This window comes from Streptomyces sp. SGAir0957 (assembly GCF_043523415.1).
This window is the reverse complement of the sequence record NZ_CP027293.1, coordinates 2,522,146-2,637,488: the sequence shown is the minus strand read 5'-3', so window position 1 is coordinate 2,637,488 and position 115,343 is coordinate 2,522,146. Positions and strand designations below refer to the sequence as shown.

At 70.4% G+C, this 115,343-nt stretch carries 83 protein-coding genes, 1 tRNA gene, 3 rRNA genes and 1 pseudogene (2 of these 88 only partly in view); 62 read left to right on the top strand and 26 right to left on the bottom strand.

Going from position 1 to position 115,343, the window contains the following annotated elements:
- The 6 genes from C1N81_RS16630 to C1N81_RS16605 all read right to left on the bottom strand — a co-directional run.
- Positions 1–635 carry the 5' portion of a hypothetical protein gene (locus tag C1N81_RS16630; RefSeq protein WP_394429866.1) on the bottom strand. 136 nt of this gene lie to the left of the window's left edge, so the window shows 635 of its 771 coding nt (coding positions 1–635); it begins with the start codon at positions 633–635; its stop codon lies beyond the left edge, outside the window.
- Positions 632–1,594: a sigma factor-like helix-turn-helix DNA-binding protein gene (locus C1N81_RS16625; RefSeq protein WP_394429864.1), complete on the bottom strand. Its 963-nt coding sequence runs from the start codon at positions 1,592–1,594 to the stop codon at positions 632–634. Before C1N81_RS16625 ends, C1N81_RS16630 begins: the two co-directional genes overlap by 4 nt.
- Complete coding sequence (locus tag C1N81_RS16620; RefSeq protein WP_394429862.1) at positions 1,591–1,812, bottom strand: hypothetical protein; 222 nt, start codon at positions 1,810–1,812, stop codon at positions 1,591–1,593. The genes C1N81_RS16625 and C1N81_RS16620 overlap by 4 nt, the downstream gene beginning before the upstream one ends.
- Before the next feature lie 433 nt (positions 1,813–2,245).
- Positions 2,246–3,418: a serine hydrolase domain-containing protein gene (locus tag C1N81_RS16615; protein WP_394429860.1), complete on the bottom strand. Its 1,173-nt coding sequence runs from the start codon at positions 3,416–3,418 to the stop codon at positions 2,246–2,248.
- 147 nt (positions 3,419–3,565) lie between these two features.
- A complete protein-coding gene (locus C1N81_RS16610) occupies positions 3,566–4,267 on the bottom strand; it encodes a glycerophosphodiester phosphodiesterase (RefSeq protein WP_394429858.1) in 702 nt (233 codons plus the stop codon).
- A gap of 28 nt (positions 4,268–4,295) precedes the next feature.
- Positions 4,296–5,360 carry an adenosine deaminase gene (locus tag C1N81_RS16605; RefSeq protein WP_394437991.1) on the bottom strand — a complete coding sequence of 355 codons (1,065 nt, stop codon included), beginning with the start codon at positions 5,358–5,360 and terminating at the stop codon, positions 4,296–4,298.
- A 125-nt stretch (positions 5,361–5,485) separates the two neighbouring features.
- Between C1N81_RS16605 and C1N81_RS16600 the strand changes: the two genes are divergently transcribed.
- Positions 5,486–6,265, top strand: coding sequence for a DUF4190 domain-containing protein (locus C1N81_RS16600; protein WP_394429856.1), 780 nt, complete (start codon positions 5,486–5,488; stop codon positions 6,263–6,265).
- Between the two features lie 15 nt (positions 6,266–6,280).
- On the opposite strand, the gene C1N81_RS16595 is transcribed toward C1N81_RS16600, so the two are convergent.
- Positions 6,281–6,829: an NADAR family protein gene (locus C1N81_RS16595; RefSeq protein ID WP_394429854.1), complete on the bottom strand. Its 549-nt coding sequence runs from the start codon at positions 6,827–6,829 to the stop codon at positions 6,281–6,283.
- A gap of 218 nt (positions 6,830–7,047) precedes the next feature.
- Between C1N81_RS16595 and C1N81_RS16590 the strand changes: the two genes are divergently transcribed.
- The 8 genes from C1N81_RS16590 to C1N81_RS16555 all read left to right on the top strand — a co-directional run bounded on the left by C1N81_RS16590 (position 7,048) and on the right by C1N81_RS16555 (position 16,944).
- Positions 7,048–8,598 (top strand): gamma-aminobutyraldehyde dehydrogenase, encoded by a 1,551-nt coding sequence (locus C1N81_RS16590; RefSeq protein ID WP_394429852.1) that lies wholly within the window; start codon positions 7,048–7,050, stop codon positions 8,596–8,598.
- Between the two features lie 83 nt (positions 8,599–8,681).
- Positions 8,682–9,941 (top strand): polyamine ABC transporter substrate-binding protein, encoded by a 1,260-nt coding sequence (locus C1N81_RS16585; RefSeq protein ID WP_394429850.1) that lies wholly within the window; start codon positions 8,682–8,684, stop codon positions 9,939–9,941.
- 64 nt (positions 9,942–10,005) lie between these two features.
- Entirely contained in the window at positions 10,006–11,154 is a 1,149-nt protein-coding gene (locus C1N81_RS16580) for an ABC transporter ATP-binding protein (protein ID WP_394429848.1), read from the top strand.
- A complete protein-coding gene (locus tag C1N81_RS16575; protein ID WP_394429846.1) occupies positions 11,151–12,074 on the top strand; it encodes an ABC transporter permease in 924 nt (307 codons plus the stop codon). Before C1N81_RS16580 ends, C1N81_RS16575 begins: the two co-directional genes overlap by 4 nt.
- The gene (locus C1N81_RS16570) at positions 12,074–12,865 is read left to right on the top strand and encodes an ABC transporter permease (RefSeq protein ID WP_394429844.1); all 792 of its coding nucleotides are present in this window, start codon (positions 12,074–12,076) and stop codon (positions 12,863–12,865) included. Before C1N81_RS16575 ends, C1N81_RS16570 begins: the two co-directional genes overlap by 1 nt.
- Positions 12,866–12,888: 23 nt before the next feature.
- Positions 12,889–14,325 carry an NAD(P)/FAD-dependent oxidoreductase gene (locus C1N81_RS16565; RefSeq protein WP_394429842.1) on the top strand — a complete coding sequence of 479 codons (1,437 nt, stop codon included), beginning with the start codon at positions 12,889–12,891 and terminating at the stop codon, positions 14,323–14,325.
- A 220-nt stretch (positions 14,326–14,545) separates the two neighbouring features.
- Complete coding sequence (locus C1N81_RS16560; RefSeq protein WP_394429840.1) at positions 14,546–15,007, top strand: hypothetical protein; 462 nt, start codon at positions 14,546–14,548, stop codon at positions 15,005–15,007.
- 104 nt (positions 15,008–15,111) lie between these two features.
- Positions 15,112–16,944: a chitinase gene (locus tag C1N81_RS16555; RefSeq protein WP_394429838.1), complete on the top strand. Its 1,833-nt coding sequence runs from the start codon at positions 15,112–15,114 to the stop codon at positions 16,942–16,944.
- Here C1N81_RS16555 and C1N81_RS16550 read toward each other — a convergent pair.
- Positions 16,883–17,578, bottom strand: a complete 696-nt coding sequence (locus C1N81_RS16550) for a phosphatase PAP2 family protein (protein WP_394429836.1) — start codon at positions 17,576–17,578, stop codon at positions 16,883–16,885. The genes C1N81_RS16555 and C1N81_RS16550 overlap by 62 nt on opposite strands.
- 305 nt (positions 17,579–17,883) lie before the next feature.
- Positions 17,884–19,218, bottom strand: a complete 1,335-nt coding sequence (gabT, locus tag C1N81_RS16545; RefSeq protein ID WP_394429834.1) for a 4-aminobutyrate--2-oxoglutarate transaminase — start codon at positions 19,216–19,218, stop codon at positions 17,884–17,886.
- Positions 19,219–19,461: 243 nt separating this feature from the next.
- Here gabT and C1N81_RS16540 point away from each other — a divergent pair, with 243 nt between their 5' ends.
- The 10 genes from C1N81_RS16540 (at position 19,462) to C1N81_RS16495 (ending at position 35,243) form a co-directional block, all read left to right on the top strand.
- Positions 19,462–21,576, top strand: a complete 2,115-nt coding sequence (locus C1N81_RS16540) for an ATP-binding protein (protein ID WP_394429832.1) — start codon at positions 19,462–19,464, stop codon at positions 21,574–21,576.
- Positions 21,577–21,717: 141 nt separating this feature from the next.
- Complete coding sequence (locus C1N81_RS16535) at positions 21,718–23,358, top strand: PucR family transcriptional regulator (RefSeq protein WP_394429830.1); 1,641 nt, start codon at positions 21,718–21,720, stop codon at positions 23,356–23,358.
- A 350-nt stretch (positions 23,359–23,708) separates the two neighbouring features.
- Complete coding sequence (locus C1N81_RS16530) at positions 23,709–25,157, top strand: aldehyde dehydrogenase family protein (RefSeq protein WP_394429828.1); 1,449 nt, start codon at positions 23,709–23,711, stop codon at positions 25,155–25,157.
- 190 nt (positions 25,158–25,347) lie between these two features.
- Entirely contained in the window at positions 25,348–27,288 is a 1,941-nt protein-coding gene (locus C1N81_RS16525) for an acyl-CoA dehydrogenase family protein (RefSeq protein WP_394429826.1), read from the top strand.
- 278 nt (positions 27,289–27,566) lie between these two features.
- Positions 27,567–28,844 carry a 1-deoxy-D-xylulose-5-phosphate reductoisomerase gene (dxr, locus tag C1N81_RS16520; RefSeq protein WP_394429824.1) on the top strand — a complete coding sequence of 426 codons (1,278 nt, stop codon included), beginning with the start codon at positions 27,567–27,569 and terminating at the stop codon, positions 28,842–28,844.
- Positions 28,841–30,142, top strand: a complete 1,302-nt coding sequence (locus tag C1N81_RS16515; RefSeq protein WP_394429822.1) for a M50 family metallopeptidase — start codon at positions 28,841–28,843, stop codon at positions 30,140–30,142. The genes dxr and C1N81_RS16515 overlap by 4 nt, the downstream gene beginning before the upstream one ends.
- Positions 30,143–30,298: 156 nt before the next feature.
- Positions 30,299–31,456 carry a flavodoxin-dependent (E)-4-hydroxy-3-methylbut-2-enyl-diphosphate synthase gene (gene ispG / locus C1N81_RS16510; RefSeq protein WP_394429820.1) on the top strand — a complete coding sequence of 386 codons (1,158 nt, stop codon included), beginning with the start codon at positions 30,299–30,301 and terminating at the stop codon, positions 31,454–31,456.
- Positions 31,457–31,991: 535 nt separating this feature from the next.
- On the top strand, positions 31,992–32,840 hold the full coding sequence (locus tag C1N81_RS16505) for a GNAT family N-acetyltransferase (RefSeq protein WP_394429818.1): 849 nt from the start codon (positions 31,992–31,994) through the stop codon (positions 32,838–32,840).
- Between the two features lie 53 nt (positions 32,841–32,893).
- Positions 32,894–33,451, top strand: coding sequence for a GNAT family N-acetyltransferase (locus C1N81_RS16500; protein WP_394429816.1), 558 nt, complete (start codon positions 32,894–32,896; stop codon positions 33,449–33,451).
- Between the two features lie 91 nt (positions 33,452–33,542).
- On the top strand, positions 33,543–35,243 hold the full coding sequence (locus C1N81_RS16495; protein WP_394429814.1) for a proline--tRNA ligase: 1,701 nt from the start codon (positions 33,543–33,545) through the stop codon (positions 35,241–35,243).
- A gap of 70 nt (positions 35,244–35,313) precedes the next feature.
- Here C1N81_RS16495 and C1N81_RS16490 read toward each other — a convergent pair whose 3' ends face one another.
- From C1N81_RS16490 to C1N81_RS16480, 3 genes are all read right to left on the bottom strand, one after another.
- Complete coding sequence (locus tag C1N81_RS16490) at positions 35,314–36,216, bottom strand: aminoglycoside phosphotransferase family protein (protein WP_394429812.1); 903 nt, start codon at positions 36,214–36,216, stop codon at positions 35,314–35,316.
- A 124-nt stretch (positions 36,217–36,340) separates the two neighbouring features.
- Positions 36,341–36,817 (bottom strand): ferritin-like domain-containing protein, encoded by a 477-nt coding sequence (locus tag C1N81_RS16485; RefSeq protein WP_394429810.1) that lies wholly within the window; start codon positions 36,815–36,817, stop codon positions 36,341–36,343.
- Between the two features lie 5 nt (positions 36,818–36,822).
- On the bottom strand, positions 36,823–37,317 hold the full coding sequence (locus C1N81_RS16480) for a hypothetical protein (protein WP_394429808.1): 495 nt from the start codon (positions 37,315–37,317) through the stop codon (positions 36,823–36,825).
- Positions 37,318–37,502: 185 nt separating this feature from the next.
- On the opposite strand from C1N81_RS16480, the gene rimP reads away from it, so the two are divergent.
- From rimP to C1N81_RS16430, 10 genes and pseudogenes are all read left to right on the top strand, one after another.
- On the top strand, positions 37,503–38,012 hold the full coding sequence (rimP, locus tag C1N81_RS16475; RefSeq protein ID WP_394429806.1) for a ribosome maturation factor RimP: 510 nt from the start codon (positions 37,503–37,505) through the stop codon (positions 38,010–38,012).
- Positions 38,013–38,014: 2 nt separating this feature from the next.
- On the top strand, positions 38,015–39,001 hold the full coding sequence (gene nusA / locus C1N81_RS16470; protein WP_394429804.1) for a transcription termination factor NusA: 987 nt from the start codon (positions 38,015–38,017) through the stop codon (positions 38,999–39,001).
- A 128-nt stretch (positions 39,002–39,129) separates the two neighbouring features.
- Positions 39,130–39,408, top strand: a complete 279-nt coding sequence (locus tag C1N81_RS16465; RefSeq protein WP_394429802.1) for a YlxR family protein — start codon at positions 39,130–39,132, stop codon at positions 39,406–39,408.
- 146 nt (positions 39,409–39,554) lie between these two features.
- Positions 39,555–42,635 carry a translation initiation factor IF-2 gene (infB, locus tag C1N81_RS16460; protein WP_394429800.1) on the top strand — a complete coding sequence of 1,027 codons (3,081 nt, stop codon included), beginning with the start codon at positions 39,555–39,557 and terminating at the stop codon, positions 42,633–42,635.
- A 158-nt stretch (positions 42,636–42,793) separates the two neighbouring features.
- Positions 42,794–43,087, top strand: coding sequence for a DUF503 domain-containing protein (locus C1N81_RS16455; protein WP_037626190.1), 294 nt, complete (start codon positions 42,794–42,796; stop codon positions 43,085–43,087).
- Between the two features lie 36 nt (positions 43,088–43,123).
- Positions 43,124–43,588, top strand: coding sequence for a 30S ribosome-binding factor RbfA (gene rbfA, locus C1N81_RS16450; RefSeq protein WP_394429798.1), 465 nt, complete (start codon positions 43,124–43,126; stop codon positions 43,586–43,588).
- A gap of 2 nt (positions 43,589–43,590) precedes the next feature.
- Positions 43,591–44,495: pseudogene (gene truB / locus C1N81_RS16445) on the top strand (tRNA pseudouridine(55) synthase TruB).
- Positions 44,496–44,762: 267 nt separating this feature from the next.
- Positions 44,763–47,423, top strand: coding sequence for a trypsin-like peptidase domain-containing protein (locus C1N81_RS16440; protein WP_394429796.1), 2,661 nt, complete (start codon positions 44,763–44,765; stop codon positions 47,421–47,423).
- A gap of 166 nt (positions 47,424–47,589) precedes the next feature.
- A complete protein-coding gene (locus C1N81_RS16435) occupies positions 47,590–48,540 on the top strand; it encodes a bifunctional riboflavin kinase/FAD synthetase (protein WP_394429794.1) in 951 nt (316 codons plus the stop codon).
- Positions 48,541–48,640: 100 nt separating this feature from the next.
- Positions 48,641–49,129 carry a carboxymuconolactone decarboxylase family protein gene (locus C1N81_RS16430; protein ID WP_394429792.1) on the top strand — a complete coding sequence of 163 codons (489 nt, stop codon included), beginning with the start codon at positions 48,641–48,643 and terminating at the stop codon, positions 49,127–49,129.
- A gap of 480 nt (positions 49,130–49,609) precedes the next feature.
- Here the strand turns inward: C1N81_RS16430 and C1N81_RS16425 are convergent, their stop codons facing one another.
- From C1N81_RS16425 to eccE, 8 genes are all read right to left on the bottom strand, one after another.
- A complete protein-coding gene (locus C1N81_RS16425) occupies positions 49,610–50,623 on the bottom strand; it encodes an oligopeptide/dipeptide ABC transporter ATP-binding protein (protein WP_394429790.1) in 1,014 nt (337 codons plus the stop codon).
- Positions 50,620–51,612: an ABC transporter ATP-binding protein gene (locus C1N81_RS16420; RefSeq protein ID WP_394429788.1), complete on the bottom strand. Its 993-nt coding sequence runs from the start codon at positions 51,610–51,612 to the stop codon at positions 50,620–50,622. The genes C1N81_RS16425 and C1N81_RS16420 overlap by 4 nt, the downstream gene beginning before the upstream one ends.
- On the bottom strand, positions 51,609–52,532 hold the full coding sequence (locus tag C1N81_RS16415) for an ABC transporter permease (RefSeq protein ID WP_394429786.1): 924 nt from the start codon (positions 52,530–52,532) through the stop codon (positions 51,609–51,611). The genes C1N81_RS16420 and C1N81_RS16415 overlap by 4 nt, the downstream gene beginning before the upstream one ends.
- Complete coding sequence (locus C1N81_RS16410) at positions 52,529–53,617, bottom strand: ABC transporter permease (RefSeq protein ID WP_394429784.1); 1,089 nt, start codon at positions 53,615–53,617, stop codon at positions 52,529–52,531. Before C1N81_RS16410 ends, C1N81_RS16415 begins: the two co-directional genes overlap by 4 nt.
- A gap of 64 nt (positions 53,618–53,681) precedes the next feature.
- The gene (locus tag C1N81_RS16405; RefSeq protein WP_394429782.1) at positions 53,682–55,568 is read right to left on the bottom strand and encodes an ABC transporter substrate-binding protein; all 1,887 of its coding nucleotides are present in this window, start codon (positions 55,566–55,568) and stop codon (positions 53,682–53,684) included.
- A 311-nt stretch (positions 55,569–55,879) separates the two neighbouring features.
- Positions 55,880–58,675, bottom strand: coding sequence for an SCO5717 family growth-regulating ATPase (locus tag C1N81_RS16400; protein WP_394429780.1), 2,796 nt, complete (start codon positions 58,673–58,675; stop codon positions 55,880–55,882).
- A gap of 364 nt (positions 58,676–59,039) precedes the next feature.
- Positions 59,040–59,777 carry a hypothetical protein gene (locus tag C1N81_RS16395; protein WP_394429778.1) on the bottom strand — a complete coding sequence of 246 codons (738 nt, stop codon included), beginning with the start codon at positions 59,775–59,777 and terminating at the stop codon, positions 59,040–59,042.
- Complete coding sequence (gene eccE / locus C1N81_RS16390; protein WP_394429776.1) at positions 59,777–61,123, bottom strand: type VII secretion protein EccE; 1,347 nt, start codon at positions 61,121–61,123, stop codon at positions 59,777–59,779. The genes C1N81_RS16395 and eccE overlap by 1 nt, the downstream gene beginning before the upstream one ends.
- A 251-nt stretch (positions 61,124–61,374) precedes the next feature.
- Here eccE and eccB point away from each other — a divergent pair, with 251 nt between their 5' ends.
- The 5 genes from eccB (at position 61,375) to C1N81_RS16365 (ending at position 66,980) form a co-directional block, all read left to right on the top strand.
- On the top strand, positions 61,375–62,913 hold the full coding sequence (gene eccB, locus C1N81_RS16385) for a type VII secretion protein EccB (protein ID WP_394429774.1): 1,539 nt from the start codon (positions 61,375–61,377) through the stop codon (positions 62,911–62,913).
- 128 nt (positions 62,914–63,041) lie between these two features.
- Positions 63,042–64,301 carry a type VII secretion-associated serine protease mycosin gene (gene mycP, locus C1N81_RS16380; protein WP_394429773.1) on the top strand — a complete coding sequence of 420 codons (1,260 nt, stop codon included), beginning with the start codon at positions 63,042–63,044 and terminating at the stop codon, positions 64,299–64,301.
- 396 nt (positions 64,302–64,697) lie between these two features.
- Positions 64,698–65,003, top strand: a complete 306-nt coding sequence (locus C1N81_RS16375; RefSeq protein WP_394429772.1) for a hypothetical protein — start codon at positions 64,698–64,700, stop codon at positions 65,001–65,003.
- Between the two features lie 97 nt (positions 65,004–65,100).
- Positions 65,101–66,399: a putative T7SS-secreted protein gene (locus C1N81_RS16370; protein ID WP_394429771.1), complete on the top strand. Its 1,299-nt coding sequence runs from the start codon at positions 65,101–65,103 to the stop codon at positions 66,397–66,399.
- 56 nt (positions 66,400–66,455) lie between these two features.
- On the top strand, positions 66,456–66,980 hold the full coding sequence (locus C1N81_RS16365; protein ID WP_394429770.1) for a hypothetical protein: 525 nt from the start codon (positions 66,456–66,458) through the stop codon (positions 66,978–66,980).
- Between the two features lie 85 nt (positions 66,981–67,065).
- Here C1N81_RS16365 and C1N81_RS16360 read toward each other — a convergent pair whose 3' ends face one another.
- Entirely contained in the window at positions 67,066–67,776 is a 711-nt protein-coding gene (locus C1N81_RS16360; protein ID WP_394429769.1) for a hypothetical protein, read from the bottom strand.
- A 246-nt stretch (positions 67,777–68,022) separates the two neighbouring features.
- Between C1N81_RS16360 and C1N81_RS16355 the strand changes: the two genes are divergently transcribed.
- The 9 genes from C1N81_RS16355 (at position 68,023) to C1N81_RS16315 (ending at position 76,540) form a co-directional block, all read left to right on the top strand.
- Positions 68,023–68,376, top strand: coding sequence for a DUF4333 domain-containing protein (locus C1N81_RS16355; protein ID WP_394429767.1), 354 nt, complete (start codon positions 68,023–68,025; stop codon positions 68,374–68,376).
- 234 nt (positions 68,377–68,610) lie between these two features.
- Positions 68,611–69,060: a hypothetical protein gene (locus tag C1N81_RS16350; RefSeq protein ID WP_394429765.1), complete on the top strand. Its 450-nt coding sequence runs from the start codon at positions 68,611–68,613 to the stop codon at positions 69,058–69,060.
- Complete coding sequence (locus C1N81_RS16345) at positions 69,060–70,886, top strand: hypothetical protein (RefSeq protein ID WP_394429763.1); 1,827 nt, start codon at positions 69,060–69,062, stop codon at positions 70,884–70,886. The genes C1N81_RS16350 and C1N81_RS16345 overlap by 1 nt, the downstream gene beginning before the upstream one ends.
- A gap of 136 nt (positions 70,887–71,022) precedes the next feature.
- Positions 71,023–72,201, top strand: coding sequence for a S8 family serine peptidase (locus C1N81_RS16340; protein WP_394429761.1), 1,179 nt, complete (start codon positions 71,023–71,025; stop codon positions 72,199–72,201).
- 123 nt (positions 72,202–72,324) lie between these two features.
- The gene (locus C1N81_RS16335) at positions 72,325–72,660 is read left to right on the top strand and encodes a WXG100 family type VII secretion target (RefSeq protein ID WP_394429759.1); all 336 of its coding nucleotides are present in this window, start codon (positions 72,325–72,327) and stop codon (positions 72,658–72,660) included.
- A gap of 65 nt (positions 72,661–72,725) precedes the next feature.
- Positions 72,726–73,025, top strand: coding sequence for a WXG100 family type VII secretion target (locus tag C1N81_RS16330; RefSeq protein WP_394429757.1), 300 nt, complete (start codon positions 72,726–72,728; stop codon positions 73,023–73,025).
- 124 nt (positions 73,026–73,149) lie between these two features.
- A complete protein-coding gene (locus C1N81_RS16325; protein WP_394429755.1) occupies positions 73,150–74,640 on the top strand; it encodes an outer membrane protein assembly factor BamB family protein in 1,491 nt (496 codons plus the stop codon).
- Between the two features lie 3 nt (positions 74,641–74,643).
- On the top strand, positions 74,644–75,576 hold the full coding sequence (locus C1N81_RS16320) for a protein kinase family protein (protein WP_394429753.1): 933 nt from the start codon (positions 74,644–74,646) through the stop codon (positions 75,574–75,576).
- Between the two features lie 55 nt (positions 75,577–75,631).
- The gene (locus tag C1N81_RS16315) at positions 75,632–76,540 is read left to right on the top strand and encodes a serine/threonine-protein kinase (protein ID WP_394429752.1); all 909 of its coding nucleotides are present in this window, start codon (positions 75,632–75,634) and stop codon (positions 76,538–76,540) included.
- Positions 76,541–77,125: 585 nt separating this feature from the next.
- Here the strand turns inward: C1N81_RS16315 and C1N81_RS16310 are convergent.
- Both C1N81_RS16310 and eccCa read right to left on the bottom strand, forming a co-directional pair.
- Positions 77,126–77,464: a DUF397 domain-containing protein gene (locus C1N81_RS16310; protein ID WP_394429750.1), complete on the bottom strand. Its 339-nt coding sequence runs from the start codon at positions 77,462–77,464 to the stop codon at positions 77,126–77,128.
- Between the two features lie 175 nt (positions 77,465–77,639).
- Positions 77,640–81,608, bottom strand: coding sequence for a type VII secretion protein EccCa (gene eccCa, locus C1N81_RS16305; protein WP_394429748.1), 3,969 nt, complete (start codon positions 81,606–81,608; stop codon positions 77,640–77,642).
- A gap of 294 nt (positions 81,609–81,902) precedes the next feature.
- On the opposite strand from eccCa, the gene eccD reads away from it, so the two are divergent.
- From eccD to C1N81_RS16275, 6 genes are all read left to right on the top strand, one after another.
- Positions 81,903–83,420 (top strand): type VII secretion integral membrane protein EccD, encoded by a 1,518-nt coding sequence (eccD, locus tag C1N81_RS16300; protein WP_394429746.1) that lies wholly within the window; start codon positions 81,903–81,905, stop codon positions 83,418–83,420.
- A gap of 193 nt (positions 83,421–83,613) precedes the next feature.
- Positions 83,614–83,901 (top strand): 30S ribosomal protein S15, encoded by a 288-nt coding sequence (rpsO, locus tag C1N81_RS16295; RefSeq protein ID WP_394429744.1) that lies wholly within the window; start codon positions 83,614–83,616, stop codon positions 83,899–83,901.
- A 283-nt stretch (positions 83,902–84,184) separates the two neighbouring features.
- A complete protein-coding gene (locus C1N81_RS16290) occupies positions 84,185–86,401 on the top strand; it encodes a polyribonucleotide nucleotidyltransferase (protein WP_394429742.1) in 2,217 nt (738 codons plus the stop codon).
- Entirely contained in the window at positions 86,398–87,777 is a 1,380-nt protein-coding gene (locus tag C1N81_RS16285; protein WP_394429740.1) for a M16 family metallopeptidase, read from the top strand. Before C1N81_RS16290 ends, C1N81_RS16285 begins: the two co-directional genes overlap by 4 nt.
- A 30-nt stretch (positions 87,778–87,807) precedes the next feature.
- On the top strand, positions 87,808–88,563 hold the full coding sequence (dapB, locus tag C1N81_RS16280) for a 4-hydroxy-tetrahydrodipicolinate reductase (protein WP_394429738.1): 756 nt from the start codon (positions 87,808–87,810) through the stop codon (positions 88,561–88,563).
- Positions 88,564–88,572: 9 nt separating this feature from the next.
- Entirely contained in the window at positions 88,573–89,025 is a 453-nt protein-coding gene (locus C1N81_RS16275) for a hypothetical protein (RefSeq protein ID WP_394429736.1), read from the top strand.
- Positions 89,026–89,094: 69 nt separating this feature from the next.
- Here C1N81_RS16275 and C1N81_RS16270 read toward each other — a convergent pair whose 3' ends face one another.
- Both C1N81_RS16270 and C1N81_RS16265 read right to left on the bottom strand, forming a co-directional pair.
- Positions 89,095–89,649: a hypothetical protein gene (locus C1N81_RS16270; RefSeq protein ID WP_394429734.1), complete on the bottom strand. Its 555-nt coding sequence runs from the start codon at positions 89,647–89,649 to the stop codon at positions 89,095–89,097.
- 103 nt (positions 89,650–89,752) lie between these two features.
- Positions 89,753–89,992 (bottom strand): hypothetical protein, encoded by a 240-nt coding sequence (locus C1N81_RS16265; RefSeq protein ID WP_394429732.1) that lies wholly within the window; start codon positions 89,990–89,992, stop codon positions 89,753–89,755.
- A gap of 201 nt (positions 89,993–90,193) precedes the next feature.
- Here C1N81_RS16265 and thyX point away from each other — a divergent pair, with 201 nt between their 5' ends.
- From thyX to C1N81_RS16225, 8 genes are all read left to right on the top strand, one after another.
- The gene (gene thyX, locus C1N81_RS16260; RefSeq protein ID WP_394429730.1) at positions 90,194–90,934 is read left to right on the top strand and encodes an FAD-dependent thymidylate synthase; all 741 of its coding nucleotides are present in this window, start codon (positions 90,194–90,196) and stop codon (positions 90,932–90,934) included.
- A 242-nt stretch (positions 90,935–91,176) separates the two neighbouring features.
- Positions 91,177–92,076 (top strand): 4-hydroxy-tetrahydrodipicolinate synthase, encoded by a 900-nt coding sequence (gene dapA, locus C1N81_RS16255; RefSeq protein WP_394429728.1) that lies wholly within the window; start codon positions 91,177–91,179, stop codon positions 92,074–92,076.
- Positions 92,077–92,215: 139 nt separating this feature from the next.
- Entirely contained in the window at positions 92,216–93,901 is a 1,686-nt protein-coding gene (locus tag C1N81_RS16250; RefSeq protein WP_394429726.1) for a ribonuclease J, read from the top strand.
- A gap of 526 nt (positions 93,902–94,427) precedes the next feature.
- A 16S ribosomal RNA gene (locus tag C1N81_RS16245) occupies positions 94,428–95,953 on the top strand.
- Between the two features lie 314 nt (positions 95,954–96,267).
- A 23S ribosomal RNA gene (locus C1N81_RS16240) occupies positions 96,268–99,391 on the top strand.
- 87 nt (positions 99,392–99,478) lie between these two features.
- Positions 99,479–99,595 (top strand): 5S ribosomal RNA (rrf, locus tag C1N81_RS16235).
- The 16S, 23S and 5S rRNA genes sit together here, the layout of an rRNA operon.
- Positions 99,596–99,715: 120 nt before the next feature.
- Complete coding sequence (locus C1N81_RS16230; RefSeq protein WP_394437989.1) at positions 99,716–100,378, top strand: DegT/DnrJ/EryC1/StrS family aminotransferase; 663 nt, start codon at positions 99,716–99,718, stop codon at positions 100,376–100,378.
- An 83-nt stretch (positions 100,379–100,461) separates the two neighbouring features.
- A tRNA-Thr gene (locus tag C1N81_RS16225) sits at positions 100,462–100,534 on the top strand.
- Between the two features lie 65 nt (positions 100,535–100,599).
- On the opposite strand, the gene C1N81_RS16220 is transcribed toward C1N81_RS16225, so the two are convergent.
- Positions 100,600–103,221: a SpoIIE family protein phosphatase gene (locus C1N81_RS16220; protein WP_394429724.1), complete on the bottom strand. Its 2,622-nt coding sequence runs from the start codon at positions 103,219–103,221 to the stop codon at positions 100,600–100,602.
- A gap of 367 nt (positions 103,222–103,588) precedes the next feature.
- Between C1N81_RS16220 and C1N81_RS16215 the strand changes: the two genes are divergently transcribed.
- The 5 genes from C1N81_RS16215 to rimO all read left to right on the top strand — a co-directional run.
- Positions 103,589–109,075 (top strand): HAMP domain-containing protein, encoded by a 5,487-nt coding sequence (locus C1N81_RS16215; RefSeq protein WP_394429722.1) that lies wholly within the window; start codon positions 103,589–103,591, stop codon positions 109,073–109,075.
- 274 nt (positions 109,076–109,349) lie between these two features.
- Complete coding sequence (locus C1N81_RS16210; RefSeq protein ID WP_394429720.1) at positions 109,350–110,030, top strand: response regulator; 681 nt, start codon at positions 109,350–109,352, stop codon at positions 110,028–110,030.
- A 115-nt stretch (positions 110,031–110,145) separates the two neighbouring features.
- On the top strand, positions 110,146–112,905 hold the full coding sequence (locus C1N81_RS16205) for a DNA translocase FtsK (RefSeq protein WP_394429718.1): 2,760 nt from the start codon (positions 110,146–110,148) through the stop codon (positions 112,903–112,905).
- Positions 112,906–113,124: 219 nt separating this feature from the next.
- The gene (locus tag C1N81_RS16200; protein ID WP_394429716.1) at positions 113,125–113,970 is read left to right on the top strand and encodes a helix-turn-helix domain-containing protein; all 846 of its coding nucleotides are present in this window, start codon (positions 113,125–113,127) and stop codon (positions 113,968–113,970) included.
- 82 nt (positions 113,971–114,052) lie between these two features.
- On the top strand, positions 114,053–115,343 hold the 5' portion of the coding sequence (gene rimO / locus C1N81_RS16195; RefSeq protein ID WP_394429714.1) for a 30S ribosomal protein S12 methylthiotransferase RimO. Its footprint extends 170 nt past the window's final position; 1,291 of the gene's 1,461 nt are visible here — the first part of the coding sequence; it begins with the start codon at positions 114,053–114,055; the stop codon falls past the right edge of the window.

Below are 115,343 nucleotides of genomic sequence, written 5' to 3'. Positions count from 1 at the left end.
AGGTCCATGTCCGGCTCGCGGAGGTAGCCGATGGTGACGGCGGTGGGCATGTACGCCATGAGATGGGTGACCGCCATGGTGCGCGGCCGGACCGTGTGCCTGGACAGGTGACGCAGGATCCGCAGGATCGTGGTGGTGGAGGTGGAGTGCCGCCGGTCGGGGTCCGGCGTCCCGGCCTCCGCGGCGGCCGGGCTGTCGGGGACGGGCTCGACGTCGTCGGTCTGCCGGTGCCACCAGTCGGCGGCGGCGTCCTCGCCCTGTGCCAGGTGGTGGAGGTAGAGGCAGTAGGCGGCCGCGGGCTGCCCGGCGCCCGCGGCGTACTGCCACCAGAAGCGGGCGCCGTCGTCCGTGTCCGTCAGCTGCAGCACGCAGGCCAGGGCCAGTGCGCTGCGTGGCTGGGGCACTTGCTCGGTGACGAAGTCGGCGACGTCGGTGGCCGGGGTGTGGGAGACCAGGGTCTCGCACAGGGCCCGCAGATCCTCGGCGGCGTCGCTGTCCTGCGCGGTGGAGGCACGGACGGCGGGGGCGGTCCGCGGCCGGTGCGCGGCGGGGCACGTGGTCGGGACGATGTCGCGGGGCACGGTGCGGTCCCGGGCCAGCAGGGCCCTGGAGAGGATGTCTTCGATGCGAGTCACGGTTGGTTCCCTTCGAGGTCGTTCGGGGCGGTGAGGGCGGTCTCGAGGAAGCGGGTCGCGTGCCGTTCATCGGAGCGGACGGTGGCCAGCGGGGCGCCCAGCAGGTCGGAGACGGTCTCGGTGGGCATGGCGCGCAGCCGGCGCAGGACGATGACGTCGAGCTGGTGGTCGGGCAGTCGGCTCATCGCCTTGTAGAGACCGAGCGTTTCGTGCAACTGCCTCAGGGCCGCGTCCTGGTCGGTGGCCGCCTGCATGGCGACGGTGTCGAAGGCCGCGTGGGAGAACTCCGGGCGGCCGTCGATGTGCGGGGTCAGGGCCATGACCGTGGTGCGCAGGACGTCCCAGGCGTAGCGGCGGGCGTCGGGGCTGGAGAGAACGTGGGTCCAGCGGAGCCACAGCTGGTCGTACGTGTCGTCGAGAGCGGGACCGCAGCAGTCGTCGGCCAGGAAGACGCTGGCGTAGTCGCGGTAACCGTCCTCGGTGAGCTTGCGGAACGCCTTGTGGTCCAGGGGCGGTGCGGCGGGCCTGGTCGTCACCGCCACCCCGGCGACGGAGTCGTCGACCCATGTGCGGGACTTGTTGTGGGTCTTCACCGCGGCCTGTGCCCAGAGGCGGAACAACGGCGAGTACGGGATGCGCAGTTCGACCGCCAGGGGATAGAGGACCTCCCAGCGTGGGTACATACGGCCGCTCAGCAGCTCGGAGATCTTGGACTTCGCCATGTGCAGCTGGGTGCCGAGCTGGCTCATGGTCTGCCCGGACCTGCGGTAGGCGTCGCGTACGGGCTCCAGCCAGGCGCGGTGGGCGCTGCTGCAGTCGGCCGCGACGGGGCCCAGCGGCCGGCCGGGGCGGCCGAGGCGCTGGGGCCGGCCGGTGGGCGCGGCCCCGGCCGGGGTCTCCCGCTTGTCGAACGGGTCGCTCTCGTCCGGGGACGCGGACGGATCGGAGGGTGCGGTCACGGCGCGCCGTCCTCCTTCTCGTGCGGGGAGGCGGTCACACGGTGGCCGGAGGCGGGGCCGTGGTGGTGGCGGGCCGTACGGGTGATCTGCTGCACGGTCAGGCCGAGCGCGGGCGCGAGCGCGGCGATCGCCGCGCCCTGCCCCAGGGCGGCCATCGCGACGCTCCAGGCGAAAACCGTGAGGGTGGCCGCAACGAGCCATATCTGCGTTCGTTCCATCGGACCTCCAGAAGTCTGGCCTTCTCGAAGCCCGCCGGCCCATCCGGAAGCCGGCGGGTCCCAGGACAGGGCGGGTGCCGAGCCCGTCCGCCGGGGAGGTCAACCACAATGGACGCAGGGGGAGTTGTCACGCCACGTGATCATGGATTCACGGAACAATGCCGGTCATCGAGCGGTCCTCCGCGACCGTGCGTGACCGTTCGGTGACTAGAAAACGAGCAGGTCGTGCCCCGGAGGCGTGGAAGTTCCCGGTTTTCCTTGCATTACGGGGATCGAGGCACCTCAATGGGGGAGCGGCACCTTCGGTGTCGGCCTTCCCATCCGGAAGGGCCCGCTCCCGTGCCGAGAAGTTGGGGGGCGTGCAGCTCTGTTCTCGCCTGGCCGGGCGTATCGGCCAGGCGAGAGCACCCCCGTCCGGTCCCGGTCCTCCGGCTCAGTCCAGGTTCTTCAGCGCCGCGCCCACGATGCGCTGCGTCACCGCGTTCATCTCTGTGCCCTTCGCGTCGGTGGAGTTGACCGAGTAGACGAGGGTGCGGGAGAGGTCGCGGGTGGCGCCGACCACCGCGTTGTAGCCGTAACGGCTGCCGGTCTTCACCCAGACGACCTTGCCCTCCTCCGTCACGTAGCGCTGGAGGCCGGCGGTCATCGTCGCGCCCTCGATGCCGGACGGCACCGTGAACATCTCCTCCAGCTGCGGTTCCGGGACGATCCTGCCCCGGAACAGGGCCGTGATCAGGCGCTCCAGGTCGGCCGTCGTGGAGATCATGTCGCCGCCCGCGAGACGGTCGTACTGGTTCCACTCCGTCACGTCGATCAGCTTGCCGCCGGAGAGCTGGTAGCCGCGGTTGTGCGGACCCCTGATGCGGGTCTCCGTGCCGGGGAAGTAGGTGTGCCGCATCCCGGCCGGGCGCAGGACGAGCCGTTCGGCCTCGGCCGCGTACGAGTGGCCCGTGACCCGCTCCACCAGGAGGCCGAGCAGGGTGTAGTTGATGCCGAGGTACTCCTGCGCCTCGCCCGGCGCGTACGCCCGGCCCGCCGCGATCGAACCGGCGACGACCTGGCGCGGGGTCAGCGTCTCGAAGCGGTGCGGGTACTCCTCCTCGAAGTTCCTGCCCCAGCTCGTGCCCGGCTTCAAGCCGCTGGTGTGGTTGAGGAGTTGGCGTACGGAGATGGGGTCCGGGAAGGCGCCGGCGTTCGGGGCGAACAGGTCGGGGAGGTAGCGCTGGACGGGGGCGTTCAGGTCCACCTTGCCGTCGGCGGCGAGGCGCAGGACCGTCGCCGCCGTCACCACCTTCGTGGTCGAACCGGCCCGGAACCGCGCGTTCTCCAGCGCCTTCGCGCCCGTCCGCAGATCACGGACGCCCGCGACGCCGTGCCAGGAGCCGCCCGTGCCGCCGATGCGGACGAGGGCGGCGGTGGCGTCGGCGTCCGGCAGGCCGCTGATGGCCTTCCGCAGGGCCGCGGCGTCGGGCGTGGAGTGCGTGGAGTGGGTGGAGACGTGGGCAGGAGGGTGCGGCGCGGCGGTCGCGAGCGGGGCCGCGACGGCGCCGAGAGCGAGGACGGTGGAGACGGCGAGGGCGCGGGCGATATGACGAGGAAGCTTCAACGAGGGCTCCTGGCACGGTAGTTGACCCGGGTGGGCCGGTGCGCACCATCCTGGTCGGCTGCCGTGGTGAGGAGATCGTCGTGGGGGAGGAGCGCCGACCCTGGTAGTCGCGGGGGCGGTGCCCTAGGGGCAGCCGCCGGAGGGGCCCTAGGGGTGGCCCGTGCTCAACCGCTCCTGGCGAAGCGCGGTCAGGAGGTCGACGCGGTTCGTCGTGAGGGAGTCGGCGCCCGCGTCCAGCAGGCGCCGCATCGACCTGCGGGTGTCCGGCGTCCACGCGGAGACCAGGCAGCCGTCGCGGTGGACGCGCGCCGCGAGGTCCCGGGTGACCAGCGGGAAGCGGTAGTTGAGCCAGCGCGGGCGGACCGCGTCGAGCAGGGCGCGGCGCGGCGGGGCGAGCGTGGTCCAGGTCAGGGCGATCTCGGCGGCCGGGTCCGCGGCCCGCACCATGAGCATCGTCCGGGCCCCGGCGCAGTAGTAGGCGCGTTCCTCGGCGCCGCAGTCCCGGATGACGCCGACGACCGTGCGGACGGCCCGCGGGTCCGCGCCGGGCAGGTCGACCATGACCCTGGTGTCGGCCGTCTCCTTGAGCGCCTCCACGAGGGTGGGCACGCCGCCCGCCGTCAGGCCCCGCACCTCGTCGGCGGAGAGCGCGGACAGCGGGCGGTCGTGGTGCCACAGGCGTGTGAGCGTCGCGTCGTGGAGGAGGACGGGGACGCCGTCGCGGGTCAGGCGGACGTCGACCTCCACCGCGTCCGCGCCGAGCGCGAGCGCCGAGCGCAGGGACGGAAGGGTGTTCTCGCGGACGCGGTAGGGGTCGCCCCGGTGGGCCACGGCGGTGACGGTGCGCATGGCCCCCATTGTGGGACGGAGACCGCGGTTACGCCTCGGCCAGCCAGGTGTCCGTGTACGTGTCGATCTCCGCGGTGATCCGGGCCTTGCCGGGCTCGTCGAGGAAGGAGGCGCGGACCGCGTTCTTCGCGAGGCCGGCGAGGCCGCGCTCGTCGAGGTCGAGGAGGCGGGCGGCGACCGCGTACTCGTTGTTGAGGTCCGTGGAGAACATCGGCGGGTCGTCGGAGTTGATGGTGACGGTGACGCCCGCGTCCACGAACTGCCGCAGCGGGTGCTCGTCGAGGGTGGCGACCGCGCGGGTCGCGATGTTCGAGGTTGGGCACACCTCGAGCGGGATGCCGCGCTCGGCCAGGTGCGCGAGCAGCTTCGGGTCCTGGGCGCTGGACGTGCCGTGCCCGATGCGCTCGGCGCCGAGGTAGGTCAGGGCGTCCCAGACGGTCCCGGGGCCCGTCGTCTCCCCGGCGTGCGGTACGGAGTGCAGGCCCGCGGCGATCGCGCGGTCGAAGTACGGCTTGAACTGCGGCCGGGGCACCCCGATCTCGGGGCCGCCGAGCCCGAAGGAGACCAGGCCCTCCGGGCGCAGTGCGTCGTCCGTCGCGAGGCGCGCCGTCTCCTCGGCCGACTCCAGGCCCGCTTCGCCGGGGATGTCGAAGCACCAGCGCAGGACCGTGCCGAACTCGGACTCGGCGGCCTTGCGGGCGTCCTCGATGGCGTCCATGAAGCCGCGGGCGTCGATGCCGCGCCGGGTCGAGGAGAAGGGGGTGAGGGTCAGCTCGGCGTAGCGCACGTTCTGCCGGGCCATGTCGCGGGCCACCTCGAAGGTGAGGAGCCGTACGTCCTCCGGCGTCCGGATGAGGTCGACCACGGACAGGTACACGGTGATGAAGTGCGCGAAGTCCCGGAACGTGAAGAAGTCCGCGAGCGCCTCGGGGTCGGTGGGCACGGCCGAGTCGGGGTGCCGGGCGGCGAGCGTCGAGACGATCCTGGGGGAGGCGGAACCCACATGGTGCACATGGAGTTCGGCCTTCGGCAGTCCGGCGATGAAGGTCTGCAGACTCTGGCTCACGGATTCCTCCCCAGGAACGTGGGTGATCGGCTGATCAGGGTTACCGGCATCGTATGCGGGTGGGCGGGCGCAGCGGGGCACGGGCGCCAGGGAGCCACGGAAGGGCGACCCGTAGCATGTCGGGACCGACGAGACCGAAGGGGGCGCTTCACATGGGAGGCGGCACCACACCGCAGGGCAACGATCCCTGGGCCGCGCCGCAGGACGCGGCGGCAGCGCAGCCGAACGGGTCCGAGGGCCCGAAGAGCCCCGAGGGGCCGGCGGGGGCCGGCGGTCCCGACCCGCGTGGCATCCATGAGAGCCAGACGGTGACGGCGATGCCGGCGCACCAGTTGTCCAAGCCGCCGCAGGCCCCCCAGCCTCCGCACGCTCCGCAGGCCCCCCAGCCGCCGCAAGCGCCGCAGTCGCCGTACTCCGCGCAGGCGCCCCAGCCGCCGCACGTACCGCAGCAGCAGCCCCACGCGGCGCACAACCCGTACGCCCCGCAGCCGCCCGTCGCCCCGTACCCGGCCCCTCCGCAGAGCGGCGGCGGTCCCGTGCCGCCTCCGCCCGTCTCGCCCGCCGGACCCGGTATGCCGGCCTACGGGGGCTATCAGGCCGGGCCGCAGTACGGGTACCCGGCGCAGCAGCCCGCCCCGTACGGGGTGCCGCAGTACGGCTGGCAGGGCGGGATGCCGCCCCAGCCGAGCAACGGCATCGGCGTCACCGCGATGGTGACCGGCATCGTCTCCGCCGTGATGTGCATGGCCTGGTTCATCTCGCCGATCCTCGGCATCCTCGGCATCGTCTTCGGCATCATCGGCCGGGGCAAGGCCAAGCGCGGCGAGGCCACCAACCCGGGGCAGGCGCTGACGGGTATCATCTGCGGCTCGTTCGGCCTCGTCGTGGGGCTCGGGTTCATCGCCCTGCTGATCGGGCTCAGCAACAGGTGACGCGTCGGGCCCGCCTCAGCGCAGGCGGGCCCGCGCCTCCATCAGCGCGAACCCCAGCAGGTTCGGCCCTCTCCACGCCCCGGGGTTCGCCGCGTCCGCGTCGTCCGCGGCCAGGCCGATGCCCCAGATCCGGTCCAGCGGGCTCGCCTCGACCAGCACCCGCTCGCCCGTGCGCAGCAAGTACTCCCGCAGCGCCGGGTCCGACGCGAACTTGTGGACGCTGCCCTCGACCACGATCCCGTAGCGCTCCCGCCGCCACACCGCGTCGTCGAACCCCCGGACCAGGCGGCCCTCCTTCTTGGCCTGGGACGGATGACCCGCCGCGAGGACGCGCCGCTCGGCCTCCGCGTCGTCGAACAGCCGGGCCTTCGCCGCCATCATCCAGTGCTCAGCCGTCGCGTACTCCACCCCGGCCACGGTGAACGGCGACGGCCACCACTGGCTCAGACAGCTCGGTCCGAGGGTCCCGTCCTCCCGCGCCGTATGACCCCAGAAGTGCAGGTACTTCACCCGAGCCCCCGCGCTCAGGGCCGCCACCAGCGATTCCCTGCTGTCGATCTCCATGCACGCGAGTCTGGCACGCACCACTGACACTCCGTCCTGCCTTTTCCAGGGCGACTCGACACCTGGTCGACAGATTCCGTCGCGTAACCAAAAGGCAACAACGGAATCACTTGTTGCACTACAAGCCCTCTGTCAGGATCGGCACTCAAATCGAGCTGGAGCCACGCCGGTGTCCCGCATGGCGGGTCACCGGCGGCGAAGAGCGAGAGCGAGCACTCATGCACCACCCCACCCCGGCCGACCCCGTCACCGCCGCGTCGGTCGCCGCCACCGCCCGGGACCGCTTCGCGGACGGGGCGAACTTCGTCGCCGGACGCCTGGTCAAGGGGGCTTCCGGCCGTAGTCACGCGGTCGTCGACCCTGCCACGGGCGAAGACGTGTACACGTACGACCTCGCGGGCGCGAAGGACGTGGACGCGGCCGTCGGCGCCGCCCGCGCCGCCTTCCCGGAGTGGTCGGGCGCGACGCCGGGCGAGCGGTCCGACGCCCTGCACGCGTTCGCCGGGGTCCTCGCCGAGCGCGCCGAGGAGTTCGCGGTCCTGGAGTCGCTGCAGTGCGGCAAGCCGCTCAAGCTGAGCCGCGAGTTCGACGTCCCCGGCACGGTCGACAACACCGCGTTCTTCGCGGGCGCCGCCCGGCATCTGCAAGGGCAGTCGGCGGGCGAGTACAGCGGCGACCACACCTCGTACGTGCGCCGTGAGCCGATCGGTGTCGTCGGGTCCATCGCCCCCTGGAACTACCCGCTGCAGATGGCCGCCTGGAAGGTGCTGCCCGCCATCGCCGCCGGGAACACGATCGTCCTGAAGCCCGCCGAGCTGACCCCGTTCACCTCGCTGCTGTTCGCGCAGGCGGCGACCGAGGCGGGCATCCCGGACGGCGTCGTCAACGTCGTCACGGGCGCGGGCCGCGACGCCGGTGAGCACCTGGTCGGCCACCCGGACGTCGCCATGACCTCCTTCACCGGCTCCACCGGGGTCGGCAAGCGCGTCGCCGAGATCGCCACCACCACCGTCAAACGCCTCCACCTGGAGCTGGGCGGCAAGGCGCCGTTCGTCGTGTTCGACGACGCCGACCTGGAGGCCGCCGTGCACGGCGCCGTCGCGGGCGCCCTCATCAACACCGGGCAGGACTGCACCGCCGCCACGCGCGCGTACGTGCAACGCCCGCTCCACGACGCCTTCGTGAGCGGCGTCGCGGACCTGATGGCGACGGTCAGGCTCGGCGACCCGTTCGCCGACGGCACCGACCTCGGGCCGCTCATCTCGCACGCGCAGCGCGACCGCGTCGCCGGTTTCGTCGAGCGTGCGCGCGGCTACGCGCGCGTGGTCACCGGCGGCAAGGCCCCGGGCGGCGCCCTCGCGCGCGGCGCCTACTACGAGCCCACCCTCATCGCCGACGCCGCGCAGGACAGCGAGGCCGTGCAGTCCGAGATCTTCGGACCCGTCCTGGTCGTGCTGCCCTTCGACAGCGACGAGGAGGGCATCCGGCTCGCCAACGACACCCCGTACGGGCTCGCCGCCTCGGCCTGGACCCGGGACGTGTTCCGCGCCAACCGTGCCACCCGTGACATCAAGGCCGGCTGCGTATGGATCAACGACCACATCCCGATCCTCAGCGAGATGCCGCACGGCGGCTACAAGGCGTCCGGCTTCGGCAAGGACATGTCCGCGTACTCCTTCGAGGAGTACACGCAGATCAAGCACGTCATGTTCGACAACACCGCGACCGCCAGGAAGGACTGGCACCGCACGATCTTCGGGGACCGCTAGGCCGCGACAGGGCCGTCCGACCGACCGCCGCCACCCCTCCTACGACGACCTCCCGTAAGGGCCTCCCGAAAGGCACCACGCGCATGGAGCAGTACGAGCCCGACCGCCTGTCGCCGGCCCAAGTGGCCGCTGTCCGCCGCAGTGTCGCCCACAGCCGTGCGAGGGCGGCGCTCTCCCGTCGCTCCTTGTTGCGCGCGTCGGCGGGCGGCGCGCTGGCCGTCGGCGGGCTCGGGGCGCTGACCGGCTGCGGCATCCCGGCCGCGGGAAAGTCGCAGGGCGGCATCTCGTCCGAGGACCACTCGGCCAAGGAGAAGGAGGTCAACTTCTCCAACTGGACCGAGTACATCGACATGAGCGACGACGAGAAGCACCGGCCCAGCCTGGAGGCGTTCACCAAGCGCACCGGGATCAAGGTCAAGTACACCGAGGACATCAACGACAACGTCGAGTTCTTCGGCAAGATCAAGCCGCAGCTCGCGGCGGGCCAGGACACCGGCCGCGACATCCTCGTCCTCACCGACTGGCTCGCCGCCCGCCTCATCCGCTACGGCTGGGTGCAAAAGCTCGGCCCGGCCCACCTGCCGCACGCCTACACCAACCTGGCAGGCCAGTTCCGCAACCCCGACTGGGACCCGGGGCGCGCCTACTCCTACCCCTGGCAGGGCATCGCGACGGTCATCGCCTACAACACGAAGGCCACGGGCGGAAAGAAGATCACGTCCGTCTCGCAGCTCCTCGACGACCCGAAGCTGAAGGGCCGGGTCGGGCTGCTCTCCGAGATGCGCGACACCATCGGCATGACCCTGCTCGACCTCGGCAAGGACCCCGGTGACTTCACGGCGGACGACTTCGACGCGGCGACGGCCCGCATCCAGAAGGCGCTCGACAAGAAACAGGTCCGCCGCTTCACCGGCAACGACTACATAGCCGATCTCAGCAAGGGCGACCTTGCCGCGTGCCTCGCCTGGGCGGGCGACGTCGTACAACTCCAGGCGGACAACCCGCACGTCCAGTTCGCGATCCCGGACGCGGGCTACATCTCGTCGACCGACAACATGCTGGTCCCGAACAGGGCGCGGCACAAAACCAACGCCGAGAAGCTCATGGACTACTACTACGAGCCCGCCGTCGGCGCCGAACTCGCCGCCTGGATCAACTACGTCACGCCGCTCGACAGCGCCGTCGTCAAGCCGGAACTCCTCAAGATCGACAAGGACGTCGCGAACGATCCGCTGATCGTCCCCGACAAGGCGATGTCGGCCAAGGCGCACAGCTTCCGCTCGCTGACCGCGAAGGAGGAGACGGCGTTCGAGGAGAAGTTCGCCCGGCTCACCGGCGGTTGAGCCGAAACGGTCCGCCCCGCCCGCAGAAGCCCCCAGAAAGCCCCCAGACCTCCTTGGACTCACCATGACGACCGACCACGGCGGCGACGTCCGTCTCACCGGGATCAGCAAGACGTACGACAACGGGTTCACCGCCGTCCGGCCGCTGGACCTCACCGTGCCGCAGGGCTCGTTCTTCGCGCTGCTCGGCGCCTCCGGCTGCGGCAAGACGACCACCCTGCGCATGATCGCGGGCCTGGAGGAACCGACCACAGGAACGGTTCACCTCGGCGATCAGGACGTCACCGGGCTTCCGCCCCACAAGCGCCCGGTGAACACCGTCTTCCAGTCCTACGCGCTCTTCCCGCACCTCGACATCTTCGAGAACGTCGCCTTCGGCCTGCGCCGGCGCGGCATCAAGTCGGTGAAGAAGCAGGTCGAGGAGATGCTCGACCTGGTGCAGCTCGGCGAGCACATCCGCAAGAAGCCGCAGCAGCTCTCCGGTGGCCAGCAGCAGCGCGTCGCCGTGGCCCGCGCCCTCATCAACCACCCCAAGGTGCTCCTGCTCGACGAGCCGCTCGGCGCCCTCGATCTCAAGCTGCGCCGCCAGATGCAGCTGGAACTGAAGCGCATCCAGACCGAGGTCGGCATCACCTTCGTCCACGTCACGCACGACCAGGAGGAGGCCATGACGATGGCCGACACGGTCGCCGTGATGAACCAGGGCCGCGTCGAACAGCTGGGCGCCCCCACCGACCTGTACGAGAACCCGGCCTCGACGTTCGTCGCCAACTTCCTCGGCACCTCGAACTTCATCGAGGCCGAGATCGCCGGACGCGCCGGTGACGACCTGACCCTGAAGGCGGGCGACGGCAAGCTCGTCCTGCCCGTCGCGCGCTGTGCCGCCGCCACGACCACGGGCGGCAAGGTCCTGCTCGGCGTACGGCCCGAGAAGATCTCGCTCACCCACGCCGACGACGCGGGCACCGTCCCGGCCGGCCGCAACCGCATCACCGGCCGCATCGCGGACTCCAGTTTCATCGGCGTCTCCACGCAGTACGTCGTCGACAGCCCGCTCTGCGACGCCTTCGAGGTCTACGCCCAGAACGTCGAGCGCGACGCGCGGCTCGTGCCCGGCGCCGAGGTCGTCCTGCACTGGAACCCGGCGCACACCTTCGGGCTCGACGCCGGCCAGGATGCCGAGGCGGGCGTCGCGGAGGAGGCGGCCGCATGAGCACCCTCACCGAGACGCCGCCCACGACCGGGGCGCCGGCGCCGCGCAGGCCCCGCCGGCGCGGCCGACTCGTCCCGTACTGGCTGCTGCTGCCCGGCATCCTCTGGCTGGTCGTCTTCTTCGCGCTGCCGATGGTCTACCAGGCGTCGACCTCCGTGCAGGAGGGCTCCCTGGAGGACGGCTTCCAGGTCACCTGGCACTTCGCCACGTACTGGGACGCGCTGTCCGACTACTACCCGCAGTTCCTGCGCTCGGTCCTGTACGCGGGCTGCGCCACGGCCTTGTGCCTGCTGCTCGGCTATCCGCTCGCCTACCTGATCGCGTTCCGCGCGGGCCGCTGGCGCAACGTCGTCCTCGTCCTGGTCATCGCGCCGTTCTTCACCAGCTTCCTGATCCGTACGCTCGCCTGGAAGACGATCCTCGCGGACGGCGGGCCGGTCGTCGGCGCCCTCAACAGCCTGCATCTGCTCGACGTCACGAGCTGGCTCGGCATGACCGAGGGGGACCGGGTGCTCGCCACACCGCTCGCGGTGGTGTGCGGCCTCACCTACAACTTCCTCCCCTTCATGATCCTGCCGCTCTACACCTCGCTCGAACGCATCGACGGGCGTCTGCACGAGGCGGCCGGTGACCTGTACGCCTCGCCCGCGACCACGTTCCGCAAGGTGACCTTCCCGCTGTCGATGCCCGGCGTCGTCTCCGGCACCCTGCTCACCTTCATCCCGGCGGCCGGCGACTACGTCAACGCGGACCTGCTCGGCTCCACCGACACCCGCATGGTCGGCAACGTCATCCAGACGCAGTTCCTGCGCATTCTCGACTACCCGACCGCCGCCGCCCTCTCCTTCATCCTCATGGCGGCCATCCTCCTCATGGTCACCTTCTACATTCGCCGGGCCGGAACGGAGGACCTCGTCTGATGCGCTGGCTCCGGAAGAATCTCGTGGTGATAGCGGGACTCGTCACGCTCGCTTATCTGCTCCTGCCGAACGTCGTCGTCACGGTCTTCTCCTTCAACAAACCCAAGGGCCGCTTCAATTACGAATGGCAGCGGTTCTCGCTCGACGCCTGGAAGAATCCGTGCGGCGTCGCGGACATGTGCGGCTCGCTCTCGCTCAGCCTCCAGATCGCCGTGTGGGCGACGCTCGGCGCGACCGTCCTCGGCACGATGATCGCCTTCGCGCTCGTGCGCTACCGGTTCCGGGCGCGCGGCGCCGTCAACTCGCTGATCTTCCTGCCGATGGCGATGCCCGAGGTCGTGATGGCGGCCTCGCTGCTCACCCTGTTCCTCAACATGGGTGCTCAGCTGGGCTTCTGGACCATCCTCATCGCCCACATCATGTTCTGCCTCAGCTTCGTGGTGACGGCCGTCAAGGCGCGCGTCATGTCGATGGACCCGCGCCTGGAGCAGGCCGCGCAGGACCTCTACGCGGGCCCCGTGCAGACCTTCGTCCGCGTCACCCTGCCGATCGCCGCACCCGGAATCGCGGCGGGCGCGCTGCTCGCGTTCGCGCTCTCCTTCGACGATTTCATCATCACGAACTTCAACGCGGGCTCGACCGTGACCTTCCCCATGTTCGTATGGGGTTCGGCGCAGCGCGGAACGCCCGTACAGATCAATGTCATCGGTACGGCGATGTTCCTCGTCGCCGTGCTGTGTGTGCTCGCCGGAATGATGGTCGGCAAGCGCAAGAGCAAAACAGCCAATTAACGTGTTCTGAGGGAGTTGGAATCATGGCCGCTGGAGCCATGAATCGCGAACATCGCACGTCTCGCTTCACCGCGTCGCTCGCCGACGCGAAGCCCGTCCCGTACTGGCTGGACGACCCCGGCAGGCCGGCGGCGCGCCCCGCCCTCACCGGCGACGAACGCTGCGACCTGCTGGTCGTCGGCGGCGGATACAGCGGCCTGTGGACGGCGCTGTTGGCCAAGGAGCGCGACCCCGGCCGTGACGTGGTCCTCGTCGAGGCCAAGGAGATCGGCTGGGCCGCCTCCGGGCGCAACGGCGGGTTCTGCGCCGCCTCCCTCACCCATGGCACGGCCAACGGGCTCGCCCGCTGGCCGAAGGAGATCAAGAAGCTGGAGGAGCTGGGCGCCGCCAACCTCGACGCCATCGAGGACGCGGTCTCCCGCTACGCCATCGACTGCGAGTTCGAGCGCACGGGCGAGCTGGACGTGGCGACCCAGCCGCACCAGATGGCGGAACTGCGCGAGTTCCACGAGGAGTTGAGCGCGGCGGGCCTCGCCGACGGCCTCGAACTGCTCGACGCCGACCAGGTACGGGAGCAGGTCGCGTCGCCGACCTTCCTCGGCGCCCTGTACGACCGTGACGGCGTCGCCATGCTGAACCCGGCGAAGCTCGCCTGGGGCCTGAAGCGGGCCTGCCTCGACCTCGGCGTACGGATCTACGAGCACACCCCGGCCACGCGGCTGGCCTCCCACGGGACCGGCGTGGCCGTCCGCACCCCGTACGGCCGCGTCTTCGCCCGGCACGCCGCCCTGGGGACGAACGTCTTCCCGTCGCTGGTCAAACGGGTCCGCGCGTACACGGTCCCGGTGTACGACTACGCGCTGACGACCGAGCCGCTCACCGAGGCCCAACTGGAGTCGGTCGGCTGGAAGAACCGGCAGGGCCTCGGCGACTCGGCGAACCAGTTCCACTACTTCCGCCTCACCGCCGACCATCGCATCCTGTGGGGCGGCTACGACGCGATCTACCCCTACGGGGGCCGGGTCCGCGCCGAGCACGACCACCGGCCCGAGACATACGCGCGGCTCGCCGAGCACTTCTTCACCTGCTTCCCGCAGCTGGACGGGGTGCGCTTCACTCACGCGTGGGGCGGCGCCATCGACACGTGCTCCCGGTTCTCGGCGTTCTTCGGCACCGCGCACGGCGGGCGCGTCGCCTACGCCGCCGGGTACACGGGGCTCGGCGTCGGCGCGACCCGGTTCGGCGCGGACGTGATGCTCGACCTGCTGTCGGGGGAGCGCACGGAACGCACCGAGCTGGAGATGGTCCGCACGAAGCCGCTCCCCTTCCCGCCGGAGCCTTTCGCCTACACAGGTATCGCCCTGACGAAGTGGTCGCTGGCACGGGCCGATGCCAAGGGTGGGCGCCGCAATCTGTGGCTCCGCGCGATGGATCGGCTGGGCCTGGGTTTCGACAGCTGACAGCTGACGGCTGACGGCTGACGGCTGACGGCTGACAGTGACAGCCGACGGTTGCGTCGTGGCTGGTCGCGCAGTTCCCCGCGCCCCTTGATGCCTACGGCCTCAGGGGCGCGGTCTCGGAAAAGTGCCCGAACCCGCGTAATGCCCACCCCCTCCGCCCCCTCTCCCTCATGCGCCTCCGCGCAGGAGCGGAGGTCGGAACGGAGAAGGAGGGCTTCGCATGGCTGGGTCGTCGAGGGCTGTCGCGGCGGTCGAGTGGCTCGTGGGGGTGGCGCCGGATCCGGCGGCGTGCCGGGAGGAATGGGAGCGGAATCCGCTCGGGGTGGCGCTGCTGCCCGCCGGGAAACAGTGGGACGTCCTGATCCTGCCGGGCGGCCTGGGCATGGCCACGCTCGACGTGCTGAGCCGGGTCATCGACCGGCCGGGCCCGGTGCTCGCGGACTTCGGCGACGCCCGGACGGGCTTCTTCGTGCCCGCCGGGACCGTGGCCCGCTGGCTCGGCACCGGTGTGCGCGGCGCCGGGCTCGGCACGTGGATCGTCGTGCCGTACCCGGGCCGCACCATCGGCGGGGTGCGCTGGGTGGTGCCGCCGGACGGCTCGGGCACGCTCACCGATCCGGGGCTGCTCGAACTCGCGATGCACGAGGCCGCGGCCCAACTCGCGCAGGAGGCGGAGGAGTAGAGCCGCGCGAACCCTTGACAAGCGAATTGGTCTGGACCAAATTAAGCGCACTCCGAGCGCTCCCTCGCGCCCGTCCCCCGCTCTGCCCCGCCCCGGAGGCCCCCATGGATCGGCCCAGACCCCGCACCCGTATACGCAGACGCGTCCTCACCGCCCTCACGGCCACCGCGCTCGCCGCCACCGGTCTCACCGCGCTGTCCGCCGCCCCGGCCGGCGCGGCCGACACCGAACTGGCCAGGAACGGCGGCTTCGAGTCGTCGCTCGACGGCTGGTCCTGCTCGGCGAACACCGGTGCCACCGTCACCTCGCCGGTGCGGACGGGCACGTCGTCGCTGCGCGCCACCCCGACCGCCGCCGACAACGCCCAGTGCGCGCAGACCGTCACCGTCAAGCCGGACTCGGCCTACACCCTGTCCGGCTACGTCCGCGGCAGCTACGTCTACCTCGGCGCGAGCGGCACCGGCACCACCGATGTGTCGACGTGGACCGCGTCGGCCCCGGACTGGCAGAAGCTGACGACGACGTTCCGTACGGGCCCGTCGACGACGAAGGTCACGATCTACACCCACGGCTGGTACGGCACGCCCGCCTACAACGCCGACGACCTCAGCCTCGTCGGCCCCGGCGCGCAGGCCCCGGCCCCGCCGACCGCCCCCACCGGGCTCAAGGTCGCCTCGGTGACCTCGACGAGCGTCGCCCTGTCCTGGACCGCCGTCCAGGGCGCGACGAGCTACGCGCTCTACGCCAACGGCACCAAGTCCCGCACGGTGAACGGCACCTCGACCACTGTCACCGGGCTCACGCCCTCCACCGCGTACAGCTATCAGGTGACGGCGGTCAACGACGCGGGCGAGTCCCCGAAGTCCGCGACGGTCACGGCGACCACCTCCAAGGGTTCGGAGGGCGGCGGCGGCACCTCCGACCTGCCCACCCACGCCCTGGTCGGCTACCTCCACGCGAGCTTCGCCAACGGCGCCGGCTACACCCGCCTCGCCGACGTCCCCGACAGCTGGGACGTCATCGACCTCGCCTTCGGCGAGCCCACCTCCGTCACCTCCGGCGACATCCGCTTCAACCGCTGCCCGGTCGCGGAGTGCCCCTCGGTCGAGTCGGACGCCGACTTCAAGGCGGCGATCAAGGCCAAGCAGGCCGCGGGCAAGAAGGTCCTCATCTCGATCGGCGGCCAGAACGGCCAGGTCCAGCTCACGACCACGGCCGCCCGCGACACCTTCGTCTCCTCCGTCTCGAAGATCATCGACGAGTACGGGCTCGACGGCCTCGACGTCGACTTCGAGGGTCACTCCCTCTCCCTGAACACCGGCGACACGGACTTCAAGAACCCGACCACCCCGGTCGTCGTCAACCTGATCTCCGCGCTGAAGACCCTCAAGGCCAGGTACGGCAGCAAGTTCGTGCTGTCGATGGCCCCCGAGACGTTCTTCGTCCAGAACGGCTACCAGTTCTACGGCAGCGGCAAGTGGGGCGGCCAGGACCCGCGCTGCGGCGCCTACCTCCCCGTCATCCACGCCCTGCGCGACGACCTGACGCTCCTGCACGTCCAGGACTACAACTCGGGTCCGATCATGGGCCTCGACAACCAGTACCACTCCATGGGCGGCGCCGACTTCCACATCGCCATGACCGACATGCTCCTCACGGGCTTCCCGGTCGCCGGTGACGCGAACAACGTCTTCCCGCCGCTGCGCCCCGACCAGATCGCCATCGGCATGCCCGCCACGACCAACGCGGGCAACGGCTACGTCTCCCCGGCCGAGACGAACAAGGCCCTGAACTGCCTCACCAAGAAGACCGACTGCGGCTCCTACGCCACCCACGGCACCTGGCCCGCGCTGCGCGGCCTGATGACGTGGTCGATCAACTGGGACCGCTTCGGCAACTGGGAGTTCCAGAAGAACTTCGACGCCTACTTCGGCTGAGGGCGCCGATGACCCACGCGGCGGCGCACAAGAGCACCGCCGCCAGACACCAGCTCCCCACCACGTCGACCGGCCAGTGATAGCCCTGCCGGACGAGCCCGAGGCCCACGGCCGCGTTCACCAGGACGCAGCCGTGGGCCGCCGCGCGTACCCGGTGCACCTGACGGAGCAGCAGGACGCAGAGCCCGTACGCGACCGTCGCCGTCGCCGCGTGACCCGAGGGGAAGAACCCCGTCTCCGGCGCCATCGGCGGCGGCCCGGGGCGGGCGAGCCAGGACTGGAGCGGGGCGACCAGGGCCGGGACGAGCGCCATCGTGACGAGCGCCGCGAGCACGGGGACGACGCGCCGGACGCGCCGGCCGACGTAGGCGAGCACCACGGCCAGGACCGGCAGCGCCACGGACGGATTGCCCAGGTCGGCGAAGAATTCGGCCGGTCCCGCGGGGATGCCGCTCGTGCGGATCGCGTCGCCGAGGCGTTCGTCGGGGGAGAGGAGCGGGCCGTCCACCGCGACCTGCCAGGTGAGCCCGGCGAGGGCGAGGAGCGCGAAGAGCGCCGGAAAGAGGAAAATGGTCGGCCGGCCCGGAACAGGGGGGGTGGTTCCGAGCCGGCCGAACTGACCGGTGTGCCGCACGCCCCGGGGGGTTTGGGGCGGGCGACCGTCCGATCGGTGAGGAGTTCCGGAGCCGGAAGCTCCGGGTGTGTGCGCGAGGGCACGACCAGGGCGGGGCTGGGGAGGCTCCGACCCGGTATCGCCCACAGTCCCCTGTGGGCGGGGTGTTTCTCTCATCTGCAGAAACCGTACGGCAGGGGACGGGGGGCACAACAGCGGCTTGGCCAACCTGCCATCGGCCCCCCACACCTTCTTCACACGGCCCGACCTCGGCACCGCCGCACCGAATGGACACCTGTGCGACCGTGCGCACCGGCGTCCCGGGATCACAGCGAGGCGAGAGCGCCCTCGATGATGTCGAGCCCCTCGTTCAGCAGGTCCTGCCCGATGACCAGCGGGGGCAGGAAGCGAAGGACGTTGCCGTAGGTGCCACAGGTGAGGACGAGAAGGCCCTCGGCGTGGCAGGCCTTGGCGAGCGCGGCGGTCGCCTCCGGGTGCGGCTCCTTCGTCGCCGGGTCCTTCACCAGTTCGATGGCAATCATCCCGCCGCGCCCACGCACGTCGCCGATGACGGAGAACTTCTCCGCCATGGACGACAGGCGCGCCTTCATCGTCTGCTCGATCTCCTTCGCGCGAGCGTTGAGATCCAGCTCCTTCATCGTCTCGATGGCACCGAGCGCACCCGCGCACGCCACCGGGTTTCCGCCGTAGGTGCCGCCGAGACCGCCCGCGTGCGCGGCGTCCATGATCTCGGCGCGGCCCGTCACGGCGGCGAGCGGCAGACCGCCCGCGATGCCCTTGGCGGTGGTGATCAGGTCGGGGACGATGCCCTCGTCCTCACAGGCGAACCACTGGCCCGTACGGCAGAAGCCGGACTGGATCTCGTCGGCGACGAAGACGATGCCGTGGTCGGCGGCGTACTGCCGGATCGCGGGCAGGAAGCCCTTGGCCGGCTCGATGAAGCCGCCCTCGCCGAGCACCGGCTCGATGATGATCGCGGCCACGTTCTCGGCACCGACCTGCTTGGAGATCTGGTCGATGGCCTGGGCGGCGGCCTCGGGCCCGGCGTTCTCGGCGCCGGTGGGCCAGCGGTAGCCGTACGCCACGGGGACGCGGTAGACCTCGGGCGCGAACGGGCCGAAGCCGTGCTTGTACGGCATGTTCTTCGCGGTCAGGGCCATCGTCAGGTTGGTGCGGCCGTGGTAGCCGTGGTCGAAGACGACGACGGCCTGGCGCTTGGTGTACGCGCGGGCGATCTTGACGGCGTTCTCGACGGCCTCGGCGCCCGAGTTGAACAGCGCCGACTTCTTCGCGAAGGTGCCCGGCGTCAGCTCGGCGAGCGCTTCGGCGACGGCCACGTAGCCCTCGTACGGCGTGACCATGAAACAGGTGTGGGTGAAGTCCTGGAGCTGGGCCGAGGCCCGGCGCACGACGGCCTCGGCGCTCGCGCCGACCGAGGTGACCGCGATGCCGGAGCCGAAGTCGATCAGACGGTTGCCGTCGACGTCCTCGATGATGCCGCGGTCCACCTTCGCGGTGAACACGGGCAGCGTGGAGCCCACGCCGGCGGCGACGGCCGCCACGCGGCGGGCCTGCAGCTCCTGCGACTTCGGGCCGGGGATGGCGGTGACGACGCGGCGCTCCTGCGGGATGTCGCTCATGCGGGGCTCCTGGTTCTGGCAGGTACGGGGGTTTCTCCGCAGGTTAGGTGCGGGATGAGGAGGGGGTCTTGCTCCATCGGGGTGAGATCGCGCGGGGCTGTTGTCCGCCTTGGACACATACCCGTGACGGCGCGCGGAACCCGGTGAGTCGCCCAAACAGTGAACTCCCCAGGCACGGGCACTACATTGAGCCCGGATTCACGCGCGGAGCACAGACGGACCGGCAGGTCAGGGGGCAAGGCCATGAACAGCGAGGGCATGCAGGGCACGGACGGCGCCGCCGGGGAACGCGGGCTTCCCCCCGGCAGCGCGGTACCGCCGCCGCGCCCCGCCCACGCACCGGGAGAGCAGCCCTCTTCCGCGGGCGCCACCTTTCTGACCTGGCTGCGCACCCCGCGGCCCGCCGCCCCGCCCGGCGTGTGGCGGTTCGGGCACCGGCCGCGCGCCGCCGAGGAGCCCGAGCGGACCCCGACCCGGCAGCTGCTCAGCGGCGCGCTCATCGCGTTCCTGGTGGGCTGGCTCGTCTGGTCGCTGCTGTGGAACGGCTACCTGGGCGGCTGGTGGCTGCTGCCCCTGTACGCGATGATCCCGGACTCCTGGGTCGACCCGCACTCGTTCACCTCGGTGATCGTCGTCTACCTCTACTACGGGATCTTCGCGGTCGGCATCGCGGTCGCGGTCGGCCGGCTCGGCCGCTGGGGCGAGGTCTGGCGGCGCTTCGGCTACCCCGCCTGGCGCTCGGCCGTGCCCGCGCAGCCGGAGCGCGCGCCCGCCCCCGAGGAGGACCCGGCCCAGTGGCCGCAGCTGCGCGAGGCCGGCGCCGTCGAGGCCGCCGAGCGGCTCGGGTCCGACGCCCGCGCCGGGCTCATGCGCGACGTCGACCACGCCCGGATCGCCCGCGCCTGGCAGGGCGTGAAGCGCGGCCGGCACAGCCTCGCCTCGTTCGCCGCCGCCGTCGCCAAGGACGGCGCCGCCGCCTGCCCGCACCCCTCCGGAACCCGCGACCTGCCCGCCCGCGCAGCCCGCCACGACCTCGCCACCGCCCAGGTCAGGATCGGCACCGCCGCCGACGACGTCCGCAACCCCTACGCCTACCGGGGCGTCGGCCTCGCCCTCGGCCCCGACCTGCTCGGCACCTCCCTGCTCGCCGTCGGCCCGCCCGGCGCGGGCAAGACCGGCAGCCTCGTCTGGCCGCTCACCGAGTCCCTGTGCCTGGGCGCCCTCGCCGGACGGACCGCCGTGGTCGTCGTCGGGGCGGCGGGCGCGGGCCTCGGCTCGCAGGACACCTACGACGTCGTCGTCCGCGTCGGACAGGCCGACTCCGTCTACGACCTCGACCTGTACGGCGGCACCAGCGACCCCGACGAGGCCGCCGCCGTGCTCGCCGAGGCGCTCGTCGGCGACCTCGCCGACCCGCACCCCAGCGGGGACAGCCGCCGCTCCACGACCGTCCTCGCCCAGCTCCTCGGCCCCTACCACGCGGTCCACGGCCGCTTCCCCTCCGTGCCCGAGCTGCGGCAGCTGCTCGACGGCTCGCCCGTCGCGCTCGGCGCGCTGCGCACCGCGCTCACCGAGGCGGGGCACCAGGCGATGCTCCGCGAGCTGGACGCCCGCGAGCGGCAACTGGCACACCCCGGCGACGTCGGCGCCGTGCTCGCGGACCGGATCGCGCTGCTCGACCGCCCGGCCTTCGCCCCCTTCTTCGACACCTCCGGCGCCACCCGGCCCTTCTCGCTGCGCGCCCTCGACCACCCCGTCCGCGTCCGCATCGACCTGCCCGAACGCGGGCACGCAGACGCCTCCCGCATCCTCGCGCGGCTCCTCCTCGCCCAGTTCATGACCAGCGTCGCCGTCCGCGAGGACCGCTCCCTCTTCGCCTGCCTGGTCTTCGACGACGCCACCGGGGTGATCACCCCGCAGGCCGTCCGCGGCCTTCAGCGGCTGCGCTCCGCCAACGCGGGCGCCGTCCTCACCCTGCGCACCCTCGACGACGTGCCCCGCCCGCTGCGCTCCCCGCTGCTCGGCTCCGTCGGCTGCCGCATGGCCCTGTCCGGGCTCACCCCCTGGGACGGTCAGGACTTCGCCGAGGTCTGGGGCAAGGAATGGACCGAGGCCCGCGACGTCACCGACCGGCAGATCATCGCCGAAACCCCGGCGGGCAAGGCGCTGCACGCCATAAGGAGGGTGATCACCGGGCGGGCGCCGACCGCCCGCGCCGTCACCGTCCGCCAGGTCGAACGCGAACGCTGGTCCGCCTCCGACCTCGCCCACGCCGTCCCGCCCGGCCACGCCGTCCTCTCCCTCACCACCGTGCGCGGCGAACACGCACCGCCCCTCCTCGTGGAGCTACGGACCTGAAAGCGGCCTGAGAACCATGGGGGCGGCCAACCGTGGTACGTACGGTGAGGCAGAATCGGCACTGGTCGTTCATACGGACCGGCCAAAAGCTTCACAAGCCCGGTGCTCCCCCCATGTACCTCCCGCCCACCTGAAGGCCCCATGCCGCCCACGCTCGCCTCGCTCGTCCACCACTCGTCGCTCAAACTCACCGTGCGCGCGGGCGAGAACCACCTGGACACCGCCGTCCGCTGGGCCCACGTGAGCGAACTCGCCGACCCCGTCCCCTACATGGAAGGCGGCGAACTCCTCCTCATCACCGCCCTCAAACTGGACGCCGACGACCCCGAGGCGATGCGGCGGTACGTGAAACGGCTGACCGGCGCGGGCGTCGTCGGCCTCGGCTTCGCCGTTGGCGTCAACTACGACGCCGTACCCGACCCACTCGTCCGGGCGGCCGAGGAAGAGGGCCTGCCCCTGCTCGAAGTACCGCCCCGCACCCCCTTCATCGCCATCAGCAAAGCCGTCTCCGCCGCCATCGCCGCCGACCAGTACCGGGCCGTCACCACCGGATTCGCCGCGCAGCGCGAACTGACGAAGCAGGCGCTCAGCGAAGGCCCCGAAGGACTCCTCTCCGTACTCGCCGGGCAGGTCAACGGATGGGCCGCGCTCTACGACGCGTCCGGCGCCGTCGTCGCCACCGCCCCCGAATGGGCGGGGCGCCGCGCCGCCCGGCTCACCGCCGACGTCGAACGGCTGCGGGAGAGGCCCGCGCCCGCCAGCGCCGTCGTCGCGGGCGGCGCCGACGACCGCGTCGAACTCCACTCCATCGGCACCGGCCGCCGGGCCCGCGCCGCCCTCGCCGTCGGCACCGCCGCCGCCCTCGGCACCGCCGAACGCTACGCGCTGCACTCCGCCATCGCCCTGCTCACCCTCGTCACCGAACGCTCCCGGGCGCTGTACGCGGCCGAACAGCGGATCGGGGCGGCGGTGCTGCGCATGCTCCTCGCGGGGGAGCCGGATCATGCGCGGGCCGTCGCGGGGGACCTGTACGGGGCCCTGCTCGACGCCCCCTTCCGGATGGTGGCGGCGGAGGCCACCGCGCCGCCGCCCAACGGGGTGGCCGCGCCCACCGTGGCCCCCGCCGGGCAGGGGCGGGCGTCGCTGCTCGGCGAGGCGATGACCGGAGCCTCCGGGGACCCGCTCTCCGTCCTCGCCGACGTCGTGGAGTCGGCGGCGGCGCGTGCGGGCGAGGCGGTGCTCGTCGTCCCCGACGGGGGGCGGACCGTGCTCCTCGTCGTCGACGGGGGAGCGGCGGCCGACGCGTGCGTCCAGTACGCCGAGGTGCTGGAGGCGACCCGGTCGGACGGGTCCGCCTCGGACGAACTGGTCATCGGCTTCTCGGCGCCGGCCGGGCCGATCGCCGCGGTCAGCGCGTTCAAGCAGGCCGAACAGGCGTTGTCCGTCGCGCGGCGGCGGGGGCGGGTGCTCGTGGAGCACGAGGACGTCGTCGCCGGGTCCGTGCTGCCCCTGCTGGCGGACGACGCGGTGCGGGCGTTCGCGGACGGGTTGCTGCGGGCGCTCCGCGATCACGATGCGACGGGGCGGGGGGATCTCGTCGCCTCGCTGCGGGCCTGGCTTTCGCGGCACGGGCAGTGGGATGCGGCCGCGGCGGATCTCGGGGTCCACCGGCACACCTTGCGGTACCGCATGAGGCGGGTCGAAGAGATCCTGGGCCGCTCCCTCGACGACCCCGACGTCCGCATGGAACTCTGGCTCGCCCTCAAAACAACCGGCGTATGACACCCACCGAGGTCCCCGGCCGCGGGTCGCGTCGTGGCTGGTCGCGCAGTTCCCCGCGCCCCTGAAGGCATGCGGCTCCGCCGCGCCTTCCCCCGCCGGGGTCTGAGATGACGCACGAAGTGCGCATCTCAGGGGCGCGGGGAACTGCGCGAGCAACCACGACGGTGGCGCGCACGGAGCGGCGACGTAGGGCCCCCGCGGCGGGAAGCCGGGGTCGCTGCTCGGGCTCATAGGCCGATCCGGCGAAGTGTCCGCCCCGACCACTCCGCCCCGGCCAACTCATCCCCCACCCGGCCACCCCTACCGTGAGGTCACAGGAAACCCCGCACTCGGAAAGGCCGGTACACGACATGACCGCCGCCCACACCCCCTTCTGGCTCGCCGGCCGCCAGGCCACCGGGGACGCCGCCTTCGACGTCACGAACTCCTACGACGGCCGGCTCGTCGGCACCGTGAGCGTCCCGACGGAGGCCCAGGTCGAGGAGGCGGTGAGCGCCGCGCACGCGATCCGCGAGGAGTTCGCCGCGACCCCGGCCCACGTCCGCGCCAAGGCGCTGAACCACGTCGCGGACCGCCTCACGGAGCGGACGGAGGAGATCGCGCGGCTGATCTCCGCCGAGAACGGCAAGCCGATCAAGTGGGCGAGGGGCGAGGTGGGCCGCGCGGTGAGCGTGTTCCGGTTCGCCGCCGAGGAGGCCCGGCGCTGGAACAGCGGTGACGCCCAGCGTCTCGACACCGACCAGGGCGGCACGGGCCGCCTCGCCCTGACCCGCCGTATCCCGAAGGGCGTCGTCCTCGGCATCGCCCCGTTCAACTTCCCGCTGAACCTGAGCGCCCACAAGGTCGCCCCGGCGATCGCGGTCGGCGCCCCGATCATCCTGAAGCCGGCCCCGGCGACCCCGCTCTCCTCGCTGCTGCTCGGCGAACTGCTGGCCGAGACGGACCTCCCCGCGGGCTCGTGGTCGGTGCTGCCCGTCCCGAACGACCGGATGCCCGCCCTGGTCCAGGACGAGCGCCTGCCCGTCATCTCGTTCACCGGTTCGGGCCCCGTCGGCTACGCGATCATGGACAGCGTTCCGCGCAAGCACTGCACGCTCGAACTGGGCGGCAACGGCGCGGCGGTCGTCCTCGCCGACTACGCCTCCGAGGCCGACCTCGACTGGGCGGCGGGCCGCATCGCCACCTTCTCCAACTACCAGGGCGGCCAGTCCTGCATCTCTGTGCAGCGCGTCATCGCGGACGCGGCCGTGTACGACCGGCTGCTCCCGAAGATCGTCGCCGCCGTCGAGGCGCAGGTCACCGGCGACCCGGCCGACGACGCCACGGACGTGGGCCCGCTCGTGAGCGAGGACGCCGCCAAGCGCGTGGAGGCGTGGGTGAGCGAGGCCGTGGACGCCGGCGCGAACCTCCTCGCGGGCGGCAAGCGCGACGGTGCCAGCTACGCGCCGACCGTCCTGACCGACGTACCGGAGAACGTGACGATCGCCTGCGAGGAGGTCTTCGGGCCGGTCCTCACCGTCACGAAGGTCGAGGGGGAGGACGCCGCCTTCGCCGCGGTCAACGACTCCAAGTACGGCCTGCAGGCGGGCGTGTTCACGCACGACCTCCAGGCGGCGTTCCGCGCCCACCGCGCCCTGGAGGTCGGCGGCGTCGTCATCGGTGACGCCCCGTCCTACCGTGCCGACCAGATGCCGTACGGCGGCGCCAAGCAGTCCGGCGTCGGCCGCGAGGGCGTCCGTTACGCGATGGACGACTACACGTACGAGCGGGTCCTCGTCCTGACCGGGCTCGCCCTGTAACCACCGCGAAGTAACCACCGCGAACGGCCGACGGCCCGAGCCCGCTGTGCGGGGGCTCGGGCCGTTCGGCAGGGCGGGCCGGGTGACGCGGGGGCTGGCCGACTTGGGCCGGATCGGGTACATACGATCCAGTAGCACCAGCCGGTAACGGACCGGTCCGGTGCCCCCGACGCGCGGCGAGGTGAACCTCATGTCCGCAACACCACAGCCCCGGGCCAAGGTCTCCGAACGGGAGGCGCGGCAGGTCGCCGAGGCCGCCCGCGAGCAGGACTGGCGCAAGCCCAGCTTCGCGAAGGAGCTGTTCCTCGGCCGGTTCCGGCTCGACCTGGTCCATCCGCACCCGCTGCCGGCCGACGCGGACGCGCGGCGCGGCGAGGCGTTCCTCGCCCAGCTCAGGGACTTCTGCGAGACGAAGATCGACGCGGCCCGCATCGAGCGCGAGGCCAGGATTCCCGACGAGACGGTCAACGGGCTCAAGGAGCTCGGCGCGTTCGGCATGAAGATCGACACGAAGTACGGCGGTCTCGACCTGACGCAGGTGTACTACAACAAGGCGCTCGCCCTGGTCGGCTCGGCCAGCCCCGCCATCGGAGCACTGCTCTCGGCGCATCAGTCGATCGGCGTACCGCAGCCGCTGAAGATGTTCGGCACCCAGGAGCAGAAGGACGCGTTCCTGCCGCGGTGCGCACGCACCGACATCAGCGCCTTCCTGCTGACCGAGCCCGACGTGGGCTCCGACCCCGCGCGCCTCGCCACCACCGCCGTGCCCGATGGCGACGACTACGTCCTCGACGGGGTCAAGCTGTGGACGACGAACGGGGTGGTCGCGGACCTCCTCGTCGTCATGGCGCGCGTCCCGAAGTCCGAGCACCACCGGGGCGGCATCACGGCCTTCGTCGTCGAGGCCACCGCCGAGGGCGTCACCGTCGAGAACCGCAACGCCTTCATGGGCCTGCGGGGCCTGGAGAACGGTGTCACCCGCTTCCACCAGGTCCGGGTTCCGGCCGCCAACCGGATCGGGCCCGAGGGCGCGGGCCTGAAGATCGCCCTCACCACGCTCAACACCGGGCGGCTCTCACTGCCCGCGATGTGCGTCGGCGCCGGGAAGTGGTGTCTGAAGATCGCCCGCGAATGGTCGGCGGCGCGTGAGCAGTGGGGCAAACCGGTCGCGTTCCACGAGGCGGTCGGCGCGAAGATCTCCTTCATCGCCGCCACCACGTTCGCCCTGGAGGCGGTCCTCGACCTGTCCTCCCAGATGGCCGACGAGGACCGCAACGACATCCGCATCGAGGCCGCCCTCGCCAAGCTGTACGGCTCCGAGATGGCCTGGCTGATGGCCGACGAACTCGTCCAGATCCGCGGCGGACGCGGCTTCGAGACCGCCGAGTCCCTCGCGGCGCGCGGCGAACGCGCCGTCCCCGCCGAACAGATCCTCCGCGACCTGCGCATCAACCGCATCTTCGAGGGCTCGACGGAGATCATGCATCTGCTGATCGCCCGCGAGGCCGTCGACGCGCACCTCTCCGTGGCCGGTGACCTGATCGACCCGGAGAAGTCCCTGACGGACAAGGCGAGGGCGGGCGCCAAGGCGGGCGGCTTCTACGCCAAGTGGCTGCCGAAGCTCGTCACCGGTCCCGGCCAACTCCCGCGCTCGTACGCCGAGTTCCACCCGGAGGGCCACCCGGACCTCGCCACGCACCTGCGCTACGTCGAACGCTCCGCCCGCAAGCTTGCCCGCTCCACCTTCTACGCCATGTCCCGCTGGCAGGGCCGCATGGAGACCAAACAGGGCTTCCTCGGCCGCATCGTCGACATCGGCGCCGAACTGTTCGCCATGAGCGCGGCCTGCGTCCGCGCCGAACTCCTGCGCACCACCGAGGACCACGGCCGCCAGGCCTACCAACTCGCCGACGTCTTCTGCCGGCAGGCCCGCATCCGCGCCGACGCACTCTTCGAACGGCTGTGGACCAACACCGACGACCTGGACCACAAGGTCGTCAAGGGTGTCCTCGGCGGCGCCTACACCTGGCTGGAGAGCGGCGTCGTCGACCCGAGCGGCGAAGGCCCCTGGATCGCCGACGCCACCCCTGGCGAGACGAAGCGGGAGAACGTCCACCGCCCGATCCGCTGACGCTCGGGTCCTCCGTGTCGGGCTCCGTGTCGGTCTCCGCGTCGGCCTCCGTGTCGGCCTCCGTGTCGCGTGGGACGGGTCGCCGGTGGAGCCCGGCGATCCGTCCTTACGACACCGGGGGCCGTAGGCACGAAGGCCCGTTCCCGCTGTGGGCCGGCGGCGAATCTCGGCCATTACGTCCGCTCCCTGACCCGATGACGCCGGGTCCCCGGACCCCGTACGGGCGCATCCGGGGGCACCCTGTCAACCTCACAGGAAGCCGGGGCGACAATAGGGGGATGACCGACAGCCCATCGCCGCTCGCCGATCCGCACCTCGTCTTCGACCCCGCGCCCGGCGACGCCCCCAGGGACATCGTTGTGCTCGGCTCGACGGGATCGATCGGCACGCAGGCCATCGACCTCGTGCTGCGCAATCCGGACCGCTTCCGCGTCACGGCCCTCAGCGCCGCGGGCGGCCGGGTCGGCCTCCTCGCCGAGCAGGCGCACCAGCTGCGCGTCCGCACCGTCGCCGTCGCCTGCGAGGACGTCGTCGGCGCGCTGCGCGAGGCGCTGGCCGAGCGGTACGGGGCCGGGGAGCCGCTCCCCGAGATCCTCGCGGGGCCGGACGCCGCCACCGAGGTCGCCGGCCGCGGCGACTGCCACACGGTCCTCAACGGCATCACCGGATCGATCGGCCTCGCGCCGACGCTCGCCGCCCTCGAAGCGGGCCGCACCCTCGCCCTCGCCAACAAGGAGTCGCTGATCGTCGGCGGCCCGCTGGTGAAGGCGCTCGCCAAGCCGGGCCAGATCATCCCGGTCGACTCCGAGCACGCCGCCCTCTTCCAGGCGCTCGCCGCGGGCACCCGCGCCGATGTGCGCAAGCTCGTCGTCACGGCGTCCGGCGGCCCGTTCCGCGGCCGGACCAAGGCCGACCTGGCGCACGTCACCGTCGAGGACGCGCTCGCGCACCCCACCTGGGCGATGGGCCCGGTCATCACGATCAACTCGGCGACCCTGGTCAACAAGGGCCTGGAGGTCATCGAGGCGCACCTGCTCTACGACATCCCCTTCGACCGCATCGAGGTCGTCGTCCACCCGCAGTCCTACGTGCACTCCATGGTCGAGTACACCGACGGCTCCTCGATCCTCCAGGCGACGCCGCCGGACATGCGCGGCCCCATCGCCATCGGCCTCGGCTGGCCCGAGCGGATCCCCGACGCGGCGCCCGCCTTCGACTGGACGAAGGCGTCGAGCTGGGAGTTCTACCCCCTCGACAACGACGCGTTCCCGTCGGTGAACCTGGCCCGCCATGTCGGGCAGCTCGCGGGCACGGCCCCGGCGGTGTTCAATGCCGCCAACGAGGAGTGCGTGGACGCCTTCCTGAAGGGCGCCCTGCCGTTCAACGGGATCATGGAGACCGTCACCCGGGTCGTCGAGGAACACGGCGCCCCTTCCGTGACGGGGCCGGGAACTTCCCTGACCGTCGCGGACGTCCTCGAAGCGGAGACCTGGGCACGCGCCCGGGCACGTGAACTGACCGACCGGGACGAGGCAGCCGCGGAGGCTCGTGCATGACGACCTTGATGATCATCCTCGGCGTAGTCGTCTTCGTGGTGGGCCTGCTCATCTCCATCGCCTGGCACGAACTCGGCCACCTGTCGACGGCGAAGATGTTCGGCATCCGCGTCCCGCAGTACATGGTGGGCTTCGGACCCACCCTGTTCTCGCGGACGAAGGGTGAGACCGAGTACGGCGTCAAGGCGATCCCGCTCGGCGGCTACATCCGCATGATCGGCATGTTCCCGCCCGGCGAGGACGGCCGGATCGAGGCCCGCTCGACCTCCCCGTTCCGCTCGATGGTGGAGGACGCGCGCGCCGCCGCCTTCGAAGAGGTGAAGCCCGGCGACGAGACCCGCCTCTTCTACACCCGCAAGCCGTGGAAGCGCGTCATCGTGATGTTCGCGGGCCCGTTCATGAACCTGATCCTCGCGATCGGCCTGTTCTTCACGGTCCTGATGGGCTTCGGCATCACCCAGCAGACGACCGCCGTCGAGTCCGTCTCGAAGTGCGTCATCCAGGCCAGCGACCGGCGGGACACCTGCAAGGCGTCCGACCCGCAGTCCCCGGCCGCCGCCGCGGGCCTGAAGGCCAAGGACAAGATCGTCTCGTTCGACGGGGTCACCACGGACAAGTGGAACGTCCTGTCCGACAAGATCCGCGAGAGCGCCGGCAAGACCGTACCGATCGTCGTCGAGCGCGACGGACAGCGGAAGACGCTGACCGCGAAGATCGCCACCAACACGGTCGCCAAGAAGGACGCCGGCGGCCAGATCACCGACGGCTACGTCAAGGCCGGCTTCCTCGGCTTCACCGCCGCCACCGGCGTCGTCCACCAGGACTTCGGCTCCTCCGTGACCTGGATGGGCGACCGCGTCGGCGACGCCGTCGACTCCATCATCGCCCTCCCGGCGAAGATCCCGGCCCTGTGGGACGCCGCGTTCGGCGACGGACCGCGCGACCAGGACTCCCCGATGGGCGTGGTCGGCGCGGCCCGCGTCGGCGGCGACATCGCCGCGCTCGACATCCCGGCGACGCAGAAGGTCGCGATGTCGTTGATGCTGGTGGCAGGCTTCAACCTGTCGCTCTTCCTGTTCAACATGCTGCCGCTGCTGCCGCTCGACGGCGGCCACATCGCGGGCGCCCTGTGGGAGGCGCTGCGGCGCAACCTCGCCCGCGTCTTCCGCCGCCCCGACCCCGGCCCCTTCGATGTGGCGAAGCTCATGCCGCTCGCGTACGTGGTGGCCGGGATCTTCGTCTGCTTCACCATCCTCGTCCTCATCGCCGACGTGGTGAATCCGGTGAAAATCTCCTGATCCCGTGGCACATGAGGCGGCCGGGCACCCTATGTGCCCGGCCGCCCCTCTTTGGGTGGATGTACGGGGCGCAGTGTGCTCGGGCGCGCGCCGGTGACGTAATCTCGGAAGCCTCTGGACTCGATCCTCGATCCACACCTTGGGGTTGCACAGCAGATGACTGCGATTTCACTCGGCATGCCGGATGTACCGCTCAAGCTCGCCGAGCGGCGCAAGAGCCGGCAGATCCAGGTCGGCACGGTCGCCGTCGGCGGTGACGCCCCGGTCTCCGTGCAGTCGATGACGACGACACGTACGTCCGACATCGGAGCCACCCTCCAGCAGATCGCCGAGCTGACCGCCTCCGGCTGCCAGATCGTGCGCGTCGCCTGCCCGACGCAGGACGACGCCGACGCGCTGCCGATCATCGCCAAGAAGTCGCAGATCCCGGTCATCGCCGACATCCACTTCCAGCCGAAGTACGTCTTCGCCGCCATCGAGGCGGGCTGCGCGGCCGTCCGGGTCAACCCCGGCAACATCAAGCAGTTCGACGACAAGGTCAAGGAGATCGCCAAGGCGGCCCGCGACCACGGCACCCCCATCCGCATCGGGGTCAACGCGGGCTCCCTCGACCGGCGCCTGCTCCAGAAGTACGGCAAGGCGACGCCCGAGGCGCTCGCCGAGTCCGCGCTGTGGGAGGCGTCGCTCTTCGAGGAGCACGACTTCCGCGACATCAAGATCTCGGTCAAGCACAACGACCCCGTCGTCATGGTCAACGCGTACCGGCTGCTCGCCGAGAAGTGCGACTACCCGCTCCACCTCGGGGTGACCGAGGCCGGGCCCGCCTTCCAGGGGACCATCAAGTCCGCCGTGGCCTTCGGGGCGCTGCTCTCCGAGGGGATCGGCGACACGATCCGGGTCTCGCTCTCGGCTCCGCCGGTCGAGGAGATCAAGGTCGGCAACCAGATCCTCGAATCCCTGGGGCTGCGCCCGCGCCGCCTGGAGATCGTCTCCTGCCCCTCCTGCGGGCGTGCGCAGGTGGACGTCTACAAGCTGGCGGAGGAAGTCACCGCCGGTCTCGACGGTATGGAGGTGCCGCTCCGCGTCGCCGTCATGGGCTGCGTCGTGAACGGGCCCGGTGAGGCCCGTGAGGCCGATCTCGGTGTCGCCTCCGGCAACGGCAAGGGGCAGATCTTCGTCAAGGGCGAGGTCATCAAGACCGTTCCCGAGTCGAAGATCGTGGAGACGCTGATCGAGGAGGCGATGAAGATCGCCGAGCAGATGGAGAAGGACGGGGTGGCCTCCGGCGAGCCGTCGGTGGCCGTCGCGGGCTGATATCGGCTCGGGCCCGCCGTTTCGCTTTTGCGCGCGCTCGTCTGGCGGGTTCGTCCCGTCGGGCGAGCGCGTTCCGCTCCGCGGGGCCGGCCGTTTCCCCTCGCGTCTGCCCCCTCCGCGCCGTCTTCGGCCGCGGGTTTCGTCGTGGCTGGCCGCGCAGTTCCCCGCGCCCCTGAGACGCGCACTTCGTGCGCCGCCTCAGGGCCCCATGCGCACCCGGGGGGGGCGCCCCACCGGAGAGGCCGCGGCGCAGCCGCAGCCCTCCAGGGGCGCGGGGAACTGCGCGGCCAGCCACGACGGCGCCGCGGGCGCGAGGGGGCCGGGGCGGGGCAGGGCGGCCGCGCCGGGAGGCGTCCCCCGCGCGTGGAATCGCCGACGCGGGGCACACGGGTGCGGGCCGCACCCCGGGCGGCGCCCGAGGCACAGGCGGCTCAAACCACCGGCAGGTACAGTGCGGAGATCAGCAGCCCTGCCCGAGCCCCGCTGAACCCCCGGCCCCGCCCCAGCCCACCCGCCCAGCCAAAAGGCACTGCCCGTGTTGACTCAGACCACCACCCGGGTCCTCGAACCGAGTGACCTGGACGCCGCGCTCGCCGTGCTGGACCGCGAGCCCGTCGCCAACGCCTTCGTGACGGCCCGCGTCCGCATCGCGGGCCTGGACCCGTGGCGGCTGGGCGGCGAGATGTGGGGCTGGTACGAGGACGGCATGCTGGAGTCGCTCTGCTACGCGGGCGCGAACCTGGTCCCGATCTGCGCGACGGACCGCGCGGTCCGCGGCTTCGCCGACCGGGCGCGCCGCGCGGGCCGCCGCTGTTCGTCGATCGTGGGCCCGGCGGAGCCGACCGCCCTGCTGTGGCGGCTCCTGGAGCACAGCTGGGGCCCGGCCCGCGACGTGCGCCCGCACCAGCCGCTGATGGTGACGGACCGGATGCCCGCCGACATCGCCCCGGACCCGTACGTCCGCAGGATCCGCAAGGACGAGATGGACGCGATCATGCCGGCGTGCGTGGCGATGTTCACCGAGGAGGTCGGGGTGTCGCCGACGGCCGGTGACGGCGGCCTGCTCTACCAGGCGCGGGTCGCGGAACTGGTCGGCTCGGGCCGCTCCTTCGCCCGCCTCGACGAGCACGGCAAGGTCATATTCAAGGCCGAGATCGGCGCCGCGACCGAGCAGGCGTGCCAGATCCAGGGCGTGTGGGTGGCGCCCGAGTACCGGGGCCGCGGTCTCGCCGCCCCGGGCATGGCGGCCGTTCTGCGGTACGCCCTCGCGGACGTCGCCCCCGTCGTCAGCCTGTATGTCAACGACTTCAACACTCCGGCCCGCGCCGCGTACCGCCGGGTGGGGTTCGAAGAGGTCGGCGAGTTCATGAGCGTCCTGTTCTGAGGCCGCACAGGGGCTGTCGCCCCGCCCCGGGCTCCCCGGGGTACCCTCCGGGCATGCCGCACCGGAACCGTACGGACGACACCGCCGTGACCATCGGCCCCCTCGACCTGCAGGCCCGCGTCGACGAGGCGCTCGCCGTCCAGGCGCACGCGTTCGGCCTGAGCGACGAGGAGATCGCCGTACGCCGCCAGATCGTGCTGCGCCACATCACGTACGCGGGGGCCCGCGCGCTCGGCGCGACCACGGAGAGCGGCCGGCTGGTCGGCTTCGTCTACGGGATGCCGAACGACCGCACCCACTGGTGGTCGACGGTCGTCGAGCCGTATCTGCGTGCCCGCACCCTCGACCACTGGCTGGACGACTCGTTCGTCATCACCGAGCTGCACGTGCACCCCGGCTACCAGAACCGCGGCGTCGGCCGCCGCCTGATCACCACGATCACCGACGGCGCCACCCAGCCCCGTTCGATCCTCTCCGCGATCGACTTCGACAGCCCGGCCCGCGGCCTCTACCACTCCCTCGGCTACGAGGACCTGGCCCGCCAGGTCCTCTTCCCGAGCGCCCCGAGGCCGTACGCGGTGATGGGCGCCCCGCTCCCGCTGCGCCGCTGACGGGAGCACCGGACCGGAACCGATTTCCGGCGGCGCCCACCGCCCGGCTAACCTCCTGAGCACAACCCTTTCGTCGCAGGAGTCAAGAATCATGGCCAAGGTCCAGGTCCAGCGCATGTCCCGGTTGATGGTGAAGACCCTGCGCGACGACCCTGCGGACGCCGAGGTGCTGAGCCACAAACTCCTGGTCCGCGCCGGTTTCGTGCGCCGTACCGCCGCGGGTGTCTGGTCCTGGCTGCCGCTCGGCCGCCGGGTCTACGCCAACGTCGAGCGCGTCGTCCGCGAGGAGATGGACGCCATCGGCGCCCAGGAGGTCCTCCTCCCCGCCCTCCTGCCCAAGGAGCCCTACGAGGCGACGGGCCGCTGGGAGGAGTACGGCGCCGAGCTGTTCCGCCTCAACGACCGCAAGGGCGGCGACTACCTCCTCGGCCCGACCCACGAGGAGATCTTCACCCAGCTGGTCAAGGACCAGTGCACGTCCTACAAGGACCTGCCGGTGATCCTCTACCAGATCCAGACGAAGTACCGCGACGAGGCGCGCCCCCGCGCGGGCATCCTGCGCGGCCGTGAGTTCCAGATGAAGGACTCGTACTCCTTCGACCTGACCGACGAGGGTCTCGCCGAGTCCTACGCCCTGCACCGCGCCGCCTACCAGCGCATCTTCGAGCGTCTCGGCCTCGACTACCGCATCTGCGCCGCGACCGCGGGCGCCATGGGCGGCTCGAAGTCGGAGGAGTTCCTCGCCCCGGCCGGCGCCGGCGAGGACACCTTCGCCGACTGCCCGAACTGCGACTACGCGGCCAACACCGAGGCCGTCACATACCCTCTGAAGCCGGTCGAGGCGACCGACGCGCCCGCGCTCGAAGAGATCCCCACGCCCGACACCCCGACCATCGAGACGCTCGCCGCGTACCTGGGGGTCCCGGCGTCGGCCACGCTGAAGAACCTCCTGGTCAAGGTGGACGGCGAGATCGTCGCCGTCGGCGTCCCCGGTGACCGCGAGGTCGACATGGACAAGGTCGAGGCGCACTTCTCCCCGGCCGCCGTCGAGCTGGTCACGGCCGAGGACTTCGAGGGCCGCGACGACCTGGTGCGCGGCTACGTCGGCCCGCAGGGCCTGGAGAAGGTCACCTACCTCGCCGACCCGCGCGTCGCCCCCGGCACCGCCTGGATCACCGGCGCCAACAAGGACGGCGTCCACGCGAAGAACGTCGTCGCGGGCCGGGACTTCGAGGTCTCCGCGTACGTCGACGTCGTCGTGGTCGAGGAAGGCGACCCGTGCCCCAAGTGCGGTACGGGCCTGAAGCTGGACCGCGCCATCGAGATCGGCCACATCTTCCAGCTCGGCCGCAAGTACGCCGACGCCTTCCAGCTCGACGTGCTCGGCCAGAACGGCAAGCCGGTCCGCGTCACCATGGGCTCCTACGGCATCGGCGTCTCGCGCGCCGTCGCCGCCCTCGCCGAGCAGCACGCCGACGACAAGGGCCTCATCTGGCCCGAGGAGATCGCCCCGGCCGACGTCCACGTCGTCGCGGCGGGCAAGGCGCTCCAGACCGAGCTGGCCCTGGAGGTCTCCGAGAAGCTGGCCGAGGCCGGTGTCCGCGTCCTCGTCGACGACCGCCCCGGCATCTCGCCCGGCGTGAAGTTCACCGACTCCGAGCTGATCGGCGTGCCGAAGATCCTGGTCGCGGGCCGCCGCAGCGCCGACGGCGTCGTGGAGCTGAAGGACCGCCGCACCGGCGAGCGCGAGGAGCTGACGGTCGAGGAGGCCGTGGCCCGCCTCACCGCCTGAACGAACGAGTGACACAGAGCGGCGCCCCGGGTTCTCGAACCCGGGGCGCCGTCCGCGTATCGCCGACCTCCTACAGCCAGCCCGCGAACTCCAGCAGGTTCTCGCCGTCCCGCTCACGCCCCACGCGCAGCGCCCGCACCCCGGACTCGACCGCCCGGAACAGCGTCCAGCCGCGCAGCCGCTCCTGGTCCACGTCGAGGGACTCGGCGAGGCGCTTCACCCGGCGGCGCGTGATCGCGGGTCCGGACGGGGAGCCGATCAGGTCCTCGACACGGTCGCGCACCAGGCGGGCCAGGTCGAAGGCGCGCTCGCCGACGACCGGGTCGGGGCCGATCGCCAGCCACGGCATCCGCTCGCCGGACAACACCTTGGACTGCCGGAACGTGCCGTGAAGCAGCCGCACCTCGGGCTCCTCGGCCACCAGGGTCGCGCGGGCCTCAAGCGCCGCCTCGACCAGCGGCGCGACCTCGGGGAACGCGGCCACGCCCGCCCGCATCGCCGTCGCCTGGCGGCCCGTGCGCTCGGGCACCGTCTCGCAGTTGCGCCCGGCCGGCGGCTCCGTCCACAGGCGGCGCAGCGTACCCGCCGCCTCCAGGAGCGCCTTCGCCTCCGGCAGCGTCCGCACGGAGACCTCGGGGTGCAGCCGCTCCAGGAGCAGCGCCCCGTCGTTCATCCCGGGATCGAGCAGACGCACCGCGCCGAAGCCGTCCCACCGCGTGAGCGCCGCGCGCTCCGCCTCGGGACGGAACCGCTCCGGGGCCAGCTTCAGTACCGCGGGCGAGCCGTCCGCCGTACGGACGTGGGCGACCAGGCTGCTGCGCCCGCCCGGCAGGTGCACCCGCTCGACGGTCACCTCACGCCGGGCCGCCGCCTCGGCGAGCAGGGCCTCGACCCGGCCGAGCCAGGACGTCGCCCCGTCGTCGCGCACCTCGCCGAGCGCGTTCACCAGCCGCTGCGGAGGTTCGAAAGCCATGCGCGAGAGATCCCTTCCACACCAACTGCCCGGCCGCTGAGGAAACAGCGACCGCACCACTTGCCCGGCCGCCGAGGAAACAGCGACCGCGTCACTTGCCCGGCCGCCGAGATACAGCGACCGCTTACGTACGCGGCGCCGCCGAGGAGGACGCGGAGGGCACCGCGGCCCGTTCGGCGAGCCCAGGGAAGGCTACGCTCCCGCCGCGCCAGCGCACCGCACGGACCGCCGCCTCGCGCAGCGCGTCCGCCGCGGCACGGCGCCGCTCGCCGTCCGCCGCGCGGACGAGGTCCGAGTAGACGCCGGCCACCTTGTCCTCGATGTCGGCGGCGAGCCGGGCCGCCGCCGCCGAGTCCGGCACCGGGAACGGCAGCGCGTACGCCCCCGCGGACTCCTCCGGCGCGCCGCCCAGGCCCCGTACCGTGCGCCGCAGTTCGTCCCGGCGCGCGCGGTGCGCGTCGTACGCCGCCTTCGCCTCGGTGCGCCGCCCCTCGCGGACCCGGCCGCCGACGACCCCGTAGCCGTAGACCGCCGCGTGCTCGGCGCGCAGGGCCGCCTGCACCGCCGCCAGCAGCTCCTTGTCGCTGTCCTTGCCGCTCATCCCCGTCAGCCTTCCGTCAGCAGGTACGCGTGCCCGGCACCGGCCGCCGCCACCGAGGCCAGCAGGCGCGCCTCCTCGGGAGGCGTGCCGGAGTCGGTGAGCGCCGTCATCCGGCGGTCCGACAGGGCCCGCTCGGCCGCCGCGAGCGCCTTCAGCACGTCCTTCTCGGCGACCGGGGGAGTGGTCGCGGAGGGGGTGAGCGCCTTCGGCCTCGCGGCGCCGCCGAACGCCTCGACGTGCCGCCCGACCTCCTCGCGCAGCGGGCCGAGCCGCGTCGCGAGCGAGGGGTGCGCGGCGAGCGCCTGGTCGTACTGGCCGAGGAGGTCGGCGCTCTCGCGGGCCGCCCGCGCCCGGACCCGCTTCCCCTGCGAGACGGAGGGCGCGCCCTGGGCGCCGTCGTCGTCGCCGCTCGAACAGCCGGTCAGGAGCGCGGCCCCGGCGAGGGAGGTGAGCAGGGTCCTGCGGCGTGGCCCCCGTGGGGCCTGGGTGGTGAGCGGCACGGGCGGTCGTCCTCGGCAGACTGGGGGCGGTGGCGGCACGACCGGGACGGCGCGGCCGGTGATCACCGTACCGCCGCCCCACGGCCGGTGGACCGCAACACCCCCCTGGACCGGATACCCTTTGACCTGACGCGCATGGAATGCCGACACACCACAACAGCACACGCGGCCGAGGAGTCACCCGGATGAGCACGACCCAGAACGAGAGGCTGCGGGAACTACTGGAACCGCTCGTCAGCTCCCAGGGGCTCGACCTCGAAGAGATCGAGATCGCCTCGGTAGGACGCAAGCGGGTGCTGCGCGTCGTCGTCGACTCCTACGAAGGGGCCGACCTCGACAAGGTCGCCGATGTGAGCCGCGCGCTCTCGGCGAAGCTCGACGAGACGGACGCCATGGGCGACGGGGAGTACGAGCTGGAGGTCGGGACGCCGGGCGCCGAGCGCGCCCTCACCGAGCACCGCCACTACGTCCGCGCGACGGACCGCCTCGTCAAGTTCCAGCTGAGCGACGACTCCGAGCTGGTCGCGCGCATCCTCGAGGTCGACGACGACGGCCTCGACCTCGAAGTACCGGGCGTGAAGGGCCGCAAGGCCACCGCCCGACGGCTCGCCTTCAGTGACATCGCCAAGGCGCGGGTCCAGGTCGAGTTCAACCGTAAGAACAAGAACGACGCATCAGAAGCAGAGGAGGCGTAGCCGTGGACATCGACATGAGTGCCCTGCGGGGTCTGGTCCGGGAGAAGGAGATCTCCTTCGATCTGCTGGTCGAGGCGATCGAGTCGGCCCTCCTCATCGCCTACCACCGCACCGACGGCAGTTTCCGCCGCGCGCGCGTCAAGCTGGACCGTGAGAGCGGCCATGTGACGGTGTGGGCGACGGAGGACCCGGCGGACCTCGAAGAGGGCCAGGAGGCCAAGGAGTTCGACGACACCCCGTCCGACTTCGGCCGCATCGCCGCCACCACCGCCAAGCAGGTCATCCTGCAGCGCCTGCGCGACGCGCAGGACGACGCGACGCTCGGCGAGTACGCGGGCCGCGAGGGCGACATCGTGATGGGCGTCGTCCAGCAGGGCCGCGACCCGAAGAACGTGCTGGTCGACATCGGCAAGCTGGAGGCGATCCTGCCGGTGCAGGAGCAGGTGCCGGGCGAGGAGTACCCGCACGGCATGCGTCTGCGCTCGTACGTCGTCCGCGTCGCCAAGGGGGTGCGCGGCCCGTCCGTGACCCTGTCGCGCACGCACCCCAGCCTGGTGAAGAAGCTCTTCGCCCTGGAGGTGCCGGAGATCGCCGACGGCAGCGTCGAGATCTCCGCCATCGCCCGTGAGGCCGGCCACCGTACGAAGATCGCCGTGCGGTCGACGCGCAGCGGGCTCAACGCCAAGGGCGCGTGCATCGGCCCGATGGGCGGCCGCGTGCGCAACGTGATGGGTGAGCTGAACGGCGAGAAGATCGACATCGTCGACTGGTCGGACGACCCGGCGGAGATGGTGGCCAACGCGCTCTCCCCGGCCCGCGTCTCCAAGGTCGAGGTCGTCGACCTGGGCGCCCGCTCCGCGCGCGTGACGGTCCCCGACTACCAGCTCTCCCTCGCCATCGGCAAGGAGGGGCAGAACGCCCGGCTCGCGGCCCGGCTCACCGGCTGGCGCATCGACATCCGCCCGGACACCGAGCAGGGCGCGGAATAAATCCGGGCGCTCCGCGCTTGGACCACGACAGTATGTGACGGCGGACGCGAGACCGCCTGTGACAAGAAACAGCCGTTCGATTCTTGCCCCGAAAGGGGTGAGGTCGGTACGGGGAGGTAGACTTAAGCGTGTCTGGCCGGACGCATGCCCGCGCATGCCCTGAGCGAACCTGTGTGGGATGCCGGGAGCGAGCGGCCAAGAGCGATCTGCTGCGGATCGTGGTGATCGAGGGCCGGTGTGTCCCCGATGATCGCGGTACGCTGCCCGGCCGGGGTGCCTATGTGCACCCCGCCCTGGTCTGTCTCGACCTGGCGGTCCGCCGCCGGGCGTTCCAGCGGGCTTATAAGGCCCCTGGACCGTTCGACACGGAGGCGCTCCGCCACCGAGTCGAGCAGGCGACACCGTAAGAAGCGCCGCACGGAGCCCCCGTGCGGCCCTGGTACCCCGCGAGTTGGAAGTAGGTCGAGATTGCGATGAGCACTCGATGAGCACGCGATGAGTACGCCCATGAAGTAGCGACGGTCCGGCGGAACCCGGACCTAAAAGGAGCGAAGTGGCTAAGGTCCGGGTATACGAGCTCGCCAAGGAGTTCGGCGTTGAGAGCAAGGTCGTCATGGCCAAGCTCCAAGAACTCGGTGAATTCGTACGTTCTGCGTCCTCGACGATCGAGGCGCCGGTAGTACGCAAATTGACTGACGCCCTCCAGCAGGGCAACGGCGGCAAGCCCGCCGCGAAGAAGGGCGCGCCCGCGAAGCCCGCGGCGCCGCGTCCCACCCCCTCTCCCGCGCAGGCCGCCAAGCCTGCCGCGCCGCGTCCGCCGGCCCCCAAGCCGGCCGCCGCCGAGCAGGCTCCGGCCGCGCCGGCGGCCCCCGCGGCGACGCCGGGTCCGCGTCCCGGCCCGAAGCCGGCTCCCAAGCCCGCTTCGCCGGCCCCGGCCGCGCCCGAGTTCACGGCACCGCCCGCCGCCCCGGCCGCCTCGTCGGCCCCGGCGCCCAGCGGTCCGCGTCCCGGCGCCCGTCCCGGTGCCCCGAAGCCCGGCGCCCGTCCGGCGCCCGGCCAGGGCCAGGGCGGCCAGGGCCGTGACAACCGCGGTGAGCGCGGCGGCGACCGCCAGGGCGCTCCGCGCCAGGGCGGCCAGGGCGGCGCGCCCCGTCCCGGTGGTGCCCGTCCCGCGGGTCCCCGTCCGGGCAACAACCCCTTCACCTCCGGTGGCTCCACCGGCATGGCGCGCCCGCAGGCGCCCCGTCCGGGCGGCGCCCCGCGCCCCGGTGGCCAGGGTGCTCCCGGTGGTCCGCGTCCGCAGGGCGGCGGCCAGGGCGGTCCCCGTCCGCAGGGTCAGGGCGGCGCCCGTCCGACCCCGGGCGGCATGCCTCGTCCGCAGGGCGGCGCGGCCGGTCCGCGTCCCGGCGGCGGCCCCGCCGGTAACCGTCCGAACCCGGGCATGATGCCGCAGCGTCCGGCCGCGGGCCCGCGTCCCGGTCCCGGTGGCCGTGGTCCGGGTGGCGGCGGTCGTCCGGGTGGCGGCGGCGGTCGTCCCGGTGGCGGCGGCGGTTTCGCCGGTCGTCCCGGTGGCGGTGGCGGCGGCGGCTTCGCCGGTCGTCCCGGCGGTCCCGGTGGCGGTGGCGGCGGTTTCGCCGGTCGTCCCGGTGGCGGCGGTGGCCGTCCCGGCTTCGGTGGCCGTCCCGGTGGTCCGGGTGGCCGCGGTGGCACGCAGGGTGCGTTCGGCCGTCCCGGCGGGCCCGCCCGTCGTGGCCGCAAGTCGAAGCGGCAGAGGCGCCAGGAGTACGAGGCCATGCAGGCCCCGTCGGTCGGCGGCGTCATGCTGCCTCGCGGCAACGGACAGTCCGTCCGCCTGTCGCGCGGTGCGTCGCTCACCGACTTCGCGGAGAAGATCAACGCCAACCCGGCGTCGCTCGTCGCCGTGATGATGAACCTCGGCGAGATGGTCACTGCCACGCAGTCCGTCTCCGACGAGACGCTGAAGCTCCTCGCGGACGAGATGAACTACGTCCTCGAGATCGTCAGCCCCGAGGAGGAGGACCGCGAGCTGCTCGAGTCCTTCGACATCGAGTTCGGCGAGGACGAGGGCGGCGAGGACATGCTCGTCTCCCGTCCGCCGGTCGTGACCGTCATGGGCCACGTCGACCACGGTAAGACCCGCCTGCTCGACACCATCCGCAAGACGAACGTCATCGCGGGCGAGGCCGGCGGCATCACGCAGCACATCGGTGCGTACCAGGTCACGACGGAGGTGAACGAGGAGGAGCGCAGGATCACCTTCATCGACACCCCCGGTCACGAGGCCTTCACCGCCATGCGTGCCCGTGGTGCGAAGTCGACCGACATCGCGATCCTCGTGGTCGCGGCCAACGACGGCGTCATGCCCCAGACGGTCGAGGCGCTCAACCACGCCAAGGCCGCCGAGGTCCCGATCGTCGTCGCGGTCAACAAGATCGACGTCGAGGGTGCCGACCCGACCAAGGTGCGCGGTCAGCTCACCGAATACGGTCTGGTGGCCGAGGAGTACGGCGGCGACACCATGTTCGTCGACATCTCCGCCAAGCAGGGTCTGAACATCGACTCCCTGCTCGAGGCCGTGGTCCTGACCGCGGACGCCTCGCTCGACCTGCGGGCCAACCCGGAGCAGGACGCGCAGGGTATTGCGATCGAGTCGCACCTCGACAAGGGCCGCGGTGCCGTCTCGACGGTCCTGGTCCAGCGCGGCACGCTGCGCATCGGCGACACGATGGTGGTCGGCGACGCCTACGGCCGAGTCCGCGCCATGCTCGACGACAACGGGAACAACGTCGAGGAAGCGGGTCCCTCGACCCCCGTCCTCGTGCTTGGTCTCACCAACGTCCCGGGTGCCGGCGACAACTTCCTGGTGGTCGACGAGGACCGTACGGCCCGTCAGATCGCCGAGAAGCGTGCCGCTCGTGAGCGCAACGCCAACTTCGCGCGCCGCGGCGTCCGGTTCTCCCTGGAGAACCTGGACGAGGCCCTCAAGGCCGGTCTGGTGCAGGAACTCAACCTCATCATCAAGGGCGACGCGTCCGGTTCGGTGGAGGCTCTCGAGTCCTCGCTGCTCCAGCTCGACGTCGGCGAAGAGGTCGACATCCGCGTCCTGCACCGCGGTGTGGGTGCGGTCACCGAGTCCGACATCAACCTGGCGACCGGCTCCGACGCCATCGTCATCGGCTTCAACGTCCGGGCAGCCGGCCGTGCGCAGCAGATGGCGGAGCGCGAGGGCGTCGACGTCCGGTACTACTCGGTGATCTACCAGGCCATCGAGGAGATCGAGGCGGCCCTCAAGGGCATGCTCAAGCCGGAGTACGAGGAGGTCGAGCTCGGCACGGCGGAGATCCGCGAGGTCTTCAAGTCGTCCAAGCTGGGCAACATCGCCGGTGTGCTCGTCCGGTCCGGCGAGGTCAAGCGCAACACCAAGGCGCGCCTCCTTCGCGATGGCAAGGTCATCGCGGAGAACCTCAACATCTCCGGTCTGCGTCGCTTCAAGGACGACGTCACCGAGATCCGCGAAGGGTTCGAGGGCGGTATCAACCTCGGCAACTTCAACGACATCAAGGTCGACGACGTCATCGCGACGTACGAGATGCGCGAGAAGCCGCGCGCCTGATCCCTCGCGGATCGGATCCACGCGGCAGCAGGTCCGGGGCCGGTCGGCGGAGCTTATTTCCGTCGATCGGCCCCGGCCGTTGCGTGTACCGTTCCTGTATCGGGTGCCACGTCAGTCGCACCCATACGAACCCGAACCGGCGGGACATCCGGACACACATGTATGTGGGGACTCTGTCCTTCGACCTGCTCCTCGGCGACGTGCACTCGCTGAAGGAGAAACGCTCTCTGGTCCGTCCGATCGTGGCCGAACTCCAGCGCAAGTACGCGGTGAGTGCGGCGGAGACGGGGAACCAGGACCTCCACCGGCGGGCCGAGATCGGGCTCGCGGTGGTCTCCGGGGACACGGGACACCTCTCCGACGTACTGGACCGCTGTGAGCGGCTGGTCGCCGGACGGCCCGAGGTGGAACTGCTCTCGGTTCGACGCAGGCTCCACAGCGACGAAGACTGAAGCAACAAGCGAGACAGTTACTAAGGAGACGGACCAGTGGCCGACAACGCGCGTGCCAAGAGGCTGGCGGACCTCATCCGAGAGGTGGTGGCGCAGAAGCTGCAGCGCGGGATCAAGGACCCGCGGCTCGGTTCCCACGTCACCATCACGGACACCCGTGTCACGGGTGACCTGCGGGAGGCGACCGTCTTCTACACGGTGTACGGGGACGACGAGGAGCGGGCCGAGGCGGCCGCCGGCCTGGAGAGCGCCAAGGGCGTCCTGCGGTCCGCGGTCGGCGCGGCGGCCGGGGTGAAGTTCACGCCGACCCTGACCTTCGTCGCCGACGCCCTGCCGGACAACGCCAAGACGATCGAGGACCTCCTCGACCGGGCGCGGCAGTCCGACGAGAAGGTGCGCGAGACGTCCGCGGGCGCCACGTTCGCCGGCGGCGCCGACCCGTACCGCAAGCCGGAGGCCGACGAGGCCCCCGACGACGCCCGGACGGACGGCGACGCCTGAGCATGTCCGACCGCACCCCACCGCCCGACGGCCTTGTCATCGTCGACAAGCCGTCGGGCTTCACTTCGCACGACGTCGTGGCCAAGATGCGCGGGATCGCCAAGACCCGCCGCGTCGGCCACGCGGGCACCCTCGACCCGATGGCGACGGGCGTCCTCGTGCTCGGCGTCGAGCGCGCCACCAAGCTCCTCGGCCACCTCGCGCTGACCGAGAAGGAGTACCTGGGCACCATCCGCCTGGGCCAGAACACCCTCACCGACGACGCCGAGGGCGAGCTGACCTCGTCCACCGACGCCTCCGGCGTCCGGCGCGAGGCGATCGACGCGGGCGTCGCCAAGCTGACCGGCGCCATCATGCAGGTGCCGTCCAAGGTCAGCGCCATCAAGATCAACGGTGTCCGCAGCTACAAGCGGGCCCGTGAGGGCGAGGAGTTCGAGATCCCGGCGCGCCCGGTCACGGTCTCCTCGTTCACGGTGTACGACATCCGGGACGCGGTCGCCGAGGACGGGACCCCTGTCCTCGACCTGGTCGTCTCCGTGGTCTGCTCCTCCGGCACCTACATCCGGGCGCTCGCCCGCGACCTCGGCGCCGACCTGGGCGTCGGCGGGCATCTGACCGCGCTGCGCCGCACCCGCGTGGGCCCGTACAAGCTGGACACGGCGCACACCCTCGACCAGCACCAGCAGGAGCTGTCCGTGCTGCCGGTGGCCGACGCCGCCGCTGCCGCGTTCCCCGCTGGGACGTGGACGAGCGCCGCGGGAAGCTGCTGCTCAACGGCGTGCGGCTGGACATGCCCGAGGAGTACGCGGGCCGGGGGCCGGTCGGGGTGTACGACGCGGCCGGACGGTTCCTCGCCCTCGTCGAAGAGGCGAAGGGCAAGGCGAAGAGCCTCGCGGTGTTCGCCTGAGCGTCCTACGCACAGGAGTGGCGCGTGGAGCGGCGGTCGTCCGGTTTCCCGGTCGGCCGCCGCTCCACGTTCCCCCTTGTCTCCCCCTTCTTCCCCCTCATAGGGTCCATCCGCCGCGCCCATCTCTTCACCCCTTCGAGCAGGCGCTCGGAGTGATTCGGGGGAGTGCGAGGGGGCGCGTTCGCTCCGCATCCTGTCCAGCTGATCACCGCGCGCCTACCGTCAGGACATACGGGGCGTAACGGTAGGCGGCAGGAGGGGCGCGGCATGGTGGATCCGCCTCTGGTCCGGATCTGTGACCCGGCCGGGCGGCCCCGCGGGGCGGGGTTCGTCGCGGACGACAGCGGGACCGTCGTCACCAGCCACGAGGCGGTGGCCGGGCCCGGAGGTGTGGTGGTCCACGGGCCGGACGGGGCCACCTGGGCGGCGGACCCGGCATCGGTCGTCGAACTGCCCGCCGTGGATCTCGCGCTGGTGCCCACCGAAGGGCTCGGGGTGGCGCCGCTGCCGGTCGGGACGGACCCGCGCCCGCACCCCGGAACCTATCTGCGGATCGCCGCGAGCGGCTGGCGCGAGGCGCGCATCCTCGGCCACGTCGACGCCGCGTACACCGTCGCGGGCCGCTGCCACCTGCTGCGCGGCGCCATGGAGCTGGCCGTCGGGACCGCCGGGGCCGACGCGCTGCGCCCCGGCGGCGGCGCCGCGGGCGGCCCCGTCCTCGACGCCGGGACCGGCGCGGTCGTCGCCGTCCTCGCCACCGCCCCGGACGCCGGGCACCCGGCGGCGGGGCTCGCCGTACCGCTGCGCGGGGCCGCCGCCGCGGAGCCGCGTCTCGCGGAGCTCCTGGCCCACGCCGACGCCACGGTCCCCGCGTACGGGGCCGGGCTCAACCTGGCCGGGGCGCTGCAGCTGACGGCGGTATCGGTGGGGAGCGACGGGCCGGGCAGCCCGCCGGCCGAACCGGTCGGACGGCCCGATGTCGTACGGGAGCTGACGGCGTTCGCGTCGGGCGGCGCCTTCGTGCTCGCGCTCGTCGGCGACCCCGGGTGCGGCCGGACGACGGAACTGGCGGCGTTCGCCGCACGGCGGGCCGGGGGCGGGAGCGCCGCGCCCACCCTGTGGCTGCGCGGCGCCGACCTGGAGGGCGGCGACACCTCGGTGGACGACGCGGTCCGCCGCGCCCTGGAACGGGCCGGCCGGATCGTCGCCGCGTCCCTGGGGGCGGAGCCCGGCGCCCTCGGCGACCTCACCCTGGAGCGCGTCGCCGGGGCCGCCCGCGCCGCGGGACGACCGCTCGTGCTGCTGCTCGACGGGCCCGAGGAGATGCCGCCCGTCCTCGCGCACCGGCTCGCCGCGTGGTCCCGGGCGACCCAGAACCGTCTCGCGGCGACCGGGGTCCGGCTCGTCGTCGCCTGCCGCGCCGAGTACTGGGAACAGGCCGGGCCGCTGTTCGGCGCCGGGGTGCTGCACGGGCGCGCGGGGCGGCTGCCCGCCTGCGTCCACCTCGGCGACCTCGCGCCCGCACAGGCGCGGCAGGCCCGCGAGCGGTACGGCATCCCCGAGGACGCGCTGCCGCCCGGGGACGCGGGGCATCCGCTCGCGCTGCGGCTGCTCGCCGAGGTGCGGGCGGCGCTGCCCGCGGGGGCGGCCGGGTGCCCCGACCGCGACGAGGTGTTCGCCGCCCACCTCGACCTGGTGTGCCTGCGGGTCGCGGCCCGGCTCGCCGCGGGCGGTCCCGTACGCGGGAAGGCGGTGCGCCGTCTGGCCGCCCGGGTCTGCGGACAGCTGCACGAGGCGGCACGGCGCAGCCTCGGCCCCGGGCAGGGAGACCTCGACCGCGCGGTGTTCGAGGAGCTGTTCCCATGGGGCGCGCTGCACGGGGTGACCGGCTGGGCGTCGGCCGTCCTCACCGAAGGCGTCCTGGTCCCCGCGGGCGGCGGCTACCGCTTCGCCCACGAGGAGATGGCCGACTGGCTCCAGGGCATGCACCTGGACGTGGACGCGGCCCTCGACGCGCTCGTGTTCCGGCGCCGCGGCGACGGGTCGGTGCCGGTGCCACGCCACCGGGCGGGTCCCGTGGTGCGGGCGCTGCTCCTTGTGGAGCGCCAGGAAGGGGCGGCGGAGCTGGTCGGGCGGCTGGCGGAGCTGGCCGCGTGGGCCGAGCCGTCCACGCCCACGACGGAGGCCGGCTGGTGGGCCACGCACCTCCTCGGCGCGGTGTTGCCGCGCGTGCGCGAGGTCGCGGCCTGCCTGCCCGTCCTCGCGGACCTCGCCGACCGCGGGGTGTTCGGCCCCTGGTTCTGGGACGCGCTGCCGGTGGACGACGACGCCCGCTTCGAGCTGCTGCGGCGCCTCGTCGTGCACGACGGGCGGGAACCGGGCGGCCGGTACCTCGACACGGTCGCCGGTCTGCTCGCCACCGCACCGGACCGGGCGCAGCGGCGCCTCATCCGCTGGTTCGACGACGAACGCCCGCTGCCCGCACTCCCCGACGCCACGGTGGCGACCGCCGCGCAGGCCCTGCTCCACACCCACCGGCACGCGGCCGTCGACGACCTCGTCGAGGCCCTGGCCGACAGCGCCCACCCGCGCGCCGGGGAACTCCTCGCCAGCCTCGCCGACGAGGAACCGTCCGCGATGTGCCGGGCCGTCGACCGCTGGGCCCACGACGAGCGGCCCGGGCGGCACGTGACGGCGATGGCGTACGGGCTGCGAGCGGCGGCCCGCACCACCGCCGAACCCGACGCGGCACTGCTGCGCCGCGCCGCGCTCGACCTCCTGGCCAGCCCCTCCGATGCCGCCCTGCACAGCGCCGCCCTCGCCCTCCTGGTCCGGGACCCGCACGCGCGCCCCGCACGCCTTGAGCAGGCGCTGCGGGAGATCGCGGGTGAACTACAGGTGGCCGCGTCGGCTGCGCGCCACCCCTGAGGGGCTCCGCGCCGCCGACCAGCCGCGACGCCGCCCGATGAGAGACACGGACACGTGGCATGGCACTCTTAGACCTGCGTATTCGGCACGGGACGGGCAGACCGCCGGGACCGCCGGGGGCGCAGGGACGGATTCGTCGTACACAGTTTTGCGAGGAGCAATCACCGTGCAGCGCTGGCGTGGCTTGGCGGACATCCCCCAGGACTGGGGGCGCAGCGTCGTCACCATCGGCTCCTACGACGGGGTGCACCGCGGGCACCAGCTGATCATCGGCCGGGCCGTGGAGCGCGCCCGTGAGCTGGGCCTTCCCGCGGTCGTCGTCACCTTCGACCCGCACCCGAGCGAGGTCGTGCGCCCCGGCTCGCACCCCCCGCTGCTCGCGCCCCACCACCGGCGTGCCGAGCTGATGGCCGACCTCGGTGTCGACGCCGTCCTCGTCCTTCCCTTCACCACCGAGTTCTCGAAGCTGTCGCCCGCCGAGTTCGTGGCGAAGGTCCTCGTCGACCGGCTGCACGCGCGCGTGGTCGTGGAGGGCCCCAACTTCCGCTTCGGCCACAAGGCCGCCGGCACGGTCGACTTCCTGGCCGAGCAGGGCGGTACGTACGACTTCGAGGTCGAGGTCGTCGACCTGTACGTGAGCGGCGCCGCCGGTGGCGGACAGCCGTTCTCCTCGACGCTGACCCGGCGCCTCGTCGCCGAGGGCGACGTCGAAGGGGCCCGCGAGATCCTCGGCCGCCCGCACCGCGTGGAAGGCGTCGTCGTCCGCGGCGCGCAGCGCGGCCGCGAACTGGGCTTCCCCACCGCGAACGTCGAGACCCTGCCGCACACGGCGATCCCCGCGGACGGGGTCTACGCCGGATGGCTGCACGCCGACGGCGAGGCGATGCCCGCAGCGATCTCCGTCGGGACCAACCCGCAGTTCGACGGCGCCGAGCGCACCGTCGAGGCGTACGCCATCGACCGCACCGGGCTCGACCTGTACGGCCTGCACGTGGCCGTGGACTTCCTGGCCTACGTACGCGGCATGGCCAAGTTCGACTCCCTCGAAGAGCTCATCGAGGCCATCGCGAACGACGTGAAGCAGTCGCGCGAACTCATCGAAGGGTACGAGGCGTAGATCACACCCGGATTTTCCCGGGCCATGTCACGAACGGGGCCGCCCATCCCGTCCGGTCGGTGAAAGCAGCAGCACTCACCTCCGGCACAGGGAGCCCGTCATGGAAGCTCGTCTCAACATGTTCGCCAGCAAGTCGGCCATGGGGTTCGTGAAGCGCCTCGTCGGGGCGGGCGCGACCCTCACGGACTCGGGCCTGCCGGCCGCGACCCAGGAGCTGGTCAAGATCCGCGCCAGCCAGATCAACGGCTGCTCGGGCTGTCTCGACATGCACACCAAGGAAGCCGCGGCGGCCGGGGAGACGTCGCTGCGGCTCCATCTGATCGCCGCCTGGCGCGAGGCCACCGTCTTCACCGAGGCGGAGCGGGCCGCGCTGGAGGTGACCGAGCAAGGGACCCGGCTCGCGGACGGGGCCGGCGGCGTCACGGATGCGGCCTGGGCCGACGCCGCCAAGCACTACGACGAGGACCAGCTCGGGGCCCTCGTCTGCCTCATCGCCGGCATCAACGCGTTCAACCGCCTGAACGTGATCGTGCGGCAGCCGGCGGGGGACTACCAGGTGGGGCAGGCCGCGGCCTTCCACAACAGCTGAGCCGGTTCGCTCCGCTCGGAGGGGGGACGGACGGCACGTAGCGGTTTGGCCGCGGGCCGGTGGGGGCTGGTCGCGCAGTTCCCCGCGCCCCCGAAGGCGTGCGCTTCGCGCAGCCTTCCCCGGCTTCGTGGTCGGCTGCGGGACGGTGGGGGTTGGTCGCGCAGTTCCCCGCGCCCCTGAGGGCGTGCGCTTCGCGCGGCCTGTCACGCTTCGTTGTTGGCTGCGGGTCGTCCGTGGCTGGTCGCGCAGTTCCCCGTGCCCCTGAAGGCGTGTGCTTCGCGCGGCCTTTCCCTTGGAGGCCCGCCCTCCTGGAGGTGGCGCACGCAGTGCGCACCTCCAGGGGCGCGGGGAACTGCGCGAGCGACCACGACGAGTCCGCACGCGAAGGCGACGCGCAGGGGCAGACGCTCAGGGGCGCGGGGAACTGCGCGACCAGCCACGGACGACCCGAGGCCGCCGACGAACCCCGGAGGGCAGACGTCAGGGCGCACCCTCACCCTGCCGCGCCCGAGCCCAGTGACAGGCCACCTGCGCCCCACCCCCACCCGACAGAACAGGCAGATCAACGGACCGGCAAGAATCGGCGACGCCAACCCGGTCCGCCTCGCCGCCCGCCAGCACCTGACACCGCGCATGGAACCGGCAGCCCCCAGGAATCCGCGACGGGTCCGGCGGCTCCCCGGTGAGCACCACCGGATCACCGGGTGCCTCGGGCAGCACCGACAACAGGGCCTGTGTGTAGGGGTGTTGGGGCGAGGTCAGGACCTCCTCCACCGCCCCCGTCTCCACGATCCGCCCCAGATACATGACGGCCACCCGGTCCGCGATGTTCCAGGCGAGCCCCAGGTCGTGCGTGACGACCAGCGCGGAGAGCCCCAGCTCGTCGCGGAGCCGCAGCAGCAGCGCCAGGATCTCCCCCCGTACGGACGCGTCCAGCGAAGCCACCGGCTCGTCGGCGACGATGAGTTCGGGCTCCAGGACGAGCGCTCCCGCGATGACGACGCGCTGGCGCTGTCCGCCGGACAGCTCGTGCGGGTAGCGCAGGAAGAACCGCTCGGGGGGCCGCAGCCCGGCCCGGGAGAGCGCGCCCGCGACGGCCTCGCGCTCGTCGCCCGCGTACCCGTGGATGCGCAGCCCCTCGGCGACCGCGTCGTACACGGTGTGCCGCGGATTGAGCGACCCGCTCGGGTCCTGGAGGACGAGCTGCACCCGCTTGCGGTACGCCTTGAGCGCGCGGGACGCGTAGTCCAGCGGCTCACCGGCGAACGTGACCCGCCCCGCGGTCGGCCGTTCGAGCCCGAGCAGCGTGCGCGCGAGGCTCGTCTTGCCGCAGCCGGACTCGCCGACGAGGGCGACGATCTCGCCGGGCGCGATGTCGAGGTCGACCCCGTCGACGGCCCGCGCCTCGGCGGCGCCGCGCCGCCCGGGGAACGTCACCTTCAACTGTTCCGCGGACAACAGGGTCCGGGTCTCCGTGGCAGCCTGCCCCGTCATGCCGTGGTGCTCCTTGCCTCGACGTCCGGCGTCCCGGCCGCCTCCGATACGTGTACACAGGCCGCCCGGCGCCCGGGCCCGGCGTCCCGCAGCGGCTGGTCCTCGACCGCGCACACGTCGAGCGCGACCGGGCAGCGCGGATGGAACGTGCAGCCGGGCGGCAGCGCCGACGGGTCCGGCGGGTCGCCGGGAAGGCCGCGCGGCGCGAACCGGGACGCGGGGTCGCCGATGGTCGGGAACGCCGCCGAGAGGGCGTTGCCGTAGGGGTGCAGCGCGTTCTCGTAGACCTGGGCGGCGGGGCCCTCCTCGACGACGCGGCCCGCGTACATGACGGCGAGCCGGTCGCAGGTGTCGGAGAGGACGGCCAGGTCGTGGCTGATCATGATGAGGCCGACCTCCTGCTCCGCCACCAACTGCTCGATGAGGCGCAGGATCTGGGCCTGGATCATCACGTCGAGGGCGGTCGTCGGCTCGTCCGCGATGATCAGTTCGGGCTCGCAGGCGAGCGCCATGGCGATCATCACGCGCTGGCGCTGGCCGCCGGACAGCTCGTGCGGATAAGCCGCCGCGCGCGCCGCCGGAAGCCCTACGTGTTCGAGCAGCTCGGCGACCTTCTTCTTGGCGCCCGCCTGCGTCGCCTTCTTGTGCAGCAGGATCGGCTCGGCGATCTGGTCGCCGACGCGGTGCACGGCGTTGAGCGAGTGCATGGCGCCCTGGAAGACGATGGAGGCACCGGCCCAGCGCACGGCGCGGACCCGGCCCCATTTCATCGTCAGGATGTCCTCGCCGTTGAGGAGGATCTCGCCGGTGACCTTGGTCCCGGCGGGCAGCAGCCGCAGCAGCGCGAGTGCCAGTGTTGACTTACCGCAGCCCGACTCGCCCGCGATGCCGAGCTTGCTGCCCGCCTCGACGGACAGGTTGACGCCGCGCACGGCCCGCGCCCCGCCCGCGTACGTCACTGTCAGGTCGTTCACCTGGAGCAGCGTCATGACCGGGCCCCCAGTTTCGGGTTGAGGACGGACTCGATGGCGCGCCCGCACAGGGTGAAGGCGAGGGCCACGACGGCGATGGCGATGCCGGGCGGGGCCAGGTACCACCAGTCGCCCGCGCTGACGGCGCCCGCCTCGCGCGCGTCCTGGAGCATGCCGCCCCAGGAGGTGATCGTCGGGTCGGAGAGGCCGAGGAAGGCGAGCGTCGCCTCCGTGAGGATCGCCGACGAGATGATCATCGTGGTCTGGGCGAGGACGAGCGGCATCACGTTCGGCAGCACGTGCCGGGTCATGATGTGCCCGTGACCGCCGCCCAGGGCGCGCGAGCGCTCGATGTACGGGCGCGACTCCACGGCCAGGGTCTGGGCGCGCACGAGGCGGGCCGTCGTCGGCCAGGTCGTCACGCCGATGGCGATGATCACCGTCCACATGGAGCGGTCCATCACCGTGGCGAGTGCGATCGCCAGGACCAGGGTCGGCATCACCAGGAACCAGTCCGTGATCCGCATGAGCACGGTCGCGTACCAGCCGCGGAAGTGGCCCGCGACGATCCCGATGACCGTGCCGATCGCCACGCACAGGAACGCGGCGAGCAGGCCCACGGTGAGCGAGACCCGGGCCCCGTACACCAGGAGCGCGAGCACGCTGCGCCCGAACTGGTCGGTGCCGAGCGGGAATTGGCCGCTCGGTCCTTCGAGCGGGCCGCCGGGCGCGTCCGTCACGCTCTGCGAGTCCGCGCCGACCAGGACCGGGGCGAACACGGCGATCAGCGCGATCAGGATGAGAAGCCCGAGCCCCCACAGGCCGCTGCGGTGCGCCCGGTACGAGCGCCAGAAGCGGGCCAGGGACTGGCGCTTGCGGGCCCGTGCGAGCGTCCGCGGGTTGCCCGTCCTGGCGACGGGCGGGGTCTCGGTCGTCATCGGCCCACCCTCGGGTCGAGCAGCGGATAGAGGATGTCGGCGAGGGTGTTCGCGAGGATCACCGCGGTCGCGAAGACGAAGAACAGGCCCTGCACGAGCGGCAGGTCGGGCACGGACAGGGCCGAGTAGAAGAGCCCGCCGAGGCCCGGCCAGGAGAAGACCGTCTCGACGAGGATCTGCCCGGCGACCACGTGCCCGAGGTTCACGAACATCAGCGTGAACGTGGGCAGCATCGCGTTCGGCACCGCGTGCTTGCGGCGCACCACGTCGTCCCGGAGGCCCTTGGCGCGTGCCGTCGTCAGATAGTCGCTGCCCATCTCGTCGAGGAGCGAGGAGCGCATGACCAGCAGCGTCTGCGCGTATCCGACCGCGACGAGTGTGATGACCGGGAGGATCAGATGGTGGGCGACGTCAATGACGTACGCGAATCCGGTCTCGCCGCCCGATTCGAGGCCGCCGGTCGGGAACATGCCGGGGATCGGCCCGATGCCCACCGAGAAGACGATGATCAGGAGCAGGCCCAGCCAGAACGACGGGACCGAGTACAGGGTCAGCGCGAACGCCGTGTTGAAGCGGTCGCTGCGTGAACCGTTGCGCCACGCCGTGCGCGTGCCCAGCCAGATGCCGAGCAGCGAGTACAGGACGTACGCCGTGCCGGTCAGGAGCAGGGTCGCGGGGAGCGCGTCGGCGATCTTGTCGATGACGGGCGTGTGGAACTGGTACGAGGTGCCGAAGTCGCCGCTCAGCGCGTCCCCGATGTACGACGTGAACTGCTTCCACATCGGCTGGTCGAGGCCGAACTGGTGGCGCAGGTTCTCCAGTTGCTGCTCGGAGACGCGCTTGCCGCCGGTCATCTGCTTGACCGGGTCACTCGGGATGAGACGGAAGAGGAAGAAACTCGTGACGAGGACGGCGAAGAGCGAGACGATCGCGCCCGCGATCTTCGCCGCCGCGTACCTGAGGTACGCCTTGGTGTTGCGGGCCCGTGGGCCGTGGGCGCCCGACGTCGCTCCGGCCGGGGAGGCCGGAGAGCCGTCGGACGCGTCCGCGGACCGCACGAGCGCGGGAGTGCTGTCAGCTGTCATGGGTCATGCGAACTCTCGTTACTCGTGCGGGTGTTGACCGTTCGTAGGCCCCGGAGGGGTTCGGCTACTCGCGGTCGTCCGCCGTGGTCCTCCGCCGCATGGCGAAGAAGACGCCGCCGCCGATGACGACGAGCGCGGCGACGACGATCCCGATCACGACGCCGGTGGAGGAACCGGACGAGTCCGAGTCGCTGCTCGACGCCGACGCGGGCTCCGCCGACCACCAGCTCCAGTAGCCGTCCTGGCCGTAGATGTTGCCGGCCGCGGTGGGCATCGTCTGGATGGACTTGATCTGGTCCGTGCGGTACGCCTCGACGGCGTTCGGGTACGCCATGACGTTCATGTACCCGGAGTCGTACAGCCACGACTCCATCTGCTTGACGTAACCGGCGCGCTTGGCGGGGTCGTACTCGGCGAGCTGCTTGTTGTACAGGTCGTCGTACGTCTTGTCGCAGATCCCGTTGTCCGTCGCCGCGGTCTCGCGTGCCTTGGTGGGCAGGGCGGCGCAGGTGTGGATGCCGAGGACGAAGTCCGGGTCCGGGTTGACGGACCAGCCGTCGAAGGCGACGTCGTACTCACCCGCGTACCAGGGCACGGAGACGTCGTCGACGCAGTTCAGCTTGAGGCCGACGCCGATCTTGCCCCACCACTCCTTCAGGTACTTGCCGACCGCCTTGTCGTTCGGGTCGGTGGCGTGGCACAGCATCCGCAGGTTCAGCGGCTTGCCGTCCTTGCCGACGCGCTTGCCGTCCTTGAGCGGGTAGCCCGCGTCGTCGAGCATCTTGCCCGCGGCCGTGGCGTCGTAGGTCAGCTCCTGGCTGCCGTTCGGCTCCCAGAAGTACTCCTTGAAGCGCGGCGGGATGTACCCCGCGCCCTGCACGGCGTGGCCCTGGAAGACCTTGTCGACGATGGTCTTGGTGTCGACCGCGCGGAAAAGGGCCTGGCGCACCTTCTGGTCGAGCAGCGCCTTGTTGCCGTCGCCGAACTTCTTGCCGTCCTTGGTCTGCCACCCCGGGTTGACCGCGATCGCGTAGAAGCGGCGGCCCGGACCCTCGTTGACCTTGATGTTCTTCTCGCCCTTGAGGAACGCCGCCTGCGCGGGCGTCAGGGCGGGGGAACCGGCGACGAAGGAGACCTCGCCCTTGCGCAGGGCCGCGACCGCCGCGTCCTGGTCCTTGTACGTCTTGAAGACCAGCTCGTCGAACTGCGGCTTCCCCGACTTGCGCCAGAAGTCCTTGTTGACCTTCAGCTTCACGTACTGGTCGGTCTTGTAGTCGGTCAGCACGAACGGGCCGTTGCCGACGATCGGGAACGTCTCGTCGTTGTTGAACTTTGCGTAGTCCTTGACGTCCTTCCAGATGTGCTCCGGCACGATCGGGACGTCGAGCGCCGTCATGGTCGCCTGCGGCTTCTTCAGCTTGATGACGAGCTGCGTGTCGCTCGGCGCGGTGACCTTCTCGAAGTTGCCGACGAACGAGCCGTTGGCCGTCGCCGCGCCCTCGTCGGTCATCATCTTGTTGAACGTGAAGGCCGCGTCCTTGGCCGTCGCCTTCTGGCCGTCCGACCACTTCGAGTTCGACCGGATGGTGTACGTCCACGTCAACTTGTCGGCCGAGGATTCCCACTTCGTGGCGAAGCCCGGGACTACGTGGTTGTCCTTCGGGTCGTAGTTGGTCAGGAACTCGTTCGTCAGGCGGAGGATGCTCGTGCTGAGCAGGCGCTGCGCCAGGAACGGGCTCAGCGAGTCGACGCTCTGCGCGACCGCCACGGTGAGGGTCTTCTTACCGCCGTCGGCCTTCGCCTCGGCCTGCTGGGGCGCCGGGTTGAGCGGCGTGGCCAGGCCCGCGGTCAGGGTGAACGCAGCGGCTCCGGCCGCGAGGAGCACCCGTACGCCGCGGCGGACGGGACGGGCCGTTCTGTCGTACGTGTCTGGCTGAGCCTGTGTATCCATCGGTCGGGGACCTCACGCATCGCTCGCACTGCATGGCTGGACTGGGATGTCGGATGACGTCTTCAGGTGGGATGAAGTGCTGGTTTATCAGCGGCAGTTGACGCACGTCAACGGCCGGTGAACCCCATGTGGCCTGCGGAAATAACGAGTTGACCAGGAATTCACGCACATTGGTCGAGACCTGTGACGCTTTGCAGGCCAGAGGATGGCGCCCCGTTGGGGGCGGTACGTGTACGTACCCGCCGGTAAAGACCGGTACACGCGAAAGGCCCGCACCGTCCTGCGGTGCGGGCCTGACGAGAAAGCGCCGTCTACTGCTGCGGAGGCTGCGGCTGCTGCCAGCCGGGCGGCGGGCCCGGCTGCCCCTGCGCCTGCTGCGGGGGCGGCGGCACCTGCCAGCCGGGCTGCGGACCCGGCTGCTGCGGCTGCCCCTGCGGCGGCTGGCCCGGGGCGCCCTGCGGCGGGTACGGCGCGGGCGGCTGCTGCCCCGGGTAGGGCTGCTGGGCGGGCGGCCCCTGCGGCGGGTACGGCTGCTGCTGGCCCGGGTACTGCTCCGGGTACGGCTGCTGGCCGCCGGGCATGGGCGGGGCCATGGTGGGCGGCGGATTGCCGTCCGAGGTCCACAGGCCCTGCTGCTGCTGGGCGCGGGCGAAGTCCTCGGCGACCATCGCGGAGAGGTTGAAGTACGCCTCCCGCACCTTCGGCCGCATCATGTCGAGGTCGACCTCGGCGCCCGCCGCCAGATGCTCGTCGAACGGGACCACGACGACGCCGCGGCAGCGCGTCTCGAAGTGGCTGACGATGTCCTCCACCTTGATCATCTTGCCGGTCTCGCGGACCCCGGAGATGACCGTGATCGAGCGCGAGACGAGATCGGCGTAACCGTGCGCGGAGAGCCAGTCGAGCGTCGTACTGGCGCTGCTCGCCCCGTCCACCGACGGCGTCGAGATGATGATCAACTGGTCGGCGAGGTCCAGGACCCCGCGCATGGCGGAGTACAGCAGGCCCGTGCCCGAGTCGGTCAGGATGATCGGGTACTGCTTGCCGAGCACGTCGATGGCGCTGCGGTAGTCCTCGTCGTTGAACGTCGTCGAGACCGCCGGGTCCACGTCGTTCGCGATGATCTCCAGGCCGGACGGTGCCTGCGAGGTGAACCGGCGGATGTCCATGTACGAGTGCAGATGCGGGATCGACTGCACCAGGTCACGGATGGTCGCGCCGGTCTCACGGCGTACGCGGCGGCCGAGCGTGCCCGCGTCCGGGTTGGCGTCGATCGCGAGGATCTTGTCCTGCCGCTCGGTCGCGAGCGTCGAGCCGAGCGCCGTGGTCGTCGTCGTCTTGCCGACGCCGCCCTTGAGGCTGATCACGGCGATCCGGTAGCAGGACAGGACCGGCGTACGGATCAGCTCCAGCTTGCGCTGCCGCTCCGCCTCCTCCTTCTTGCCGCCGAGCTTGAAGCGCGCGTTGCCCCCACCGGGGCGGCTGCTCTTCGCCTTCTGCCTCTTGTTGTTGAGCAGCCGGTCGGCCGACAGCTCCACGGCCGCCGTGTAACCGAGCGGCGCGCCCCCGACGTTCGTCGGCTGCCGCTGGTCGTGCTGGACGGGCTGCGGCCAGGCGGTGCCGGTACGGGGATCGGTGGCGGCGGGGGGCTGGGGAGCGCCGTACGGGGGCTGGGGCTGGGGCTGCGGTTGCGCCGGGGCCGGGGGTTGCGGGAAGCCGTAGCCGGGCTGGGGGCCGGGCTGCGCGCCGGGCTGCTGCGGGTGCGGCTGGCCCTGGGCGGGCGGCTGGGCTTCGGGCTGGCCGGGCTGTGCCCCGGGCTGGGGCTGCGGGAAGCCGTAACCGGGCTGCGGCGCGGGGGCGTTGGGCGTGGGCGGCTGACCCTGGAACGGGAGGTGGGGCTGGGGCTGCGGCTGTGCTCCGGGCTGCGGCTGTTGCTGCGGCGGGGGGAAGCCGTAACCGGGCTGCGGTGCCGGGGCGTGGGGCGCGGGCTGGCCCGGGACCGGCGGCTGCTGCTGCGGGAAGCCGTAACCCGGCTGGGGCTGGGGCTGGGCCGGCGGTGCCTGCGGGGGCACGGCCGGGCCGGGCGCCGCGGCGGCGGGCTGCGCGGGCCAGCCGGGCTGTTGCGGGGCCGGGGCCGGGCCCTGGGCCGGGGCCGCCGGGTCGGTCCACTGCGGAGCCGCGGGCGGCGCGGCGGGCTGAAACGCGGGCGGCAGCGGCGGCACGCCACCGTCCGGGGCGGGCGGGGGAGTCCAGGCTCCGTCCGGCGCGCCGGGGGTGTGCGGTGCGTCCGGGGCGCCGACGGGTGCGGCCGGGGCCGCCTCGGGGGCGGCTGCGGCTGCGGGGGCCTGGTCCGGGTTCGGGTCCGGGGTCGGGTCCGGGGTCCGGGTGGCGGCGGGCTCGGAGGCGTCGTCGCCCTCGGTGGACCCGGTGGACCCGGTGGACCCGGTGGATCCAGCGGCCTCGTTGGCGTCGGCGGCGGCGTGGGGCTCGGCGTCCGTAGCGGCCGGGGCCGGGGCGGCGGCCTCGTCCGGGCCCTGTGCCGCGTCCTGACCGGCCGTCTGCGCGGACGCGGCGGGGTCAGTGGCCTCGGCGCTCTCCGGGGCGGGCTTCGGCGCCTCCTCGGCACCGGCACCGGCACCGGCACCCGTATCAACACCGGCACCCGCATTGGCGGCGGGCGCGCTCGGTGCCTGCGCACCCGGCGTCCCCGCTGCCGCGGCCTGCTGGTCGCCGAGAGCGGCCAGCTCCTCGAACTCCCGCTTGAGCGAGGCCGCGGAGAACTTCATCGTCGCGCCGGACTCGAGGTCACCGGCACCGGCACCGGCACTGGCGCCAGCACCGGCATCCGGCTCGGGCGCGACAGGCGCCACCGGCGCGGCCGGGGGCGGAGGAACCGGCGCGGCGGGCGCGGGCGCAGGCGTGGGCGGCACCGGCGGAGCCGGCGGTTCGGGCGCGGCGCCCGCCGCCGACGCGTTCTGCGTGTACCAGGCCGGAGGGGCGTAGTCGATGGTGAACTCGCCCGTCATCTCGACACTGGACTCCGCGTCGGACTGATCATCGACGGGTGAATCCCAGCCCCCGCGGATACCGTCCCGATCGCTGTTCACAATGCCTCCTGGTGTGGTCGCGCACCCTCGTGCCGTGCTGGGGCCCGACCGTTCCTGATCGATGTGCCGGGCTGACCCCCTGGCCCCCTGACGCCCGCGGCACCCGCACCCGGGTACGCACGACACGTCCTGCCCCAGCCTAATCACGAAAACCACGTGCACGGCAGGCCCGTCCGTCCCGGCACGGATGTCCGCTGCGTCACGTCGGGCCCGGGGCCGCCCGCGCGCGGGTCGCACGTACATCAAAACGTGACGAACGAGCACCGCTCAGCACTGCCAAATGTCTGGATCGTGCCTAAAAGGGGCCGTAGTTGACCGGGCGTGCGCCCGCGTCCCCGGGTCAACGGGGCCGCGCCCGCACGCGTCAGTCCATGCGTCGTGCCGTTCCCAACAATCCGGTCTCGGCGTCCGTCGCCTGCGTCATCACGTACTGCCTGTCGCGGTCGGTGCACCACAAGGTCACGCCGTCGGCGAGCGTCGGCAGCGACTCGTACTCGGCGCGCGGCAGCCCTATGACACGGCCGATCTCGGTCGCCTCGTCGGGGGAGACGCGCTGGACACCCACGAGCCGGGCCTGGCGCATCAGGCGCGGCGCGACCGGGCTCAGGTACGGAAGCAGCGTCAGGACCGACTGCCACGGCGCCGAGGCCACCCGCCCGCGCGGGGGCCGCATACCGCAGTCCCGGATGACGAGCACGGGACCGCCGGCCGAGGCGCCCTGCGGCGGAACGCGGCCCACGTCGTGCACGGTCATCCCCGACTGTCCGCCGCCGACCGCCTGCACGAGCTGCGCCCATTGCTGCGCGCGGCCCGTCTCGACGGCCACGCGCGCGCCCGTCGCCGCCGCCCGCAGCGCGAGCACCTGCGCCGTCCACAGGCCGCCGATGAGCACGATGTCGTAGGGCGTCGGGCGGTTGATGCCCATCACCGCGGGCTGGCTCTCGGCGTCGACGCCGACGACCACACCGTCGTCCCCGATCGGCAGGGCGAGCGTGTCGAGCTGTTCGGGGGAGAGGGCGTGGCGCTGGTGGCGCGGCCCGAGCAGGCCGAACCCGGCCCGCATCCGCTCACCGACACCGGAGATCTGGCTGGTCATGGCCATCAGCGGGCACCTCCGAGCGGCAGGGTGGCGAGAACGCCGGGCAGTTGCTCACGGTCGAGACGGACGAGCCCCGTACGCGCCTGGCGCGCGGCCCGCTCCAGATCCCGCCGCGCGGTGGTCAGCTCGCTGTCGCTGCGCCCCGTGATCCGCAGGTGCCCGGCCACGGTCACGTCCTGCTGGTCGCCCTTGGCCAGGGTCAGGCTGAACGTCGTGGCGAGCGCGGGCACGGTCGTCAGCTGGGCGACGAGCTGCGGCAACGTGGCCCCGCCCGTGCCGAGTTGGGGCCAGCGCCGCACCCAGTACGTGGTGTGCCGGCGGTTGTCGCACCGCCAGCTGCGGCCGGACTCCTCGGTGCGCCGCTGCGGCGTCTCGCTCCGTCCGGCCTGCGCGGTCACCATCGGGTTGGCGCACGCGGAGGTGGCGACCGCGGAGATCAGCTCCTCCTCGGTCAGCACGCTCGCCCGGAACCCGGCGCCGGTCAGCCGGCTCGACAGATGCTCCGCCACGCGCGCGAGGCACTTCTGCGCGCCCACCACGCCACCGCCGCGGGCGGCCACGGCCTCCGGGCACAGCTCCGGGTCGAGCTTCAGCGCGATCCAGGTGATGCGCACCGCGGGCGACCCGGTCTGCGCCTGCAACGGCGCGTAGTTGCTCACCGCCACCGACTGCTGCGGCAGGTGGAGCGCGGGCGCGGGCTGCGTGTGCAGCACGATCTGCGCCGACTCCAGGGAGATGCCGTCCACCTCGAGGGCGTCGCGCACGATGCCGACCGGCAGCGGTCTGCGGCTGCGCTCGGCGCGCAGCGCGGTGGCGTCGGACTCGACCTGGAGCACGGCCGTGAGGAAGCCGCCGTCGCCGACCATGCCGACCGGCCGCTGGTCCCGGTCGTCCCCGCGGTTGTGGCTGTAGGTGCGCAGGCTCGGGTCGCACTCGACGGCGGGCGCGAGCCCCGGCTCGGTGCCCGGCGGTACGGGGGTGGCCGCCGCACTGCGCCGCCTGGCCCGCATCGCGAGCACGGTGCCCAGCCACTCCGGCAGGGAGCGCCCCCGGCGCCGTACGAGCGCGAGAAGCAGCAGGATCGCGGCGACGGCGCCGCACGCGATCAGCGCGACCGTTCCGGCGACCCAGCCGCACAGGACGAGCGCGGCGGCCAGCTCGATCATCACGAGGCGCTGCGCGGCGAACGATCCACCGCGGCCCGAGCGCGACTTCAGATGCGGGGTGACCGCCGCGCGCGCGGGAGATGTGTGAGGCATCTGTGAAGACGGCGGGGGACTCTGCGCAGAACGCTCACTCGATCCTGACCTCGATTGCGACCGTGATCGAGCCCGCGTTGCGGAAGCCATCACTCCAAACCCCCCGAACTCTCCCGAAATGCCGTGCGCCAAGGTCTCCCGGACGGCTCCACGCGCCTGCCCGGAAGGCCTCAGCACCCTACCCGTGCCACACGCACAACGTCGTAACAGGCATAGTAGGGGCCGGGTCTGACAGCCTCGGCGCCACCGGCGATCCCCGCCGCGCACGCAGCCGGCCGTCAGCCGATCGAAGACGGGGGAAGCTGCCCCCACGGCTCCGCACGGGGAGAGAGCGGACACAGATGGCATCACGGCGGGACGAACTCAACGCCTACACCTTCGCGAAGCGCCGCACTCTCGCGGCCTTCGTGCAGCCCTCACCGTCGGGCTCGGAGGAGGGGGCGCCCAGGCCGCTGCGGGCGGTGCTGCCCGGCACCATCATGGGAGTGGTGATCCTGGCGGTCTTCGGCGGGATCGGCCTGTTCAAGCCCACGGCGCCGAAGGACTGGGACAAGGCGGCGACGAACGTCATCGTCGCCAGTGACTCGACCACCCGCTACGTGGTCCTGGAGACGGACAAGCAGAAGCAGCTCCACCCCGTTCTCAACATGGCGTCCGCGAAGCTCCTCCTCAAGGACTACACGGACAAGGTCGTCACCGTCGACGAGGGCGTCCTCGACAACGGCAAGATCCCGCACGGCGCCACCCTCGGCATCCCCTACGCCCCGGACCGCCTGCCCGGCGCCAAGGAGGCGGAGGCCGCCAAGCGCTGGATGGTCTGCGAGCGGCCCAGCGACGGCGGGCGCGCCATACAGAAGGCCGCGTTCGTCCTCGCGAAGAAGGACTGGAGCAAGACGACGAAGACAAAGGCCGGCAGCCAGTTGCACGGCGGCGACCTCATGTACGTGGCCGACTCGGCCACCAAGAAGCAGTACGTCGTCGACGCCAAGGGCACCGCCTACCCGATCGCCGACCCCGCCCAGGAGGGTGTGCTCGCCGCGCTCGACACCCGCAGCCGCGCCCCGCAGCGCGTCTCCTCCGAGTGGCTGAGGACGCTGCACCAGGGCGACCCGATCGCGATCCCGCAGATCGACGGCCCCGGCCGGCCCGCCAACGCCGTCGTGGGCAGCGGCAATGCCGAGTACGACAAGGTCGGCATGGTCCTCAAGTCGCTCGACGGCACGAAGACGCAGTACTACGTGGTGCTCCCCGGCAAGGTCGCGCGGATCTCCGAGTTCACCTCGCGCCTGCTGCTCAACAGCCAGCAGCTCGTCGACGTCAACCCGGACGTCGAGGCACAGCAGGTGAACCCGGCCGCCGTCTCGACCAGCGTGCCCTTCGAGGCCGAGCGCGCCAAGTGGCCCACGGCCCGTCCGGAGACGGTGAACGACGGCACGAGCGCGACCACCGGCCGCAACACCGTGTGCAACGTCCTGCACGACGTCGGCGGCGCCGACGGCACCACGCTGACCACCTGGTCCGGCACCGACTTCCCCGCCGACCTGCCGACCGGCTCCTCCAGCGCGTACGTCACCCCGGGCTCGGGACAGGTCTTCCGGCAGATCCAGGGCACGGCGACGAAGGCGGGCCAGATCTTCCTGGTCACCGACACCGGCCTGCGCTACGCGCTCCAGTCCAACGGCGACAGCATCAGCAAGGACGACAGCGTCGGCCTCACCGCCAAGGAGCGCAAGGAGCTGGCGAACGAGACCAAGGTGACCCAGAAGCTGCTCGGCTACGACCAGGTGACGGCCCGGCCGATCCCGATGACCTGGTCCACGTTCCTGCCCACCGGACCGCGCCTGTCGAAGCCCGACGCGGGCCAGCCGCAGGGTTCGTGACGATGCGACCGACGCGACCGACGCGACCGACGCGACCGACGCGACCGACGCGACCGATGCGACCGATGCGACCGATGCCGGGAACAGAGGACAGGAAGCTCGTGGGCGGACAGCCGTACAGGGGTGACATGGGGCGGATCCTGCGGCGCCCGGCCGCACTGCTCGCGGCCACGGCGCTGACCGCCTCCGTGTCGGTGCTCGCCCTCCCGGCGGCCCCGGCCGTGGCGGACAGCGGCGAATGCACCTTCGGCGGCAAGGAATACAAGGGGCGGCCCTGGTCGCTGCAGCGCGTCAACCTCGACGAGCTGTGGGAGACCGCGACGGGCAAGGGCGTCCGCGTCGCGGTGATCGACACCGGCGTCGACCCGAGCCACCCGCAGCTCAAGGCCGCGGTGGACGTCAAGGCGGGCAAGAACTTCCTCCCGCCGAAGGACGACAAGGGCGAGAAGATCGCCGACCGGGGCAACGCGTACGGCACCACCGACACCGTCGGCCACGGCACGCGCGTGGCGGGCATCATCGCCGCCCGCAAGTCCGAGAAGACGACGGGCTTCGTGGGCCTGGCCCCGGACGCCGAGATCATCCCCATCAAGCAGAACGACGCGGAGGGCCACGGCACCTCGACCGACCTGGCGGAAGCGATCAACTACGCGGTGGACAAGGCGGACGCCGACGTCATCAACATCTCCCAGGACACGGAGAAGGCGCTGTCCGCCAACTCCGCCCTCGCCCTCGCCGTCCAGCACGCCCTGCAGAAGAACGTCGTCGTCGTCGCCTCCGCGGGCAACGACGGCGTCGGCGGAAACCAGAAGGAGACGTACCCCGCCTCCTACAAGGGCGTCCTCGCGGTCGCGGCCTCGGACCGCAACAACGAGCGGGCCCCCTTCTCCCAGTCCGGCGCCTTCGTCGGCGTGGCGGCCCCCGGCGTCGACATGATCTCCACCGTTCCCAAGGGCGGCCACTGTTCCGACAACGGCACGAGCTTCTCGGCGCCGTACGTGGCGGGCGTCGCCGCGCTCCTCAAGCAGCACCACAAGGACTGGACGGCGCAGCAGATCGTCGCCCAGATCGAGGAGACGGCCGAGCGTTCGATCCCCGGCCACGACAACCGCGTCGGCTGGGGCGTCGTCGACCCGGTCAGGGCCGTCACCGAGATCGCCGACCCGAAGAACCCGATCGAGTCCCCGCGCCCCGACCGGGCCGTCATCACCGTCGACCCGCCGGACCAGGCCGCCGTCCACTTCGGTGAGACCGCCGACGAACGCAACTCCCGCCTCGCCACCTACGCGGCGGTCGGCGCGGTCGTGACGGTCGTGGCGCTCGCGGGCGCGGCGGTGGCGGTACGGGACGCGCGACGCAGGCGGACGAGGGCGGAGCGCGGGGCGTGACCGGTCTGTCGGTCCCGCTGTTCGTCCTGGCGGCCGCGCTCGTGGCGATGTGCTGCGTCAAGGCGGACCGGGTCTGGTGACGATGTACTGCGTCAAGGCGGACCGGTCCGCTCGGTCCGCCGCCGCACCGACCCTTCGGGTGGCGAAGACACCGGCGCCTACCAGCAGTTGGCGTACCGCCTGAAGGTGCGGGCGCGCGGCGGGGCCTGCTGAGACGCTCTCCGGACGGCGCCTCGCGGGGCTGTCGGGGCGGACTCGTGAAGGGGCCGTGAGTGCGGGATGTGTGGCCGGATCTCGATGGTAGCGTGCGTGAACCAAGAGTGATCGCACATGTGTACATGCGCATGTACCTGCGCATGTACCTGCGCATGTGCGGGTGAAAAAGGGGGAGTCACCGTGGCCGGTGATCTCGGTGTGGGTCCAGGTGTCCTGAAGCAGGGCGCGAAGGACATCGTGGAAGTACTGAAACCGGTCAAGAAGGTCGACCTGGGCGATTCCGCCGACGCGGCGTCCAAGATCGGGAACGACGACGCGGCCGCGGCTCTGGTGACGTTCTGTGCCACATGGGAGTCGGGCGCCGAGTTCCTGGCCGACTGCGCGGCGGGCCTGGCGGGCGGTTTGGACAAGGCCAACGGTGACTTCGAGGACACCGACGAGGCGATCCGTGACGCGGTCAAGACGGTGAAGACGGCTCTGGCCTGAGACGGCGTCGGCGCTCCGGCCGCCGACGCGCGAACTCCCCTTCGAACGACGGGAGTTCCGGCACAAGCACAGGAACAAGAACGGGGATTCCGCACCCATGGCAGCCACACTCGGGTCCACCGACGACCCGAAGGACCTCGTCCCGGGGGAAGCCGGAAAGATCGGCGAGATCGAGACCGACCTCAACAAGTGGGCGGACACGTTCGAGAAGATCGGCGACGGCCTGCGCGACGTGCGCATCAAGGACTGGGTCGGCCAGGCCAGCGACGCCTTCTGGCCCACCCTGGCCAAGGAGAAGACCAACTGGTACTACGCGAGCGACGCGATGTCGGGGGCCGCCAAGGCGGCGCACGGCTATGCGACGACGCTGACCTGGGCGCAGGGCCAGGCCGCAACCGCGATCGCGAAGTGGAAGGCAGGCGACCACGAGGGCGCCGAACAGCTCCTGACCAGCGCGCGCAAGCAGCTCAAGGAAGAGGCCGACAAGCTCACCAAGAAGCTCCACGACCTTGCGGGCGACGCCAAGGACGCGCCGAGCTGGCTGGCGGGCATCCGCAGCGGCGTCGACGCGAAGAAGTGGGCTGAGGACCACGGCGTCGGCAAGAGCGCCATCGCGCCCGAGGCGTGGGCCAGGGAGCAGAAGTCCTGGTTCGGCACCGCCGACAACCCGCGCCACCGCGAGAGGGAGTGGGGCAAGGGCGAGGACGGCAGTTGGTACCTGCGCGACAAGACGGCCGCGGAGCCCGGCGCCGACGACGACGCCACCCCCGGCAAGAAGGCGGAGTGGAGCATCAAGCTCGCCGAATGGTCCGGCAAGGCCAGCGTCTGGTCGGCCGGCATCGACGGTGACGGCAAATGGGGCGACACCAAGTACAAGTACGAGGCGGGCGTCCAGACCCTCGGCGTGGACGGTTCGGTCGGCGCGAGCGTCACCAACGGCCAGTTCCAGGCGGGTGTGTCGGGCTCCGCGTACCTCGCGCAGGCGTCCGCGAGCGGCAGCGTCGAGTACGGCGTCGTGGGGGCCGGGGCGGAGGGCAAGGCGTTCGTCGGCGCCGACGCGGGCGTCAAGCTGTCCGCGGGCAAGGACGGCGTGCACGCGGGCGCGGAGGCGTTCGCCGGAGCCAAGGCGACGGGTTCCGCCTCCGCCGACGTCGCCGGTATCGGCGCCGGTGTCAACGGTGAGGCCTGGGCCGGGGTGGGCGCCGAGGCGCACGCGGACATCGGGATGAAGGACGGCAAGTTCACCCTCGGCGGCGACGTCGGTGTCGGCTTGGGCGTCGGCGGCAAGGTCGGCTTCAATGTCACGGTCGACCCGGGCAAGCTGGGCGACGCGCTCAGCGACGGCGCGGACGCCGTGGGCGATGCGTGGGACAGCACGGTCGGCAGCTGGCTCTGAGGCGGGCTTCTCGGGCCCGCCGGGCGCCGGGCACACCTTGAAAGATGGGATCCACCATGACGGCCACACTGCCGGTCAAGATCACCTTCGCGCTGCCGGACGGCTGGCGGGCGGCCCCGCCGGACGAGGTCGGGGCGCCGAACGTGGCGTTCGTCGCGCTCCACCCCGCCTCCGTCGACAGCGGCTTCACCGCGAACATCACCATCTCCGGGACGATGCGCAACGACGGCGCGACCATCTCCCAGATCGCCGACGAGGCGGTGCCCCGCCTCCAGCAGGGCGGCCCCGTACGCGTCCTGAAGAAGACCGCAATCGGCACACCCGACCTGCCCGGCCTCACCGACGCCCCGGGCATCGCGCAGGACGTCGTCCTCTCCACCACGCTGCGCGGCGAGCCGATCGAGCTGTGCCAGAGCCAGGTGTTCCTGGGCATGGAGGACGTGCACAACCCGGCACAGCGCGCCGTGCTCGAATTCGTCCTGACCGCCGACGAGAACCAGATCCGCGAGGTGATCGGGGACTTCAGGACGTTCCTGCGCACGGTGCGCCCGGCGGACGAGCCGGGCCCTCAGGCCGGGTGAGAAGACGCCGCCAGGCGGGTCGGGCGGTTCGGATGGTTCGGGCCGGATGACGGCGCCGCCGGGCGGGTCGGGCGGTTCTGACCGCTCAGGCGGAGGCCCAGGCCTGCGCGGGAATCCGGTCGAGCACGTCGCTCAGGTAGTTCAGCCGGTCCTCGAGCGCCTGCGGCGACAGCGTGCCGGTGTACCAGGTGAAAAGTTCGTCGTGGCGCACACGCAGCGGGTTCGTGCGGGCCCGCTCGTCCGCCAGGAGGAAGCCGCGCACGTCGTCACCGAGGATCGTGCGGGCGAAAGCCTCGTCCTCGGTGTCGACGCGGAACGTGTCGTCGAACTCCGGCACACCGAGCAGCGTACGGGCGCCGCGCCCCATCACCGTGTCGAACTTCCCGACCTTCCCGACCTGGAGGAACGGTCCCGCCCCCGGCGCGGAGACAAGGAAGACCGACTCGAACGTGAGCTTCTTGCTCTCCCCGACCTGGCTGCTGCCCGACAGCGGGTTGGAGTACCGGTACTCGAAGCACTTGAAGGCACGGCCGCGGAACTCGCCCGTGATGTAGTGCCACGCGGTGAGATTGTCCCCGCTGCCCGGCATGGGGCCCACGCCGCAGAACTCGGTGGCCCGGCCGGGCGCGCGCCGCTCGTGCGTCCACCCGCGTTCCGCGGCGACCCGGGCGAGCTCCTCCCAGCCCCTGCGGACCCGCTTGTCCTCCTGGCCGCTGCGCACGAACGCCCTGATGACCAGCGTGAACATGCCGATGACGAATAGGAACAAAAGGACCGGCACGAGGATCTCAACCATGGGTCGAGATTATTGCGGACCTCTCACACCGCTGGGAACCGAGGCTTTCCTCGTGTGCGGAGGCGAAACCGTGAAGATCGTCTGGGTAGATCGAGGACGGTCGGCAAAGGCTCCATGAAGAGGAACGGAATGACCGATTCACCGCGAAGAACCGCGCGGATATCACCCTCCGCCGCCCCATAGGCTGACCCGGCCGAAGCCCCCTCGCGGCATCCCCCCACTCGCTTTGCCCGGAACGGACCCACCATGACCAAGCCCCGCCTCCCCGCCGCCCTGTGCGCCCTCTCGGCCCTGACCGCGGCCGCCCTCCTCACCGGCTGCTCGGGCTCCGTCAGCGTGGGCACGTCCGAACCGTCCCTCTCCAAGGAAAAGCTGGCGGACAAGGTCGCCGGGAAGCTCGCGGCCCAGACGGGCCAGCCCAAGCCCGACGTCACCTGCCCCGAGAACCTTCCAGGCAAGGCCGGCGCCACCACCCGCTGCACCCTGACGGTGTCCGACGGCAGCAGCCTCGGCGTGACGGCCAAGGTGACCTCGGTCGACGACGGTAAGATCAACTTCGCCATCGAGGCGGACAAGACACCCACACCGGCGCAGAGCTGACGGCCAATTAAGCCTCCTTGCGCGGCCGTTGCCCCGAGCTCCGGGCGAAAACGGGCAATTCGCAACGCCTGATGCAGTCCCGTGACGGAGTTAATGCAAGGCTCGGTTGGAGTAGATGTACCGGGTGACTACAGTGGTAACTGCGTTGTAGGACGGGACTTGCTTTGCGATCGTATGACGGGCAATCCGGTGGTCTCGGCCGGGTGGCCTACGGGGAAACGGGGAGGGTGCGTCGTGATTCCGGCGGAAGGCGGGGGAGTTTCGGCGGCTGCGGCAGCCGATCTGAAGGTCGGCTCGGAGGTCCTCACGACCTTCAAGCAGCGTGTCGACAAGATCCTCCGGGAGTTCGAGGGGTCGCCCGGCAGTTCGGCCAAGATCGGTGACCACAGCATCAGCCGCACCGCGGTCACCAGCGGGGCCGGCTCCTTCATCGAGGCGGACGCTCTGCACCTCACGTACGAGCAGGTGCACAGCCGCATCACGTCCCTCTCCAAGATGCTGGGCATGCAGATCGAGGCGATGAGCATCGCCTCGCACGGCGCCGAGGTCGGGTTCGCCAACCTCGAGGAGGACCAGCGGCGCCGCTTCTGGGAGATCCAGACCAGGATCGACCGTGAGCACCGCGAGTCCGACGGCAAGAAGCTCGGCACGGAGCAGCAGTCCAAGGGGGGTCTGTACAAGTAATGGGCAAGGACGACGGGAAGACCCCGGAGACGCCGCAGACCCCTCAGGAGCAGGTCGCCCAACAGGTCGCGGTGACGGACGGCGTCCAGAGCGTCGTGTCCGTGGTGCACAACGCCTTTGGGTTCGGACCGGGGGGCCACGCCTTCTCGGTCTCGGACGATCTCGCCAAAGACCTGAACATCAAGCCCGGCAGCACGAGCTTCGAGGAGCACGTCCTCAACGCCATGCTCGACCTGGTCGAGGGCACCAAGCCGAGCGACCTCGAGCACGCGGGCTCGGCGCTCTTCAAGGCGAGCAAGGCGATGAGCGACGCGGCCACCGAGCTGCGCACCAACATCAAGCACGCCAGTGAGGACTTCCAGGGCGAGGCGGGCACCGCCTTCGAGAAGTGGGGCACGACGCTCGCCGGCCACACCGATGCCCTGAGTACGTACGTCCAGAGCGCCGGAGTGGAGATCGCCGCCGCGGCCAGTGGTCTCGCCTCGGTCAAGAGCTCCTTGCCGCCCCGGGACACCCGTCCGGCGGACAAGGCTCTGAAGCCGGACAAGCTCCCGGTGGAGAAGCAGACGGCGGGGAACGCGGAGTACGACGAAGCCGTCAAGGTCGAGAAGCACCGGCAAGAGGCGATCAACCAGATGAACCGGTTGGCGTCGTTCTACTCCGTCTCGGCGGAGTCGCTGGGCGGGTTGCAGCCTCCGACCTTCGAGGCGATGCCGAGTGTGGGGGTGCCGAGGCCCGCGCCTTCCAAGGGGCGCCTCGGCGGGGACAGCCGGACGGAGACGGGGTCTACGAGGCAGGCGGCGGAAGTCCCGGCCTCGGAGCGTCACGCGGCCCAGGAGACACCAGGTCCGACCGGCTCCCACGTCACGGCGCCGCCGGTGGTGCACGACACGGTCACCATGCCCGACCGCCCCGTCGACGCCACGGTCGATCGGCCGGTTGGTACCGAGATCGACAGCGTGGGCACGCTTCCGCCTCCCACCACGTCCACCCCCGGCCCGCAGGCGCCGGTGACCAACCCGACGCCGACCACGGGTGGCCCGCCGGTGCCGATGCCGACCGGATACACCGGCCCCGTGCAGGGCACGGGCAAGTACGGCGGAGGCGGCACCAAGAGTCCGCTGACTTCCCAAGCCAGGCCCTCGACCTCGCAGACCGGAAACTCACGCCCGAACCCTGCACGCAGCACCACGAGCAACCCGATGACGAGCCGTCCGGGCGGCCCGGGACAGCAGGGCACTTCGCGTGGAGGCATGCCAGGCGGCGCGCGTGAGGGCATGCAAGGCGGGCGGCCCAGCACCACGAGTCGCGGAGTGACGGGCGGAACCCCGCGGTCGAACGACGCGAAGTCCGGTCGTACGCCGGGTCCCGGCACCACGGGAGCAGGCCGGTCGAACGGTGTGGTCGGCGGCCGTCCCAGTACGTCCAAGGGCACCACTCAGAACGGTTCGCGGGTGCCCCGCGGCACCGTGATGGGCGAGGGCGCCCCCGGCAACGCGCGTGGGACCACCGGCCGGATCGGTCAGCGCGGTGTCATGGGCGCCCCCGGCACCGACTCGGCGGGTCGCTCCACGGGCGCGGGGCGGAAGATCCAAGGCGCGTCGGAGGCGGTGACCGGCCGCCCCACCGGAAAGAGTTCCGCGGCGCGTACCGGTCGTAACGGGTTCACCTCGGGCGGTCAAGGACTGGTTCGAGGCCCCTCTTCGCGGCGGAACGAGGACAAGGACGACCAGGAAGGCGCCGAGCGTCCCGACTACGTCGTCGAGGACGAAGCCACGCACCTCCCCCAGAAGCCGCGGCGCGACGTGCCGCCGGTGATCGACTAACTCCCGAACGAGGACGTACAGCAGCATGAAGTCAGGGATCGGCCGTCGAGTCGGCCAGAACGTGTCCGTACCGCGGCGCGTCACCATGCGCGTGGCAGTGACGGCCGCCGCGCTGGGTGCCACGGTCGGCACGTCCGTGGGCATCGCCCCGGCCGCCCTGGCTGACGACAACGTCCAGTCGCAGGAGTGGTTCCTCGACGCCATGGACGCGAAAGCCATCTGGAAGGTCAGTACGGGCAAAGGCGTCAAGGTCGCTGTCATCGACTCCGGGGTGAGTGACAGCACCTCCTCGCTCAAGGGGCAGGTGCTCGCCGACGAGACGCCCAAGAGCGTCGCCTACCACGCGACCAAGGATTATGACGGCCATGGAACGACCATGGCCGAATTGGTCGCCGGTACCGGGGTCGGCGGCGGGATCAAGGGCCTCGCTCCCGGAGCGAAGATCGTGCCGTACCGCATCGTGCTGGCCTCGCTGAAGGACAAGAGCGAAGTCGCGAAGACCCCTGACCCGGCAGAGGCCGTACGGGCCGCGGCCGACACCGACGCAAAGATCATCAACATGTCGATCGGTGATCCCTACGTGGACCCGACACTGGGATCCGCGATCAAGTACGCCCATTCCAAGGGCAAGCTGATGTTCGCGTCCGTCGGAAACAACGCGGAGGAGAAGAACCGCGTCGAGTACCCGGCTGCCTATGACGGTGTCGTAGGCGTGGCTGCCGCCGACGACACGGGGAAGGTGGGCAAGTTCTCGTCGCACGGGGACTTCGTCGACCTGGCCTCACCCGGCCTGAACATCCCCCACTGGTGCGACGCGACGCTGACCTCCTACTGTGGCGGAGCCCAAGGAACCAGTGCCGCGGCCGCCATCGCTTCCGGCGCGGCGGCGCTCATCTGGTCCGCGCACCCCGACTGGACCGCGAACCAGGTCCTCCGGGTGCTGAAGGAAACGGCCGGCCGCAGCTGGCCGAAGGACCGGCCGAGCGCCTACCTCGGCTACGGCCTCGTGCGGCCGGCACGCAACCTGTTGCACGGCGAGGGCGATCCGGGGCCCGCGGACGTGGACCCGATCACCAATGAGAAGACGACGACGGAGTCCGGTTCCGGCGCGGACACCACCCCCTCCGCCTCTGCATCAGACTCGTCACAGCCCACGAAGAACGCTTCAGAAGTCCCCGCAGAAGCGGCAGGATCAGAGGCGAAGTCGTCGTCAAGTGACAGCAACACGTTGTGGATTGTGCTCGGCGCCGTCGCCGCGGTGATCGTGGTCGGGGGCGGGGGATTCGCTGTGATGCGGGCGCGGCGCAGCCAATGAGACTTTCAACCGTGGGCATTCCTGCGCCTCTTGGGCGGGCCACGGGGGAGCGGTTCGGCTCCAGGTGGGCATGAACCAAAACAGTTGGAACCAGGGGCAAACCTAAGGAAAGGCAGGAGCGCTATGGCCAGCGGGCAGCAGAAGCTCGAAGACCAGCAAGTAATCCAGCTTGAGAAGCAGATGTCCGAGAAGTACGAGGGCATTCGCAAGCGCGTCGCCAACCTGCAGGGCGTCATCGATGGCCTTGAGGGGCAGTGGAAGGGCATCGGTAAGCACGCGTTCGACAAGAAGCAGAACGAGATCAACGAGTCGCTGCACAACATCGGCAACATCCTCGCCGATGTCATCGACTCGATGAACAAGACGCGCAACATCAAGGACAGCTCGGAAGACGACGTGCGAGCATCGGTGGACAAGATCACTGTCACCGGTGGCGGTTCGGCCCTCAGCGGCTACTGATCGCCTCTTTCAGGCAGCCGAAGTACGTCAGCATCAGATATACGAGCGAGACGAGGTAGAGGAACATGGCCGGTAACGGTGACGGGCTGCTCGTTACATATGACGGGCTCGACCAGGCGGCGACCACGATCGGCAATGAGGCGAAGGCTCTGGAGGCTGACCTCCAGGAGCTGAAGCAATTGGTGATCAAGAGCCAGGAGTACTGGGCCGGTGAGGCGCAGGGCACCTTCGGCACCAAGCTGCAGAAGTGGGACAAGGAAGCCAACGACATCCACACGGCACTGACGGGCATCGGCCACGTGGTCGGCCAGTCCGGCGGTACCTACATGGACGGCGACAAGAAGGCTGCCGGCTACTTCCAGTAAAACAGGAAGAGCTCTTGTCTTTGGGTGGGCACATGCGGGAGGTGCCCACCCTTCCTGTTGCCCGCACGTGTTTCCTTTACAAGCGTCGTCGTCCGCTCGCCACTATGAGGAGAGGTTCTCCGTCATGAGTTTCGGTCCTCCGCCGTCCCCGTTCACGCAGTCGATGCGTGCGGCAGGTGAACGCGCGAAGCGCCGACGCGCCAGGATGTGGTTCTCTCTCGCCGTGGTCCTGGTCGTTGTCGCAGCCGGTGCCGGCTGGATTCTGTGGGGCGTCAAGAGCAAACACGGCAACGGATCGTCGCTCGACGCCAAAGCGGCTCGTCAGCCTGCTACCGACGAAGTGCGAGAGACCGTCGAGAACCTGCCCAGGGGCGGACCCGGGCGGCTTGTGGCCGGGGTCGGGGACGCCAAGCTCGCACCGCTCAAGGCGCAGGTGACTCCTGGTACGTGGGCGACGGACAAGATCCTCGCGAAGGGGATGGGCAGCCTCATCCAGGGCTTCAAGATCGATGCCGACGACGAACTTGTGTGGCAGCGCCAGCTGTCAGGGGACATCTGTGGATGGACGCAGGACGTGACAGTCGGGGGCAACACGTCTGTCGTCTTCAAGGACGCGGAAGGCGGCTGCACCAAGGTAATTTTCTTCGAAGTGGACACCGGCGAAAAGGTCTGGGAGGGCTCCGTCCCCTGGAAAGAGAGCGCCCGTAAGCGCTACCCCAACGTCACCCTGACCAAGGGTGTGGTGGCTGTCGCCTACGGAACCGGGTCTTCTGGCTTTGACATGAAGACGGGAAAGAAGCTCTGGACCCGTGACGCCACTGCGGACTGCGAAGAAGGCGGATTCACAGGCGGCCAGGCGCTGCTGCTTCGGCGGGACTGTCACACGGGGGCCGGGAATCTATACTTCGAGGTGCACCGTATTGCTCCGGACACCGGAGAAGCTGAATGGACCTACAGGGCCAATGAGCATCTGAACTTCGTATATCTCGTGTCTGCCGACCCGGTGGTGCTGGCGGTATCAGCCGGCGAGGCAGGACTTTCGGATCTCATCTCTCTCGACGAGAACGGAAAGTATCAGACAACTATCCGGTTCGCTGGCGACCACTACTTGGTGAAATGTGAGGACGGTCTTTCTGGGTCCGCGGAAGACGCGTTGATGTTCTCGGCGGTCGACCAGTGCTCGCACATCGTGGTGTCCCAGAACCGTGCCTTCATCACCACGGGTGAGGTGACCGAGGGGGTTGCCCACGAGACGAACTCGATTGTCGCCTTCGACCTGAGGACCGGGCACACGGGAGTGAAGTTCGACGCGGGCAAGGATCAGGAGATGTTTCCGCTCCGGATGAGCGGTGAGCGCTTGCTGGCCCTCAAGATCGGGACGGACAATTTCGCCCCGACGCAGCTTGTCAGCCTCGATCCGGAGAACGGCAGGGAGAACAGCTACTTCTCCTTCGGAGCACTCTCAGAAGCGTCGGCACTGCTCAACCCGAGCCTGAACGACATCGTCGTCGAGCACGGCCGTATCTTCTTCGGCAGCCGCGCTGTGCAAGGTGGTGGAACCAGGAGTCAGCCGGCCTACACATGGCGGGCGTTCGGGGTGGGGAGTGCGAGGTAGGGCATGGCGCACGACGTGCGGACCGGTGCTGCTGCCGGGCGGCGGGGGCGGAGGGTCGGGCCCTATGTCGTCCTGACGGCGCTCGACCGGTCCGGGGCGCGTCCCGGTGCCGCCGCCCCCGCCACCCGCTACATCGCCCGTACCCCCGACGGCGACCGCACCGTCCTGCTCAGCACCCCGCCCCCCGGCGTCGACCCGGCCCGTTTCATGGCCGAGGCCGATGCCTCCCGGTCTCTGGCGGGGCGGTGGGCGTTGCCCGCCGTCGAGTTCGCGGGGCCGGGGGACGCGGTGGCGTGGCATGCCGGCCCGTATGTGCCGGTGCTGCCGTTGCCGACCGTTCTCGCCGTGCATGGCGGGCCCTTGCCTGAGGCGACCGTGCGGGCCCTCGGCGTCGCCCTCGCCGAGACGCTCTCCGTGATCCATGGGCAGAACCTCGTGCACGCCGGGGTCTCGCCCGCAGCCGTGCTCGTCGCCCACGACGGGCCCCGGCTCGGCTGCTTCGGCGCCGTACGTGCCGCCGCCCCCGCACTGACGGGCATCGACGCGGGCGCCCTCGCCCCCGAGCAGGCCACCGGCGGCCTGCCGAGACCCCTCGGGGACGTGTACGCGCTGGGCGCCACCCTCGCGTACGCCGCGACCGGCAGCACGGCGCCCACGCGGGACGCGTTGCCGGCGTGGTTGCGGCCCGTCGTCGCGGGGTGTCTCGCACGGGACCCCGCACATCGCCCGCAACTCGGCGATCTGGCGCAACAGTTGGCAGTCGTGGGCGGGCTCGCCGCACCGTCCCGAGGCCTCGGTGTCACCGAACGGGCCGCCGCCCTCCTCGGCCCCGGCTGGCTTCCGCCCCGCGTCGTCGCCGCGCTCGCGCACCAGGCGGCCTCCGTGCTCGCGGCGGAGACGGCCGTCGCGGCGGCCGGGCCGTTCCAGCAGGGGTAGGCCGATAGCCCGCTCATCCATTCCGACTGATCGATACGACGGACGCGACGCCCCGATGCCCAGACCCCTCGCCCACGACGACCCCGCCGTCCTCGGCCCGTACCGCCTGATCGCGCGGCTCGGCAGCGGCGGCATGGGCACCGTGTACGTCGCCCGGAGCGCGGGGGGCCGCACTGTCGCGCTGAAGACCATGCACGCGAGGATCGCCGAGGACGCGGCGGCGCGGACCCGGTTCCGCCTCGAGGTCGACGCCGCTCGCGTCATCGGCGGGCAGTTCGGGGCGAAGGTCTTCGACGCCGATCCGCTGGCGGTGCCGAGGCCCTGGTTCGCCACCGAGTACGTGCTCGGGCCCGCTCTCGACGAGGCCGTGGAGGCGGTCGGGCCGCTGCCCGAACAGGCCGTCCGCGCGCTGGGCGCCGCCCTGTGTGCTGCCCTCGGCCAACTGCATCGCGGCGAGGTCGTGCACCGTGACCTGAAACCGTCCAACCTGCTCATCACCGGGCACGGCCCCAAGGTCATCGACTTCGGCATCGCCCGCGCCATCGGCGACGACCGGCTGGCCCGTACCGGTTCCGCGGTCGGTACCCCCGGCTTCATGTCACCGGAACAGGCCACGGGCCTCGCGCACGGAGCGGCCGGGGACGTCTTCGCGCTGGCGGGTGTGCTGGTGTACGCGGCTCGGGGCAGCGGCCCGTTCGGGCGCGGGCCGGCCGCCGATCTGCTGCACCGGGTGCGCTACGGCGAGCCGGACCTCACCGGGGTGCCCGCCGCCCTCGTCCCCGTACTGGCGCGGTGCCTCGACAAGGATCCGGCGCGACGGCCCACCACCGGGCACCTCGCGGCCCAACTGCACGACGGACGCGGGGAGTTCGCCGACCATCTGCCACCCGCGCTGCTGGCGGAGCTGGGGCGGCGGGCGGCGGAGGTATGGCAACTGCGACCACAGCGGCTGCCGGCCCCGTGAATCCCCGGCCCCCGGGAAGGGGGCACCCAGGGCGTGACGGGCGCCGAAGGCGCGCGCCCGAAGGCGCGACGGCTCCAGAGGCGCAACGGCTCCCCAGGGTGCGCGGGCACCCAAGTGTGACGGCCCTCTCAAGGCGCGCGCGCACCCAAGGAGCGACGGCCTCAAGGGGCGCGGGCAGCCATGGCGCGCGGGCACTCAAGGCGCGCGGGCACTCAAGGCGCGCGGGCACTCAAGGTGCGCGCGCACCCGAGAGGTGAAGGCACCCAAGGTGCGACGGCACCCAAGTGTGACGGCACCCAAGGTGCGACGGCTTCAAGATGCATGCGCACCCAAGGCGCGCGCCCAGGCCGCGACGCCCCCCAAGCCGTGACCGCCCCGGGCACACAAACCGCCCCGGGCACACAAACCGCCCCGGGCACACAAACCGCCCCGGGCACACAAACCGCCCCGGGCACACAAACCTCCCCGGGCACACAAACCTCCCCCGCCCCCTGGCGCGCCCTACGCGCCCACCGCGTCCCCCCGGGACACCGCGCCGACCCCGCTCAGCGCCCCGAACCCCCCACCCCCCACCGCCCCCGGCTCCTACGCCTCCCCCTCCGCCACCCCGCCATTGGCCACCGTCGGGTCGAGGTCGAACTCTCCGTCCCTGGCGCCCAGGACGAACGCCGTCCACTCCGCCTCCGTGTACCGCAGCACCGTCTCCGGTTCCAGGGACGACCGCATCGCGACCGCGCCGGCCGGCAGGTAGGCGATCTCGACGCGCTCCTCCTGGTCCTCCGTGCCGGGGGCGCTGTGCCACTCGACGCCGGAGATGTCGAGGGCGTACAGCTCGTTCTTCTCGCGCTCCTTGCGGGCCGTGATCTGCTCGGGGGTCTCGGGCTCCCGAGACTCCTGAGCGGTGTGCTCCTGTGCATCCGCCATGGTGAGCGGCCCCTTCCGGACGTGCGAAGTACCTGTGCGGTCACCCTACTTGGCGCGGACCCCGCCGACTCCTGAGTCACAGCGGAAAGCCCCCGTACGCAGGACGAAGGGGACCGCACCCCGTAGAGTGCGACCCCCTTCGTCGATCTCGGCCGACGTGCCCGAGCGGGCGCGCCTACTGTTCCAGGCCGACCTGGATCAACGGCTTGCCCCGCTTGCGCGAGACGAACGTGCCCCGGCCCGGCGGCATCGGGCGCGGGCGTACGCCGCCGAGGAGGTCGCCCTCGTTCGGGTCGCCGGCGAGGACCACGCCCTGGGCGCCGAGTTCCTTGATGCGCTGCATGAAGGCCTCGTATCCGGCGCGGCCCGAACCGGCCGTGGAGCGGGCGATGATGAAGCGGACGCCGACATCGCGCGCGAAGGGCAGCAGTTCGGTCAGACCGGAGAGCGGGTTGCCGCTGGAGGTGGAGACGAGGTCGTAGTCGTCGATGACGACGTAGACCGTGGGGCCGCGCCACCAGCTGCGGTCGCGCAGCTGCTGGGCGGTGACGTCGGCGGTCGGGGTGCGGCGCTGCATCAGGTCGCGCAGCGCGTCCATGTGGTGCGCCATCTGGTTCGACATCGGGATGTACTCGGCCAGGTGCGAGGCCGGCGTGACGTCGAGGAGCGAGCGCCGGTTGTCGACGACGAACAGCTTGCAGGTGTCGCCGCTGTAGCGCTGGGTGAGCTGACGGATGATCAGCTTGAGCAGGTTCGACTTGCCGGACTCGCTCTCGCCGAAGATGAGGAAGAACGGGTCCTGGTCGAAGTCGACGAAGACCGGCTCCAGGTTGTCCTCGTCCAGGGCGAAGGAGATGCCGCGCTCCGGGAAGCGGTCGCCCGGCGGCAGCTGACGCGCCGGGAACTCGCGCGGCAGGAGGCGGACTTCCGGGGCGCCGGGCTGCGTCCAGTGCCGGGTGACCTCGGCGGAGAGCGCGGACGTGGCCTCGGCCAGGTCCGTGTCGGAGGACAGGCCGTCGATGCGCGGGACCGCCGCCATGAAGTGCTGCTTCTGCGGGGTCTGACCACGACCGGGCACACCGGTCGGCACGTTGGCCGCGATCTTGCGGTCGAACTCGGAGTCCATCGTGTCGCCGAGCCGCAGCTCCAGGCGGTTCATGAGGTGGTCCTTCATGTTCGCCCGGACCTCCATGGACCGCGACGCCGTGAGGATCACGTGGATGCCGTAGCCGAGACCGCGCGCGGCGATGTCCAGGACGAGCGGCTCCAACGCCTCGTAGTCCGAGCGGAAGTTGCCCCAGCCGTCGATGACCAGGAAGACGTCGCCCCACGGCTGGTCGGTCATCGAGATGTCCCCGCGCGCGCGGCGGTTGCGGAAGTCGGCGATGGAGGCGATGCCCGCCGTGCGGAAGTACTCCTCGCGCCGGGTCAGGACGCCGTAGACCTCGGCCGCCGTACGGCGCACCTTCTCGGGGTCGAGGCGCGAGGCCACGCCGCCCACGTGCGGCAGGCCCTGTACGGCCGCCATGCCGCCGCCGCCGAAGTCGAGCCCGTAGAACTGCACTTCCTGTGGGGTGTGCGTCAGTGCGAACGACGCGATGATCGAGCGGAGCAGCGTCGACTTGCCGGACTGGGGGCCGCCCAGGATCTGCATGTGACCGGCCGCGCCGCCGAAGTCGATCCACAGCGGGTCGCGCCGCTGCTCGTACGGCTTGTCGACGAGGCCGACGGGGACGACGAGGCGTCCGGCGCCCTCGTACCCGGGCTGGGTGAGCCCGCGGCCCTGCACGGGCGCGAGGCCGGGCAGCAGCGAGTCGAGCGACGGCGGGCTGTCGAGGGGCGGCAGCCACACCTGGTGCGCCGCCGGACCCTGCGCCTCCAGGCGCCGCACGATCACATCGAGGACGGTGTCGGCGAGCGCGTCGTCCTTGTCGTCGCGCGGCGCCTCCTCCTCGCGCTGCTGCGGCACCGGGATGTACTGGACGGGCACCTCGGCCGCCGTGAACAGCGCGGGGCGCCGGTCCACCGGGAGCGGTCCGCCGGGCGTGGTGACCCGCGCCGAACCGGTGCGGTACACGCCCGACACGTACGCCGCCTTGAAGCGGACCATCTCGTCGGTGCCGAACTTCAGGAAGCCGGAACCCGGCACGTTCGGCAGCTCGTAGGCGTCCGGGACGCCGAGGGCCGCGCGGGACTCGGCCGCGGAGAAGGTCCGCAGACCGATCCGGTAGGACAGGTACGTCTCCAGGCCGCGCAGACGGCCCTCCTCAAGGCGCTGCGAAGCGAGCAGCAGGTGCACGCCGAGGGAGCGGCCGATGCGGCCGATCTGGACGAACATCTCGATGAAGTCGGGCTTCGCGGTGAGCAGCTCGCTGAACTCGTCGATGACCAGGACGAGGGAAGGGATCGGCTGGAGCGGGGCGCCCGCCGCGCGTGCCTTCTCGTAGTCGTGGATGTTCGCGTAGTTGCCCGCGTCGCGGAGCATCTCCTGGCGGCGGTTGAGCTCACCGCGGATCGAGTCACCCATGCGGTCGACGAGCGTGAGGTCGTCGGCGAGGTTGGTGATCACGGCCGCGACGTGCGGCATCTGGGCCATGCCCGCGAAGGTGGCACCACCCTTGAAGTCCGCGAGGACGAAGTTCAGCGTCTCGGAGGAGTGCGTCACCGCGAGACCGAGCACCAGGGTGCGCAGCAGCTCCGACTTACCGGAACCGGTGGCGCCGACGCACAGACCGTGCGGGCCCATGCCCTCCTGGGCGGCTTCCTTCAGGTCGAGCATGACGGGCCGGCCGTCGTCGCCGACACCGATCGGCACGCGAAGGCGCTCGGCCTGCGAGCGCGGGCGCCAGGTGCGCTTGGTGTCGACGGCCGCCGCGTCACCGAGGTTCATGAGGTCGGTGAAGTCGAGGTTGGCGAGCAGCGGCTCGTCGTCGCTGTCGCCGCCCGACGCCATGCGCAGCGGCGCGAGCTGGCGGGCGAGCGCCTCGGCGGCGGCGTACGAGAGGACGTCCGGGGTGCCCTCGTAGACCATGCCGTGCGCGGACTCCAGGCGGAGCACCTTGGGGTGGACGACGACGGAGAGGTCGCCGCGCCCGGCCGCGAGGTCGCCGGGGACGACCTCCAGGACGGTGACGCCCTGCAGCCCTTCGGGGCTGGCCAGGATCGACGTGGGCGGCAGCGAGACACCGTCGAGGACGACCACGAGGTGCGGCTTCTCCGACACCGGGGCGCCACCGGGGTGGAAGCGCGGGCGCCCCTCCAGGCGCGTGCCGAGCAGGTCCTCCAGCTCACCGGGGTCGGTGGAGACGAGGCGGCGGGAGCCCGCGCCGTCGGTCAGGCCCGGCACCTGGTTGTGGGGCAGCCACTTCGCCCACTCCCACTCCGGTACGGTCTGGCGCCCGGCGGCGACCGCGATGACGAGGTCCTCGGGGGAGTGCAGCGAGGCGAGGGAGGCGACAAGGGCGCGGGCCGAGCCGCGTACGGTGTCCGGCTCACCGCTGACGGACACGTGGTAGAAGGCGCGGAGCGAGACCGCCATCGGCAGCTCTTCGAGCGTGCCGTGCGTGGCGAGGAAGCGCTGCATCGCGCCGGCCGTCAGCGGCTCCAGCTCGTCGACCGGGGCGGTCTGCGGCGGCACCAGGGGAGTGGCGAGCCCTTGCGGGCCGAGGCCCACCCGGACCTGCCCGAAGTCCTCGTCACCGCTGCGCCGCTCCCAGACCCGGCTGCCCTCGGCGACGAGCGCCCACAGTTGCTCGGGCGAAGGGTGCAGGTAGTACTGCGCGTCGCGCTGCTTGCGGGCGGTGCCGAGCGCCTCGCGCCGGGTCTGCGAGAGGTAGCGCAGGTAGTCGCGGCGCATGTCCGCCATCTGCCCCTGGTTGCCCTTGCGGTAGCGGGCCAGCATCGCGATGCCCATCGCGATCGTGGAGGCCACCATCACCATGCCCATGATCTTCATGAAGGGCTGGGCCTGGGGGTTGAAGAAGAAGACGACGGAGCCGCCCATGCCGAGCATGGGCAGGATCTGCATCAGCGCGCCCTCTTGCTGCCCACGCGGCAGCTCCGGCGGCGGCTGGAGCACCACCTCCTGCGTGGGCACCTCGGACGGCAGTGCCCGAGGTGGGCGCTTGACGACGATGTGGCTCACTCTGCACCAATTCCCTTGCCGGACCGAGTTGTTCCGTCCGCCGCCCCGTGTCAGGCGGACGTCGATCGCGGTTCGCGATCCTACTGACACCCACTGACACGGGCGGGCGGTAGGGTGCCGGAGGTACGCGTGAGCAGTTGCGAATCCGCCCAGGAAAAACGGGCAATCCACGCGGTTCGGACCGCGTGCCTTCCCCCGTATCCGGCCGGAAGAGCGCATGTGACCGGCCTTGCGGGCCACGCAGCGCAACGTACACAAAGTCTTTACAGAACAAGGGGGAGCAGACAGGTGAGCATGACGGCCTCCGCGCCGGCCGGCCGAGCCGGGGCAACGGGCACCGGAGCCCCTGCCGCAGCAGGCACGGGCCTCGGCTTCTGCCGCGTCACCATCGTGGCGCCCGACAGCCGCATCGACGTGGCCCTGCCCGACGACGTACCGGTCGCCGACCTGTACCCCGAGATCCTGCGGCTCTCCCAGCAGAGCCCCGCCGAGGGCGCCCCCGTCGGCTACCACCTCGTCCGCCGTGACGGCACGGTGCTCGACAGCGCCCGCTCCTTCGCGGCACAGCGCATCCTCGACGGCGAGCTGCTCACGCTGCGCCCGTTCTCCGAGTCGCTGCCGCCCGCCGTCTACGACGACGTCTCCGAGGCCGTCGCCTCCGCCGTCACCAAGGACCGCACCCTGTGGAGCGGCGACCTCACGCGCGCGGCGGGCCTCGTCGCCGGCGGCGTCCTGCCCGCCCTGATCGCCTTCGTGGCCTGGAGCTCCGAACTCCGCCACGACATGCACAGCCTCCAGGGCGTCCTGGCCGCCGTCGCGGGCGTCCTCCTGATCACCCTGGCGTGCGTCCGCGCGCGGGTCTACAACGACCGCGGCTCGGCGGTCGCGCTCGGCCTCGGCGCCCTGCCGAACATCGCGGTGGCGGGCTCGGGCCTCCTCTCGCTCTCCGAGGGGCAGGGCATCGGCCGCCTCCAGTTCCTCCTCGCCTGCGCGGCGGTCCTGGTCGCCTCCGTCGTCCTCACCCTGGTCTCGCCCGGCGGCGACGGCCCCTTCGTGGCGTTCGTCTTCGCCTCCCTGATCGGGCTGCTCACCACCTTCGTCGCCCACCTCACGAACCTGAAGCCGATCGAGACGGCCGCGATCTGCGCGCCGCTCGCCGTGAGCGCCCTGGCGTTCCTGCCCGGCCTCTCCATGCGCTTCGCCCGCCTGCCCATCGGCTTCGCCGCGCCCAACCAGGCGCGCGCGGGCTACGACACCGCGAGCGAGGCCACCGACCCGCACGAGGCCGTCGACGCCGAGCGCGTCGCCGCCCAGGCGCGGCGCGGCCACGAACTGCTCGTCGGCCTCGTCGGCGGCTGCGCCCTCGTCTCCGTCGGCGCCTCGATCGTCCTCGGCTTCTCCAGCAACGTGTGGGGGCAGCTCCTCGCCCTCGCCACCGGCATCGCGATGCTGATGCGCGCCCACCTGTTCCGCTACACCGCACAGGTCGGCGCCACCCTCGCGGCCGGTCTCGCCGCCCTCGTCTTCCTCGGGCTCGGCCTCGCGCTGCACCCCCCGATGGACTACGTGCGCGAGGCGATCATCAAGCACGACACGACCTCGCTCGACATCCGCACGGTGTGGATCGCCGCGGCCATCGGCGCGACCGCCGCCCTGGTCACCGCGATCGGCCTGATCACCCCGCGCCGCGGCGTCACCCCGTTCTGGGGCCGCTTCCTGGAGATCGCCGAGACGTTCGTCCTGCTCACCCTGGTCCCGCTCGCCCTTGCCGTCTTCGACGTCTACGCGTCCGCGCGCGCGATGACGAGCTGAGTTCCGGGGGACCTGGCCACCCGTTCGGGGGCGCTCCAAGCTGCTGGTACGCTGTGTGACGGCCGCTTGTGTATGCGCCCCCGTTTCGTTTCCAGGGGGCAGCGCCCAGCGGATCCCCGCCTCCGAGTTACGGAAGCTCCCCTGAGATGTAGACCAGGGGCGCTCGGTGGCCTTGAACCCCAGAGGAGTAAGCGTGTCGCTCGACGCCGCTACGAAGAAGCAGATCATCTCCGAGTTCGGCCAGAAGGAGGGCGACACCGGCTCCCCCGAGGTCCAGGTCGCCATGCTCTCCCGTCGTATCTCGGACCTGACGGAGCACCTCAAGACGCACAAGCACGACCACCACAGCCGTCGTGGTCTGCTGATCCTGGTCGGCCAGCGTCGCCGCCTGCTGCAGTACCTGGCCAAGAAGGACATCCAGCGCTTCCGTACGCTGGTCGAGCGCCTCGGCATCCGCCGCGGTGCGGCCGGCGCCCGCTAAGACAGCGTGAAGGGGAGCGGTTCCCACTTTTAGGGGGCCGCTCCCTTTGCCGTACGTGCGCACTGTCACCGACGCTTTGTAGTCTGGTGACGTACGAAGAGGAGAAGCGCACCATCGCCGCCGCCGGTCCTCGGTAGTGGCCCCCGGAGACGCAAGAGGATCCCCGGGAGCTTCGATCGAAGACCGGCCCGCATTCACGGCGCGCTTCTCCACCCGTCCCGCTGCCACACGGGCAGCAGTGGACAAAAGACGAATCAGACGAAAGTAAACGGAGAATTTGCTGGTGGAGAACGAGACCCACTACGCCGAGGCCGTCATCGACAACGGCTCCTTCGGTACCCGCACCATCCGCTTCGAGACGGGCCGCCTGGCCCGCCAGGCCGCCGGCTCCGCCGTCGCCTACCTCGACGACGACACCATGGTGCTCTCGGCCACCTCGGCCTCGAAGAACCCCAAGGACCAGCTCGACTTCTTCCCCCTCACGGTGGACGTCGAGGAGCGGCAGTACGCCGCGGGCAAGATCCCCGGCAGCTTCTTCCGCCGCGAGGGCCGCCCGTCCGAGGACGCGATCCTCACCTGCCGCCTCATCGACCGCCCGCTGCGCCCGTCCTTCAAGAAGGGCCTGCGCAACGAGATCCAGGTCGTCGCCACGATCATGGCGCTCAACCCCGACCACCTGTACGACGTCGTCGCGATCAACGCCGCGTCCGCGTCCACGCAGCTGGCCGGTCTGCCCTTCTCCGGCCCGGTCGGCGGCGTCCGCGTCGCGCTGATCAACGGCCAGTGGGTCGCGTTCCCGACCCACAGCGAGCTGGAGAACGCGGTCTTCGACATGGTCGTCGCCGGTCGCGTCCTCGAGGACGGCGACGTCGCGATCATGATGGTCGAGGCCGAGGCCACCGAGAAGACCATCCAGCTGGTCAAGGGCGGCGCCGAGGCGCCGACCGAGGAGGTCGTCGCCGCCGGTCTCGAGGCCGCGAAGCCCTTCATCAAGGTCCTCTGCAAGGCCCAGTCGGACCTCGCCGCGAAGGCCGCCAAGCCGACCGCCGAGTTCCCGATCTTCCTGGACTACCAGGACGACGTGCTCGAGGCCCTGACCGCCGCGGTCAAGACCGAGCTGTCCGCCGCCCTCACCATCCCGGGCAAGCAGGACCGCGAGGCCGAGCTGGACCGCGTCAAGGGTCTGGCCGCCGAGAAGCTGCTCCCGCAGTTCGAGGGCCGCGAGAAGGAGATCTCCGCCGCGTACCGCTCGCTGACCAAGTCCCTGGTCCGTGAGCGCGTCATCAAGGAGAAGAAGCGCATCGACGGCCGCGGTGTCACCGACATCCGCACCCTGGCCGCCGAGGTCGAGGCCATCCCGCGCGTGCACGGCTCGGCCCTGTTCGAGCGCGGCGAGACCCAGATCCTGGGCGTCACCACGCTGAACATGCTGCGCATGGAGCAGCAGCTGGACACCCTCTCCCCGGTGACCCGCAAGCGCTACATGCACAACTACAACTTCCCGCCGTACTCCGTCGGTGAGACGGGCCGCGTCGGCTCCCCGAAGCGCCGCGAGATCGGCCACGGCGCGCTCGCCGAGCGCGCGATCGTGCCGGTCCTGCCGACGCGCGAGGAGTTCCCCTACGCGATCCGCCAGGTCTCCGAGGCCCTCGGCTCCAACGGCTCGACGTCGATGGGCTCGGTCTGCGCCTCCACCATGTCGCTGCTGAACGCCGGTGTGCCGCTGAAGGCCCCCGTCGCCGGTATCGCCATGGGTCTGATCTCCCAGGAGATCAAGGGCGAGACGCACTACGTCGCCCTGACCGACATCCTCGGCGCCGAGGACGCGTTCGGCGACATGGACTTCAAGGTCGCCGGCACCAAGGAGTTCGTGACCGCGCTCCAGCTCGACACCAAGCTCGACGGCATCCCGGCCTCCGTCCTGGCCGCCGCCCTCAAGCAGGCCCGTGACGCCCGCCTCCACATCCTCGACGTGATGATGGAAGCGATCGACGTCCCGGACGAGATGTCCCCGAACGCCCCGCGGATCATCACCGTCAAGATCCCCGTGGACAAGATCGGTGAGGTCATCGGCCCGAAGGGCAAGATGATCAACCAGATCCAGGAGGACACCGGCGCCGACATCACGATCGAGGACGACGGCACCATCTACATCGGTGCCGCCGACGGCCCGGCCGCCGAGGCCGCCCGCGCCACGATCAACGGCATCGCCAACCCGACCATGCCGGAGGTCGGCGAGCGCTACCTGGGCACCGTCGTGAAGACGACGACGTTCGGCGCGTTCGTCTCCCTGCTCCCGGGCAAGGACGGTCTGCTGCACATCTCGCAGATCCGCAAGCTCGCGGGCGGCAAGCGCGTGGAGAACGTCGAGGACGTCCTCGGTGTGGGCCAGAAGGTCCAGGTCGAGATCGCCGAGATCGACTCCCGCGGCAAGCTCTCCCTCATCCCCGTGGTCGAGGGCGAAGAGGGCGACGAGGCGAAGGACGACACCGACAAGTGACGTCTCGTACCACCAAGGCGACGGCCCGCACCTCCTCGGAGGCGCGGGCCGTCGCCCGTACCCAAACCCTGATCAAGGGCGCCAACGGCGCCGGGACGGTCCGCAGGACCACCCTCCCGAGCGGCCTGCGCATCGTCACCGAGACGCTGCCCTCCGTCCGCTCGGCCACCTTCGGCATCTGGGCGCACGTCGGCTCCCGCGACGAGACGCCCGCGTTGAACGGCGCGACGCACTACCTGGAGCACCTCCTCTTCAAGGGCACCTCCCGGCGCAGCGCACTCGACATCTCCGCCGAGATCGAGGCCGTCGGCGGTGAGATGAACGCCTTCACGGCGAAGGAGTACACGTGCTACTACGCGCGCGTGCTCGACAACAATCTGCCGCTCGCCATAGACGTCGTCTGCGACATGCTGACCGGCTCCCTCATCGCGCAGGAGGACGTCGACGCCGAGCGCGGCGTGATCCTCGAAGAGATCGCGATGACCGAGGACGACCCGGGCGACTGCGTGCACGACCTGTTCGCGCACACGATGCTCGGCGACACGCCCCTGGGCCGCCCGGTCCTCGGCACGGTCGACACGATCAACGCCTTGGACCGCAACCGGATCAGCCGCTTCTACAAGAAGCACTACGACCCGACGCACCTGGTCGTCGCCGCAGCGGGCAACGTGGACCACAACAAGGTCGTCCGCCAGGTCCGCGCGGCCTTCGAGCGCGCCGGTGCCCTCGACGTCGCGCCCGCCGCCCCGGTCGGCCCGCGCACGGGCAGCAAGACGCTGCGCGCCGCGGGCCGCATGGAGGTCATCGGCCGCAAGACCGAGCAGGCCCACGTCATCCTCGGCATGCCCGGCCTCGCCCGCACCGACGAGCGCCGCTGGGCCATGGGCGTCCTCAACACCGCGCTCGGCGGCGGCATGTCCTCGCGCCTCTTCCAGGAGGTCCGCGAGAAGCGCGGCCTGGCGTACAGCGTGTACTCGTACACCTCGGGCTTCGCGGACTGCGGCCTCTTCGGGGTCTACGCGGGCTGCCGCCCGAACCAGGTGCACGACGTCCTGAAGATCTGCCGCGACGAGCTGAGCCAGGTCGCGCAGGACGGGCTCGGCGACGACGAGATCAGCCGCGCCATCGGCCAGCTCGCCGGCTCCACGGTCCTCGGCCTGGAGGACACGGGCGCGCTGATGAACCGTATCGGCAAGAGCGAGCTGTGCTGGGGCGAGCAGATGTCCGTCGACGACATGCTGGCGCGGATCGCCGCGGTGACCCCGGACGAGGTGCGCGAGGTCGCACGCGACATCCTGGGACAGCGCCCGTCCCTGTCGGTCATCGGCCCGCTCAAGGACAAGCAGGCCGCCCGCCTGCACGAAGCGGTCGCGTAACAGCCCCCCAACCGAAGGATCAGGGAAGACATGAGCAAGCTGCGCGTGGCGGTTCTCGGTGCCAACGGCCGCATCGGCTCCGAGGCCGTACGGGCCGTCGAGGCCGCCGGGGACATGGAGCTGGTCGCGGCCCTCGGCCGGGGCGACAAGCTGGACGCCCTCGTCGACGCGGGCGCCCAGGTCGCCGTCGAGCTGACCACGCCGGACTCCGTCATGGAGAACCTGGAGTTCTGCGTGCGTCACGGGATCCACGGCGTCGTCGGCACGACGGGCTGGACGGAGGACCGCCTCGCGCGGCTGAACGGCTGGCTCGGCGCCTCTCCGGAGACCGGCGTGCTCATCGCGCCGAACTTCTCCATCGGCGCGGTCCTGACCATGAAGTTCGCCGAGGTGGCGGCCCCGTACTTCGAGTCCGTCGAGGTCATCGAGCTGCACCACCCGAAGAAGGTCGACGCGCCCTCCGGCACGGCCTCCCGCACCGCGCAGCTGATCGCCGCCGCCCGGCAGAAGGCGGGCAGCGCCCCGCAGCCCGACGCGACGGCGACGGCGCTCGACGGAGCGCGCGGCGCGGACGTCGACGGGGTCCCGGTCCACTCGGTCCGGCTGCGCGGCCTCCTGGCCCACCAGGAGGTCCTCCTGGGCGGCGAGGGCGAGACGCTGACCCTGCGCCACGACTCGCTGCACCACAGCAGCTTCATGCCGGGCATCCTGCTCGGCGCCCGCAAGGTCGTCGCGACCCCCGGCCTGACCTTCGGCCTGGAACACTTCCTCGACCTGAACGGCTGACCGACAGCGATGCGCGCGAAAATCACCTATGCGGTCACCGCCGCCGTCCTGGTCGTCTATTTCGTCCTGGCCGGCGACCGCGGCGTCATGCTGATCCGGCAGGGCACCGCGCTGACGATCACCTTCGGCGTCGCCGTGCTGATCCTGCCCCTGATCGGCGTCTGGTTCCTGTGGGCGAACACCCAGTTCGTCCGCAAGGCCAACCGTCTCGCCGAACTCCTGGAGGCGGAGGGCGGCCTGCCCGTCGACGAGCTGCGGCGCGACCAGTACGGCCGCATCGACCGCGACTCCGCCGACGAGGTCTTCGGCCGGCGCAAGGCCGAGACGGAGGACGCGCCGGGGGACTGGCGCTGCTGGTTCCGTCTCGCCGTCGCCTACAAGGACGCGCGGGACACCCCGCGCGCGCGGAAGGCGATGCAGCGCGCGATCGCGCTCCACGAGGGCCGCTCGCTCAGCGTCTGAGCAACGTGGAAGGGGCCCGTGCCGTCGTCATCGTCACGACGGCACGGGCCCCTCTCACGCGTGGGAGGACTACTGCTTCGGCCGGTACTCGTCGGCCCACGCCTCGACACTGTCGCTGGCCCGGTCGAACGCGGTGTCCCGGCCGAGGAAGTCGCCGTTGTGGCTGGTGAGCAGGGTCGTCTGCTCCCCGCGCCGATCACGGCGTACGAGGATCAGCGCCTGGCCCTGCACGGTGCGGGGCAGCCCGAGCCAGCGCACCGGCTGCTGCACCGTGCGCGCGGTCACGACGACGTCCCAGGGCGCCGTCCGGGTCGTGAAGAAGCCGACATGGCGCAGACCGCGGGCGCTCACCCAGGCGCCCATGCGCAGCAGCCGCATGGCGGCGGCGATGACCAGGACGGCGAGCACACCGCAGATCCCGGCGGCCGCGGGATCCCCGGCCGCCGCGATGATCACCCCGGCGAACAGCACGTACGACGCCAGGAGCAGCAGCAGCGCGGCCGCCCCGACCCGGTACGGGCCCGGACGGTAGGGGCGGCGCCACTGGTCCCGGTCGTCGAAGGGCAGCGCAGTCTCGGCGGCCTCGTCAAAAGCACGATCGGCCGTCAGGAAGGACAGGGGCACGACGGGTCCTCACTCGATCATCCACGCGATGGGGCTGTGCCCGGTGAGGTTATCCGTGCGCGCTCGGGCCTTCCACTTCAGGGGGCCGGTCGAGTACGACGGCTCAGCGACCGTCGGAGGCTTCCGACTGCTGGGTGTGGCGAGGCGCCTGGTCGGCCGAGAGCGCCGGCATCCCGAACAGCAGGGAGCCGACGAGCCCGGCCACCACGGTCAGCCCGACCAGGGTGCGGCCCGCGATCTGGCCCACGGAGGGGCGCTCGCGCGCGGGCGGCTCGACATTGCTGCGGAACTTGTCGGCTTCGGCGATGAAGGCGAACGGTACGGGCTCGCGCCGACGAAACATGGGCGGTGCTTCTCCTCAAGGGGTTCGAACTAAGTGTGTTCATCTACACAGACGATCGATCTCCCCACATGGTGCCCACTTTCGCCGAATTAACAGATGTTCGCTGTCGTTCGCCGGAGATGGCCCGAGAAGAGCGGGCCCCCGTGGCCCGTAGAGTGGGCGCCGCCCGATGGAAGTGATGGGGAAGGAACCACTCAAATCGTGACAGACACACCTGCTGAAGACCTGAAGCCGACGTTCCGGGGCGATGTCACCGTCCAGTTGGTGAAGAGCGACGCCAAGGACTCGGACGTGCTGTTCGCGGCCCGCGTCTCCACGGTGGGCGAGCAGTCCATCGACGAGCTGTCGAAGGACCCCGAGCGCTCCAAGGGCCTCATCAACTACCTGATGCGGGACCGGCACGGCAGCCCCTTCGAGCACAACTCGATGACCTTCCTCATCAGCGCCCCGATCTTCGTCTTCCGCGAGTTCATGCGGCACCGCGTGGGCTGGTCGTACAACGAGGAGTCGGGCCGCTACCGGGAGCTCCAGCCGGTCTTCTACGTCCCCGCCGCCGACCGCAAGCTCGTGCAGGAGGGCCGCCCCGGCAAGTACGTGTTCGTCGAGGGCACGCCGGGCCAGTACGAGCTGACCTCCTCCACCATGGAGGCGTCCTACGTCCAGGCGTACGAGGCGTACCAGAAGATGCTGGCCGAGGGTGTGGCCCGCGAGGTCGCGCGCGCGGTGCTCCCGGTGGGCCTGTTCTCGTCCATGTACGCCACGTGCAACGCGCGCTCGCTGATGCACTTCCTGGGCCTGCGCACGCAGCACGAGCTGGCGAAGGTCCCCTCGTTCCCGCAGCGGGAGATCGAGATGGTCGGCGAGAAGATGGAGGCGGCGTGGGCCGAGCTGATGCCGCTCACCTACGCGGCGTTCAACGCCAACGGCCGCGTGGCGCCGTAGCGCTGCGCCCCTCCTGGACCAGGGCGTCCCTTGATCACTTCAGGGTGTCAGCGGCACACATGTACGGGTGCGCCGGTTGAAGTGTCCGGATTGCGGCATTTCATAAAGTTCATCTAGCCTGATCAAACGGACCCGGCACTGCCTGAACCCCCGAGCAGGCAGTGCCGGGCTCCACCTTTGTCGTGACTTGTCGGATCCCCCGTGGGGGGACCCGGCGCTGAGCAGCGAGTAGCGTGTTACCCATGGCTCCGACCTCGACTCCGCAGACCCCCTTCGGGAGGGTCCTCACCGCCATGGTCACGCCCTTGACGGCGGACGGCGCACTCGACCTCGACGGCGCGCAGCGGCTCGCCACCCACCTGGTGGACGCAGGCAACGACGGCCTGATCGTCAACGGCACCACGGGCGAGTCCCCGACCACCAGCAATGCGGAGAAATCGGATCTCGTGCGCGCCGTGGTCGAAGCGGTCGGCGACCGCGCCCACGTCGTCGCCGGTGTCGGCACCAACGACACGCAGCACAGCATCGAACTGGCCCACGCCGCCCAGCAGGCCGGCGCGCACGGCCTGCTCACGGTCACGCCGTACTACAACAAGCCCCCGCAGGAGGGCCTGCTCCGGCACTTCACGGCGATCGCCGACGCGACCGAACTGCCCGTGATGCTCTACGACATCCCCGGCCGCAGCGGCGTACCGATCAACACGGAGACGATCGTCCGCCTCGCCGAGCACCCGCGCATCGTCGCCAACAAGGACGCCAAGGGCGACCTCGGCCGCGCCAGCTGGGCCATAGCGCGCTCGGGTCTCGCCTGGTACTCCGGCGACGACATGCTCAACCTGCCGCTCCTCTCGGTCGGCGCGTGCGGCTTCGTCTCGGTCGTCGGCCACGTGGTCGCGCCCGAACTGCGCGCCATGCTCGACGCGTACCTGGCGGGCGACGTGCACAAGGCGACGGAGATCCACCAGAAGCTGCTGCCCGTCTTCACCGGCATGTTCCGCACGCAGGGCGTCATCACGACGAAGGCGGCGCTCGCCCTCCAGGGCCTGCCCGCCGGACCGCTGCGGCTGCCGCTCGTCGAGCTGACGCCGGAGGAGACGGCACAGCTCAAGGTCGATCTGGCCGCCGGCGGGGTACAGCTCTAGCACCGACTTCGTAAGACCTCACAACTGAATCAACAGAACACGAGCAAGACCGAAGCAACACCAACAACTGCTACTGCACGAACGTCACGCGCGCCACGTGCCTACAGGTACGTGGCGCGCGGGCATAGAGGAGAGTCTTTTGAGCCATCCGCATCCTGAACTCGGCGCCCCGCCGAAGCTCCCGAAGGGCGGCCTGCGCGTCACGCCGCTCGGCGGCCTCGGTGAGATCGGGCGCAACATGACCGTCTTCGAGTACAACGGTCGCCTCCTGATCGTCGACTGCGGAGTGCTCTTCCCCGAGGAGGAGCAGCCCGGAATCGACCTGATCCTGCCGGACTTCTCGTCCATCAGGGACCGCCTCGACGACATCGAGGGCATCGTCCTCACGCACGGGCACGAGGACCACATCGGCGCCGTCCCCTACCTTCTCCGCGAGAAGCCGGACATCCCGCTGATCGGTTCCAAGCTGACCCTCGCGCTGATCGAGGCGAAGCTCCAGGAGCACCGCATCCGGCCCTACACCCTCGAGGTCGCCGAGGGCGACCGCGAGCGGCTCGGCCCGTTCGACTGCGAGTTCGTCGCGGTCAACCACTCCATCCCGGACGCGCTGGCGGTCGCCATCCGCACCCCGGCCGGCATGGTGGTCCACACCGGCGACTTCAAGATGGACCAGCTCCCCCTGGACCGTCGCCTCACGGACCTGCCGACCTTCGCGCGGCTCGGCGAGGAGGGCATCGACCTGCTCCTCACCGACTCGACCAACGCCGAGGTCCCGGGCTTCGTCCCGCCCGAGCGCGACATCTCGAACGTGATCCGGGGCGTCTTCGCCGGCGCCCAGAAGCGGATCATCGTCGCGTCGTTCGCCAGCCACGTGCACCGCATCCAGCAGGTCCTCGACGCGGCCCACGAGTACGGCCGCCGGGTCGCCTTCGTCGGCCGCTCGATGGTCCGCAACATGGGCATCGCGCGCGACCTTGGCTACCTCAAGATCCCGCCGGGCCTGGTCGTGGACGTCAAGACGCTCGACGATCTCCCCGACAGCGAGATCGTCCTCGTCTGCACGGGCTCCCAGGGCGAACCGATGGCGGCGCTCTCGCGCATGGCCAACCGCGACCACCAGATCCGCATCGTTTCCGGCGACACGGTGATCCTGGCGTCGTCGCTGATCCCGGGCAACGAGAACGCGGTGTACCGCGTCATCAACGGCCTGACCCGCTGGGGCGCCAACGTCGTCCACAAGGGCAACGCCAAGGTGCACGTCTCGGGCCACGCCTCGGCCGGCGAGCTGCTGTACTTCTACAACATCTGCAAGCCCAAGAACCTGATGCCGGTCCACGGCGAATGGCGCCATCTGCGCGCCAACGCCGAACTCGGCGCCCTCACCGGCGTCCCGCACGACCGCATCGTCATCGCCGAGGACGGCGTCGTCGTCGACCTCGTCGAGGGCAAGGCGAAGATCGTGGGCAAGGTCCAGGCGGGCTACGTCTACGTGGACGGACTCTCCGTCGGTGACGTCGGCGAACCGGCGCTGAAGGACCGCAAGATCCTCGGCGACGAGGGCATCATCTCGGTCTTCGTGGTGGTGGACTCCAGCACCGGCAAGATCACCAGCGGCCCGAACATCCAGGCCCGCGGCTCCGGCATCGAGGACTCGGCGTTCCACGCCGTCGTCCCGAAGATTCAGGAAGTCCTGGAGAAGTCGGCCCAGGACGGCGTCGTCGAACCCCACCAGCTGCAGCAGCTCATCCGCCGCACGCTGGGCAAGTGGGTCTCCGACACCTACCGCCGCCGGCCGATGATCCTCCCGGTCGTGGTCGAGGTCTGACGGACCGTCGGCAGCTGACAGGGAGCGGGGCGCCTCGATTTGCATCGGGGCGCCCCGCTCCAGTAGGTTTACGGCTCCGCCCGAGGGGGAACCGGAAGTCCTTTGAGACTCCCGGCATGTACCTCACGGGGCCGGAAATTCCGACTCAGAATCTCTGATAAAGTCGGAACCGCCGAAAGGCAAAGGCCCTCCAACGGCCACCGGAAATGAAATCCGAACCGGAAACGGAACGGAAAACGGATCTGGTAAGGTTGGAAACGCAAGACAGCAAGACCGAAGGGAAGCGCCCGGAGGAAAGCCACGAGAGAGTCTCTCGGGTGAGTACAAAGGAAGCGTCCGTTCCTTGAGAACTCAACAGCGTGCCAAAAGTCAACGCCAGATATGTTGATTACCTCGTCTCCGGCCGTCACATGATGGTTGGGGCGAGGTTCCTTTGAAATAAACACAGCGAGGACGCTGTGACCGGACGGGACTATTCCTCCTGTCTGGTCCGCTCTCGTGGTGTCACCCCGATTACGGGGAAACATTCACGGAGAGTTTGATCCTGGCTCAGGACGAACGCTGGCGGCGTGCTTAACACATGCAAGTCGAACGATGAAGCCCTTCGGGGTGGATTAGTGGCGAACGGGTGAGTAACACGTGGGCAATCTGCCCTTCACTCTGGGACAAGCCCTGGAAACGGGGTCTAATACCGGATAACACTTCCGTCCTCCTGGACGGTGGTTAAAAGCTCCGGCGGTGAAGGATGAGCCCGCGGCCTATCAGCTTGTTGGTGAGGTAATGGCTCACCAAGGCGACGACGGGTAGCCGGCCTGAGAGGGCGACCGGCCACACTGGGACTGAGACACGGCCCAGACTCCTACGGGAGGCAGCAGTGGGGAATATTGCACAATGGGCGAAAGCCTGATGCAGCGACGCCGCGTGAGGGATGACGGCCTTCGGGTTGTAAACCTCTTTCAGCAGGGAAGAAGCGAAAGTGACGGTACCTGCAGAAGAAGCGCCGGCTAACTACGTGCCAGCAGCCGCGGTAATACGTAGGGCGCAAGCGTTGTCCGGAATTATTGGGCGTAAAGAGCTCGTAGGCGGCTTGTCACGTCGGTTGTGAAAGCCCGGGGCTTAACCCCGGGTCTGCAGTCGATACGGGCAGGCTAGAGTGTGGTAGGGGAGATCGGAATTCCTGGTGTAGCGGTGAAATGCGCAGATATCAGGAGGAACACCGGTGGCGAAGGCGGATCTCTGGGCCATTACTGACGCTGAGGAGCGAAAGCGTGGGGAGCGAACAGGATTAGATACCCTGGTAGTCCACGCCGTAAACGGTGGGAACTAGGTGTTGGCGACATTCCACGTCGTCGGTGCCGCAGCTAACGCATTAAGTTCCCCGCCTGGGGAGTACGGCCGCAAGGCTAAAACTCAAAGGAATTGACGGGGGCCCGCACAAGCAGCGGAGCATGTGGCTTAATTCGACGCAACGCGAAGAACCTTACCAAGGCTTGACATACACCGGAAAACCCTGGAGACAGGGTCCCCCTTGTGGTCGGTGTACAGGTGGTGCATGGCTGTCGTCAGCTCGTGTCGTGAGATGTTGGGTTAAGTCCCGCAACGAGCGCAACCCTTGTTCTGTGTTGCCAGCATGCCCTTCGGGGTGATGGGGACTCACAGGAGACCGCCGGGGTCAACTCGGAGGAAGGTGGGGACGACGTCAAGTCATCATGCCCCTTATGTCTTGGGCTGCACACGTGCTACAATGGCCGATACAATGAGCTGCGATACCGCAAGGTGGAGCGAATCTCAAAAAGTCGGTCTCAGTTCGGATTGGGGTCTGCAACTCGACCCCATGAAGTTGGAGTTGCTAGTAATCGCAGATCAGCATTGCTGCGGTGAATACGTTCCCGGGCCTTGTACACACCGCCCGTCACGTCACGAAAGTCGGTAACACCCGAAGCCGGTGGCCCAACCCCTTGTGGGAGGGAGCTGTCGAAGGTGGGACTGGCGATTGGGACGAAGTCGTAACAAGGTAGCCGTACCGGAAGGTGCGGCTGGATCACCTCCTTTCTAAGGAGCATCTAGGCCGCCAAGCTTGCTTGGTGGTCCAGGGCCATAACGTCGGCAAACGTTCGACGGTGGTTGCTCATGGGTGGAACGTTGACTATTCGATCCGGTTGTCGGGTCGGAGGCTGTGAGTACTGCTCTTCGGGGCGTGGAAAGCATGATCTCCGGACGGGACCGGGTCGGGCACGCTGTTGGGTATCTGAGGGTACGGACTTGTTCCCGACCTCAATGCCGGCCCCGGTAAAGATTCGCGTGAGCGGGTTGTGACGGGTGGTTGGTCGTTGTTTGAGAACTGCACAGTGGACGCGAGCATCTGTGGCCAAGTTTTTAAGGGCGCACGGTGGATGCCTTGGCACCAGGAACCGATGAAGGACGTGGGAGGCCACGATAGTCCCCGGGGAGTCGTCAACCAGGCTTTGATCCGGGGGTTTCCGAATGGGGAAACCCGGCAGTCGTCATGGGCTGTCACCCGCTGCTGAACACATAGGCAGTGTGGAGGGAACGCGGGGAAGTGAAACATCTCAGTACCCGCAGGAAGAGAAAACAACCGTGATTCCGGGAGTAGTGGCGAGCGAAACTGGATGAGGCCAAACCGTATACGTGTGAGACCCGGCAGGGGTTGCGTATGCGGGGTTGTGGGATCTCTCTTCTGTCGTCTGCCGGCGACAGGACGAGTCAGAAACCGTTGATGTAGGCGAAGGACATGCGAAAGGTCCGGCGTAGAGGGTAAGACCCCCGTAGTCGAAACGTCAGCGGCTCGTTTGAGAGACACCCAAGTAGCACGGGGCCCGAGAAATCCCGTGTGAATCTGGCGGGACCACCCGTTAAGCCTAAATATTCCCTGGTGACCGATAGCGGATAGTACCGTGAGGGAATGGTGAAAAGTACCGCGGGAGCGGAGTGAAATAGTACCTGAAACCGTGTGCCTACAAGCCGTGGGAGCGTCGCGCAAGGAACTTGTTCCTTGCGTCGTGACTGCGTGCCTTTTGAAGAATGAGCCTGCGAGTTTGCGGTGTGTTGCGAGGTTAACCCGTGTGGGGAAGCCGTAGCGAAAGCGAGTCCGAATAGGGCGATTTAGTAGCGCGCTCAAGACCCGAAGCGGAGTGATCTAGCCATGGGCAGGTTGAAGCGGAGGTAAGACTTCGTGGAGGACCGAACCCACCAGGGTTGAAAACCTGGGGGATGACCTGTGGTTAGGGGTGAAAGGCCAATCAAACTCCGTGATAGCTGGTTCTCCCCGAAATGCATTTAGGTGCAGCGTCGTGTGTTTCTTGCCGGAGGTAGAGCACTGGATAGGCGATGGGCCCTACCGGGTTACTGACCTTAGCCAAACTCCGAATGCCGGTAAGTGAGAGCGCGGCAGTGAGACTGTGGGGGATAAGCTCCATGGTCGAGAGGGAAACAGCCCAGAGCATCGACTAAGGCCCCTAAGCGTACGCTAAGTGGGAAAGGATGTGGAGTCGCACAGACAACCAGGAGGTTGGCTTAGAAGCAGCCACCCTTGAAAGAGTGCGTAATAGCTCACTGGTCTAGTGATTCCGCGCCGACAATGTAGCGGGGCTCAAGCGTACCGCCGAAGTCGTGTCATTGCAGTAATACGCCCAACGGCGGCTGTGATGGGTAGGGGAGCGTCGTGTGCCGGGTGAAGCCGCAGCGGAAGCTAGTGGTGGACGGTTCACGAGTGAGAATGCAGGCATGAGTAGCGATACACACGTGAGAAACGTGTGCGCCGATTGACTAAGGGTTCCTGGGTCAAGCTGATCTGCCCAGGGTAAGTCGGGACCTAAGGCGAGGCCGACAGGCGTAGTCGATGGATAACCGGTTGATATTCCGGTACCCGCTGTGAAGCGTCAAACATCGAATCCAGTGATGCTAAGGCCGTGAAGCCGTTCCGGACCCTTCGGGGAATGGAAAGTGGTGGAGCCGCCGGTCCAATCTGGTAGTAGGTGAGTGATGGGGTGACGCAGGAAGGTAGTCCAGCCCGGGCGGTGGTTGTCCCGGGGTAAGGGTGTAGGCCGTGCGGTAGGTAAATCCGTCGCACATTAAGGCTGAGACCTGATGCCGAGCCGATTGTGGTGAAGTGGATGATCCTATGCTGTCGAGAAAAGCCTCTAGCGAGTTTCATGGCGGCCCGTACCCTAAACCGACTCAGGTGGTCAGGTAGAGAATACCGAGGCGTTCGGGTGAACTATGGTTAAGGAACTCGGCAAAATGCCCCCGTAACTTCGGGAGAAGGGGGGCCATCACTGGTGATCCGATTTACTCGGTGAGCTGGGGGTGGCCGCAGAGACCAGCGAGAAGCGACTGTTTACTAAAAACACAGGTCCGTGCGAAGCCGTAAGGCGATGTATACGGACTGACGCCTGCCCGGTGCTGGAACGTTAAGGGGACCGGTTAGTGCACTTTCGGGTGTGCGAAGCTGAGAACTTAAGCGCCAGTAAACGGCGGTGGTAACTATAACCATCCTAAGGTAGCGAAATTCCTTGTCGGGTAAGTTCCGACCTGCACGAATGGCGTAACGACTTCTCGACTGTCTCAACCATAGGCCCGGTGAAATTGCACTACGAGTAAAGATGCTCGTTTCGCGCAGCAGGACGGAAAGACCCCGGGACCTTTACTACAGTTTGATATTGGTGTTCGGTTCGGCTTGTGTAGGATAGGTGGGAGACTGTGAACTCTGGACGCCAGTTCAGGGGGAGTCGTCGTTGAAATACCACTCTGGTCGTGCTGGATGTCTAACCTGGGTCCGTGATCCGGATCAGGGACAGTGTCTGATGGGTAGTTTAACTGGGGCGGTTGCCTCCTAAAGAGTAACGGAGGCGCCCAAAGGTTCCCTCAGCCTGGTTGGTAATCAGGTGTTGAGTGTAAGTGCACAAGGGAGCTTGACTGTGAGACCGACGGGTCGAGCAGGGACGAAAGTCGGGACTAGTGATCCGGCGGTGGCTTGTGGAAGCGCCGTCGCTCAACGGATAAAAGGTACCCCGGGGATAACAGGCTGATCTTCCCCAAGAGTCCATATCGACGGGATGGTTTGGCACCTCGATGTCGGCTCGTCGCATCCTGGGGCTGGAGTCGGTCCCAAGGGTTGGGCTGTTCGCCCATTAAAGCGGTACGCGAGCTGGGTTTAGAACGTCGTGAGACAGTTCGGTCCCTATCCGCTGTGCGCGTAGGAGTCTTGAGAAGGGCTGTCCCTAGTACGAGAGGACCGGGACGGACGAACCTCTGGTGTGCCAGTTGTCCTGCCAAGGGCATGGCTGGTTGGCTACGTTCGGAAAGGATAACCGCTGAAAGCATCTAAGCGGGAAGCCTGCTTCGAGATGAGGACTCCCACCCCCTTTGAGGGGTTAAGGCTCCCAGTAGACGACTGGGTTGATAGGCCAGATCTGGAAGCCCGGTAACGGGTGGAGGTGACTGGTACTAATAGGCCGAGGGCTTGTCCTCAGTTGCTCGCGTCCACTGTGTTGGTTCTGAAACCACGAACAACCCCGCATAAGGTCACATGCGGTGCGGTTGACAGTTTCATAGTGTTTCGGTGGTCATAGCGTGAGGGAAACGCCCGGTTACATTCCGAACCCGGAAGCTAAGCCTCACAGCGCCGATGGTACTGCAGGGGGGACCCTGTGGGAGAGTAGGACGCCGCCGAACTAATTTTGATAAAAAGCCGCTGGCCCTGAGCATTTTTGCTCAGGGCCAGCGGCTTTTTTGTTGTGTGTCACCCCGTGTTCACGTTCCCCGAGCACCATCCCGTGCATGGGCACAGTTGCAATGCTGCAGGCCGCGGGTGTCGGAGCCGGTGACGAAGTGATCGTGCCGGCGTTCGGGAACCCCGAGGTCGCCGACGCCGTCGGCCAGACCGGGGCGACCCCCGTCTTCGCCGACATAGACCCGCACACCTACTGCCTCGACCCCGCACACGTAGCGGCACGCGTCACCGCGCGGACGTCCGCCGTCATCGCCGTTCACCGCTTCGGGCACAGGGCCGACATCGCGCGGCTGCACGACCTCGGCAGCCGGCACGGTCTCCTCGTACTCGAACAGGGCGAGTCCGAGAAGCCGTACGACGAACTCGCCCAACGAAGGGCGCACGCCGCCTACTTGAACGGACGGCTGAGCGGGGTGCGGACGCCCGCCGGGCATGAAGGGCACACCTATCAGCAGTACGTCGTGCGCGTGCCCGGGAACGGGCGGCCCGATCGGGATGCTTTCGCCCGTACGTTGCGCGGCAAGGGAGTTGAATGCCGGGTGCCGGTGAAGACCCCGGTGCATCGGCTCCCCGCATTCCGGCGTGACACGGAGCTGCCCGAGACCGAGCGGGCCGCCGACGAGACATTGGCGTTGCCCGTCGACGGAGCAATGACGCGTAAACAACTCCACCGTCTCGTCTCCGCCTGCAACGCGCTGGGCGGACTGCTGCAACCGGCCTTTTAGCCGGGTCTTGAGGGCGGTTCGAACGGGGCTGAACTTCAGGTATGCTTTATCTCGTTGCCGAGCGGGAAACCGCGAAGCGGCCGGCCCCTATAGCTCAGTCGGTAGAGCGTCTCCATGGTAAGGAGAAGGTCAGCGGTTCGATTCCGCTTGGGGGCTCAGAACATGAAGAGGCTCCCGCCCCAAGGGCGGGAGCCTCTTTTCATGGGCGGGCGCCCCACCCCTCAGTCGTGCTGAATCTCCGGAACCCGCATCGTCAGAATGGCCATGTCGTCCGAGGGCGCGTCCGCCGCGAAACGCTCGACCGCCCGCATGATGCGCCCCGCGACCGCACCGGCCGTCAGGCCCGTACATCCGGACAGGACTTCCGCCAGGCCGTCGTCGCCCAGCATGCGGGTTCCCTCGCGGCGTTCCGTGATGCCGTCGGTGACGCAGAGCAGGACGTCGCCCGGGTCGAGCGTCATCGTCTGCTCGTACAGTTCGAGGTCGTCCATGACGCCGAGCAGCGGCTGCGGCTCCGCGAACGGTTCGACCGAGCCGTCCTGGCGCAGGCGCAGCGGCTGCGGGTGCCCGGCGCAGACCATCTTCAGGACCGCAGAGCCGTCCTCCTGCGGCCACAACTCCCCGTAGAGCAGCGTCAGGAAGCGGCTGCGGGCGCCCTCGTCGAGGATCGCCGCGTTCAGGCGCTCCAGGACCGCAGGGCCGCCGAAGCCCTCACGGGCGAGGAGGCGCAGTGCGTGGCGCGCCAGGCCGGTGACGGCCGCCGCCTCAGGGCCGGTGCCGCAGACGTCGCCGATCGCGAAGCCGTAGGCGCCGTCGCGGATCGGGAAGAGGTCGTAGAAGTCACCGCCCACCTCGTTGCCCTCGCCGGCCGCGCGGTAGATGACCTCCACCTCGACGCCGGGGACGTGCGGGAGCTCCGGCGGGAGGAGGCTGCGCTGGAGGGACTGGCTGATGGCCATGCGCTCCGAGTACAGGCGCGCGTTGTCCAGGGCCAGGGCGGCCCGGCGGCTCAGGTCCTCGGCCAGCTCCAGGATCTCCTGGCGGAAGTGTTCGTCCGTGGGCTTGCCGAGCGTGAGCATGCCGATGACGCGGTTGCGGGCGACGAGCGGCAGGACGACCGTCTCGCCGCCGACCGCGGAGGCCGTGGCGAGGGTGGTGCCGATGCCCGAGGTGACGCTGGCGGGTTCGCCGAGGCCCAGGCTGCGCATGGACGTGCGCAGCGCCGCCTGGTGGGCCGCTTCGGCGGGGGCCGACCAGACGCGGGCGCCGGGGGTGGGCACCGGCTCCGGTGGGGTGATCTTGGAGAGGAGGGCCTTGAGGCCGTCGATGCGGTCCTCGTCCTCGTGCAGGACGTAGGAGAGGTACGGCTCCGAGACCTGGTCGGCGATCATGTAGACGGCGCACCAGGTGGCGAGCGTGGGGACCGTCATCTGGGCCATGAGCGCCAGGGTCTGGTCCCGGTCCAGGGTGCCGGCGAGCAGGTCGGAGGCCTCCACGAGGAAGCTGAGGGAGCCGCGCCGCAGCTTTTCGAGTTCTCCGAGGCGGGCCGATTCGACGGCCATGGCGATGCGGTCGGCGGCGAACTGGAGGCGCAGCGCCTCCTCGTTGGAGTAGCGGTCGGGTGCCTCCGCGGCGACGCCGAGGGAGCCGGTGAGGCGGCCCTCGACCTTGAGCGGGACAGTGACGACCGAACGCATGCCCGTACCGCTCAAGAGCGGGACGGCGCCCGGGACTTGAGTGAGGTCCTCGTGGACGGCGGGCATCCTTGCCGAGCCGTAGCGGCCGGGGCCGACTTCGACGGGCACGCGCGCGAAGCGCTGACGCGCGGAGGGCAGCCCGGTGGAGGCGCGGACCTCCAGCTCGGTCTCGTCGTCGGTGGCGAGGAGGAGGAAGGCGGCGTCGGCGTCGAGCATGTCGCGGGCGCGCTCGACCGTGCGCTGGAGGAGGCCGTCGAGGTCGTCGGGGGCGGGGGAGCCGATGAAGACCTCGAAGGCGTCCGGGCTCTGGCTCTCGGCGGCGGTGCCGTTCTCCGACGCGGGCATGCGCAGCGGTGTCTGGAGCACGGCGCGCTCCTGGTCGCGTACGAGGAGGCAGACCGTGGACGGTTCGCCGTCGGTGTCGCGGACGCGCAGGTGCGAGGCGTAGACCGGGATGACGCGGCCGCTGGCGCTGCGGATGCCGTAGCTGCCCTCCCAGCGGGAGAGCCGGAGCGCGTCGGCGATGCCGGTGCTGGTGCCGGGCGTGTGCGGCCAGGCGGCGAGGTCGGTGAGGGGCTTGCCGGTGACCTGTTCGGCCCCGTAGCCGAAGAGGTGTTCCGCGTCCTCGTTCCAGGCGTTGATCGCGCCTGTTCTGTCGATCTGTACGACGGCGACGCGGACGCGCTCGTCGGCGAGGGGGAGCAGGTCGGTCGGGAGGACCGGGCCCGCGGCGCGGGTGCCGACCGAGCGCTCGGGAAGGTCGATCCGGAACCAGACCTGCTTGTGGGTGGCCGAGTAGTCGACGCCCCAGCGGCCGGCGAGGGCCGCGCAGAGCTGGAGGCCGCGGCCGCCCTCGCGGTCGGGGCTGCCCATGTTGATCGCGGAGGACTGGAGCGGGATCTCCCGTTCCGGATAGCGGTCGGAGACCTCGATCCGGACATGATCTTCGCCACGCAGGCACAGAACTTCCGCGGAGGTGCCCGCGTGGACGACGGCGTTGGTGACGAGTTCGCTGGTCAGGACCACCGCGTCGTCGATGATGTCGGCGTAGCCCCACCCTTGCAGGGTGTCGCGCACGAACGAGCGGGCGGTCGCGACGGATCGCCCGACGGGTTCGAAGGTGGCAGCCGCGCGCGCGGTGATCACAGAACTCCTTGTACGCGTTGTACTCGCTGTACGAGTGTCGAGGCCAAGCTCTCCCGTACCCATGTCGCGGCCGCCCCTCCGATGCCCGCTCGTTTCCCGCCACCGCCCAGCCGGGCGGACCGGGGTGGGTGGACAGCCGCTGCCAAGGTTACTTACCTTCGCCGTCCATGCGGATGCCGGTCGTCGTGTTTCCGTTCCGGCGGGTGTGCGGAGCGTGTGCGAAGCTGCCGAACTGTTATGGCCTGGTTCAGCCATGGTGAAACACTGGGCAAGCTTCAGTTACGGACGCATTGAGAACCAGGTGCGGCGGTAGAAGCGAACCCGAGCAACCCAAGCAGTTCAGGTCGACCCCTGCGGGAGGGACACAGTGGAGTCTGGCGCAGCGACGCGGGGCAGGAAAGCGCGCGCGGAAGGCGGACAGTCCCTGAATAAACAGCACAAGTCGCGCAATGGCACCACAACGGTGGACACCGCGGCGCTGAACAGGCTGTTGGCAGGTCTCGTCGCGATGAGGGACGGCAATTTCCGTAAGCGCCTCACGGTCAGCGGCGACGGCGTCATGTCCGAGATCGCGGCTGTCTTCAACGAGGTGGCCGACCGGAATCTGCATCTGACCGGGGAGCTTTCCCGTGTGCGGCGCATGGTCGGGCGCGAGGGCAAGCTGACCGAGCGCCTGGAGACGGGCGCCTGCGAGGGTTCCTGGGCCGCCGCGATCAACGCGTCCAACGCGCTCGTCGACGACCTCGTACGGCCGGTCTCCGAGGTCGGCCGGGTGCTCACCGCCGTTGCCGAGGGTGATCTGTCGCCGCGCATGGAGCTGCGCTCGCAGGTGCCGGACGGGACGGGGCACCCCTTGCGGGGTGAGTTCCTGAAGGTCGGGCGGACCGTCAACAACCTGGTCGACCAGCTCTCCACGTTCACCGACGAGGTCACGCGCGTGGCCAGCGAGGTGGGGACGGAGGGCAAGCTGGGTGGACAGGCGCGCGTACGGGGAATGTCCGGTTCGTGGAAGGACCTCACGGATTCGGTCAACACGATGGCGTACCGCCTCACCGCGCAGGTGCGTGACATTGCTCTCGTCACGACCGCGGTGGCCAAGGGTGACCTGTCCCGCAAGGTCACGGTCCACGTCGCGGGCGAGATGCTCGAGCTGAAGAACACCGTGAACACGATGGTGGACCAGCTGTCGTCGTTCTCCTCCGAGGTCACCCGCGTGGCCCGGGAGGTCGGCACCGAGGGCGAGCTGGGCGGCCAGGCGCAGGTGCCCGGTGTGGCGGGTGTGTGGAAGGACCTCACCGATTCGGTGAACCTCATGGCGGGCAATTTGACCGCCCAGGTGCGTGGCATCGCCCAGGTCACCACAGCCGTGGCCAATGGTGACCTGTCGCAGAAGGTGACCGTCTCCGCGCGCGGAGAGGTGGCCCAGCTCGCCGAGACGATCAACCAGATGACCGAGACGCTGCGTACGTTCGCGGACGAGGTGACGCGCGTCGCCAACGAGGTCGGCGCGGAGGGCCAGCTCGGGGGTCAGGCCAATGTGCCGGGCGCGGCGGGGACGTGGAAGGACCTGACGGACTCCGTCAACACGGTCTTCCGGAACCTGACCACGCAGGTGCGTGACATCGCCACTGTCACGACGGCGGTCGCCAATGGTGATCTCTCGCAGAAGGTCACCGTCGACGTCGCCGGCGAGATGCTGGAGCTGAAGAACACCGTCAACACGATGGTCGACCAGCTGTCCGCCTTCGGCTCCGAGGTCACGCGCGTGGCGCGTGAGATCGGCGTCGAGGGTGAGCTGGGCGGGCAGGCCCTCGTGGTCGGCGCGGCGGGGACGTGGAAGGACCTGACGGACTCGGTCAACACGGCTTTCCGCAACCTCACGGGCCAGGTGCGCAACATCGCCCAGGTGACGACGGCGGTGGCCAACGGCGACCTGTCACAGAAGGTCACCGTCGACGTGTCCGGCGAGATGCTCCAGTTGAAGAACACCGTGAACACGATGGTGGACCAGCTGTCGTCCTTCGCCGACCAGGTGACCCGGATGGCCCGTGACGTGGGCACGGAGGGCCGCCTCGGCGGGCAGGCCCGGGTGGACGGCGTGAGCGGCACGTGGAAGGAGCTCACGGACTCGGTCAACTTCATGGCCGGCAACCTGACCTCCCAGGTGCGCCAGATCGCCCAGGTCACTACGGCGGTCGCGCGCGGTGACCTGTCGCAGAAGATCGACGTCGACGCGCGCGGCGAGATCCTGGAGCTGAAGAACACCATCAACACGATGGTCGATCAGCTCTCCGCCTTCGCCGACCAGGTGACGCGCGTCGCGCGCGAGGTGGGCACCGAGGGGCGCCTCGGCGGGCAGGCGCAGGTGCCGGGCGTCGCCGGTGTCTGGCGCGACCTGACGGACTCCGTGAACGGCATGGCGGGCAACCTGACCGCGCAGGTCCGCAACATCGCGCAGGTCGCCACGGCGGTCGCGCGCGGTGACCTGTCGCAGAAGATCGACGTGGACGCGCGCGGCGAGATCCTGGAGCTGAAGAACACCCTCAACACGATGGTGGACCAGCTCTCCGCGTTCGCCGAGCAGGTGACGCGGGTGGCCCGCGAGGTGGGTACGGACGGCATCCTCGGCGGCCAGGCCGAGGTGCAGGGCGTGTCGGGTACGTGGAAGGACCTGACGCAGTCCGTGAACGGCATGGCGAACAACCTGACGCTCCAGGTGCGCAACATCGCCGAGGTCACCACGGCGGTGGCGCGCGGCGACCTGTCGAAGAAGATCACCGTCGACGCCAAGGGCGAGATCCTCGAACTCGTCACGACCGTCAACACCATGGTCGACCAGCTGTCCTCGTTCGCCGAGCAGGTGACGCGCGTCGCGCGCGAGGTGGGCACCGAGGGCCAGCTCGGCGGCCAGGCGCGGGTGTCGGGCATCACCGGCATCTGGAAGGACCTGAGCGACAACGTCAACCTGATGGCCAACAACCTGACCGTGCAGGTGCGCAACATCTCCCAGGTCGCCAACGCGGTGGCCAACGGCGACCTGACGCGGACCGTCACGATCGAGGCGCGCGGCGAGGTCGCGCAGCTCGCGGACACGTTCAACACGATGGTCAAGACGCTGAGCTCGTTCGCCGACCAGGTCACCAAGGTGGCCCGCGAGGTGGGCACGGACGGCATCCTCGGCGGGCAGGCCCGCGTACCCGGTGTGGCCGGTACGTGGAAGGACCTCACCGAGTCCGTGAACGGCATGGCGTCGAACCTGACCGGCCAGGTCCGCAACATCGCGATGGTCACGACCGCCATCGCCAAGGGCGACCTGACCAAGAAGATCGACATCGACGCGCGCGGCGAGATCCTCGAACTCAAGACGACGATCAACACGATGGTCGACCAGCTGTCGTCCTTCGCCGAGCAGGTCACGCGCGTGGCCCGCGAGGTGGGTACCGAGGGCCAGCTGGGCGGCCAGGCACGCGTGCGTGACGTGGACGGCACCTGGCGCGACCTCACGGAGTCCGTGAACGAGATGGCCGGGAACCTGACCCGGCAGGTGCGCGCGATCGCGGCCGTCGCCACGGCGGTGACCCGCGGCGATCTGAATCTGAAGATCGACGTGGACGCGGCGGGCGAGATCCAGGTCCTCCAGGACAACATCAACAAGATGATCTCCAACTTGCGCGACACCACGATCGCCAATGAGGAGCAGGACTGGCTGAAGGGCAACCTGGCGCGGATCTCGGGCCTCATGCAGGGCCGCCGCGACCTCGACGACGTGGCCTCGCTGATCATGAGCGAGCTGACGCCCGTGGTCTCCGCGCAACATGGCGCGTTCTTCCTGGCGTCGCCCCTGGACGACGGAGCCGATCCGACGACCACGGACGAGGACGCGTACGAGCTGCGCATGTGCGGCAGCTACGGCTACTCCATGGGCTCCATGCCGACGTCGTTCCGGCCCGGTGAGACGCTCATCGGGACCGCCGCCAAGGAGCGGCGCACGATCCTCGTGGACAATGCGCCCAGCGGCTACCTGAAGATCGCCTCGGGGCTCGGTGAGGCGCCGCCCGCGCAGGTCATCGTGATCCCCGTGCTCTTCGAGGGCACGGTGCTCGGCGTCATCGAGCTGGCGTCGTTCACGCCGTTCACGCAGATCCAGAAGGACTTCCTCGGGCAGATCGCCGAGATGATCGCGACGAGCGTCAACACGATCTCCGTCAACACCAAGACGGAGGTGCTGCTCAAGCAGTCTCAGGAGCTGACCGAGCAACTGCGGGAGCGCTCCGCCGAGTTGGAGAACCGGCAGAAGGCGCTTCAGGCGTCCAACGCCGAACTGGAGGAGAAGGCCGAGCTGCTCGCCCAGCAGAACCGCGACATCGAGGTGAAGAACACCGAGATCGAGGAGGCGCGGCAGGTCCTGGAGGAGCGCGCCGAGCAGCTCGCGGTGTCGATGCGCTACAAGAGCGAGTTCCTCGCGAACATGTCGCACGAGCTGCGCACACCGCTCAACTCGCTGCTGATTCTCGCCAAGTTGCTCGCCGACAACGCCGACGCGAACCTCACGCCAAAGCAGGTCGAGTTCGCGGAGACGATCCACGGCGCCGGCTCCGACCTGCTCCAGCTGATCAACGACATCCTGGACCTGTCGAAGGTCGAGGCGGGCAAGATGGACGTCTCGCCGACGCGGATCGCCCTGGTGCAGCTCGTCGACTACGTGGAGGCCACATTCCGGCCGCTGACCGCGGAGAAGCAACTCGACTTCTCCGTACGGGTGTCGCCGGAGCTGCCCACCACGCTGCACACCGACGAGCAGCGCCTGTTGCAGGTGTTGCGCAACCTGCTGTCCAACGCGGTGAAGTTCACCGACTCCGGCGCCGTGGAGCTGGTCATCCGCCCGGCCGGCACCGACGTGCCGAACGCCATCCGGGAACAGCTCCTGGAAGCGGGCTCGTTGCGGGAGGCGGACGGCGACCTGATCGCCTTCTCGGTGACCGACACCGGCATCGGCATCGCGGCCAGCAAGATGCGGGTGATCTTCGAGGCGTTCAAGCAGGCCGACGGCACCACGAGCCGCAAGTACGGCGGTACCGGGCTCGGCCTCTCCATCAGCCGTGAGATCGCCCGGCTGCTCGGCGGTGAGATCCACGCGGCGAGCGAGCCGGGGCGCGGCTCCACGTTCACGCTGTACCTGCCGCTGCACCCGGCCGAGCTGCCGCCCCAGGGGTACGCACAGCTCGCCCCGGCCGTCGAGCCGGGCCGGCCGCTGGCCCTGGACGCGGCTCCGGAGGACCTCGCCGAGGTGGAGACACCGGCGGAGGTGAAGTCGTACCAGGAGACGCAGAATGGGGCCGCTGCGCTCTTCAGGCGGCGCCGCCGGACCGCACCGGCGTCCGAGGCCCGTCCGGCGCCCTCGGAGCGGACCGCGTCCGCGCAGCCGCACTGGGAGGAGCTGGAGGAGGAGGCGCCCAAGATCCGGCGCGCGTTCCACTTCGGCGGCGAGAAGGTGCTCATCGTCGACGACGACATCCGCAACGTCTTCGCGCTCACCAGCGTCCTGGAGCAGCACGGCCTGTCGGTCCTGTACGCGGAGAACGGGCGCGAGGGCATCGAGGTCCTGGAGCAGCACGACGACGTGACGGTCGTCCTGATGGACATCATGATGCCGGAGATGGACGGCTACGCGACGACGACGGCGATCCGCAGGATGCCGCAGTTCGCCGGGCTGCCGATCATCGCGCTCACCGCGAAGGCGATGAAGGGCGACCGGGAGAAGGCGATCGAGTCCGGCGCTTCCGACTACGTCACCAAGCCGGTCGATCCCGATCATCTCTTGGCGGTGATGGAGCAATGGATGCGAGGGGAGTGACCGAATCGCCGAACTTTCACGCGGCGTTGCTGACTGAGTGTGGCCACATCCGTGTAGAAGTGCGGTAACCGGGGAACCTTCTGGTCTCCCACTGCGTTTCTGCTACGTGCACAGTGACATCTCGGTGACAGGGTGTGGCGGCAGGCGGGGTGCGGCTACGATGACCGGCACAAGGACGGACGGCACCAGGAAGCCGTCCCCTGGGGCGGCGGAAGGAGCCTCCCAGAATCCTGCGGACAGGGGCGGCCCCATGCCGGGGCGAGGAGGGCGGGCCATGGTGCAGAAGGCCAAGATCCTCCTGGTCGATGACCGGCCGGAGAATCTGCTGGCGCTGGAGGCCATCCTCTCCGCGCTCGATCAGACGCTGGTGCGGGCATCGTCCGGGGAGGAAGCGCTCAAAGCGCTGCTCACGGACGATTTCGCGGTCATTCTGTTGGACGTTCAGATGCCCGGAATGGACGGATTCGAAACCGCGGCGCACATCAAGCGGCGGGAGCGGACACGGGACATCCCGATCATCTTCCTCACGGCGATCAACCATGGCCCGCACCACACCTTCCGCGGGTACGCGGCGGGCGCGGTGGACTACATCTCCAAGCCCTTCGACCCGTGGGTGCTGCGCGCCAAGGTCTCGGTCTTCGTCGAGCTGTACATGAAGAACTGCCAACTCCGTGAGCAGGCCGCTCTGCTCCGCCTCCAGCTGGAGGGCGGCGGCCGGGCCGTCGGCGACGCCAAGGAGCCCGCGGGGCTGCTCGCCGAGCTGTCCGCGCGCCTTGCCGCGGTCGAGGAGCAGGCCGAGGCGCTCTCCAAGCAGCTCGACGAGGAGTCGGCGGACGCGGCGGCGGTCGCCACGGCCGCCCACCTGGAGCGCAAACTCACCGGCCTGCGCAGAGCGCTCGACGCCCTGGAGCCCGGCGCGGGCAACGGCGCGCCGTCCCTGCCGTCCCAGAGCTGAGGCCCCGCCCCGGCTTTGAGGGCGCGTCAGTTCGGCCACTCCGGGCCCGCGACACAAAAGGGTGAAGCACTGGGCACACGTGTACGTGGGCGCCTCCCCCGGTAACCTCACACCTATGGCCTCACGTCCCGCAGCCAAGAAGCCGCCCGCGAAAAAGGCGGCAGCGCCCACCAAGGCTCCGGCGAAGAAGGTCCCTGCGAAAAAAGCCCCCGCCAAGAAGGTCGCGAAAGCGCCCGTCAAGAAGGTGGCGGCGAAGAAGCCCGCGCCCAAGGCGGCGCCCAGCCCCACCGGGGGCCTGTACCGCGTCGTGCGCGCCCTCTGGCTCGGCGTCGCGCACAGCGTAGGAGCCATGTTCCGCGGCATAGGGCGTGGCGCCAAGGGGCTCGACCCGGCGCACCGCAAGGACGGCCTGGCGCTGCTTCTGCTCGGCGTGGGGCTGATCTGCGCGGCCGGTACCTGGTCGAACCTGCAAGGCCCGGTCGGCGACCTCGTCGAGATGCTGGTGACCGGCGCGTTCGGCCGGCTCGATCTGCTCATGCCGATACTGGTCGGCGTCATCGCCGTGCGCCTCATCCGCCACCCGGAGAAGCCCGAGGCCAACGGGCGTATCGTCATCGGCCTCTCCGCGCTTGTCGTCGGCGTGCTCGGCCAGGTCCACATCGCGTGCGGCTCACCCGCGCGCGCGGACGGCATGCAGGCCATAAGGGACGCGGGCGGCCTCATCGGCTGGGCCGCCGCCACCCCGCTGAGCTTCACCATGACCGACGTGCTCGCGGTGCCGCTGCTCGTCCTGCTCACCGTGTTCGGCCTCCTCGTGGTCACCGCGACGCCGGTCAACGCGATCCCGCAGCGGTTGCGCCTGCTCGGCGTGCGGCTCGGCCTCGTCCACGACGACCTGGCCGCCGAGGAGCTGGCGGCGGACGACTACGAGGACGAGTGGCGCGAGGCCCCGCCCGCGCCCGCCAGGCGCCGCTCCACGGCCTCCGGGGCGTACGACCCCGACCGCATAGAGGAGGACGCCCTCGCCAAGCGCCGCAGGCCGCGGCGCTCGTCCGTGCAGCCGTCCATGGACCGGCCCATGGACGCCGTCGACGTGGCCGCCGCTGCCGCCGCCGCCCTGGACGGTGCCGTGCTGCACGGGATGCCGCCGTCGCCGCTGGTCGCCGACCTCACCCAGGGCGTCGGCACGGAGCGCGAGGAGCGGACGGAACGTTCGGGCGAGGTGCCCGCGCCGGAGCGCACGGCGCCGGTGCCGACGGCGCGCGGCAAGAAGTCCGCGCCCGTCGCGCCGGAGCCCGAGCCGACGCCCTCCAAGCTCGCCGTCCCCGATCTCACCAAGGCCGCGCCCGAGGATGCCCGGGACCTGCCCGCGCGCGCGGAGCAGCTCCAGCTCGCCGGCGACATCACGTACGCGCTGCCGAAGCTCGACCTGCTGACGCGTGGCGGGCCCGGCAAGTCGCGCAGCGCCGCCAACGACGCCGTCGTGGAGTCGCTGACCACCGTCTTCACCGAGTTCAAGGTCGACGCGGCGGTCACCGGCTTCACGCGCGGCCCGACGGTCACGCGCTACGAGGTCGAGCTCGGCCCCGCCGTGAAGGTCGAGAAGATCACCGCCCTGGCGAAGAACATCGCGTACGCGGTCGCCTCGCCGGACGTGCGGATCATCAGCCCGATCCCCGGCAAGTCCGCGGTCGGCATCGAGATCCCGAACACCGACCGCGAGATGGTCAACGTCGGGGACGTGCTGCGCCTCGCCGACGCCGCCGAGGACGAGCACCCGATGCTGGTCGCGCTCGGCAAGGACGTCGAGGGCGGCTATGTGATGTCGAACCTCGCGAAGATGCCGCACATCCTGGTCGCCGGTGCCACCGGCTCCGGAAAGTCGTCCTGCATCAACTGCCTGATCACCTCGATCATGATGCGGGCGACCCCGGAGGACGTGCGGATGGTCCTCGTCGACCCCAAGCGCGTGGAGCTGACGGCGTACGAGGGCATCCCGCACCTCATCACGCCGATCATCACCAACCCGAAGAAGGCCGCCGAGGCGCTCCAGTGGGTCGTGCGCGAGATGGACCTGCGCTACGACGACCTGGCCGCCTTCGGCTACCGGCACATCGACGACTTCAACCAGGCGATCCGCGACGGCAAGCTCAAGACGCCCGAGGGCAGCGAGCGGGAGCTGAAGACCTACCCGTACCTCCTTGTGATCGTCGACGAGCTCGCCGACCTGATGATGGTCGCCCCGCGCGACGTCGAGGACGCCATCGTGCGCATCACGCAGCTCGCGCGCGCGGCCGGTATCCACCTGGTGCTCGCCACGCAGCGCCCGTCGGTCGACGTCGTCACCGGTCTGATCAAGGCGAACGTGCCCTCCCGGCTCGCGTTCGCCACGTCCTCGCTCGCCGACAGCCGCGTCATCCTGGACCAGCCCGGCGCCGAGAAGCTCATCGGCAAGGGCGACGGCCTGTACCTGCCCATGGGCGCGAACAAGCCGACCCGTATGCAGGGCGCGTTCGTCACCGAGGACGAGATCCACGCGGTCGTGCAGCACTGCAAGGACCAGATGGCGCCCGTCTTCCGCGACGACGTCACCGTGGGCACCAAGCAGAAGAAGGAGATCGACGAGGACATCGGCGACGACCTGGACCTGCTGTGCGCGGCGGCCGAGCTGGTCGTCTCCACCCAGTTCGGGTCCACGTCCATGCTCCAGCGCAAGCTCCGGGTCGGCTTCGCCAAGGCCGGCCGCCTGATGGACCTCATGGAGTCGCGCAACATCGTCGGACCGAGCGAGGGCTCCAAGGCGCGCGACGTCCTCGTGAAACCGGACGAACTGGACGGAGTGCTCGCGGTCATCCGCGGGGAGGGGCAGCCGTAAAGGATCTTTCGATTTCGATGTCACTCGTACGGGGATCCGGGGCAACCGTTTCCCCATCGAGTACGTCAAGTTGAGGGAAGGGACACCAACTTGTCCCACCATCAGGATGTCGGGCCATTCTGATGGCGTACAAAGTCCGGCCGCCCGGTTGCCCCACCCTTTCGCACCCCCCCTAGACTGAACCTCCAGCAGGTGGTTACACGCTCGAAAGGCGCCCCCGTGTCCATCGGCAACTCCCCTGAAGACGACCGTCCTTCGCAGCCCAGCGCCCCGAGCACCGACGACGGGCCCTCGGTCGGCCGCGCCCTGCAGCAGGCACGTATCGCCGCGGGCCTGACCGTCGACGAGGTCAGCCAGTCCACCCGGGTGCGCGGCCCCATCGTGCACGCCATCGAGGCGGACGACTTCTCCCGCTGCGGTGGCGACGTGTACGCGCGCGGCCACATCCGCACGCTCGCGCGCGCGGTGGGCCTCGATCCCGAACCGCTCCTCGCGCGGTACGGCGCCGAGCACGGCGGGCCGGCCGCGCCCACGCCCGCCACCCCGCTGTTCGAGGCCGAGCGCATCCGCTCCGAGCCGCGCCGGCCCAACTGGACCGCCGCCATGGTCGCCGCGATCGTGGCCGTCATCGCGTTCGTCGGCTACACCGTGGTCAGCGGCGGGGACGACGACGGCGGCAAGCAGCAGGCGGCCGAGGGCGCCACCCCCGCCACCAGCAAGCCCGCCACAAAGCCGAGCCCCAGCAAGAAGCCCGTCGACCCCAAGCCGGACCCCTCGGACAGCGCCATCGCGGCGGCTCCCCAGGACAAGGTCACGGTGAAGCTCAACGCGGCGGACGGGCGCAGCTGGATCTCCGCCAAGGATCACAACGGGCGGACGCTGTTCGACGGCGTGCTCGAGCGGGGCCAGTCCAAGACCTTCCAGGACAGCACCAAGATCGATCTCGTCCTGGGCGACGCCGGTGCCATACAGCTGTACGTGAACGGGAAGCAGATCGCGGACGAGTTCCAGCCCGGCCAGGTCGAGCGGCTCACGTACACCAAGGGTGACCCGGAAGTCGGCTGACAAGCAGGTCAGAGGCGCTTCCGGGGCGCTCCCCGAACCCTCCCGGCGAGGGCTGTCGGTGGAACGAAGTAGTCTTGAGTCCATGCCCGAACGCCGTACCGTCGCACTTGTCACCCTTGGCTGCGCCCGTAACGAGGTGGACTCGGAGGAGCTCGCAGGCCGCTTGGAGGCGGACGGCTGGGAGCTCGTCGAGGACGCCGAGTCCGCGGATGTCGCGGTCGTGAACACCTGTGGCTTCGTCGAGGCCGCCAAGAAGGACTCCGTCGACGCCCTGCTCGAAGCCAATGACATCAAGGGCCACGGCAGAACCCAGGCCGTCGTCGCCGTCGGCTGCATGGCCGAGCGGTACGGCAAGGAGCTGGCCGACGCGCTGCCCGAGGCCGACGGCGTTCTGGGCTTCGACGACTACGAGGACATCTCCGGCCGCCTCCAGACCATTCTCGCGGGCGGCAGTGTGGAGGCCCACGCCCCGCGCGACCGGCGCCAGCTGCTGCCGATCAGCCCGGCCGAGCGCCAGGAGGCCGGTGCCGGCATCGCGCTGCCCGGCCACGCCCCGGCGGACCTGCCCGAGGGGATCGCGCCCGCGTCCGGGCCGCGCGCGCCGCTGCGCCGCCGCCTCGACGGGGCGCCCGTCGCCTCGGTGAAGCTGGCCTCCGGCTGCGACCGGCGCTGCTCGTTCTGTGCCATCCCCTCGTTCCGCGGCTCCTTCATCTCGCGCCGCCCCAGCGACGTCCTCAACGAGACGCGCTGGCTCGGCGAGCAGGGCGTCAAGGAGATCATGCTGGTCTCCGAGAACAACACCTCGTACGGCAAGGACCTGGGCGACATCCGCCTCCTGGAGTCGCTCCTGCCCGAGCTGGCCGCCGTCGACGGGATCGAGCGGGTCCGCGTCAGCTACCTGCAGCCCGCCGAGATGCGTCCCGGCCTCATCGACGTCCTGACGGGCACCGACAAGGTCGTCCCGTACTTCGACCTCTCCTTCCAGCACTCCGCGCCCGGCGTGCTGCGCGCGATGCGGCGTTTCGGCGACACCGACCGCTTCCTCGAGCTGCTCGACACCATTCGGAGCAAGGCGCCGCAGGCCGGTGTCCGGTCCAACTTCATCGTCGGCTTCCCCGGCGAGTCGGAGGCGGACTTCGCCGAGCTGGAGCGCTTCCTGAACGGGGCGCGCCTGGACGCCATCGGCGTCTTCGGCTACTCCGACGAGGAGGGCACGGAGGCGGCGACCTACGAGAACAAGCTGGACGAGGACGTCGTCGCGGAGCGCCTCGCGCGCGTGTCGCGCCTTGCGGAGCAACTGGTGTCGCAGCGCGCCGAGGAGCGGCTCGGTGAGACCGTGGAGGTGCTCGTCGAGTCCGTCGACCCCGAGGAGG

Coding starts and splice junctions, on each gene's coding strand:
- C1N81_RS16620 (WP_394429862.1), bottom strand. CDS start 1,812: ATGGAACGAACGCAGATATGGCTCGTTGCGGCCACCCTCACGGTTTTC.
- C1N81_RS16560 (WP_394429840.1), top strand. CDS start 14,546: ATGGCTGGGTCGTCGAGGGCTGTCGCGGCGGTCGAGTGGCTCGTGGGG.
- C1N81_RS16585 (WP_394429850.1), top strand. CDS start 8,682: ATGGAGCAGTACGAGCCCGACCGCCTGTCGCCGGCCCAAGTGGCCGCT.
- C1N81_RS16515 (WP_394429822.1), top strand. CDS start 28,841: ATGACGACCTTGATGATCATCCTCGGCGTAGTCGTCTTCGTGGTGGGC.
- C1N81_RS16205 (WP_394429718.1), top strand. CDS start 110,146: ATGGCCTCACGTCCCGCAGCCAAGAAGCCGCCCGCGAAAAAGGCGGCA.
- C1N81_RS16310 (WP_394429750.1), bottom strand. CDS start 77,464: ATGGCGGATGCACAGGAGCACACCGCTCAGGAGTCTCGGGAGCCCGAG.
- C1N81_RS16540 (WP_394429832.1), top strand. CDS start 19,462: ATGAACAGCGAGGGCATGCAGGGCACGGACGGCGCCGCCGGGGAACGC.
- C1N81_RS16425 (WP_394429790.1), bottom strand. CDS start 50,623: ATGACGGGGCAGGCTGCCACGGAGACCCGGACCCTGTTGTCCGCGGAA.
- mycP (WP_394429773.1), top strand. CDS start 63,042: ATGGGGCGGATCCTGCGGCGCCCGGCCGCACTGCTCGCGGCCACGGCG.
- C1N81_RS16360 (WP_394429769.1), bottom strand. CDS start 67,776: ATGGTTGAGATCCTCGTGCCGGTCCTTTTGTTCCTATTCGTCATCGGC.
- C1N81_RS16365 (WP_394429770.1), top strand. CDS start 66,456: ATGACGGCCACACTGCCGGTCAAGATCACCTTCGCGCTGCCGGACGGC.
- C1N81_RS16395 (WP_394429778.1), bottom strand. CDS start 59,777: ATGGCCATGACCAGCCAGATCTCCGGTGTCGGTGAGCGGATGCGGGCC.
- C1N81_RS16415 (WP_394429786.1), bottom strand. CDS start 52,532: ATGACGACCGAGACCCCGCCCGTCGCCAGGACGGGCAACCCGCGGACG.
- dxr (WP_394429824.1), top strand. CDS start 27,567: ATGACCGACAGCCCATCGCCGCTCGCCGATCCGCACCTCGTCTTCGAC.
- C1N81_RS16500 (WP_394429816.1), top strand. CDS start 32,894: ATGCCGCACCGGAACCGTACGGACGACACCGCCGTGACCATCGGCCCC.
- C1N81_RS16420 (WP_394429788.1), bottom strand. CDS start 51,612: ATGACGCTGCTCCAGGTGAACGACCTGACAGTGACGTACGCGGGCGGG.
- C1N81_RS16355 (WP_394429767.1), top strand. CDS start 68,023: ATGACCAAGCCCCGCCTCCCCGCCGCCCTGTGCGCCCTCTCGGCCCTG.
- eccE (WP_394429776.1), bottom strand. CDS start 61,123: ATGGCTTCCGCAACGCGGGCTCGATCACGGTCGCAATCGAGGTCAGGA.
- C1N81_RS16595 (WP_394429854.1), bottom strand. CDS start 6,829: ATGGAGATCGACAGCAGGGAATCGCTGGTGGCGGCCCTGAGCGCGGGG.
- C1N81_RS16485 (WP_394429810.1), bottom strand. CDS start 36,817: ATGAGCGGCAAGGACAGCGACAAGGAGCTGCTGGCGGCGGTGCAGGCG.
- C1N81_RS16575 (WP_394429846.1), top strand. CDS start 11,151: ATGAGCACCCTCACCGAGACGCCGCCCACGACCGGGGCGCCGGCGCCG.
- C1N81_RS16530 (WP_394429828.1), top strand. CDS start 23,709: ATGACCGCCGCCCACACCCCCTTCTGGCTCGCCGGCCGCCAGGCCACC.
- C1N81_RS16525 (WP_394429826.1), top strand. CDS start 25,348: ATGTCCGCAACACCACAGCCCCGGGCCAAGGTCTCCGAACGGGAGGCG.
- rimP (WP_394429806.1), top strand. CDS start 37,503: ATGAGCACGACCCAGAACGAGAGGCTGCGGGAACTACTGGAACCGCTC.
- C1N81_RS16555 (WP_394429838.1), top strand. CDS start 15,112: ATGGATCGGCCCAGACCCCGCACCCGTATACGCAGACGCGTCCTCACC.
- C1N81_RS16440 (WP_394429796.1), top strand. CDS start 44,763: ATGGTGGATCCGCCTCTGGTCCGGATCTGTGACCCGGCCGGGCGGCCC.
- C1N81_RS16580 (WP_394429848.1), top strand. CDS start 10,006: ATGACGACCGACCACGGCGGCGACGTCCGTCTCACCGGGATCAGCAAG.
- C1N81_RS16275 (WP_394429736.1), top strand. CDS start 88,573: ATGCGCGCGAAAATCACCTATGCGGTCACCGCCGCCGTCCTGGTCGTC.
- C1N81_RS16430 (WP_394429792.1), top strand. CDS start 48,641: ATGGAAGCTCGTCTCAACATGTTCGCCAGCAAGTCGGCCATGGGGTTC.
- C1N81_RS16610 (WP_394429858.1), bottom strand. CDS start 4,267: ATGCGCACCGTCACCGCCGTGGCCCACCGGGGCGACCCCTACCGCGTC.
- C1N81_RS16455 (WP_037626190.1), top strand. CDS start 42,794: ATGTATGTGGGGACTCTGTCCTTCGACCTGCTCCTCGGCGACGTGCAC.
- dapB (WP_394429738.1), top strand. CDS start 87,808: ATGAGCAAGCTGCGCGTGGCGGTTCTCGGTGCCAACGGCCGCATCGGC.
- C1N81_RS16325 (WP_394429755.1), top strand. CDS start 73,150: ATGAGTTTCGGTCCTCCGCCGTCCCCGTTCACGCAGTCGATGCGTGCG.
- C1N81_RS16335 (WP_394429759.1), top strand. CDS start 72,325: ATGGCCAGCGGGCAGCAGAAGCTCGAAGACCAGCAAGTAATCCAGCTT.
- C1N81_RS16330 (WP_394429757.1), top strand. CDS start 72,726: ATGGCCGGTAACGGTGACGGGCTGCTCGTTACATATGACGGGCTCGAC.
- ispG (WP_394429820.1), top strand. CDS start 30,299: ATGACTGCGATTTCACTCGGCATGCCGGATGTACCGCTCAAGCTCGCC.
- C1N81_RS16570 (WP_394429844.1), top strand. CDS start 12,074: ATGCGCTGGCTCCGGAAGAATCTCGTGGTGATAGCGGGACTCGTCACG.
- C1N81_RS16265 (WP_394429732.1), bottom strand. CDS start 89,992: ATGTTTCGTCGGCGCGAGCCCGTACCGTTCGCCTTCATCGCCGAAGCC.
- C1N81_RS16535 (WP_394429830.1), top strand. CDS start 21,718: ATGCCGCCCACGCTCGCCTCGCTCGTCCACCACTCGTCGCTCAAACTC.
- C1N81_RS16370 (WP_394429771.1), top strand. CDS start 65,101: ATGGCAGCCACACTCGGGTCCACCGACGACCCGAAGGACCTCGTCCCG.
- eccD (WP_394429746.1), top strand. CDS start 81,903: ATGACGGCCTCCGCGCCGGCCGGCCGAGCCGGGGCAACGGGCACCGGA.
- C1N81_RS16320 (WP_394429753.1), top strand. CDS start 74,644: ATGGCGCACGACGTGCGGACCGGTGCTGCTGCCGGGCGGCGGGGGCGG.
- C1N81_RS16565 (WP_394429842.1), top strand. CDS start 12,889: ATGGCCGCTGGAGCCATGAATCGCGAACATCGCACGTCTCGCTTCACC.
- C1N81_RS16600 (WP_394429856.1), top strand. CDS start 5,486: ATGGGAGGCGGCACCACACCGCAGGGCAACGATCCCTGGGCCGCGCCG.
- C1N81_RS16405 (WP_394429782.1), bottom strand. CDS start 55,568: ATGGATACACAGGCTCAGCCAGACACGTACGACAGAACGGCCCGTCCC.
- C1N81_RS16210 (WP_394429720.1), top strand. CDS start 109,350: ATGGTGCAGAAGGCCAAGATCCTCCTGGTCGATGACCGGCCGGAGAAT.
- eccB (WP_394429774.1), top strand. CDS start 61,375: ATGGCATCACGGCGGGACGAACTCAACGCCTACACCTTCGCGAAGCGC.
- dapA (WP_394429728.1), top strand. CDS start 91,177: ATGGCTCCGACCTCGACTCCGCAGACCCCCTTCGGGAGGGTCCTCACC.
- C1N81_RS16345 (WP_394429763.1), top strand. CDS start 69,060: ATGGGCAAGGACGACGGGAAGACCCCGGAGACGCCGCAGACCCCTCAG.
- C1N81_RS16490 (WP_394429812.1), bottom strand. CDS start 36,216: ATGGCTTTCGAACCTCCGCAGCGGCTGGTGAACGCGCTCGGCGAGGTG.
- C1N81_RS16315 (WP_394429752.1), top strand. CDS start 75,632: ATGCCCAGACCCCTCGCCCACGACGACCCCGCCGTCCTCGGCCCGTAC.
- C1N81_RS16410 (WP_394429784.1), bottom strand. CDS start 53,617: ATGACAGCTGACAGCACTCCCGCGCTCGTGCGGTCCGCGGACGCGTCC.
- C1N81_RS16590 (WP_394429852.1), top strand. CDS start 7,048: ATGCACCACCCCACCCCGGCCGACCCCGTCACCGCCGCGTCGGTCGCC.
- C1N81_RS16230 (WP_394437989.1), top strand. CDS start 99,716: ATGCTGCAGGCCGCGGGTGTCGGAGCCGGTGACGAAGTGATCGTGCCG.
- C1N81_RS16495 (WP_394429814.1), top strand. CDS start 33,543: ATGGCCAAGGTCCAGGTCCAGCGCATGTCCCGGTTGATGGTGAAGACC.
- gabT (WP_394429834.1), bottom strand. CDS start 19,218: ATGAGCGACATCCCGCAGGAGCGCCGCGTCGTCACCGCCATCCCCGGC.